Annotated in this window: 105 protein-coding genes (1 of these 105 running past the window's edge); 63 read left to right on the top strand and 42 right to left on the bottom strand. The window is 73.4% G+C overall.

What is annotated here, in order from left to right; translation table 11 throughout:
- Positions 1-849, bottom strand: the start of a protein-coding gene (locus BLU82_RS04545) for an AAA family ATPase (RefSeq protein ID WP_092616201.1). 2466 nt of this gene lie to the left of the window's left edge; only the first 849 of its 3315 coding nucleotides appear in the window; it begins with the start codon at positions 847-849; its stop codon lies off the left edge, out of view.
- A gap of 125 nt (positions 850-974) precedes the next feature.
- Between BLU82_RS04545 and BLU82_RS04550 the strand changes: the two genes are divergently transcribed.
- Together BLU82_RS04550 and BLU82_RS04555 are read left to right on the top strand one after the other, a co-directional pair.
- Complete coding sequence (locus tag BLU82_RS04550) at positions 975-4784, top strand: S8 family serine peptidase (protein ID WP_092616204.1); 3810 nt, start codon at positions 975-977, stop codon at positions 4782-4784.
- A 677-nt stretch (positions 4785-5461) separates the two neighbouring features.
- Complete coding sequence (locus tag BLU82_RS04555) at positions 5462-7573, top strand: ATP-dependent DNA helicase RecQ (RefSeq protein ID WP_092616207.1); 2112 nt, start codon at positions 5462-5464, stop codon at positions 7571-7573.
- Positions 7574-7620: 47 nt separating this feature from the next.
- On the opposite strand, the gene BLU82_RS04560 is transcribed toward BLU82_RS04555, so the two are convergent.
- The 3 genes from BLU82_RS04560 to BLU82_RS04570 all read right to left on the bottom strand — a co-directional run bounded on the left by BLU82_RS04560 (position 7621) and on the right by BLU82_RS04570 (position 9915).
- Positions 7621-8295, bottom strand: a complete 675-nt coding sequence (locus BLU82_RS04560) for a hypothetical protein (RefSeq protein ID WP_092616209.1) — start codon at positions 8293-8295, stop codon at positions 7621-7623.
- A gap of 65 nt (positions 8296-8360) precedes the next feature.
- Entirely contained in the window at positions 8361-9008 is a 648-nt protein-coding gene (locus tag BLU82_RS04565) for a response regulator transcription factor (RefSeq protein WP_092625437.1), read from the bottom strand.
- 307 nt (positions 9009-9315) lie between these two features.
- Positions 9316-9915, bottom strand: a complete 600-nt coding sequence (locus BLU82_RS04570; RefSeq protein ID WP_092616212.1) for a PadR family transcriptional regulator — start codon at positions 9913-9915, stop codon at positions 9316-9318.
- 348 nt (positions 9916-10263) lie between these two features.
- Between BLU82_RS04570 and BLU82_RS04575 the strand changes: the two genes are divergently transcribed.
- The 4 genes from BLU82_RS04575 (at position 10264) to BLU82_RS04590 (ending at position 18252) form a co-directional block, all read left to right on the top strand.
- Complete coding sequence (locus BLU82_RS04575) at positions 10264-10932, top strand: ABC transporter ATP-binding protein (RefSeq protein ID WP_370246306.1); 669 nt, start codon at positions 10264-10266, stop codon at positions 10930-10932.
- 777 nt (positions 10933-11709) lie between these two features.
- Complete coding sequence (locus tag BLU82_RS04580) at positions 11710-14634, top strand: FtsX-like permease family protein (RefSeq protein WP_157740573.1); 2925 nt, start codon at positions 11710-11712, stop codon at positions 14632-14634.
- A 478-nt stretch (positions 14635-15112) separates the two neighbouring features.
- On the top strand, positions 15113-17002 hold the full coding sequence (locus tag BLU82_RS04585) for a LamG-like jellyroll fold domain-containing protein (RefSeq protein WP_092616221.1): 1890 nt from the start codon (positions 15113-15115) through the stop codon (positions 17000-17002).
- Between the two features lie 125 nt (positions 17003-17127).
- A complete protein-coding gene (locus tag BLU82_RS04590; RefSeq protein ID WP_157740575.1) occupies positions 17128-18252 on the top strand; it encodes a lysylphosphatidylglycerol synthase domain-containing protein in 1125 nt (374 codons plus the stop codon).
- Between the two features lies 1 nt (position 18253).
- On the opposite strand, the gene BLU82_RS04595 is transcribed toward BLU82_RS04590, so the two are convergent.
- A complete protein-coding gene (locus tag BLU82_RS04595) occupies positions 18254-19669 on the bottom strand; it encodes an MFS transporter (protein ID WP_197682739.1) in 1416 nt (471 codons plus the stop codon).
- A 132-nt stretch (positions 19670-19801) separates the two neighbouring features.
- Between BLU82_RS04595 and BLU82_RS04600 the strand changes: the two genes are divergently transcribed.
- On the top strand, positions 19802-20359 hold the full coding sequence (locus tag BLU82_RS04600; RefSeq protein ID WP_092616225.1) for a TetR/AcrR family transcriptional regulator: 558 nt from the start codon (positions 19802-19804) through the stop codon (positions 20357-20359).
- Between the two features lie 512 nt (positions 20360-20871).
- On the opposite strand, the gene BLU82_RS04605 is transcribed toward BLU82_RS04600, so the two are convergent.
- The 3 genes from BLU82_RS04605 to BLU82_RS04615 are packed head-to-tail and all read right to left on the bottom strand — an operon-like array spanning position 20872 to position 24343.
- On the bottom strand, positions 20872-22086 hold the full coding sequence (locus BLU82_RS04605) for a sensor histidine kinase (RefSeq protein ID WP_092616227.1): 1215 nt from the start codon (positions 22084-22086) through the stop codon (positions 20872-20874).
- Positions 22083-23381: a sensor domain-containing protein gene (locus tag BLU82_RS04610; protein ID WP_092616229.1), complete on the bottom strand. Its 1299-nt coding sequence runs from the start codon at positions 23379-23381 to the stop codon at positions 22083-22085. Before BLU82_RS04610 ends, BLU82_RS04605 begins: the two co-directional genes overlap by 4 nt.
- A complete protein-coding gene (locus tag BLU82_RS04615; protein ID WP_157740577.1) occupies positions 23378-24343 on the bottom strand; it encodes a hypothetical protein in 966 nt (321 codons plus the stop codon). Before BLU82_RS04615 ends, BLU82_RS04610 begins: the two co-directional genes overlap by 4 nt.
- Before the next feature lie 219 nt (positions 24344-24562).
- Here BLU82_RS04615 and BLU82_RS35910 point away from each other — a divergent pair, with 219 nt between their 5' ends.
- From BLU82_RS35910 to gatB, 12 genes are all read left to right on the top strand, one after another.
- On the top strand, positions 24563-24697 hold the full coding sequence (locus BLU82_RS35910) for a hypothetical protein (protein WP_255367101.1): 135 nt from the start codon (positions 24563-24565) through the stop codon (positions 24695-24697).
- Entirely contained in the window at positions 24694-24783 is a 90-nt protein-coding gene (gene kdpF, locus BLU82_RS04620) for a K(+)-transporting ATPase subunit F (protein WP_046768830.1), read from the top strand. Before BLU82_RS35910 ends, kdpF begins: the two co-directional genes overlap by 4 nt.
- Entirely contained in the window at positions 24783-26444 is a 1662-nt protein-coding gene (gene kdpA, locus BLU82_RS04625; RefSeq protein ID WP_092616233.1) for a potassium-transporting ATPase subunit KdpA, read from the top strand. Before kdpF ends, kdpA begins: the two co-directional genes overlap by 1 nt.
- Positions 26441-28543, top strand: coding sequence for a potassium-transporting ATPase subunit KdpB (kdpB, locus tag BLU82_RS04630; RefSeq protein ID WP_092616235.1), 2103 nt, complete (start codon positions 26441-26443; stop codon positions 28541-28543). Before kdpA ends, kdpB begins: the two co-directional genes overlap by 4 nt.
- Before the next feature lie 7 nt (positions 28544-28550).
- The gene (gene kdpC / locus BLU82_RS04635; RefSeq protein WP_092616237.1) at positions 28551-29141 is read left to right on the top strand and encodes a potassium-transporting ATPase subunit KdpC; all 591 of its coding nucleotides are present in this window, start codon (positions 28551-28553) and stop codon (positions 29139-29141) included.
- The gene (locus BLU82_RS04640) at positions 29138-31639 is read left to right on the top strand and encodes a DUF4118 domain-containing protein (RefSeq protein ID WP_092616239.1); all 2502 of its coding nucleotides are present in this window, start codon (positions 29138-29140) and stop codon (positions 31637-31639) included. Before kdpC ends, BLU82_RS04640 begins: the two co-directional genes overlap by 4 nt.
- Positions 31636-32319 (top strand): response regulator, encoded by a 684-nt coding sequence (locus tag BLU82_RS04645; RefSeq protein ID WP_092616242.1) that lies wholly within the window; start codon positions 31636-31638, stop codon positions 32317-32319. The genes BLU82_RS04640 and BLU82_RS04645 overlap by 4 nt, the downstream gene beginning before the upstream one ends.
- Before the next feature lie 180 nt (positions 32320-32499).
- Positions 32500-33459, top strand: a complete 960-nt coding sequence (locus tag BLU82_RS04650) for a type IV toxin-antitoxin system AbiEi family antitoxin domain-containing protein (RefSeq protein ID WP_092616245.1) — start codon at positions 32500-32502, stop codon at positions 33457-33459.
- Positions 33460-33634: 175 nt separating this feature from the next.
- Positions 33635-33934 carry an Asp-tRNA(Asn)/Glu-tRNA(Gln) amidotransferase subunit GatC gene (gatC, locus tag BLU82_RS04655; protein ID WP_092625441.1) on the top strand — a complete coding sequence of 100 codons (300 nt, stop codon included), beginning with the start codon at positions 33635-33637 and terminating at the stop codon, positions 33932-33934.
- On the top strand, positions 33931-35460 hold the full coding sequence (gene gatA / locus BLU82_RS04660) for an Asp-tRNA(Asn)/Glu-tRNA(Gln) amidotransferase subunit GatA (RefSeq protein ID WP_092616248.1): 1530 nt from the start codon (positions 33931-33933) through the stop codon (positions 35458-35460). Before gatC ends, gatA begins: the two co-directional genes overlap by 4 nt.
- Positions 35457-35678 (top strand): hypothetical protein, encoded by a 222-nt coding sequence (locus BLU82_RS04665; protein ID WP_069114652.1) that lies wholly within the window; start codon positions 35457-35459, stop codon positions 35676-35678. Before gatA ends, BLU82_RS04665 begins: the two co-directional genes overlap by 4 nt.
- The gene (gatB, locus tag BLU82_RS04670; protein ID WP_092616251.1) at positions 35675-37174 is read left to right on the top strand and encodes an Asp-tRNA(Asn)/Glu-tRNA(Gln) amidotransferase subunit GatB; all 1500 of its coding nucleotides are present in this window, start codon (positions 35675-35677) and stop codon (positions 37172-37174) included. The genes BLU82_RS04665 and gatB overlap by 4 nt, the downstream gene beginning before the upstream one ends.
- Before the next feature lie 140 nt (positions 37175-37314).
- Here gatB and BLU82_RS04675 read toward each other — a convergent pair whose 3' ends face one another.
- The 3 genes from BLU82_RS04675 to BLU82_RS04685 form a co-directional block, all read right to left on the bottom strand.
- The gene (locus tag BLU82_RS04675) at positions 37315-39108 is read right to left on the bottom strand and encodes a metallophosphoesterase (protein WP_092616254.1); all 1794 of its coding nucleotides are present in this window, start codon (positions 39106-39108) and stop codon (positions 37315-37317) included.
- 11 nt (positions 39109-39119) lie between these two features.
- Positions 39120-40184, bottom strand: a complete 1065-nt coding sequence (locus BLU82_RS04680) for an endonuclease/exonuclease/phosphatase family protein (RefSeq protein WP_092616257.1) — start codon at positions 40182-40184, stop codon at positions 39120-39122.
- Between the two features lie 616 nt (positions 40185-40800).
- On the bottom strand, positions 40801-41568 hold the full coding sequence (locus tag BLU82_RS04685) for a GntR family transcriptional regulator (protein WP_092616260.1): 768 nt from the start codon (positions 41566-41568) through the stop codon (positions 40801-40803).
- 157 nt (positions 41569-41725) lie between these two features.
- On the opposite strand from BLU82_RS04685, the gene BLU82_RS04690 reads away from it, so the two are divergent.
- The 8 genes from BLU82_RS04690 to BLU82_RS04720 all read left to right on the top strand — a co-directional run bounded on the left by BLU82_RS04690 (position 41726) and on the right by BLU82_RS04720 (position 49949).
- Complete coding sequence (locus tag BLU82_RS04690; protein ID WP_092616264.1) at positions 41726-43018, top strand: ABC transporter substrate-binding protein; 1293 nt, start codon at positions 41726-41728, stop codon at positions 43016-43018.
- A complete protein-coding gene (locus tag BLU82_RS04695) occupies positions 43015-43950 on the top strand; it encodes a carbohydrate ABC transporter permease (protein WP_083289164.1) in 936 nt (311 codons plus the stop codon). The genes BLU82_RS04690 and BLU82_RS04695 overlap by 4 nt, the downstream gene beginning before the upstream one ends.
- Positions 43947-44840: a carbohydrate ABC transporter permease gene (locus tag BLU82_RS04700; protein WP_197682740.1), complete on the top strand. Its 894-nt coding sequence runs from the start codon at positions 43947-43949 to the stop codon at positions 44838-44840. The genes BLU82_RS04695 and BLU82_RS04700 overlap by 4 nt, the downstream gene beginning before the upstream one ends.
- Positions 44837-45772 carry an N-acetylglucosamine kinase gene (locus BLU82_RS04705; protein ID WP_092616268.1) on the top strand — a complete coding sequence of 312 codons (936 nt, stop codon included), beginning with the start codon at positions 44837-44839 and terminating at the stop codon, positions 45770-45772. Before BLU82_RS04700 ends, BLU82_RS04705 begins: the two co-directional genes overlap by 4 nt.
- Positions 45773-45872: 100 nt before the next feature.
- Positions 45873-47078 (top strand): hypothetical protein, encoded by a 1206-nt coding sequence (locus tag BLU82_RS33995; protein ID WP_157740579.1) that lies wholly within the window; start codon positions 45873-45875, stop codon positions 47076-47078.
- Positions 47075-47824, top strand: a complete 750-nt coding sequence (locus tag BLU82_RS34000; RefSeq protein ID WP_157740581.1) for a sugar isomerase domain-containing protein — start codon at positions 47075-47077, stop codon at positions 47822-47824. Before BLU82_RS33995 ends, BLU82_RS34000 begins: the two co-directional genes overlap by 4 nt.
- A 10-nt stretch (positions 47825-47834) precedes the next feature.
- Positions 47835-49205, top strand: coding sequence for a hypothetical protein (locus tag BLU82_RS04715; RefSeq protein WP_092616271.1), 1371 nt, complete (start codon positions 47835-47837; stop codon positions 49203-49205).
- A gap of 12 nt (positions 49206-49217) precedes the next feature.
- On the top strand, positions 49218-49949 hold the full coding sequence (locus BLU82_RS04720; protein ID WP_092616274.1) for a M50 family metallopeptidase: 732 nt from the start codon (positions 49218-49220) through the stop codon (positions 49947-49949).
- On the opposite strand, the gene BLU82_RS04725 is transcribed toward BLU82_RS04720, so the two are convergent.
- Positions 49933-50649 carry a helix-turn-helix domain-containing protein gene (locus BLU82_RS04725; protein ID WP_092616277.1) on the bottom strand — a complete coding sequence of 239 codons (717 nt, stop codon included), beginning with the start codon at positions 50647-50649 and terminating at the stop codon, positions 49933-49935. The two genes, BLU82_RS04720 and BLU82_RS04725, sit on opposite strands and share 17 nt — an antisense overlap.
- Before the next feature lie 206 nt (positions 50650-50855).
- Between BLU82_RS04725 and BLU82_RS04730 the strand changes: the two genes are divergently transcribed.
- Complete coding sequence (locus BLU82_RS04730) at positions 50856-51518, top strand: DUF4097 family beta strand repeat-containing protein (protein WP_092616280.1); 663 nt, start codon at positions 50856-50858, stop codon at positions 51516-51518.
- 52 nt (positions 51519-51570) lie between these two features.
- On the opposite strand, the gene BLU82_RS04735 is transcribed toward BLU82_RS04730, so the two are convergent.
- On the bottom strand, positions 51571-52710 hold the full coding sequence (locus BLU82_RS04735) for a mandelate racemase/muconate lactonizing enzyme family protein (RefSeq protein WP_092616283.1): 1140 nt from the start codon (positions 52708-52710) through the stop codon (positions 51571-51573).
- A 169-nt stretch (positions 52711-52879) separates the two neighbouring features.
- On the opposite strand from BLU82_RS04735, the gene BLU82_RS04740 reads away from it, so the two are divergent.
- The 11 genes from BLU82_RS04740 to BLU82_RS04790 all read left to right on the top strand — a co-directional run bounded on the left by BLU82_RS04740 (position 52880) and on the right by BLU82_RS04790 (position 67271).
- Entirely contained in the window at positions 52880-53872 is a 993-nt protein-coding gene (locus tag BLU82_RS04740; RefSeq protein WP_092616286.1) for a LacI family DNA-binding transcriptional regulator, read from the top strand.
- 86 nt (positions 53873-53958) lie between these two features.
- The gene (locus BLU82_RS04745) at positions 53959-55344 is read left to right on the top strand and encodes an ABC transporter substrate-binding protein (protein ID WP_157740583.1); all 1386 of its coding nucleotides are present in this window, start codon (positions 53959-53961) and stop codon (positions 55342-55344) included.
- A gap of 20 nt (positions 55345-55364) precedes the next feature.
- Positions 55365-56312, top strand: coding sequence for a carbohydrate ABC transporter permease (locus tag BLU82_RS04750; RefSeq protein ID WP_092616292.1), 948 nt, complete (start codon positions 55365-55367; stop codon positions 56310-56312).
- The gene (locus tag BLU82_RS04755) at positions 56309-57178 is read left to right on the top strand and encodes a carbohydrate ABC transporter permease (RefSeq protein WP_092616296.1); all 870 of its coding nucleotides are present in this window, start codon (positions 56309-56311) and stop codon (positions 57176-57178) included. The genes BLU82_RS04750 and BLU82_RS04755 overlap by 4 nt, the downstream gene beginning before the upstream one ends.
- A 55-nt stretch (positions 57179-57233) precedes the next feature.
- Positions 57234-59528, top strand: coding sequence for a hypothetical protein (locus BLU82_RS04760; RefSeq protein ID WP_092616299.1), 2295 nt, complete (start codon positions 57234-57236; stop codon positions 59526-59528).
- An 11-nt stretch (positions 59529-59539) separates the two neighbouring features.
- Complete coding sequence (locus BLU82_RS04765; RefSeq protein WP_092616302.1) at positions 59540-61858, top strand: hypothetical protein; 2319 nt, start codon at positions 59540-59542, stop codon at positions 61856-61858.
- A 5-nt stretch (positions 61859-61863) separates the two neighbouring features.
- Positions 61864-64065: an FAD-dependent oxidoreductase gene (locus tag BLU82_RS04770; RefSeq protein WP_092616305.1), complete on the top strand. Its 2202-nt coding sequence runs from the start codon at positions 61864-61866 to the stop codon at positions 64063-64065.
- Positions 64062-64925: an NAD(P)-dependent oxidoreductase gene (locus tag BLU82_RS04775; protein WP_197682741.1), complete on the top strand. Its 864-nt coding sequence runs from the start codon at positions 64062-64064 to the stop codon at positions 64923-64925. Before BLU82_RS04770 ends, BLU82_RS04775 begins: the two co-directional genes overlap by 4 nt.
- Positions 64900-65997 (top strand): FAD-dependent oxidoreductase, encoded by a 1098-nt coding sequence (locus tag BLU82_RS04780; RefSeq protein WP_092616308.1) that lies wholly within the window; start codon positions 64900-64902, stop codon positions 65995-65997. The genes BLU82_RS04775 and BLU82_RS04780 overlap by 26 nt, the downstream gene beginning before the upstream one ends.
- 8 nt (positions 65998-66005) lie before the next feature.
- Entirely contained in the window at positions 66006-66845 is an 840-nt protein-coding gene (locus tag BLU82_RS04785) for an LLM class F420-dependent oxidoreductase (protein WP_092616312.1), read from the top strand.
- 39 nt (positions 66846-66884) lie between these two features.
- Entirely contained in the window at positions 66885-67271 is a 387-nt protein-coding gene (locus tag BLU82_RS04790; RefSeq protein ID WP_092616315.1) for a hypothetical protein, read from the top strand.
- A gap of 102 nt (positions 67272-67373) precedes the next feature.
- On the opposite strand, the gene BLU82_RS04795 is transcribed toward BLU82_RS04790, so the two are convergent.
- Positions 67374-67658: a hypothetical protein gene (locus BLU82_RS04795; RefSeq protein WP_092616318.1), complete on the bottom strand. Its 285-nt coding sequence runs from the start codon at positions 67656-67658 to the stop codon at positions 67374-67376.
- Positions 67655-67876 (bottom strand): ribbon-helix-helix protein, CopG family, encoded by a 222-nt coding sequence (locus BLU82_RS04800; protein WP_092616321.1) that lies wholly within the window; start codon positions 67874-67876, stop codon positions 67655-67657. Before BLU82_RS04800 ends, BLU82_RS04795 begins: the two co-directional genes overlap by 4 nt.
- A gap of 163 nt (positions 67877-68039) precedes the next feature.
- Here BLU82_RS04800 and BLU82_RS04805 point away from each other — a divergent pair, with 163 nt between their 5' ends.
- Entirely contained in the window at positions 68040-68672 is a 633-nt protein-coding gene (locus tag BLU82_RS04805; protein ID WP_092616324.1) for a hypothetical protein, read from the top strand.
- Positions 68673-68686: 14 nt separating this feature from the next.
- Positions 68687-69613 (top strand): hypothetical protein, encoded by a 927-nt coding sequence (locus BLU82_RS34660; protein ID WP_172885531.1) that lies wholly within the window; start codon positions 68687-68689, stop codon positions 69611-69613.
- Positions 69614-69712: 99 nt separating this feature from the next.
- On the opposite strand, the gene BLU82_RS04820 is transcribed toward BLU82_RS34660, so the two are convergent.
- Both BLU82_RS04820 and BLU82_RS04825 read right to left on the bottom strand, forming a co-directional pair.
- Positions 69713-70582 (bottom strand): DUF4097 family beta strand repeat-containing protein, encoded by an 870-nt coding sequence (locus BLU82_RS04820; protein ID WP_092616332.1) that lies wholly within the window; start codon positions 70580-70582, stop codon positions 69713-69715.
- Positions 70583-70708: 126 nt separating this feature from the next.
- Positions 70709-71833 carry a PQQ-dependent sugar dehydrogenase gene (locus BLU82_RS04825; RefSeq protein ID WP_092625449.1) on the bottom strand — a complete coding sequence of 375 codons (1125 nt, stop codon included), beginning with the start codon at positions 71831-71833 and terminating at the stop codon, positions 70709-70711.
- A 56-nt stretch (positions 71834-71889) separates the two neighbouring features.
- Here BLU82_RS04825 and BLU82_RS04830 point away from each other — a divergent pair, with 56 nt between their 5' ends.
- Positions 71890-72849: a 2-hydroxyacid dehydrogenase gene (locus BLU82_RS04830; RefSeq protein WP_092616335.1), complete on the top strand. Its 960-nt coding sequence runs from the start codon at positions 71890-71892 to the stop codon at positions 72847-72849.
- 39 nt (positions 72850-72888) lie between these two features.
- On the top strand, positions 72889-73980 hold the full coding sequence (locus tag BLU82_RS04835) for a glycosyl hydrolase (protein ID WP_092616338.1): 1092 nt from the start codon (positions 72889-72891) through the stop codon (positions 73978-73980).
- Between the two features lie 15 nt (positions 73981-73995).
- On the opposite strand, the gene BLU82_RS36105 is transcribed toward BLU82_RS04835, so the two are convergent.
- The 8 genes from BLU82_RS36105 to BLU82_RS04875 are packed head-to-tail and all read right to left on the bottom strand — an operon-like array spanning position 73996 to position 83216.
- A complete protein-coding gene (locus BLU82_RS36105; RefSeq protein ID WP_092616341.1) occupies positions 73996-76410 on the bottom strand; it encodes a hypothetical protein in 2415 nt (804 codons plus the stop codon).
- Between the two features lie 8 nt (positions 76411-76418).
- Complete coding sequence (locus tag BLU82_RS04845; protein WP_092616344.1) at positions 76419-77189, bottom strand: HpcH/HpaI aldolase/citrate lyase family protein; 771 nt, start codon at positions 77187-77189, stop codon at positions 76419-76421.
- Positions 77190-77207: 18 nt separating this feature from the next.
- Positions 77208-78125 (bottom strand): aldo/keto reductase, encoded by a 918-nt coding sequence (locus BLU82_RS04850; protein ID WP_092625451.1) that lies wholly within the window; start codon positions 78123-78125, stop codon positions 77208-77210.
- Between the two features lie 26 nt (positions 78126-78151).
- A complete protein-coding gene (locus BLU82_RS04855; protein ID WP_092616347.1) occupies positions 78152-78991 on the bottom strand; it encodes an ATP-binding cassette domain-containing protein in 840 nt (279 codons plus the stop codon).
- Position 78992: 1 nt separating this feature from the next.
- Complete coding sequence (locus tag BLU82_RS04860; RefSeq protein ID WP_092616350.1) at positions 78993-79793, bottom strand: ABC transporter ATP-binding protein; 801 nt, start codon at positions 79791-79793, stop codon at positions 78993-78995.
- Positions 79790-80698 (bottom strand): ABC transporter permease, encoded by a 909-nt coding sequence (locus tag BLU82_RS04865; protein WP_092616353.1) that lies wholly within the window; start codon positions 80696-80698, stop codon positions 79790-79792. The genes BLU82_RS04860 and BLU82_RS04865 overlap by 4 nt, the downstream gene beginning before the upstream one ends.
- Positions 80695-81630, bottom strand: coding sequence for an ABC transporter permease (locus BLU82_RS04870; protein ID WP_092616356.1), 936 nt, complete (start codon positions 81628-81630; stop codon positions 80695-80697). Before BLU82_RS04870 ends, BLU82_RS04865 begins: the two co-directional genes overlap by 4 nt.
- Positions 81631-81632: 2 nt before the next feature.
- Complete coding sequence (locus BLU82_RS04875; protein WP_092616359.1) at positions 81633-83216, bottom strand: ABC transporter substrate-binding protein; 1584 nt, start codon at positions 83214-83216, stop codon at positions 81633-81635.
- 167 nt (positions 83217-83383) lie between these two features.
- Between BLU82_RS04875 and BLU82_RS36110 the strand changes: the two genes are divergently transcribed.
- The 4 genes from BLU82_RS36110 to BLU82_RS04895 all read left to right on the top strand — a co-directional run bounded on the left by BLU82_RS36110 (position 83384) and on the right by BLU82_RS04895 (position 87360).
- On the top strand, positions 83384-85174 hold the full coding sequence (locus tag BLU82_RS36110; protein ID WP_092616362.1) for a four-carbon acid sugar kinase family protein: 1791 nt from the start codon (positions 83384-83386) through the stop codon (positions 85172-85174).
- A complete protein-coding gene (pdxA, locus tag BLU82_RS04885; RefSeq protein ID WP_092616365.1) occupies positions 85171-86163 on the top strand; it encodes a 4-hydroxythreonine-4-phosphate dehydrogenase PdxA in 993 nt (330 codons plus the stop codon). The genes BLU82_RS36110 and pdxA overlap by 4 nt, the downstream gene beginning before the upstream one ends.
- A 15-nt stretch (positions 86164-86178) precedes the next feature.
- Positions 86179-86967: a DeoR/GlpR family DNA-binding transcription regulator gene (locus BLU82_RS04890; protein ID WP_172885532.1), complete on the top strand. Its 789-nt coding sequence runs from the start codon at positions 86179-86181 to the stop codon at positions 86965-86967.
- Positions 86968-87045: 78 nt separating this feature from the next.
- Entirely contained in the window at positions 87046-87360 is a 315-nt protein-coding gene (locus BLU82_RS04895) for a cupin domain-containing protein (protein ID WP_092616368.1), read from the top strand.
- 16 nt (positions 87361-87376) lie between these two features.
- On the opposite strand, the gene BLU82_RS04900 is transcribed toward BLU82_RS04895, so the two are convergent.
- A complete protein-coding gene (locus BLU82_RS04900; RefSeq protein ID WP_092616372.1) occupies positions 87377-88417 on the bottom strand; it encodes a hypothetical protein in 1041 nt (346 codons plus the stop codon).
- Between the two features lie 351 nt (positions 88418-88768).
- Here BLU82_RS04900 and BLU82_RS04905 point away from each other — a divergent pair, with 351 nt between their 5' ends.
- A complete protein-coding gene (locus tag BLU82_RS04905) occupies positions 88769-89998 on the top strand; it encodes an IS256 family transposase (protein WP_092616377.1) in 1230 nt (409 codons plus the stop codon).
- A gap of 531 nt (positions 89999-90529) precedes the next feature.
- Here the strand turns inward: BLU82_RS04905 and BLU82_RS04910 are convergent.
- From BLU82_RS04910 to BLU82_RS04920, 3 genes are read right to left on the bottom strand one after another with little or no spacing between them, the layout of a single operon-like run.
- Entirely contained in the window at positions 90530-91237 is a 708-nt protein-coding gene (locus BLU82_RS04910; protein ID WP_092625455.1) for an SDR family NAD(P)-dependent oxidoreductase, read from the bottom strand.
- A complete protein-coding gene (locus tag BLU82_RS04915; protein ID WP_092616380.1) occupies positions 91234-91665 on the bottom strand; it encodes a nuclear transport factor 2 family protein in 432 nt (143 codons plus the stop codon). The genes BLU82_RS04910 and BLU82_RS04915 overlap by 4 nt, the downstream gene beginning before the upstream one ends.
- The gene (locus BLU82_RS04920; RefSeq protein ID WP_092616385.1) at positions 91662-92570 is read right to left on the bottom strand and encodes a helix-turn-helix domain-containing protein; all 909 of its coding nucleotides are present in this window, start codon (positions 92568-92570) and stop codon (positions 91662-91664) included. Before BLU82_RS04920 ends, BLU82_RS04915 begins: the two co-directional genes overlap by 4 nt.
- Before the next feature lie 72 nt (positions 92571-92642).
- On the opposite strand from BLU82_RS04920, the gene ilvD reads away from it, so the two are divergent.
- The gene (gene ilvD, locus BLU82_RS04925; protein WP_092616388.1) at positions 92643-94334 is read left to right on the top strand and encodes a dihydroxy-acid dehydratase; all 1692 of its coding nucleotides are present in this window, start codon (positions 92643-92645) and stop codon (positions 94332-94334) included.
- Here the strand turns inward: ilvD and BLU82_RS04930 are convergent.
- Positions 94331-94984 (bottom strand): TetR/AcrR family transcriptional regulator C-terminal domain-containing protein, encoded by a 654-nt coding sequence (locus BLU82_RS04930; RefSeq protein WP_231947713.1) that lies wholly within the window; start codon positions 94982-94984, stop codon positions 94331-94333. The genes ilvD and BLU82_RS04930 overlap by 4 nt on opposite strands.
- 81 nt (positions 94985-95065) lie before the next feature.
- On the opposite strand from BLU82_RS04930, the gene BLU82_RS04935 reads away from it, so the two are divergent.
- The 3 genes from BLU82_RS04935 to BLU82_RS04945 all read left to right on the top strand — a co-directional run bounded on the left by BLU82_RS04935 (position 95066) and on the right by BLU82_RS04945 (position 96304).
- Positions 95066-95752, top strand: a complete 687-nt coding sequence (locus BLU82_RS04935) for an NAD(P)-dependent oxidoreductase (protein ID WP_092616391.1) — start codon at positions 95066-95068, stop codon at positions 95750-95752.
- A complete protein-coding gene (locus tag BLU82_RS04940; protein ID WP_092616395.1) occupies positions 95749-95898 on the top strand; it encodes a type II toxin-antitoxin system Phd/YefM family antitoxin in 150 nt (49 codons plus the stop codon). The genes BLU82_RS04935 and BLU82_RS04940 overlap by 4 nt, the downstream gene beginning before the upstream one ends.
- A gap of 88 nt (positions 95899-95986) precedes the next feature.
- The gene (locus BLU82_RS04945) at positions 95987-96304 is read left to right on the top strand and encodes a PIN domain-containing protein (protein ID WP_197682743.1); all 318 of its coding nucleotides are present in this window, start codon (positions 95987-95989) and stop codon (positions 96302-96304) included.
- 23 nt (positions 96305-96327) lie between these two features.
- Here the strand turns inward: BLU82_RS04945 and BLU82_RS04950 are convergent, their stop codons facing one another.
- Genes BLU82_RS04950 through BLU82_RS04985 form a run of 8 tightly spaced genes read right to left on the bottom strand, consistent with a single transcriptional unit; the run spans position 96328 to position 104133 of the window.
- The gene (locus BLU82_RS04950; RefSeq protein WP_092616401.1) at positions 96328-96987 is read right to left on the bottom strand and encodes a maleylpyruvate isomerase N-terminal domain-containing protein; all 660 of its coding nucleotides are present in this window, start codon (positions 96985-96987) and stop codon (positions 96328-96330) included.
- A 17-nt stretch (positions 96988-97004) separates the two neighbouring features.
- Complete coding sequence (locus tag BLU82_RS04955) at positions 97005-97883, bottom strand: NAD(P)-dependent oxidoreductase (protein WP_092616404.1); 879 nt, start codon at positions 97881-97883, stop codon at positions 97005-97007.
- On the bottom strand, positions 97880-98566 hold the full coding sequence (locus tag BLU82_RS04960) for an SDR family NAD(P)-dependent oxidoreductase (RefSeq protein ID WP_092616408.1): 687 nt from the start codon (positions 98564-98566) through the stop codon (positions 97880-97882). Before BLU82_RS04960 ends, BLU82_RS04955 begins: the two co-directional genes overlap by 4 nt.
- On the bottom strand, positions 98563-99465 hold the full coding sequence (locus BLU82_RS04965; RefSeq protein WP_092616411.1) for a cupin domain-containing protein: 903 nt from the start codon (positions 99463-99465) through the stop codon (positions 98563-98565). The genes BLU82_RS04960 and BLU82_RS04965 overlap by 4 nt, the downstream gene beginning before the upstream one ends.
- Positions 99462-100823 (bottom strand): amidohydrolase family protein, encoded by a 1362-nt coding sequence (locus tag BLU82_RS04970; protein WP_092616414.1) that lies wholly within the window; start codon positions 100821-100823, stop codon positions 99462-99464. The genes BLU82_RS04965 and BLU82_RS04970 overlap by 4 nt, the downstream gene beginning before the upstream one ends.
- Before the next feature lie 45 nt (positions 100824-100868).
- Positions 100869-101846 carry an alpha-ketoacid dehydrogenase subunit beta gene (locus BLU82_RS04975; RefSeq protein ID WP_092616417.1) on the bottom strand — a complete coding sequence of 326 codons (978 nt, stop codon included), beginning with the start codon at positions 101844-101846 and terminating at the stop codon, positions 100869-100871.
- Complete coding sequence (locus BLU82_RS04980; RefSeq protein WP_092616420.1) at positions 101834-102823, bottom strand: thiamine pyrophosphate-dependent dehydrogenase E1 component subunit alpha; 990 nt, start codon at positions 102821-102823, stop codon at positions 101834-101836. Before BLU82_RS04980 ends, BLU82_RS04975 begins: the two co-directional genes overlap by 13 nt.
- Entirely contained in the window at positions 102820-104133 is a 1314-nt protein-coding gene (locus tag BLU82_RS04985; protein ID WP_092625459.1) for a Xaa-Pro peptidase family protein, read from the bottom strand. Before BLU82_RS04985 ends, BLU82_RS04980 begins: the two co-directional genes overlap by 4 nt.
- 91 nt (positions 104134-104224) lie before the next feature.
- Between BLU82_RS04985 and BLU82_RS04990 the strand changes: the two genes are divergently transcribed.
- The 3 genes from BLU82_RS04990 (at position 104225) to BLU82_RS05000 (ending at position 105925) form a co-directional block, all read left to right on the top strand.
- The gene (locus BLU82_RS04990; protein WP_092616423.1) at positions 104225-104866 is read left to right on the top strand and encodes a cupin domain-containing protein; all 642 of its coding nucleotides are present in this window, start codon (positions 104225-104227) and stop codon (positions 104864-104866) included.
- Between the two features lie 68 nt (positions 104867-104934).
- Positions 104935-105492 carry a pyridoxamine 5'-phosphate oxidase family protein gene (locus BLU82_RS04995; RefSeq protein WP_092616426.1) on the top strand — a complete coding sequence of 186 codons (558 nt, stop codon included), beginning with the start codon at positions 104935-104937 and terminating at the stop codon, positions 105490-105492.
- A gap of 10 nt (positions 105493-105502) precedes the next feature.
- On the top strand, positions 105503-105925 hold the full coding sequence (locus BLU82_RS05000) for a hypothetical protein (protein WP_092616429.1): 423 nt from the start codon (positions 105503-105505) through the stop codon (positions 105923-105925).
- A gap of 7 nt (positions 105926-105932) precedes the next feature.
- Here the strand turns inward: BLU82_RS05000 and BLU82_RS05005 are convergent, their stop codons facing one another.
- Genes BLU82_RS05005 through BLU82_RS05020 form a run of 4 tightly spaced genes read right to left on the bottom strand, consistent with a single transcriptional unit; the run spans position 105933 to position 107583 of the window.
- A complete protein-coding gene (locus tag BLU82_RS05005) occupies positions 105933-106256 on the bottom strand; it encodes a type II toxin-antitoxin system RelE/ParE family toxin (RefSeq protein ID WP_092616432.1) in 324 nt (107 codons plus the stop codon).
- Positions 106253-106492, bottom strand: coding sequence for a type II toxin-antitoxin system ParD family antitoxin (locus BLU82_RS05010; RefSeq protein ID WP_092616435.1), 240 nt, complete (start codon positions 106490-106492; stop codon positions 106253-106255). Before BLU82_RS05010 ends, BLU82_RS05005 begins: the two co-directional genes overlap by 4 nt.
- Positions 106493-106549: 57 nt before the next feature.
- Complete coding sequence (locus tag BLU82_RS05015; protein WP_092616438.1) at positions 106550-107017, bottom strand: hypothetical protein; 468 nt, start codon at positions 107015-107017, stop codon at positions 106550-106552.
- Complete coding sequence (locus tag BLU82_RS05020; RefSeq protein ID WP_157740587.1) at positions 107008-107583, bottom strand: RNA polymerase sigma factor; 576 nt, start codon at positions 107581-107583, stop codon at positions 107008-107010. The genes BLU82_RS05015 and BLU82_RS05020 overlap by 10 nt, the downstream gene beginning before the upstream one ends.
- 203 nt (positions 107584-107786) lie before the next feature.
- Here BLU82_RS05020 and BLU82_RS05025 point away from each other — a divergent pair, with 203 nt between their 5' ends.
- From BLU82_RS05025 to ilvC, 8 genes are all read left to right on the top strand, one after another.
- A complete protein-coding gene (locus BLU82_RS05025) occupies positions 107787-108215 on the top strand; it encodes an Asp23/Gls24 family envelope stress response protein (protein ID WP_197683025.1) in 429 nt (142 codons plus the stop codon).
- Between the two features lie 5 nt (positions 108216-108220).
- On the top strand, positions 108221-108547 hold the full coding sequence (locus BLU82_RS05030) for an Asp23/Gls24 family envelope stress response protein (protein ID WP_092625461.1): 327 nt from the start codon (positions 108221-108223) through the stop codon (positions 108545-108547).
- The gene (locus BLU82_RS05035; protein WP_092616447.1) at positions 108544-108723 is read left to right on the top strand and encodes a hypothetical protein; all 180 of its coding nucleotides are present in this window, start codon (positions 108544-108546) and stop codon (positions 108721-108723) included. The genes BLU82_RS05030 and BLU82_RS05035 overlap by 4 nt, the downstream gene beginning before the upstream one ends.
- A 1-nt stretch (position 108724) precedes the next feature.
- Complete coding sequence (locus BLU82_RS05040; protein ID WP_092616450.1) at positions 108725-109618, top strand: DUF6286 domain-containing protein; 894 nt, start codon at positions 108725-108727, stop codon at positions 109616-109618.
- Entirely contained in the window at positions 109615-110187 is a 573-nt protein-coding gene (locus BLU82_RS05045) for a hypothetical protein (protein WP_092616453.1), read from the top strand. Before BLU82_RS05040 ends, BLU82_RS05045 begins: the two co-directional genes overlap by 4 nt.
- Before the next feature lie 300 nt (positions 110188-110487).
- Positions 110488-112260 (top strand): acetolactate synthase large subunit, encoded by a 1773-nt coding sequence (locus BLU82_RS05050; RefSeq protein ID WP_092616456.1) that lies wholly within the window; start codon positions 110488-110490, stop codon positions 112258-112260.
- Positions 112260-112784, top strand: coding sequence for an acetolactate synthase small subunit (ilvN, locus tag BLU82_RS05055; RefSeq protein WP_069114596.1), 525 nt, complete (start codon positions 112260-112262; stop codon positions 112782-112784). Before BLU82_RS05050 ends, ilvN begins: the two co-directional genes overlap by 1 nt.
- Positions 112785-112812: 28 nt before the next feature.
- On the top strand, positions 112813-113841 hold the full coding sequence (gene ilvC / locus BLU82_RS05060) for a ketol-acid reductoisomerase (protein WP_092616459.1): 1029 nt from the start codon (positions 112813-112815) through the stop codon (positions 113839-113841).
- The last annotated feature ends 132 nt before the right edge of the window (positions 113842-113973 follow it).

Here is a 113973-nt window from a genome sequence, read left to right on the forward strand (position 1 = left end):
TTCGCGGACGACGTCGCGCAGGGCGGTCGGGACGGCGAGCCCGGAGAGCGCGTCGGCGCGCCGGGCCACCGCGTCGGCCGGTTCGCGTTCGAGCAGCGTGCGCAGCACCTCCTCGACGACGAACGGGATGCCGCCGGTCTTGTCGGCCAGCGCGGCGGCCGTGCGGGCGGGGACGTCGGTGCCGAGGATGCGCCGGGCCAGCTCGCCGACGTCGTCGACGCCGAGGGGAGTGAGCTCGACCGACAGCGCCGGCCCGGACGGCGCCCGCGCGAACGCCTCGCCCAGCGGCGGCGGCCCGGCCTCGGTCCGCGCCGTCACGACGACGGACAGCCGCGGCGGCTGGTGCGCGGCGAGGAAGGTGAGGAAGTCGAGGGTGCCGGCGTCGGCCCAGTGCGCGTCCTCGACCACCAGCACCGCCGGGCCGAGCCGGTCGAGCAATTCCGTTGCGGCACGGAACACTCGATGCATGACGGCGCGCTGATCGTCCAGTGGCGGAGGCGGCGCGGGCAGGCGATCGGCGATCTCCGGAACCAGCGGCGCGAGCGCGCCGACGACCGGGCTGAGCGTGCGGGGGTCGAGGGCGGCGCCGTGCGCACGGACGGCGCCGAGCAACGGCCCCAGCGGGAACGGCTCGCGCAGGTGCTCGCAGTGGCCGACCAGGACGCGCCGTCCGCCCAGGTCGGAGCGGATCAGCTCGCGTACCAGGCGGCTCTTGCCGATGCCGGACTCACCGGCGACGACCACCCGCGCCGGCGGCGCCGTGACGGCCGCGCGCACCCGGGCCAGCTCGGCGTCGCGTCCGACGAGGACCGGCGACCCCCAGTGGTCAGAAATGGCGGCGACTCCCATCACCAGGGGCGCGTGGCCGGGCTCCGTGGCGCCATGCGGGCATTTGTCAGTGTAGGTCACGGATGTTGTGATCCGGGGTCCGTCGCTACGGTGCCGACCACACCCGCGAGCGAGAGGGAGCCCCCATGCAGCGACGGGCAGTGTGGACGAGACGGCGCACGGCGGCGGTGATCGCGGCGGCCGGGCTGATGGTGGCGTCGGCGCCCGCCGGCGGTGCGGCCGAACCCGGCGGCGGTGCGGCCGAACCCGGCGGCGGTGTCGCCGAACCCGGCGCAGACGTTGAGCCGAAGACGTACGTCGTCCAGATGGCGCTGGACCCGGTCGCGACCTACGACGGCGGAGTCGGCGGTCTCGAGGCGACCCGCGCCGAGCCCGGCGAGGACGTCGACCCGGAGGCGCCGGAGGTCGTCGAGTACGCCGGGCACCTGCAGGAGCAGCAGCTCGACGCGCTGGACGAGGTCGGCGCCGAGCCGCTCTACCACTTCGTCTTCGCCTTCGACGGGTTCGCGGCCGAGCTGACGCAGGACCAGGCGGCCGAGCTGGCGGCACGGCCGGACGTCGTCGCCGTCACCGAGGACACCAAGCGCGAGATCGACACGTCGTCGACGCCGTCCTTCCTCGGCTTGGACGACGACGGCGGGCTGTGGGAGCAGCTCGGTGGGCCGGTCGGGTCGCTGCGTGAGCCCGGGGCCGGCGAGGACGTCGTCATCGGCATCATCGACACCGGCATCTGGCCGGACGCGAAGAGCTTCACCGACCGCGACGAGCGGGGCCGGCGCACCTACGTGTCGCGGCCGTTCGGCTTCCGCGGTGCCTGCGTGCCCGCCGCCGACGGCTCGTGGGCGGCGAACGACTGCAACGCGAAGCTGCTCTCCGCCCGTCACTACAACGCGGGCTGGGGCGGCGACGAGGGCGTCGCCGAGCAGCTGCCCTGGGAGTTCGTGTCGCCGCGCGACTACAACGGGCACGGCACGCACACCGCGTCGACCGCCGGCGGCAACCACGGCGTCGCGACGACCGGCGCGGCCGCGGCGTTCGGGCCGATCAGCGGCATCGCGCCGCGCGCCCGCATCGCCGCCTACAAGGCGCTGTGGTCGACCGAGGACGGGTCGACGGCGGGCGGCTACGACTCCGACCTGGTGGCCGCGGTCGACCAGGCGGTGGCCGACGGCGTCGATGTCATCAACTACTCCGTGTCGGGCACCAGCACCGACTTCCTCGACCCGGTCGAGGTGGCGTTCCTCAACGCGGCCGACGCGGGCGTGTTCGTCGCCGCGTCCGCCGGGAACGACGGGCCCACCGGCGGCACCGTCGCGCACCCGAGCCCGTGGGTGACCACGGTCGCGGCCGGGACGCACGACCGCGCGACGTCCGGCGCGGCGACCCTGGGCGACGGGACGCGGCTGACCGGCGCGTCCGTCGCGGCGACGCAGGCCGGCCCCGCGCCGCTGGTCGACGCGGCCGCCGCCGGGCTGGCCGGCGCCGACCCGACGGCCGTCGCGCAGTGCTGGTCGGCCGGGGACAACGGCGGCGCCGCCGTGCTCGACCCGGCCGTCGTCACCGGCAAGATCGTGGTCTGCGACCGCGGCGTCACCCCGCGCGTCAGCAAGAGCAAGGCCGTCGCGGAGGCCGGCGGCATCGGGATGATCCTGGTCAACACCGGCGCGGAGTCGCTGAACACCGACTTCCACTCGGTGCCGACGGTGCACGTCGAGGACACCGTCCGCGACGCGCTGAAGGCGTACGCCGCGACGGAGGGCGCGACGGCGACCGTCCACGCCGCCGCGTTCGGTGAGACCCCGGCACCGCGCGTCGCCGACTTCTCCTCGCGCGGCCCGCTGACGGCCGGCGCCGGCGACCTGCTCAAGCCCGACGTCGTCGCGCCGGGTCAGGACATCCTGGCCGCCGTCGCGCCGCCGGGGCACAACGGCATGGACTTCGACCTGTCCAGCGGCACGTCGATGTCCGCACCGCACGTCGCCGGCCTGGCCGCGCTGCTGGCCGACCGGCACCCGGACTGGTCGCCGATGATGATCAAGTCCGCGCTGATGACGACCGGTTTCGACGTGCTGGACAGCGACGGCGCCGACCCCGCGACGATGTTCGCGCAGGGCGCCGGGCACGTCGCGCCGACCCGCGCGGCCGACCCCGGCCTGGTCTACGACAGCGACGCCGACCACTGGCTCGCGTTCCTGTGCGGCGCCACCCGCGGCGTCGAGGAGGAGATCTGCGCCTCCCTGGAGTCCGCGGGCTTCTCGCTGGAGCCGAGCGACTTCAACGGCGCGTCCATCGCGATCGGGCGGGTCTCGAACAGCGAGACCGTGACCCGGACGGTGACGAACGTCGGGTCGTCGGACGCGACCTACCGCGCGTCCGTCGAGGGCCTGGACGGCATCGACGTCACCGTCACGCCCAGCTCGCTGACGCTGGCGCCGGGCGAGAGCGCGTCGTTCACCGTCACCTTCGACGTCGTGTCGCCGGCGCTGAACGCGTACCTCGGCGGGCGGCTGACCTGGACCGACGGCACCCACGACGTCCGGTCGCCGATCGTCCTGCGGGCCGGCGGCGAGGACTGGGAGGCGCGGTACGACGGTCCGGCCAGCGCGTTCGGGGCCGCGGTGGACGAGGGGCAGGAGGCGCTGCTGTCGCCGTCCGGTGACCGTCTGTACGTGGCCGGGAACGGCCTGCCGGCCCTGCCGGGGACGCTGCGGCCGGACTACGTGACCGCCGCGTACGACCCGGAGACCGGCGACGAGCTGTGGGCGAACCGCTTCGACGGTCCCGTGCAGGGCGCCGACGAGCTGGGCGGCTTCGGCGTCAGCCCGTCCGGCGACACCGTGTACGTCACGGGGAGCTCGTCCGGCGAGGGCGGCGACAGCGACGTCGTCACGATCGCGTACGACGGCGCCACCGGCGAGCAGCTGTGGCTGGCGCGCTACGACGGGCCCGCCGCGGCCGGCGACAGCGGCGGCGGCCTGACCGTGAGCCCGTCCGGCGACACCGTCTACGTCGCCGGCACGGCCGCCACCTCCGTCGACGACGAGGGCACGCACCTCGACTACGTGACGCTCGCCTACGACGCGGCGACCGGCGCGCAGCAGTGGGCGACGCTCTACGACGGGCCGGCCGCCGGCACCGACGACGCACGCGCCATCGCCGTCAGCCCGGCCGGTGACGCCGTCGTCGTGACCGGTCAGAGCCGCGGCGTCGGGACCGGCCTGACCGACTGGGGCACCGTGGCGTACGACGCCGCGACCGGCGCGCAGCGGTGGGACGTGCTGCACAACGGGTCCGACAACGGCATCGACGTGGCCGGCACCCTGGTCGTCGCCGGCTCCACGGTGGTCGTGTCCGGGTCGCACGACGGCGGCGCGACCAGCACCGACTGGGCGACGACCGGGTACTCGCTGTCGACGGGTGACGAGCTGTGGCAGCAGACCTACGACGGCGGCCCCGGCGACACGGACGTCCCGCGCAAGGTCGTCGTCACGCCCTCCGGTGACACCGTCGTCGTGACGGGCAACTCGTGGGGGAGCGGGACGGGCAGCGACTACGCCACCGTCGCCTACGCCGTCGCGTCCGGGGAGCAGCAGTGGGCCGCACGGCACGACGGAACCGCCAGCGCACTGGACATCGCGTGGGACGTCGCGTTGACGCCGGACGGTGCGTACGCGGTGGTCACGGGGCAGAGCGACACGGCCGGGACCGGGCCCGACTACCTGACGATCGCCTACTCCGTTGCGTCGGGTGAGCAGGTCTGGACCGGCCAGTACGACGCGGCCGGCTCTCCCGACGTCGCCGCCGGCGTGGCCGTCGACACCGCCCCCGACGGTGGCCGCCGGGTGTTCGTCACCGGCGGCAGCTCCATCTCCCTCGGCCTCGTCACCAGCAACGTCGACATGGCGACCATCGCCTACCTCGACCCGTGGGAGTGAGTGACGGCTGATCCTTGCGCCGCGGCGGTGGGGCGGTCCTCCGCCTCACCGCCGCTCGCAAGGTGATCCGCAGCCTGGCCGGGGCGCGCCGCCGCAGCGGTGCGCCCCGGCCAGCCACTGTCCCCAAACCCGCCGCCATCCCGCCACCCCGGGTCGCCCGGCACCTGCCGCCTGACGGGGCACCTGCTCGGTCCGCCTGGCACCTGCTCGGTCCGCCTGGCACCTACCGGTCCGTCGTGCACCTGCTCGGGCCCGTCTGGCACCTGCTCGGGTCCGTCTGGCACCTGGTGGCTGGCGGGGCAACCTGCGCGGGTCCGTCTGGCACCTGCCCGTCGTGGAGCGGTCAGATGTCTGCCGGTCCACGGGGTACCCGCTCAGGCGGGTGCGCGTCCGCGCGGCCCCTTGGGCACGTGCTCGGGTCCGTCGGGCACCTGCCGCTCATCGGGCTCTGCCGGATCGGCACACCTCCGCCCCCGGCCAGGACTCGGCATCCAGGCAGCGGGCGAGTAGGCAGCGCCGGTCAGAGGCTCCTCGAGTCGTCCCGGCAGCCTGCGTAGCGCCCGGCGTGGCTCGCCTCGTACGTGGCTCGTCCACAACCCGAACGAGTTCGCCGAGTTGTCCACAATCGGCCCGAGGGCGGTGGCGACCGGCCGGATCCGGCAGCTAGCGTCGCAGGCATGGATCTGAAGGACGAAGCAGAAGCGCTGCTGCGGCGGCTGGTCGGCAACGACACGGCCGAGTTCCGCGACGGCCAGTGGGACGCCGTACGCGACCTGGTGGAACACCGGCGTCGCGTGCTGGTCGTGCAGCGCACCGGCTGGGGCAAGTCGGCGGTCTACTTCGTCGCGACCGGTCTGCAGCGGGCACGTGGCTCCGGCCCGACCGTCATCGTGTCGCCGCTGCTGGCGCTCATGCGCGACCAGGTCGCCGCCGCGGCACGGGCCGGGGTGCGCGCCGTCACCATCAACTCTGCCAACGCCGACGAATGGGGTGAGGTCGCCAAACAGCTCGCCGACGACGCCGTCGACGTCCTACTGGTCAGTCCCGAGCGGCTGAACAACCCTCGCTTCCGCGAGGAACAACTGCCCACGCTGGCCTCCGGGTCGGGGCTCATCGTGGTCGACGAAGCACACTGCATCTCCGACTGGGGTCACGACTTCCGCCCCGACTACCGCCGCATCCGCGACCTCCTCGGCACGCTCCCGGCCGGCACCCCGGTGCTGGCGACGACGGCCACGGCGAACGCCCGCGTCGTGGCCGACGTCGCCGAGCAGCTGGGCGCCGGGGGAGCCGAGGTCACCACCATCCGCGGCTCGCTGGCGCGCGAGAGCCTGCGCCTGGGTGTGCTCTCGCTCGACGACGCCGAGCACAGGCTGGCCTGGCTGTCCGCGCACCTCGGCGAGCTGCCCGGCAGCGGCATCGTCTACACGCTGACGGTGTCCGCGGCGGAGGACACCGCGGCGCTGCTGCGCGAGGCCGGCCACCACGTCATCGCCTACACCGGCCGCACCGATCCCGCCGACCGCGTCGAGGCCGAGCGCGCGCTGCTGAACAACGAGGTCAAGGCCCTGGTCGCCACGAGCGCGCTGGGCATGGGGTTCGACAAACCCGACCTCGGCTTCGTCGTGCACCTGGGTGCGCCGTCCTCGCCGGTGGCGTACTACCAGCAGGTCGGCCGCGCGGGCCGGGCCACGGAGCGCGCCGACGTGCTGCTGCTCCCGGCGGCCGAAGACCGATCCATCTGGCAGTACTTCGCCACCGTCTCGATGCCGCGGCAGGACCAAGCGGCATCGGTCATCCGCACGCTGTCGGCCACCGGCGACGCCATGTCCACGGCGGCGCTCGAGACCGTGGTCGACGTCCGGCGGACGCGGCTGGAGCTGCTGCTCAAGGTGCTCGACGTCGACGGCGCGGTGCAGCGGGTCCGCGGCGGCTGGCAGGCGACCGGACAGGACTGGATCTACGACGCCGAGCGGTACGAGCGGGTGGCCGCCTCCCGCGACGCCGAGGCGCGGTCGATGCTCGCCTACCAGCGCGGCGAACAGTGCCGCATGGCGTTCCTGCAGGCCGCGCTCGACGATCCGAGCGCCGCGCCGTGCGGGCGCTGCGACGTCTGCGCCGGGCCCTGGTACACCGACGAGGTCCCGGCCGACGCCCGGGCGGCGGCGCGCACCACCCTGGCGCGGGCCGGCGTGCTGCTCGAGCCGCGGCTCCAATGGCCGTCCGGCATGGGCCGGCTGGGCGTCGACGTCAAGGGCAAGATCGGCCCCGACGAGCGACTCGAACCCGGCCGCGTGGTCGCCCGGCTCACCGACCTCGGCTGGGGCCAGCGGCTGCGCTCTCTGCTCGACGCCGACGACGCCCCGGCGCCCGAGCCGCTGCTGGCGGCCTGCGTCGACGTCCTGCGCGAGTGGCGCTGGGACCGTCGCCCCGATGCCGTCATCACGGTGCCGTCGCGGCGGCATCCGCAGCTGATCGGTTCGGTCGGCCGCTACCTGGCGTCGGTCGGCCGGCTGACGGACCTCGGCGAGCTGGAGGCGACCGGCGCCGGTCCCGCCGAGGGCACCGAGCCGGGCGGCAACAGCGCCTTCCGGCTCGCGTCCGTCTGGGATTCCTGGCGCGTCGGCCCAGCCGCCCGCGAGTCGCTGGCCGCCCTCGGCCCCGACCCGGTGGTCCTCCTCCTCGACGACGTCGCCGATTCCCGCTGGACCATCACCGTCGCCGGAAGGGAGGTACGCCACGCCGGAGCAGCACAGGTACTGCCGTTCGCCCTGGCCAGCGTCGGCTGACCCACGCACAACTACATAGTGGCAGTCACACACTGACCTGAGCGCGGTCAGCCGGTGGCGCCGTCGTCCGCGGAGTCCAAGGTGGGGGCGGTGCGGCGGATCACCTGGGCCAGCGCCACCAGGTGCACCAGCCGGGCCAGCTCGGAGTCGAGGATGCGCGGCCCGCCGTCGCGGCCGTACACGATGGCCTGACCGGTGTCGCCGACCGGGACGCCCACCGCAACGACGTCATGCCAGGGTTCGGGCGCGTCGGGGCCGATGGCGATGCGCGTTGGTTCGGTGAGGGGCAGCCAGGGCGCCTCGTAGCCGTCGTCCTCGGGAGCGCCGCCGCTGGCCCGCTGCACCTTCAACGTCGAGCCGGCGGCCGGCAGCAGCAGGCCCCAGCCGGAGCGGAAGATGCCGGGCACGAGGTCGACCAAGATCTCCTCGGCGCGGTCGGGCTCGTCCGTCATGGCCTCGACGGCCTCGAGGTCGCGGTGCAGGTTGGCGCCCGGGCTGTAGTGGCCGATGAACTCCACCGTCACGTCGGGCACGGTCCGGCACGCCGTCACCAGCGAGTCCGGCAGCCGTCCGCCCGGCAGGTCGACCAGGAAGTCGTCGACGACGAATCCGTCGCCGCGGTGCTCGACGACGTCGACGCCGACGATGTCACCGCCGGCGGCGCCGACGGCCGTCGCGACGGCTCCGAGCGAGCCGGGACGGTCCGGTACGACCACGCGCATGAGAAACGACACCCGCACAGAGTGACACAGTTCCTGTCACCACCGTGTTGCCGTCGCGAACGGTGTCAGTGCTCGGCCCGCAGCCAGGCCAGCACGGCCAGCACCCGCCGATGATCGTCGTCGGACGGGGGGAGGTCGAGCTTGGTGAGGATCGACGAGATGTGCTTCTCGACCGCGCCCTGCGTGACGACCAGCAGCCGCGCGATCGCGACGTTCGTCCGGCCCTCCGCCATCAGCGCAAGCACCTCGCGTTCGCGTGCCGTCAGCGTCTGCAGCGGGTCGCGACGGCGTCGTGCGAACAGCTGCGCCACGACCTCCGGGTCCAGCACGGTCCCGCCGGACGCCACCCGCTCCAGCGCGTCGGAGAGGTCGGCCAGCGCCGACACGCGATCCTTCAGCAGGTAGCCGACGCCGCCGGCGCCGTCGGCCAGCAGGTCGCCGGCGTACGACTCCTCGACGTACTGCGACAGCACCAGCACGCCGGTCCCGGGCACCGCCGACCTGGCCGACAGCGCCGCCCGCAGCCCTTCGTCGGTGAACGTCGGCGGCATGCGGACGTCGACGATCGCGACGTCGGGCCGGTGCTCCTGCACCGACCGCACCAGCGTCTCGCCGTCGCCGACGGCGTCGACGACGTCGGCTCCGGCCTCGCCCAGCAGACGGACGAGACCTTCACGCAGCAGCAGGGAGTCCTCGGCAAGTACGACGCGCACCCGCACAGCATGCCAGGTCAGTCCGCGGGCCCCACCCGCAGCGCCCCGCCCGGCTCATACCGAGCCGAGAACGGCGCCCTGGTGGCGCACGGGTGAAGCCAACCGCCCTGCGCCGAAGGGGCGCTCGGTTGCCTGCGCGGGACCTCGGGCACCCGGGCACCCTGCGCTGGACATCGGGCGCGCGGTCGCTTCTGCTCGACGTCGTCCAGAGCCGGTTCACCTTGCGCCGCTCGCGCAACTGCTCGACCCGGCTCGGTTCCGGCGGCTGGTCGTGGCTATGTAGCCGGGAACGTGTGGTGCGGTGGCGTCAGGAGGCGTGCCGGGCCTTGCGGTCCTGGTCGTCGTCGATGTCCTTGGCCTGGGCGCCGGGGGCCTGCCCGACCGTCGCCAGCGGCTCGTCGGCGCGCGACTCGACCGCCTCGATCAGCTTGAGGTCGGCCTGGGTGTGCAGGATCGCCGCCTCGATGGTGAGCGCCGCGAGCGCGTCGTGCTGGTGGGTGCGCCGGCTGGTGCGCAGTGTCTGCAGTTCGGCCAGCCGTGAGTCGTGCTGGATGCGGCAGACCTCGCGAATGGCGTCGGGTCCGCGCCGTCCGGCGGCTAGTACCTTGAGGATGAAGTCGTCGCGGTAGCCCGACGTGCGGGTGGTGGGCGTGGCCAGCCACTCGTCGAGGTCGCTGCGGCCGGCCGACGTGATGAGGTAGACGGTGCGGTCGGGCCGCGAGTCCTGCGGCACGGTGTGTGAGCTGACCATGCCGTCGCGATGCAGCCGGTCGAGGATCTGGTAGACGTGGCCGATGTTCAGCCCACCCCACTGGGGTCCGACGGCCTTCTCGAAGTTCGCCTTGAGCTCATACCCGTAGCTGGGTCCGTCGGCCAGCAGGGCGAGAACGGCATGCTGAAGCGGCACACCATCACTGTAAGGGTGAACACGTCGTTCCATCGACATTCGCGCGACGTAATCCGTGGTCGTGGCGGCTGTCATGTCACCGCGCAGCACCTCGGAGCAGGTCGGAGGCCGAATCGACGCTCCGGGACACGCCGCGGCGGGCGCGGTTCGGGACACGTGGGGTTGCGCGGGGGTGAGAGAATCAGCCCTGGCCGTTTGTCGTGCTGAGCCGAAGGTCATGATGATCAGATGAGACGGCAGGGTCCCAGCGACGCTGCGGACGTCCGGTCGGGGGGACACGACCGGTTCCCGGGTGCGCCCATCTCGCTGAACGACGTCACCCGCTTCTACCGCCAGGGTGGCGCGCAGGTGCCCGCCCTCGTCGACGTCACGCTCGACGTCCGCGCCGGCGAGACGGTCGCCGTCGTCGGCCCGTCGGGGTCCGGCAAGTCGACGCTGCTGCACGTCATCGGCGGCATCGACCGGCCCGACTCCGGCACCGTCATGGTCGGCGGCACCCGGGTCGAGCAGCTCTCGCGGCGCGCCGCGGCGGCGTTCCGGCGCGGCGTCGGCTTCGTCTTCCAGCACTACCACCTGCTGCCGCAGCTGAGCGCGCTCGACAACGTCGTGGTGCCGCTGATGCCGATCCAGGTCCGCTTCGACCGGCACGAGCGGGCCCGCGAGCTGCTCGACGCGGTCGGGCTCGGCGACCGCGCCGCCGCCCGCGTCGCCGATCTCTCCGGCGGCGAGCAGCAGCGCGTGGCGATCGCCCGCGCTCTGGTCGCCCGGCCGAAGCTGCTGCTCGCCGACGAACCCACCGGCGCGCTGGACTCCCGCACCGGCGACGAGGTGCTCGACCTGCTGGCGCAGGTGCAGGCCGACTACGGGATGACGCTGGTCCTGGCGACGCACGAGGCGGCGGTGGCGGCCCAGTGCTCGCGGCTGATCAGCCTGCGCGACGGCACGGTCGTCGCCGATCACGCGCTGTGGGATCCGCAGCCGGACGAGACGCTGCGCCGGGCGACCGGTCTCGGCTGACTGGCCCATTCGGGGCCGATCGCGGATCAACTCCGGCTCCGGCCCGGCCTATTTCTGGTGCGGTCGGCGATCGTGGAGATGCGACGGCCTCTGCGGGCGGCGGGCGCGAGCCAGCGACCGCAGGGCAGGCGGCGGGCCGGCAGCAGACAGGCACGCGGCGGGCCGGCAGGCGGTGATGGGCGGGGCAGGCGGTGGGCCGGCGGGCGGTGGTCGGTGGTCGCGGGGCAGGCGGCAGGCCTGTGGTTGGCGGGTGCGGGGCAGACGGCGGGCCGGCAGGCGGTGATGGGCGGGGCAGGCGGTGGGCCGGCAGTGGTCGGTGGTCGCGGGGCAGGCGGTGGGCCGGCGGGCGGTGGTCTGTGGTCGGTGGTCGCGGGGCAGGCGGCAGGCCTGTGGTTGGCGGGTGCGGGGCAGGCGGTGGGCCAGCGGACGGTGGTCGGTGGTCGCGGGGCAGGCGGGTGCCGAACAGGCGGCGGTCGGTGGGAGGACGGGCGTCGGCGGGGGGTTGTGTGTCCGCCCCTTCGACTACGCTCCCGACCATGCGCCGGTACTGCGTGGCGTCACGTTCACCTTCCCGCCCGCCGCGCTGGTCGTGCAGGGGGTACGGCGCCATGCTGATCCGAACCCTCGGCGGCGAGCACGCCGGGCGCAACGCGAGCAAGTGGCCGCCGGGCCGCGGCGCGGATGCCGGGCGTGGGGCGGGCGTGTGGTGTCCGACAAGCGGTAACGAGGGCGGCGGGCCGTACCACCGCCGACCAGACGGGGTCGAGGGGCCCGCCGATGCCGCCGCCCGCTGAACAAGGCGGCACCCGGGCCCGTCTCCGGCGCCGCCTCAGTCGCCTCCGCAGCCGCAGCCGCAGCCGCAGCGCCAGCGTCCTCAGCAGCGGCAGCGACCTCCCCAGCCGCACCAGCCGCCTCCTCGCGGGCAGCAGCCGCGTCCTCCGCAGACTCCGACGCCGCGACGGGAACGGGCCGGCCGGGGTGGCGCCGCTGGTGCGGGCGCAGTTGCGCGCCCACTGGGGCCGTGCGCTGGCGCTCGGTCTCGGCGTCGTCGCGGCGACGTCGGTGTTCACGGTGCTGACCGGGGCGTCGGAGATCGAGCGGCTGGAGCTGCGCGGCGAGGTGGCCGCCGCGCCGAGCCCGTACCACATCCTCGTCCGCCCGCCGGGCACCCGCAGCGACCTCGAGGCCGAGCGCGGCCTCGTCCGCCCCTATCAGCTGTCCGGCCAGTTCGGCGGCATCTCGATGTCCGACTACGACGCCATCCGGGCGCTCGGCGGCGTCGAGGTCGCGGCGCCGGTCGCGATGGTCGGCTACGTCATGAAGGCGACTCAGGTCGCGATCGACGTCGGGCCGAGGACGGACGCGGGCCGAGAGCTGCTGGTCGCCGACGTCGTCTACACCAGCGACCGCGGGCTGACGCGGATCGAGCAGCCGTCCGCCTCGTACTCGTACGTCACCCCGAACACCGTCGCGGTGGTCGGCCAGATCAACGCCGGCGGTGAGCCGTACGGCGAAGCCGAGACGATGCCGGACGGCTCCACGGTGCTGGTCTGCCCTTACCGCCAGTACGGCGACGACATCGCCGAATCGCCGGCCGCCGCGGCCCGCGAGCGCAGCCGCAAGTGCTGGACCACCCGCCCCGGCGGCGACCCCGCCACCCGCACCCTGCAGGCGCCGCAGCGGCGCACCGTCATGCTCGAGTGGTCGTTCCCGGTGCTGGTCGCCGCGGTCGATCCCGCGCAGGAGGCCGCGCTCGGCGGCGACGACGTGCCGGCGTCGCTGCGGGCGCTGGCCGGCCCCGCGCCCGCCACCGGCACCGGCACCGGCAGCCTTCCGGTCCCGGTCGTCGTCGCGGCCCAGCCGCACGTCGACGCCCAGGCCGAGGTGACGGTGCGCCGGCTGCCCGACGACGCGGCCGCGCGGTTCGCCGAGGGCCTGCCGCTGGACGAGATCGACGCGCTGCTCGCGACCCCCGGCCCGGTCGTCGGCACCGAGACCGTCACCGCCGACCGCGCCTACGAGGAGCTGATCGGGCAGGCGGCGGAGAGCCCGGTCGACATCCTCGTCGACAGCTTCTGGACGACCGAGCCGACGAGGTACGACGTCGGCGCCGGCGGGGTGCTGCGGCCGCGCACCGTCGACAACTCGGAAGACGCCTGGCGCTCGTCGGTGCGGGTCGAGGGCTACGTGCCGACGCCGCCGCTGGCCGCCGACACCGGGTTCCGCCGGGTCCGCCCGCACCCCGGCTCGGCGAACGCGCAGACCGGCGACCTGCTGCCGCACCTGGGCATCGTCGGCGTCTTCCAGCCCAGCGACTTCGAGGCCGCCGGGTTCGACGGCGCGCACGGCCTGCCCGCGGCCGACCAGCGCAGCACCGCGCTGCTCGGTGACCGCAACCTGCTCCCGTCCGGCAGCCCGGCCGCCTACCACCTGGGCCCGCCGACGGCGTTCATGCGGCTCTCCGACCTCGACACGTTCACCGGCTCGGGCATCGAGCTGGCCGACCCGGAGGCGCCGATCAGCGCGATCCGGGTCCAGGTCGCCGGCGTCACCGGCGTCAGCCCGGTCGAGCGCGAGCGGGTCCGGCTGGTCGCCGACCAGATCCGCCGTGCCACCGGCCTCGACGTCGACATCGTCCTCGGCAGCACCGCCACCGAGCAGACCGTCGAGCTGCCGCCCGGCGAGCACGGCCGACCGGCTCTGGCGGTCGCCGAGACCTGGATGCAACAGGGCGTCGTCGCCGCCGTCATGCAGGCCGTCGACCACAAGAGTGTGGCGCTGTTCGTGCTGGCCCTGGCCGTGAGCACGCTGTTCGTCGCGAACGTGTCGGCCGCGTCGGCGCGGTCGCGGCGCGGCGAGCTGGCGGTGTTGAGCCGCATCGGCTGGGGCCGCGGGATGCTGCTGCGGCTGCTGCTGGCGGAGGTGCTGCTGGTCGGCGGCGCCGCGGGCGTCGCCGGGGCGCTGGTCGCGGTGGCGACCGGCTGGATCACCGGCCTGGAGGTGACGTTGACGCGCGCCCTCGTCGCCGTGCCGGTGGCGGTGTTCGTCGCACTGGTGGCCGCGGCGTGGCCGGCGTGGCGGGCGTCGAAGCCGTCGATCGCGGGCATGCAGCAGCCGCGGGCCCTGCCCGGCCAGCGGCCGCCGGTCGTGCGCGGGGTGCGGTCGCTGGCGGTGGCCAACGTGGTCCGCTCGCCGGGACGGACGGGGCTCGGCGTGCTGTCGGTGGCCCTGGGGTGCGCCGCGCTGACGGCGCTGCTCGGCATCACGCTGGCGTTCAACGGCGCCGTCGTCGGGTCCGTGCTGGGCGACGCGGTCTCCGTCCGGGCCCGCGAGATCGACTACGTCGCCGTGCTGGTGACGATCCTGCTGTCCAGCGTCGCCGTCGCCGACGTCGTGTTCCTCAACGTGCGCGACCGCCGCGCCGAGCTCGCCGTCCTCCAGGCCGTCGGCTGGGGCGACGGCCGGGTGCGCCGGGTCGTGCTGGCCGAGGCCGCGCTGATCGGCTGCACCGGCGCCGTCTGCGGCACCGTCGCCGGGCTGGCCATCGCCGCCGGGCTGGCCGGCGAACTGCGCGCCGAGCTCCTGATCGCCGCCGCGACGACGGTGGTCGGCGGCACGCTGGTCCCGATCCTCGCCAGCCTCGTCCCGGTCGCCGCCCTGCGTCGCATGACCGTCGCGTCCACCCTGACCCGCGACGCCTAGGGGCGTCGAAAGGCCGGCGGAGGCTGCGCCCGCTCCGCGGTGGGTCGGAGGTGCCGGTGGGTCTGCGCGCGCGGCGCCGCACGGGCGAGCGCGGTGTGTGCCGGAAGGCGGGCGGGTGGCGGGTGCGGAACCGGCGTCAAGAGCGCACGCGGCACCGCACGGAGGGGCTGAAAGGGCCGGGGTGCGGCGCCGGGGTCGCGGTGTGTGCCGGAGGAGGGGGCGGTGGGTGCGGAGCCGGCGTCAAGAGCGCACGCGGCATGCTTCACCGCCGCGAAGCGGAGCCGGCGCAGCACCCACTGCCCCCTCCGACCTCACAGCGGAGCCTGCGCAGCACTCGCCGTCCCGGCGCAGCCCCGTCCGGGCCTCCGCACGGGCGCGACGGCCATGGTTCGTCCGGGGGAGCGGGTGCGGACACCTTCACGCCATGTCGGATTGGTCCGATGTGCGGGATCACGTGTTCTCATCGGAGGTTCCGCAGATGTCCGACACCCCAGCCGATCGTCCCGGCGTCGCCCGCCGCCGTCTCCTGCAGGGCGCCATCGCGGCGCCCGCCGCGCTCGCCGTCCCCGGACTCGTCGCCGGAGCGGGCGCGCCCACGGCCGCCGCCGCTCCCGTCGTCCCGCCCGCGCCGGGCGGGTTCGATCCGGACAGCCCGCGGTTCGCGCTCGCCGTCCTGCCGGACACTCAGTACCTCTTCGACGAGGACCGCTCCGACCCGGAGCCGCTGGCGACGACCTTCCGCTACCTCGCCGAGCAGCGCGGCCTCGCGAACGTCGCGTTCATGACGCACCTCGGCGACGTCACCGAGCACGGCACGCAGGACGAGATCGAGCTGGCCGGGCGGACGTTCGAGGCGATCGACGGCGTCGTGCCGTTCAGTGTGCTGGCCGGCAACCACGACGTCCCCGGCGGCAACGACCAGCGCGGCGACACCCCGTACCTGCGCGCCTTCGGCCCGTCCCGGTTCGCCGGCAGCGACACGTTCGGCGGCAGCTCGCCCGACGGCTACAACAGCTTCCACGTCATCCCGGCCGCCGGTCGCGAGTGGCTGGTCCTGGCGCTGGACTGGCGGGTCTCCGACGCCGGCCTGGCCTGGGCGCGCGGCGTCGTCGACGCGCACGCGCAGCTGCCCGCGATCGTCACCACCCACGACCTCGCCTACGCCGACGACGCGGGCGCGGCGACGCTGTCGGGCCACGGGCAGCGGCTGTGGGACGGGCTGATCCGCGGCAAGGACCAGATCGTCCTCGCGCTCGGCGGGCACTACTGGCCGCCCGGGCGCACCGTCCTCAGCAACGACGCCGGCCACGACGTGCACGTACACATCACCAACTACCAGGACCGCTACTACGGCGGCGCCGGCATGATCCGGCTGTATCAATTCGATCTGGTTCGTAACACAATCGACGTGGAGACGTTCGCGCCGTGGTTCCTGACCCGCGAGGCGGGGGAGCGGCCGCCGCTGGGCGCGGAGGTCATCGAGCTCACCGGCGACGTCGACCGGTTCAGCCTGCCGGTCGACTTCGCCGCGCGGTTCGCCGGCTTCGCACCGGACGAGCTGCCGCCGTCGAGGCCGCCGACCCGCGTGGTCGGGCGCGACACCGTCGCGTACTGGCGCTTCGACACCCTCGGGCTGCGCGGCCGGGTCGAGGAGGGCGTCACAGTGTCCGACGGCGCCGTCGCGCAGGACCTCACCCGCAAGGGCAACGACCTCGTCGTCCGGCGGCTGCACTCGGACGCGCCGGGCCTGCTCACTCGCTCGCTCGACCACCACGACGGCGCGCCCGCCCACGCCAGCCTCCGCTTCGACGGCGGCAAGTCGCCGGACCGCGGCGCGATCCTCGAGGCCGTCGCCGCCGCGCCGATCAATTCCGAGAAGTTCCTCGGCGGCTACACCATCGAACTGTTCGTCAAACTGCCCGAACCGTTCGAGGGCGACCACGCCTGGATGGGTGTGTTCAGCTGGCAGGGCCGGGCCGGCGACGCGGGCAAGACGGCCGGCTACTCGCCGCTCGAGCCGACCTGCAGCCTCAACGTGTCGCCCGAGCGCTTCCTGCAGTACGTCCTCTACCCGCACGTCGAGGACGCCTCGCCGACGTCGTGGAGCCACGCCCTCCCGATCGGCCGCTGGTTCCACGTCGCCGTGGTCAACGACGGGGAGCAGACGGTGGTGTGGGTCGAGGGCTCGCCGATCGCCCGCAACCCGAAGCAGCCGGCGCACGGCATCGCGACGCTCGGCCGTCCGTTCACGCTCGGCGCCACCGGCTGGGACCTCGGTTTCGGGCAGGGCTTCCACGGCTTCCTGGGCGACGTGCGGATCAGCCGGCGGGCACTGGAACCGGCGGAGTTCATGACGCCGTACCGCTGAAGGCCGGCCGTGGCGCGTCGCCGGAGAAATTTTCCGCGTCAACGGTGCAGGTGAGAGGGCAGATCGACGCCACTTGTACGCCTCTACTACAGACTGTGGACGTTTCGGTAGGTCACCATAGGGGCGTGGCGATCGATGAACGGACCACCACACGGACCCGGCGGCGTGCGATGTTCGGCAGCACACGCCGGGTCGTCGGTCTGCTGGCCGTGCTCGCGATCCTGGTGGTCGTGGGCGTCATCATCGTGCCCTCGGTGCTGCCGAACCTGATCACGTCCATGCGCCGCAATCCGTACGTCCCGCTGCTGGTCGCGATGTTCTGGATCATGGCGACGGTGGCGGCCATCGCCGGCAAGCGGGCCATCGCCTCCGGCTACCTGACGTGGTCCGGCGCGGCCACGGCGCACATCGGCGGCACCGTCGCCAACCGGGTCGTCCCGGCGGGCGTCGGCGCGGCCGGGGTGTTCGTCGCGGCCCTGCACCGCGGCGGCGCCTCGAACACGGCGGCCGCGGGCGTGGTGGCGCTGTGGGCGGTGGCGGGCGGGCTGGCGCACGGATCCGGCCTGCTGCTCGGCGTCGCCTGGCTGCGCGAGGGCTGGAGCGGGCTCCTGACGGTCGTCGTGGTGGCGACCGTGCTGGTGCTCGCGGTGCGCTTCCTGGTCCGCCGGCTGGCGGCGCGGCGGGCCGCGCGCCCCGTCACCGCGTCCGTCACGACGCTGCTGCCGAGCCGCCGGACCAAGCTGCAGCGGCTGAAGGCCACCGCCCGTGACGTCGTCGCGGCGGTGCGGGCCCGGCCGGTGCTCGCGCTGGCCGCGCTGGGCGCCCAGCTGGCCGCCGCGACCTGTCTGGCCACCGGCTTCGCGCTGGCGGCCGTCGGCTTCGGGGTCGAGATCAGCATCGGCGTCGGCATGGCCGCGTACCTCGCCGGCACGGCGCTGTCGGCCGCCACCCCGACCCCGGCCGGCATCGGCTCGGCCGAGACCGCGCTGATCGGCGCGCTCATGCTGGCCGGCGCCGGGCTCGGCGAGGCGCTGCCCGTCGTCTTCCTGTACCGCGCCGTCGTGCTGGTCGCGCCGGTGCTCGCGGCCGCCGTCATGGCGGCGGCCTGGGTGGTCGTCCGGCTGCTGGCCGCGGCCCGGGCGCGCCGCCGCACGGCCCGGGCGCCGCGGCCGCACGTGCCGCACGCCCTGCTGCCCGCCGTCGTCCTGGCCATCGAGCCCGACCCCGCCCCCGACGCCGCGGCTCCCTGAGTCACTCGCGCCGGAACGTCAGCGCCACCAGCACCGCCGTCGCCCCGATCGCGACGCTCGCCAGGAACGCGTGCGTCATGCCCGTCACCAGCACCTCCGCGGGCGCCGCGCCCGCCGCCGCGTCGCGAGTGGCCGCGCCGGCCACCGTCACCAGGATCGCCAGCCCGAGCGTCGCGCCGGTCTGCTGCATCGTCTGCAGCACGCCACCGGCCGCTCCGGCGTCGGCGGGCGGGACGCTGGTCATGATGACGACGTTCAGCGGCGCGAACGCCAGCCCCATGCCGAGGCCCATGAGCAGCATCGACGGCAGTAGCCCGGCCACGTAGCCGGTGTCGGCGCCGAGCCGCGTCAGCAGCGCGACGCCGGACGTCATCAGCAGCGCGCCGGTCACCGCCATCGGCTTCGGCCCGAACCGCGGCAGCAGCACCGGGATCAGCCGCGTCGTCGCGAACACCAGCGCCGCCATCGGCAGGAACGCGAGACCGGTGGTGAGCGCGCCGTAGCCGTGCACGTCCTGCAGATACTGGGTGAGGAAGAAGAACATCGACATGCCGGCCATCGGGCCGAGCAGGAAGTTGACGTACGCGGCGGCGCGGTTGCGGTCGGCGAACAGCCGCAGCGGCAGCAGCGGTTGCGCCGTCCGCGCCTCCACCAGGACGAACGTCGCCAGCAGCAGCGCGCCGGCCACGAGCGAGCCGGCGGTGACGCCGTCGCGCCAGCCGTCGGAGGCCGCGCGGATGAAGCCGTACACCACCGCGGCGATGCCGGCCGAGCCCGTCGCCGCGCCGAGCAGGTCCAGCCGCGCGGGGTGCCGCTCAGGCTCGCGCACGTGCCGCAGCGCCAGCACCACGATCAGGACGCCGAGCGGCACGTTGATGAACAGCACCGACCGCCACGACAGCCACTCCGTGAGCAGCCCGCCGGCGATCAGGCCGATCGCGAAGCCGGCGCTGGCCATGCCGGAGAACAGCGCGAGCGCGCGCATCCGGGCCCGCGGTTCGGTGAACGTCGTCGCCAGCAGCGCGAGCGTGCTCGGCCCGGCCATCGCGGCGCCGAGCCCCTGCGCGACGCGGGCGGCGACCAGCATGGCAGCGGAGTGGGCGAGCCCGCCGGCCAGTGACGCGAGGGTGAACACGACGACCCCCGCGACCAGCAGCCGGCGCCGTCCGAGCAGGTCGCCGGCGCGGCCGCCGAGCAGCAGCAGACCGCCGAAGACCAGCGTGTACGAGCTCATCACCCACGACAGCCCCGTGGCCGAGAAGCCGAGGTCGTCGCGGATGCGGGGGAGCGCCACGTTCATCACCGTGGCGTCGAGGACGATCATCAACTGGCAGGTCAGCAGCGCGACGAGGACCAGGCCGGGCCGCGTCCGGGCGGCGGTCTCCGGGCGGTCGGTGAGCAGGGTGGATCCAGGCACGACGGGGGCTCCCGGGGTCGAAAGACAAACGGAGAGAGTCTCCGCTTCTATCGGGAGCTAGCATATGGAGAGGATCTCCGGTTTTACAAGAGTATCCGGAGACATCGTCCGTTTCCACGACGAGGGGTGCCGATGACGACGTCCCGGCCCATGCGCGCCGACGCGCGCCGCAACCACGAGCGCATCGTCACGGCCGCGCGCGAGGCGTTCACCGAGCACGGTCCCGGCGCGCCCCTCGACGACATCGCCCGCCGCGCCGAGGTCGGCCCCGGCACCCTGTACCGCCACTTCACCGGCCGCGAGGCCCTCATCGAGGCGGTCTACCGCGCCGACGTCGAGCGCCTGTCGTCGCGGGCGGCGGAGCTGGCCGCCGAGCTCGCGCCGCTCGACGCCGTGACGTCCTGGCTGCGCGAGCAGGTCGCCTACGCGGCGCACAACCGCGGCCTCGGCGCCGCGCTCAAGGCGGCGATCGACCAGGACTCCGACACCTACGCCCTCTGCAAGCGGCTCATGCGCGACGCGGCGGCGACGGTCCTGGCGCCGGCGCAGTCGGCGGGCGTGGTGCGCGACGATCTGGAACCGCGCGACCTGCTCCTCCTCGGCCACGGCCTCGCCGTCGCCGCCGAGGCCGCGCCGGACTCCTTCGAGCGGCTGCTCTCCGTGACGGTGGCCGGCCTCCGCCCTGCGTGACGCACGACGGACGGTGTCGGCCGGCGGTTGGTCGGAGCCAACGGCCGATGTGCGTGTGACGGCCGACGAGCGAACTGTGACGGGTTGCCACCTGAGGCGCGGTGCCGCGGCTAGGGAAATCGGCAGCAGGGAACGGTGACGGTGCGGCGGACGGTGCGTTGGGTCACTGTCGCGCCGGCTGGACGCCGTGCCACGTTCGTCGGGTGTCACGGGTTCGTTGGGTGGGACGGTTCACTGTCGTGCGACCGCTCGTTGGATGGCGACGGTTCGCCGACGTGGCGACGTGAGCCGTCCCCTGACTGTCGGGCGCTTCACGCCGGCGTGACCGCTTGACCCGCAGGCACCCGGCCCCAAGGATGCGCAGCTGTCGGGGGAACGGGGGAAGGGCGGGCACAGCCAGCCCGAGTGTGGTGCGCCGGTCGGAGGAACCGTCGCCGCTGCCGCGCCGCCGCGGCAGCACCACGAATCCCTGGCCCGCCTCCGCCGCAACCGTAGCCGTCCGGGCGGCGGGGTCAGTCGCCGGTGGGAGGGAGGGGGAGGTCGGCCGAGACGGTGGTGCCGGCGCCGGGAGGGCTGGCGACGTCGAGGTGGCCGTCGATGCCGGCGAGGCGGTCGGCGAGGCCGGCGAGGCCGTGGCCCTTGCCGAGGTGCGCTCCGCCGCGGCCGTCGTCGGCGACCTGGACGTGCAGGGCGTCGCCGGCGCGGAGGACGGAGACGGAGCAGGCGGACGCGTCGGCATGCTTGGCCACGTTGGTGAGCGACTCCGTCACCACGAAGTAGGCCGCGTTCTCGACCGCCGGGGGCAGCCGCTCGCCGTCGAGGAGGTCGGTGTCGAGCGTCGTGGGGACGGGGCAGCGCGCGGTCGCGGCCGCCAGGGCGGCGGGCAGGCCGCGGTCGGTGAGGATGGGCGGGGCGATGCCGCGCGACACGGCACGCAGCTCGGCCAGTGCCTCCTTGGTCTGCTGCACGGCCTCCTCGACGAGGGGACGCGCGGCCTGCGGGTCGTCGTCGAAGCGGCGCTGGGCGGACTCGAGGTCCATGGTGAGCCGGACGAGGCGCTGCTGCGGCCCGTCGTGGATGTCGCGCTCGACCCGGCGCAGCATCTCGGCCTCGGCGGCGACGACGGACTGGCGGCTGCGGCTGAGCTGCTCGGTGCGCGCCCGCAGCGCCGCCGTCTCGTTCGTCAGCAGCCCCCACACCAGCGACGACTCGAGGACGGCCACCCCGCGCAGGATGTGCGCGAGCGCCAGCGGCAGCCCGCGGAACCCGCCGCCGCCGGCGATGACCCAGGACAGCGCGATCAGCGGCGACAAGCCGATGGTCAGCCCCAGCCACACCATCGTCACCGACCAGGTGAACACCCGCACCGGCAGGATCAGCACGCAGTAGAGCCAGTCGCGCCACGACTGGCGGTCGCGCAGCACCTCGAGCACGCGCGACAGCCCGCGCTCGCGAGCCGGCGCGTAGTACACCGGTCCGACCTCGCGCCGCTCCATCAGGCCGACCCGGGCCCGCTCGGCCCGGGCGAACCCGCGCGCCGTCAGCAGCGTCGCCATGAGGATGATCAGGCCGATGAACGCCAGCACGATCAGCCCGATGCCGAGGAAGAACCCGACGATCGCCAGCGTGAACGAGGCGATGGCGATGGGCAGGCCCGGCAGCAGGTAGCCGAGGTCACGGCCGATCTGCCGCCAGGTCACCCGGGGCCGGGTCGCGTCGTCGCTCATCGGGCGGTGCTCGCGGCCGGGATCGGGAGCTCGGCGCTGACGGTGGTGCCGCCGGCGGGCGGGCTGACGATGTCGAGGCGGCCGTCGACGCCGGCGAGGCGGTCGGCGAGACCGGCCAGGCCGTGGCCCTTGCCGAGGTGGGCGCCGCCGCGGCCGTCGTCGGCGATCTGGACGTGCAGGACGTCGTCGACCCGGACGACGGAGACCGCGCAGCGCGCCGCCTGCGAGTGCTTCGCCACGTTCGTCAGCGACTCGGTGACGACGAAGTAGGCGGCGTTCTCGATGGCCGACGGCAGCCGCTCGGCGAGGTCGGGGCCGACGTCGAGGGTGGTCGGGACGGGGCACCGGGCGGTGGCCGCGGCCAGGGCGGCCGGCAGGCCGCGGTCGGTGAGGATGGGCGGGGCGATGCCGCGGGACACGGCGCGCAGCTCGGCCAGCGCCTCCTTGGTCTGCGTGACGGCGCCCTCGAGCAGCGGCCGCGCGGCCTCGGGGTCGTCGTCGAACCGGCGCTGGGCGGACTCGAGGTCCATGGTGAGCCGTACGAGGCGCTGCTGCGGGCCGTCGTGGATGTCGCGCTCGACCCGGCGCAGGGTGTCGGCCTCGGCCTGCACGACCGCGGTACGGCTGCGGCTCAGCTCGTCGGCGCGGGCCCGCAGCGCCGCGTTCTCGTTCGTCAGCATGGCCCAGACCAGCGACGACTCGGTGAGCGCGAACGCACGCAGCAGGTAGGGCAGCGTGGCCAGGAAGACCAGGCCGATGGCGGTGTTCAGCGCGACGTCAGCCAGCCGGCCGTCGCCCAGGCCGATCAGCTCGGCCAGCGTGTCGCTCTCCTCGTTGTCGCGCGGCAGCGACCACTCCCACAGCGCGTACGTGGTGCCGCCCAGCGCGGCGGCCGTCCACGCGATGGTCATGCTCCAGGTGAAGCAGCGGATCGGCAGGATGAGGATGCCGAACCCCCACTCGCGCCAGGCCAGCGGGTCGCGCAGGAAGCTGAACAGCCGGGCCAGGCCCTTGCCGGACGCCGGACGGTGGTAGGCCGGGCCGACCGGGCGGTCCTCCATGAGCGCGACGCGCGCTCGTTCGGCGACGGCGAAACCGCGGGCGGCGCCGAACATGGCGATCCACACGATCAGCCCGAGGAAGGCCAGCACGAACAGCCCGAGGCCGAGGAAGAAGCCCGTCACCATGATCGTGAAGGAGGCGATGGCGATGGGGAGCCCCGGCAGCAGGTAGGCGAGGTCGCGGGGGACCTGCCGCCAGCCGGCCCTGGGCCGGTCGGTGATCTGCGTGTTCATGCCTCCAGCCTTCCGTGTGCTTGCAGGGTAGACGAGCCGGTCAGCCCGTGAGTTCGGGGTAGGGCTGTCCCCACCCGGCCGATGAGGCGCACCGCCGTCGCGAGCGCGGCGGCCGAGCAGAGCAGCCACCACGGCAGGTCAGACCGCCAGCGCGCGTCGAACGTCTCGGGCGGGACATACCCGGCGACGCGGACGGCGGCCGCGGCCACCAGCGCGACCGCGGGCAGCTGCCAGAGGTGGACGGTGACCAGGCGCGGCGCCAGCCAGGCCAGCCCGGCGGCCACCGGCGCGCCTGACGTCCACCGGTCGATCGGCGGCCGGGCCGCCAGCGCCAACCCCAGCTGCGCGGCGGTGCAGCCGAGCAGGACGGACGCGGACGGCAGCGCACCGGGGTCGCGGCCCGAGAACGCGGCCAGCACCAGGCCGCACGCGCCCGCCGTCGCGCCCGCCGCGGCCACCATCAGCGCGTGACGGGGACGCAGCCGGTCCAGCGCACCGGCCCGGACGAGCAGCCCGGCCTGGTACGCCGCCAGCCACACGGCCGCGACGACCGCCACCGGCGCCACGGCGAGGTCGGCCAGCAGCGCCGCGACGGCGATGGCCGCGAGCTCGGCGCCACGCCATCGGGCGTGCAGCCGCGCCAGCGCCGGCCGGAGCAGCGTCAGCGCCGCCAGGGCGGCCGGCAGCCACAGCAGCCGGGCCGCGCCGTCGATCAGCGGCAGCGCGACGACGGCGAACGGCAGCGCCGGCCGCGCGATCGCCGCCGGCCCGCCGCACCCCGCGATGCCGGCCGCGAACAGCGCGAGCGGCGCCGCGAGCACGAGGGCCGCCGCGGCCGCCGTCGTCACCCGGCCGGTCTGCGGATCGGTGACCGGCAGCACCCAGTGCAGGGCGGCGACGAGCGCCACCGCGGCCAGGCCGAGCACGGTCGCGAACCGGGCCGGCGGGGCGGTGGAGGGCACGGTTCCAGCCTGGTCGCCGGCGGCCGCCGGCACAGCGCGGCACGCTCCACTCTCGATGGTGGGGACAGCCCCACCATCGCCGCGGCGCTAACGGGCCGTGAAGACACCGGCCCACAGCCGCTAAGAGGCCGCTAACCACGCTCCGACCAGCACGTTCTGGTGGTTGTGTACCCATGCTGGCCCCGATCGGCGGGGCCTGAGCTTCCCTCAGGGGTGTCCATGCAAGACGTCGCCTTCATCGGCCTCACGGTGCTCTTCTTCGTCGTGACGGCCCTTCTCGGTGCGGGCGTTGACCGGCTCGGACGGCGCCACGGCGTCGACGCCGACGCGACGCAGCAGGAGGCCGGCCAGTGACCGCCGAGAACGTCGTGGGCCTGATCGTGGCCGTGCTGCTGGTCGGGTACCTGCTCGCGGCCCTGCTCTTCCCGGAGCGGTTCTGATGAGCGCCACCGCGGCGGGCCTGCTGCAGATCGCCCTCCTCCTCGCCCTGCTGGCCGTGGCGTTCCGGCCGCTTGGCGACCACATCGCACGCGTGTTCACGTCGACGCGCCACCTCGCCGTCGAGCGCGCCTTCTACCGGGTCGTCCGGGTGGACCCGGACGCGGACCAGCGCTGGAGCACCTACCTGCTCTCGGTGCTGGGCTTCTCCGCGGTGTCGGTGCTGCTGCTGTACGCGATCCTGCGGCTGCAGGACCTGCTGCCGATGTCGCTCGGCTTCGACGGCATGGCGCCGGACCTCGCCTTCAACACCGCGACGTCGTTCGTCGCGAACACCAACTGGCAGTCGTACGCGGGCGAGTCCACGCTCGGCTACACCGCCCAGATGGCCGGCCTGACGGTGCAGAACTTCCTGTCCGCGGCGGTCGGCCTCGCGGTCGCGATCGCGCTGATCCGCGGGCTGACCCGGAACCGCACCGACCGGCTCGGCAACTTCTGGGTCGACCTCACCCGCGGCGTCGTGCGCGTCCTGCTGCCGATCGCGTTCCTGTTCGCGCTGGTGCTGGTGGCCGGCGGCGTCGTGCAGAACCTGTCCGAGCCGCACGACGTCACGACGCTGGGCGGCGCCGTCCAGTCGCTGATCGGCGGCCCGGTGGCCTCGCAGGAGGTCATCAAGCTGCTCGGCACCAACGGCGGCGGCTTCTTCAACGCGAACTCGGCGCACCCGTTCGAGAACGCGAACGCGCTCACCAACCTGCTCGAGATCTTCCTGCTGCTGGTGATCCCGGTGTCGCTGGCCCGCACCTACGGCGTCATGGTGAAGGACAAGCGGCAGGGCTACGCGGTGCTGGCCGCGATGGCGGTGCTCTGGGGCGCCGCGCTGGTCGCCGTCACGGCCGCCGAGGTCAACCACCCGGGGACGGTGCCGCAGGCGGCCGGCGCGTCGCTGGAGGGCAAGGAGGTCCGCTTCGACGTCTGGGCGTCGGCGCTGTTCGCGAACTCGACAACGGGGACGTCCACCGGCGCGGTCAACTCGATGCACGCCAGCTACACCGGCGCCGGCGGCGGCATGGTCATGCTCAACATGATGCTGGGCGAGGTCTCGCCCGGCGGCGTGGGCAGCGGCCTGTACGGCATGGTCGTCCTGGCCATCCTCGCCGTCTTCCTGGCCGGCCTGATGGTCGGGCGGACGCCGGAGTACCTGGGCAAGAAGATCGGCCGGTACGAGATCTCGCTGGTCGCCCTGTACATCCTGGCGATGCCGTTCGCGCTGCTCATCGGCGCGGCCATCGCGGCGTCGACCGACACGACGAGGTCGTCGCTGCTGAACGACGGGCCGCAGGGGCTGTCGGAGATCCTGTACGCGTTCGCCTCCGGCGCGAACAACAACGGCAGCGCGTTCGCCGGGCTCTCCGCGAACACCGAGTACTACAACACCGCGCTCGGGCTGGCCATGCTCATCGGCCGGTTCACGACGATCGTGCTGGTGCTCGCGCTGGCCGGCGCGCTGGCCCGGCAGCGGCCCACCCCGGTGACCGCCGGGACGCTGCCGACCCACCGTCCGCTGTTCGTGGGCCTGCACTCGGTGACGGTGATCATCGTGGCCGGCCTGACCTTCTTCCCGGCGCTGGCGCTGGGACCGATCGCGGTGGCACTGGCATGACCGTTCTCGAACCCGAAAGGAAGCAGACTGTGACGAGCGTCCAGGCCCCGCCGGCCGCGAGCGCGCCACGGGTCGGCGCCGGTCACTTCGACCCCCGCCAGCTGGTGGCTTCGCTGCCCGACGCGGTCCGCAAGCTCGACCCGCGGCGGATGCTGAAGTCGCCGGTCATGTTCGTGGTCGAGATCGGCGCGGTGTTCACCACCGTGCTGGCGATCACCGACCCGAGCACGTTCTCGTGGTGGATCACGATCTGGCTGTGGATCACCGTGCTCTTCGCCAACCTGGCCGAGGCCGTGGCCGAGGGGCGCGGACGGGCCCAGGCGGCGACGCTGCGGGCCACCAAGCAGGAGACCCCGGCCCGGCGCCTCGTCGACGGCGTCGAGGAGGTGGTCAGCAGCTCCAGCCTGACGCTCGGCGACCTCGTGGTCGTCGAGGCGGGTGAGGTGATCCCCGGCGACGGCGACGTCGTCGAGGGCGTGGCCAGCGTCGACGAGTCGGCCATCACCGGCGAGTCGGCCCCGGTCATCCGCGAGTCCGGCGGCGACCGCAGCGCCGTCACCGGCGGCACGAAGGTGCTGTCCGACCGCATCGTCGTCGAGATCACCGCGAAGCCGGGCGAGAGCTTCGTCGACCGGATGATCGCGATGGTCGAGGGCGCGGCCCGGCAGAAGACGCCGAACGAGATCGCGCTGAACGTGCTGCTGGCCAGCCTGACCATCATCTTCCTGCTGGCGGTCGTGACGCTGCAGCCGTTCGCCGGCTACTCCGGCGGGCTGCAGTCGATGATCGTGCTGGTGGCGCTGCTGGTCTGCCTGATCCCGACGACGATCGGGGCGCTGCTCTCGGCCATCGGCATCGCCGGCATGGACCGGCTGGTGCAGCGCAACGTGCTGGCGATGTCCGGGCGCGCGGTCGAGGCCGCGGGCGACGTCAACGTGCTGCTGCTGGACAAGACCGGCACCATCACGTTCGGCAACCGGCAGGCGGTCGAGCTGCTGCCCGTCTCCGGCGTGGAGGAACTGGCGCTCGCCGACGCGGCCCAGCTGGCCAGCCTCGCCGACCAGACGCCGGAGGGCCGCTCCGTCGTCGTCCTCGCGAAGCAGAAGTACGGGCTGCGCGAACGGCACACCGGCGAGCTGCCGGGCGCGACGTTCGTGGAGTTCACCGCGCAGACCCGGATGTCCGGCGTCGACCTCGCCGACGGCCACCGGGTGCGCAAGGGCGCCGCGGGCGCCGTCCTGGCCTGGGTCCGCGACCACGGCGGCAAGCCGGACCTCGCGGTCGACACCGTGGTCGACGGCGTCGCGGCGGCCGGCGGCACCCCGCTGGTCGTGGCGGAGCTGCGCGACGGCGAGGCCCGCATCCTCGGCGTCATCCACCTCGCCGACGTCGTCAAGCACGGCATGCGCGAGCGGTTCGACGAGCTGCGCGCGATGGGCATCCGCACCGTCATGGTCACCGGCGACAACCCGGTCACGGCCAAGGCGATCGCGGACCAGGCCGGCGTCGACGACTTCCTCGCCGAGGCCAAGCCCGAGGACAAGATGGCGCTGATCAAGCGCGAGCAGGCCGGCGGCCGGCTGGTCGCGATGACCGGCGACGGCACCAACGACGCGCCCGCGCTAGCCCAGGCCGACGTCGGCGTCGCGATGAACACCGGCACGTCGGCGGCCAAAGAAGCCGGCAACATGGTCGACCTCGACTCCGACCCGACGAAGCTGATCGAGATCGTCGAGATCGGCAAGCAGTTGCTCATCACGCGCGGCGCGCTGACGACGTTCTCCATCGCCAACGACGTCGCGAAGTACTTCGCGATCATCCCGGCGATGTTCGCCGTCGTGTACCCGCAGCTGGACACGCTGAACATCATGCGGCTGGCGACGCCGCAGTCGGCGATCCTGTCGGCGGTCGTCTTCAACGCGCTGATCATCGTCGCGCTGATCCCGCTGGCGCTGCGCGGCGTCCGGTACCGGCCGCTGTCCGCCGCGGCGATGCTGCAACGCAACGCGCTGGTGTACGGGCTCGGCGGCATCGTCGTCCCGTTCATCGGCATCAAACTCGTCGACCTGCTGGTGTCGGCGATCCCTGGAATCGGGTGAATCTCCTGTGAATCTGAGTGGACTGTTCCGGCAGAGCTGGGCGGGACTGCGCGTCCTGCTGCTGTTCACCGTGGTCCTCGGCGTGGCCTACCCGCTGGCCGTCACCGGCGTGTCGCAGCTGGCCTTCGGCCACCAGGCCGACGGCTCGCAGGTCACGCACGACGGCGAGGTCGTCGGGTCGTCGCTGATCGGGCAGCCGTTCGACGGCGAGCAGTGGTTCCACCCGCGCCCGTCGGCGGCCGGCGACGGGTACGACACGCTCGCCAGCGGCGGCTCCAACCTCGGCCCCGAGAGCACCGAGCTGCTGGCCACCGTCGAGGAGCGGCGGGCCGCGGTCGCCGAGGAGAACGGCGTCGACCCCGCGGCCGTGCCGCCGGACGCCGTCACCGCGTCGGGCAGCGGGCTGGACCCGCACATCTCCCCGGACTACGCGGGGATCCAGGTCGACCGGGTGGCCGCGGCCCGCGGCCTGGACCCGTCCGAGGTCCAGGAGCTGGTCGACGACCACACCCAGGGTCGGGTGCTCGGCTTCCTGGGCGGCGAGCGGGTCAACGTGCTCGAGCTGAACCTCGCGCTGGAGGAACTCGGCGGCTCATGACACGTGGACGGCTGCGGGTCTACCTCGGCGCCGCCCCCGGCGTCGGGAAGACGTTCGACATGCTCTCGGAGGGGCATCGGCGCCGCTCGCGCGGCACCGACGTCGTCGCCGGGCTGGTCGAGTCGCACGGCCGGCCGCACACGGCCGAGCTGCTCGACGGCATCGAGGTGGTGCCGCGGCGGACGGTGACGTACCGCGGCACCGCGTTCGAGGAGATGGACCTCGGGGCGATCCTGCACCGCCGCCCCGAGGTCGCGCTCGTCGACGAGCTGGCGCACACCAACGTGCCCGGCTTGGTGAACGCGAAGCGCTGGCAGGACGTCGACGACCTGCTGGCCGCCGGCATCGACGTCATCACGACCGTCAACATCCAGCACCTGGAGTCGCTGAACGACGTCGTCGCCTCGATCACCGGCGTGACGCAGCGCGAGACGATCCCGGACGAGGTGGTGCGCCGGGCCGAGCAGATCGAGCTGGTCGACATGTCGCCGGAGGCGCTGCGCCGGCGGCTCGCGCACGGCAACGTCTACGCGGCGGAGAAGGTCGACGCGGCGCTGGCGAACTACTTCCGGGTCGGCAACCTGACGGCGCTGCGCGAACTGGCGCTGCTCTGGCTGGCCGACCGGGTCGACGACGCGCTGGAGAAATACCGCGTCGACGAGGGCATCGAGGCGCCGTGGCACACCCGCGAGCGGGTCGTCGTCGCGCTGACCGGCGGGCCCGAGGGCGAGACGCTGCTGCGCCGCGCCGCCCGCATCGTCAACCGGGGCGCCGGCGGCGAGCTGGTCGCCGTCCACGTGTCCCGCAGCGACGGCCTCAGCGGCGCGCCGCCTGGGGCGCTGGAGAAGCAGCGCGCGCTGGCCGAGACGCTCGGCGGGACGTTCCACCAGGTCGTCGGCGAGGACGTCGCCGAGGCGATCCTCGACTTCGCCCGCGGCGTCAACGCCGCCCTGATCGTCGTCGGCGTGAGCCGCCGGCCGCGCTGGCTGCTGTCCATGCGCGAGGGCGTCGGCGCCCGCGTCGTGCGCGAGTCCGGGCCGATCGACGTCCACGTCGTCACGCACGAGCGGGCCGGTCAGGGCACGCTGCCGCAGCGGGCCGAGGTGCTCGGCCGCAACCGGCGGGTGCTGGCCTGGGTGGCGGCGCTGGTCGGCCCGGTCGCGCTGACGGCCGTGCTGGTGTGGCTGCGCGAGATCCACGAGCTGCCGATCGACATCATGATGTTCCTGTCGCTGACCGTCGGCGTCGCGCTGATCGGCGGGCTGTGGCCGGCGGTGACGGTGGCCGTGGTCGGCAGCCTGCTGCTCAACTGGTTCCTCACGCCGCCGTACTACGAATGGACCATCGCCGACCCGCAGAACGCGTTCGCCCTGCTGGTGTTCCTGCTGGTCGCGGTCGGGGTGGCGTCGGTCGTCGACCTCGCGGCCCGGCGCACGATCCAGGCCTCGCGGGCCGGCTCGGAGGCCGAGACGCTGAGCGCGCTGGCCGGGTCGGTGCTGCGCGGCGAGAACACCGTCCTGGCGATCCTCGAGCGGCTGCGCGAGCGGTTCGGGATGGAGTCGGTGACGCTGCTGGAGCGGCACGACTCGCACGAACGGTGGACGACCATCGAGTGCGCGGGCGGGCGGCCGTGCGCGTCGCCGGAGGAGGGGTCGTCGGAGGTGATGATCTCGGACACGCTGGCGCTCGCGCTGCGCGGGCCCGTGCTCGAGGCCGGCGACCGCCGCATGCTGGAGGCGTTCGCCGCGCACGCCACCGCCGTGCTGGAGCGGGAACGGCTGCGCGAGCGGGCCGAGGAGGCGCGCCGGCTGGAGGAGGGCGACGCCATCCGCACGGCGCTGCTGGCCGCCGTCTCGCACGACCTGCGCACCCCGCTCGCGGCGATCAAGGCCGGCGTCTCGAGCCTGCGCCAGGACGACGTCGTGTTCGACCCCGCCGACCAGGCCGAGCTGCTGGCCACGGTGGGTTCGGCGACGGACTCGCTGGAACGGCTGATCGACAACCTGCTGGATCTGTCCCGGCTGGAGACCGACACCGTCCGCCCGGTCGCGCGGCCGGCGGCGCTGGACGAGGTCGTGCCACGGGCGGTCGCGTCGGTGCCGGCCGGCACGGTCGTGCTGGACGTGCCCGAGTCGCTGCCGCTGCTGACGACCGACGCCGGGCTGCTGGAGCGGGCGCTGGCCAACGTCGTGGAGAACGCGGTGCGCTACTCGCCGGCCGGGGTTCCGGTGACGGTGTCGGCGGCCGTCATCCGGTCGGAGGTCGAGCTGCGCGTCGTCGACCGCGGCCCGGGCATCGGCGAGGCCGGCAAGGCGTCGATGTTCCGGCCGTTCCAGCGGCTCGGCGACAGCACGGCCGGCACGGGCGGATCGGTCGGTCTCGGGCTGGCTGTGGCGCGCGGCTTCGTCGAGGCGCTCGGCGGCACCCTGACGGCCGACGACACCCCGGGCGGCGGACTGACGATGGTGCTGCGGCTGCCGCTGGAGCGTGCCTCGTGACCGGCCCGCGCGTCCTCGTCGTCGACGACGTCCCGGCGCTGACCAGGGCGCTGGCGATCAACCTGAAGGCGCGCGGCTGGGACGTCGTCACCGCCGCCGACGGACGGGGCGCGCTGGAGGCCGCCGCCCGCCGGCACCCCGACGTCGTCGTGCTCGACCTCGGGCTGCCGGACCTGAGCGGCATCGACGTGATCGCCGGGCTGCGCGGCTGGACCAGCGTGCCGATCATCGTGCTGTCGGCGCGGCAGGACTCCGCCGACAAGGTGCGCGCCCTCGACGCCGGCGCCGACGACTACGTCACCAAGCCGTTCGACATGGAGGAGCTGCTGGCCCGGCTGCGCGCCGCCTGGCGCCGCTCGCTGCCCGTCGCCGGCGGTGACGCCGTCGTCACCGCCGGCGAGCTGACCATCGACCTCGCCCGGAAGAAGGTCTCCCGGTCCGGCGCCGACGTCCGCCTGACCCCGACCGAGTGGCACCTGCTGGAGGTGCTGGTCCGCAACGCCGGCACCCTGGTGTCGCGGCAGCAGCTGCTGCGGGAGGTCTGGGGGCCGGCGTACTCGAAGGAGACCGGCTACCTGCGCGTCTACACCGCGCAGCTGCGGCGCAAGCTGGAGCCCGACCCGTCCCACCCGGTGCACCTCATCACCGAGCCGAGCATGGGCTACCGGTTCGAGCCGTGACGCCTTGGCACGGCGGGCGCACCCTTGGCACGCCGGGGTGCACCTGCCGCGCCCGTTTCGTCCCGTTTGTGGAGCACGCCGGCGTGCCAAGGCCGGGCCTGTGGACAGCGAGGCGCACGATGCCCGGGCCTGTGGACAGCGAAACGCACGCATCGGTGAACTCGGGCAGGCTGGGCCGACGTGACCGTACGGATCGGCGTGGCCGGGGTGTGCACCATCGCGGAGCTGCGCGCTCGCGGCATGAGCGCGGGCGCGCAGCGGCACGCCGTCGCGACCGGACGGCTGGTTCGTCTGCGCCGCGGCGTCTACTGCGACGGCGCCGTGTGGCGGGCCAGCGCGCGGCGACCGGCCGACCGGCATGTCGTCGAGGCGTGCGCGGCCTGGCTCGCACTCGGCCGGCGCGGCTGGGCGACGGGGTACTCCGCGGCCGTGATCGCCGGCCTGCCCGTGCCGCACGGCGAGCCGCGGCAGCTCCGGTTCTCGCTGCCCCGGCGCCCGCACGGCCGGCGTGCCTACCCCGGCATGCGGCTGCGCACCGCCGGGGTCGACGAGGCGGACGTGCTGCTGATCAACGGAGTGCCGGTGACGGCGCCCGCCCGCACGGCACTGGACGTCGCCCGCGAACACGGCTTCGCTGCCGGGCTGGTGCTGGCCGACGCCGCGTTGAGGGCGGGCATCGCCACCGCCGAAGAACTGCGCCGCGTCGCCGAGCGCCAGTCCGGCTGGCCGTCCGGCAGCCGCGCGGTGCTCGTCGCCACGCACGCCGACGGCGCCCGCGAGTCGCCCGCGGAATCCGTCTCGTACGCCGGGTTCGTGACCGCCGGGCTCCCGCTGCCGGCCTGCAACGCCTGGATCGTCGGCCATGGCGCCGGCGGAGTGCGGGCCGACTTCCTCTGGCGGCGGCACCGGCTGGTCGGCGAGGTCGACGGGCGGGTGAAGTACGCCGACCCGTTGCGGCCCGACCACGAGAACGTGCTCGTCGACGAGAAGACGCGGCAGTTGCGGATCGAGGAGGCCGGCTACGTCGTCGTCCGCTGGACGGCGGCCGAGGCGATGGCCCGGCCGGAGGTCGTGCGGGCTCGCGTCGTGCGCCAGTCGCGGGTCGCGGCGCGGATGTACGGCGTCCCGCCCGTCGGCTGAGGCGCCGCTAGGCACGCCGGGCAGCACCCTTGGCACGCCGGGGTGCACCTGTCGCGTCCGTTTCATCCCGTTTGTGGAGCGCGCCGGCGTGCCAAGGACGCAACCTCGCACCTGGCGAGCGCGGGATCACCCCATCGCCATAGGATCGGACCCGTTCCCGACCATGGAGTCCGCCATGCCCTCGATCAGCCGCGAGGAGGTCGCGCACCTCGCGCACCTCGCTCGCCTCGACCTCGCCCCCGACGAGCTGGACCATCTGGCCGGCCAGCTCGACCAGATCCTCGGTGCGGTCGCGCAGGTCACCGAGGTCGCGGCCGACGACATCCCGCCGACGTCGCACGCGCTGCCGCTGACCAACGTGTACCGCGCCGACGAGCCGCGTCCGTGCCTGCCCGCCGAGGCCGTCCTGGCCGCCGCGCCCGCCGCCGAGGACGGCCGGTTCCGGGTGCCGCAGATCCTGGGGGAGGAGGCATGAGCGCGCTCACCCGCAAGACCGCCGCCGAGCTGGCCGCCGCCGTCAGGACCGGCGAGGTCAGCGCCGTCGAGGTCACGCAGGCGCACCTCGACCGCATCGCCGCCGTCGACGGCACCGCCGAGGCCGGCGTGCACGCGTTCCTGCACCTCGACGCCGACGGCGCGCTGGCCGCGGCCGCCGCCGTCGACGAGAAGCGCGCGGCCGGCGACGACCTCGGCCCGCTGGCCGGCGTCCCGCTGGCGCTGAAAGACGTCATCGTCACGTCCGACATGCCCACGACCGTCGGCTCGAAGCTGCTCGAGGGCTGGCAGCCGCCGTACGACGCTACCGTCACGCGGCGGCTGCGCGAGGCCGGCATCGTCATCCTCGGCAAGACCAACCTCGACGAGTTCGCCATGGGCTCGTCCACCGAGAACTCCGCGTACGGCGTCACCCGCAACCCGTGGGACCTCACCCGGATCCCGGGCGGCTCCGGCGGCGGGTCGGCCGCGGCGCTGGCCGCTTTCGAGGCGCCGCTGGCCATCGGCACCGACACCGGCGGCTCGATCCGCCAGCCGGCCGCCGTCACCGGCACTGTCGGCGTGAAGCCGACGTACGGCGGGGTCAGCCGCTACGGCCTGGTGGCCTGCGCGTCCAGCCTCGACCAAGCCGGCCCGTGCGCGCGCACGGTGCTCGACGCCGCGCTGCTGCACACCGTCATCGCCGGTCACGACCCCCTCGACTCCACCAGCATCGACCAGCCGGTGCCCGACGTCGTCGCGGCGGCCCGGCGCGGCGCCGAGGGCGACCTCACCGGCCTTCGCGTCGGCGTCGTCAAGGAGCTCGGCGGCGAGGGCTACCAGGCCGGCGTCGAGGCGCGGTTCAACGACGCCGTGGCGCTGCTGTCGAAGCTGGGCGCCGAGGTGGTCGAGGTGTCGTGCCCGCACTTCAAGTACGGGCTGCCCGCCTACTACCTCATCCTGCCCAGCGAGGTCTCGTCGAACCTGGCCCGGTTCGACGCCATGCGCTACGGCCTGCGCGTCGGCGACGACGGCACCCGCAGCGCCGAAGAGGTCATGAGCCTCACCCGCGGCCAGGGCTTCGGCGCCGAGGCCAAGCGGCGCATCATGCTCGGCACGTACGCGCTGTCGTCGGGCTACTACGACGCCTACTACGGCCAGGCGCAGAAGGTCCGCACGCTCATCGCGCGCGACTTCGAGGCCGCGTTCGCGCAGGTCGACGTGCTGGTGTCGCCCACGACGCCGACCACCGCGTTCCCCATCGGCGAGAAGGTCGACGACCCCCTCGCCATGTACATGAACGACCTCTGCACCATCCCGAGCAACCTCGCCGGCAACGCGTCGGCGTCGTTCCCGGCCGGTCTCGCCGACGAAGACGGCCTGCCGGTCGGCCTCCACGTCATGGCGCCGGTCATGGCCGACGACCGCCTGTATCTCGTCGGCGCGGCGGTCGAGGCCGCATACGCCTCGCAATGGGGGGGAACGTTGCTGGAACAGGCACCCGCGTTGGAGGGGATCGCACCGTGAACGTCAAATACCTGGCCAAGTTCGGCGGTTCGGCGCTGGGCGCGGTGGGCGCCGCGCGCAGCCTCACCAAGGCCCGTCGCGAGGGCGACAAGTTGCGCATGATCGACGCCGTCCTCAGCATCCTGTCGGTCGCCATCACCGTCGCGATCGTCGTGCGCGAGATCCGCGAGGCGCAGAACGACGACAAGCCCCTGGTCGAGCTGAAGGACGACGAATGACCGTCACCACGGCGCTGCCCTCGTTCGACGAGGCGATCGCGACGTACGAGCCCGTCATGGGCATGGAGGTGCACGTCGAGCTCGGCACCGCCACGAAGATGTTCTGCGGCTGTGCCACGGCGTTCGGCGGCGAGCCCAACTCGCAGGTCTGCCCGGTCTGCCTGGGTCTGCCCGGGTCGCTGCCGGTGGTCAACCGCACGGCCGTCGAGTCGGCCATCCGCATCGGCCTGGCGCTGAACTGCAGCATCGCCGAGTGGTGCCGGTTCGCCCGGAAGAACTACTTCTACCCGGACATGCCGAAGAACTTCCAGACGTCGCAGTACGACGAGCCCATCGCGTTCGACGGCTGGATGGACGTCACCGTCGACGGCGTCGAATACCGCATCGGCATCGAGCGGGCGCACATGGAGGAGGACACCGGCAAGTCGCTGCACGTCGGCGGCGCCACCGGCCGCATCCACGGCGCGTCGCACTCGCTGCTCGACTACAACCGGTCCGGCATCCCGCTGATCGAGATCGTCACCAAGCCGATCGAGGTGCCGCCTGCCGTCGCGCCCGCCGTCGCGCGGGCGTACGTCACCGAGCTGCGCGAGCTGATCCGCGCGCTCGGGGTCTCCGAGGCGCGCATGGAGCTGGGCCAGCTGCGGTGTGACGCCAACGTGTCGCTGCGGCTGCCCGGTGCCGCGTTCGGCACGCGCACCGAGACGAAGAACGTCAACTCGCTGCGGTCGGTCGAGCGGGCCGTCACGTACGAGATCCGCCGCCAGGCTTCGGTGCTGTCGTCGGGCGGGACGATCGTGCAGGAGACGCGGCACTGGCACGAGGACACCGGCGAGACCACGTCCGGGCGGGTCAAGGAGGAGGCCGAGGACTACCGGTACTTCCCCGAGCCCGACCTCGTCCCCGTCGCGCCGTCCCGCGAGTGGGTCGAGTCGCTGCGTCAGACCCTGCCGGAGCCGCCGTCGGTCCGACGGGCCCGGCTGCAGGCCGAGTGGGGCTTCACCGACCTCGAGATGCGCGACGTCGTCAACGCCGGCGCCCTGTCGCTGGTCGTCGACACCGTCGCCGCGGGCGCGTCGGCCGGCGGGGCGAAGAAGTGGTGGCTCGGCGAGGTCGCCCGGGTCGCCAATGAGCGCGGCGTGGCGTTGGAGGACGCGGGGATCGGCCCGGTCGAGGTCGCGCGGGTCGAGTCGCTGATCGCCGAGGGGTCGCTCAACGACAAGCTGGCCCGTCAGGTGGTCGAGGGCGTGCTGGCCGGCGAGGGCGCCCCTGATGACGTCGTCGCCGCCCGCGGCCTCGCCGTCGTCTCCGACGACTCCGCCCTCGGCGCCGCCGTCGACGACGCCATCGCCGCCCAGCCCGACGTCGCCGACAAGATCCGCGGCGGCAACCTGGGCGCGGTGGGGGCGCTGATCGGCGCCATCATGAAGGCCACCAAGGGCCAGGCCGACGCCAAGCGGGCGCGCGAGCTCATCCTGGAGCGGCTGCAGGGCTGACCGCTCGGGCATCGTCGTGACCTTTCACCGGCCGGCGCCGAGGACCCCCTCGGCACCGGCCGGGCGGCGTGTGCACGTGGTCCGGCCGGTGATCACCGGCCCGGCCGAGTGCTCCGTCGCGTGGGTGTGTCCCCGCCCGGTCAGCCGACGGGGCGGCCGTCGGGGGCGATGTCGATGACGATCTGGTCGCCGTAGGTGCGCCGCTCGGTCCGCGTCACCGTCAGCTCGTCGTCGAGCACGGGGAAGACGTGCACCGGGGTGAGGGTGATCCGGGCGATCTCGTCGCCGCCGCGGAGCCGCTCGATGTCGATCTCGAGGTGGCCGTAGTGCTTGCCGCCCGCCTCCAGCCGTGGGACGACGTCGCCGGCCACCCACTGCTCGGTCTCGCTCTGGTCGGCGGTCCACCGGCTGAACGGGTTGTAGCGCAGTGGCGCGGTGTCGAGCGTCGCGCCCTCACGGCGGACGCCGCGCAGGCCGTCGCCGGCCACACCGACGTCGTAGTAGTGGACGCCGGTGCCGTCGCCGTCCTCGTCGACGAAGCTGCGCTCGAACATCTCGCTGTGCCCGGAGATGACCGCCGCGACGCCGTACCGCTCGAACAGCGGGTGGTAGACCCGCATCGGCGTGCCGCCCTGGCCGGACGTGAGCGCGTGGTTCATCGGCAGGCCGTGCTCGCCGGAGCTGTACGGGACGTGGTGGAACTGGACGACGACGATCTGCCCGGCCGCGCGTGCCTCGGCCAGCTGTCGTTCCGCCCACGTCCACTGGACGCTGCCGGGCCCGAAGTCGGACAGGTCGGTGCCGCCGGCCGCCTCGTACTGCTCGCGGGTGAAGTTCTCCTGTGTGTCGGTGCCCGGCCCGGTGTACTCGCGGCCGGTCAGCTTGTCGTCGGCCGCGTAGTTCACCGCGGCGTCGTCGGGCTGGCCGTTGTTGCTGTCCAGCGTCAGGACGGTGACCGGGCCGTAGTCGACCCGGTAGTAGTTGTCCTGGTGCGCCGGTGTGCCGTTCGCGGGCCCGTCGAAGTAGGCGTGGAACTTCGCCCGCGACCGCACGACCGGGCTCCGGTCGTCGGGCGTGCCGTAGCCGCCGTTGAGCGCGCCGAAGCTCTCCCAGTTGCCGAACGCGGGCAGGATCGGCACCGACGTCAGCAGGTCGCCGCCGTCGCCGGCCGTGCTGCGGAAGAACTCGTCCCAGCCGGGCTGGTAGCCGCCGCCCTGGACGAGGTCGCCGGTGAACAGGACGGCGTCGGGGGAGCGCTGTTCGATGACGGCGAGGTTGCGGCGCAGCCCCTCGTCCTCGGTCAGTGGGTAGCGCAGCACCCGGGTGCCGGACAGGGTCGTCGTCCCGTGCGCCTGGTCCCAGGCCGACCCCGCCTCGGCCGACGGACGGCCGTCGGCGCCCGCGCCGGGCGCCCACTCGCGCTTCTGCACCCGTCCCAGCGGCTCGGTCTCGGAGTCGGACAGCGCGATCAGCCGGATCTGCCGCCAGTCGTCGGCCGTCGGCGCCGTCTCGAACCGGCCGCGGAAGGTCGAGCCGCCCTGCTCGACGGTGTACGTGTAGCGGGTGCCCGGCCGCAGCCCGTCGATCAGCTCGGTGTGCTTGTAGTTGTCGGCGCCGAGCAGCCACGAGCCCGGCTCCAGGCCGGGGATCAGCTGCGCCCGCTCGGCGTCGGTGTAGGCGAGCTCCGGCAGCAGCTCCCCGCCGACCTCGGTGGTCAGGCTGCCGCGGATGCCGGGGCCGCGGACGGTGAGCCGCCCGGGCTCGTCGGTCTCGGTGAACCAGGTGATCCGGATGCCCTCGCTGCTCGGACTCTGCAGGTAGGGCAGGACGCGGAAGTCGTCGGCCGGCCCCGCCCCGCCGGCCGGCGCCACGGCGCCGGCCAGCAGGATCAGGGTGGCGACCCCCGCAGCCGCGAGTCGTCCGCTCTGCCGCATGGTCGCTCCTCTCAGTGCACCAGGGTGACGTCGCCGACGACGATGCGGTGGTCGGAGAACGGCGTGGAGATCACTCGGCCGGACTCCGGGCCGACCACGAAGTGCCGGGTGTCGACGAAAATGTAGTCGATCTTCCGGTTGCTCTCGTACGGCTTGTCGTAGTTGTCGGGCAGCCCCTCCTTGCCCATCGTCCACTCGCCCTGGCGGTGCGGGCACGCCTCGGTGCCGAGGTTGAACCGGCGGATCACCGGCCACCGCACGTCGCGCCCGTCGACCTCCTCGAAGACGCCGTTGCCGCCGCAGCGCCGGTAGAAGAAGTCCAGCGACGGCAGGAACGGCAGCTCGTTGAGGTCGCCCATCAGCGCGACCGGCATCTCCTCGGCCATCGGCGTGATCGCCTCCGCGATGACCTTCGCCTGCGCGTAGTTGATCGACCGCCCGTACAGCGGGTCGTCGGCGATGTCGGGGTCGTTCGGGAACGACGTCTCGTTGATCAGCGGGAGCGGCACCTCGGTGTGCGTGACGCAGGCACGGACCGCGGTGGCGCCCGGGATGGCGACGTCGCCGCAGACCAGCTTCCGGAACCGCTGCCGGTAGTGGTAGCCGAGGTCGAGGTACGGGGTGTCGCCGAACATGACCTGCTCGGACTCGTACTTGCTGAACAGGCCCATCACGTACCAGCCGCCGGGGTTGACGACCGGGTCGTAGCAGTTCGGGATGTCGTAGTTCGTGACGACGACGTGCTCGGTCAGGTTCTCATATCCGGGCTGCGCCTTCAGCTGGTCGCGCATCGCGACCCACTGCGTGTAGCACATCTCGTTCAGCCCGACGATCTCCGCCTGCTGCTCGACGACCTTGCTCACCGCGTCGGTGACGGGCGCGCCGGTGTCGCCGCCGTTGAACCCGTTGCCGGCGAAGTTGAAGTCGAGCATGCGGACGTTGGTCTCCTGCCGCGCCGTGGTCGTCGCCGGCGTGGTCGTCGCCAGCGCGGCCGGCGTCTCCGCGGCGGTGGCCGCGAGCGGTGCGACCAGGGCTGCGCAGGCGGTTGCCGCCAGCGCTACGAGCGTGATCCTCACTCCGCCTCCAGGGTCTGGATTCCTGTCTAGACCGGTATTTTGGCGGGGAGCGTAACAGGGCGTGGCGGAGTTGACCAGAAGGGTCGCGACGGGGTGAGTCCGGCGGTCGCGGCGGGATCGCGTGGGTGGGCGGGGCGTTGGCGGCGGCCGGTGAGGGGATGTCGCCGCAGGTCAGCGTCGGTGGCGATGGCGGCGTGGTGGCGACGGTGCCCGGTCGGGGCCGTTGCTGGCGGGCGGCACGGGGTGGCCGCGACGCGGTCGTGGTGTGGCCGCGGTATGGCGGCCGTGTGGTGGCCGTGTCGTGGCGGCGGCTGTGATGGGGCGATGCTGACGTGCGCCGCTGCGGCGGAGCGGGTGCGGTGGCGGCGCGCGGGTGCGGCGGGTGCGGCGCCCGGGTGCGAGGGGCGGGAGCGAGGGGCGGCAGCGAGGGGCGGCAGCCGTACCCGCGCCGGCGGGGTGCCGCCCCGGCCGTGGTCGAGCGGCGGGCGCAGAACCTGCCCGGTGAGCGGGCCGCCCGCCGGCCGGCTGGTGGGGGTGCGGTGGCGGCTGCCGGGCGGTGGGGTGGGCCGGCCGCAGGTGCGGGGTGAGCGCGATGCTCGCCGGGTGGTGGGGCGGGTCAGCCGCCGGCCGGGCGGCTGACATGCATCTGGATGGCGTACCGGTCGCCGCGGTAGAGGGAGCGGCCGAACTCGACCACGTTGCCCATGTTGTCGACCGAGCGGCGCTCGATGAGGAACGCCGGGTCGTATCCGGGGACCTCGAGCCGCTTGGCCTCGGCCGGGCTGAGCCGCGCGATCGACACCGTCTGCTCGGCCGACTCCAGTCGCACGCCGAACACCTTGGCCAGCACGTCGTACAGCGACTCGTCGCGGTTCATGACGTCGAGCAGGCCGCCGAACCGCGCGGCCGACAGGTTGGTCCGCTCCAAGGCCATCGGCGTGCCGTCGGCGGTGCGGATGCGCTCGATGGAGTGCACCGGTGCGCCGGTCTCGACGCCCAGGCGCTCGGCGATGTCGCGGGTCGCCGGGCGGGTGCGGGCCCGGTAACTGCGCGAGCCCGGCGTCATGCCGCGGTTGCGCATGTCCTGGCTGAACGACCGGAAGATCTCCGAGTGGGTGAGCGTCGGCCGCTGCACGAACGTCCCCCGCCCGGACACCCGCCGGACGAGCCCACGCGACTCCAGCTCGTTGACGGCGCCGCGGACGGTCATGCGCGCCACCCCGAACCGCTCGGCCAGCACCCGCTCGGACGGCAGCAGCGCACCGTCGCGCGACCGCTGGACCAGCGATTCGAGCACGTCCTTGATGTGCGCGCCCTTCGCGCGGTCTCCGGTCGTGAACACGTCCGGCGCGACGTCGTTGGGCTCGTGTCGCGGCCTTGGCACGGTGCGGCTCCCTCTTTCGGCCTTGCTCGACCAGGTTCACGTCATCCTACGTACCGCCTCCGACGACGCAGGTAGACGCGCCGGGGATTGACAGCGGTATAGACCGGTATTACGGTCGGCGTCTCACCAGTCCCACCCATCCGACCAGGAGTCCCACATGATCGGCAGACGAAGCGGCGCGCTCGCCCTCCTCGGCACGCTGACGCTCGGCCTCGTGGCATGCAGTCCCAGCGCGTCGGAGGGCGACTCCGGCACCAGCGGCGACGGCGACGAGGTCACGCTGGAGGTCTGGGGCTGGCGGCAGGAGGACGTCGCAGCCTACGACAAGATCTTCCAGCTCTACGAGGACGCCAACCCGGGCGTCACCGTCGAGTACGTCCCCTACAAGGCCGACGAGTACGACACCATCCTGCGCACCGGCCTGGGCGACGCCAGCGGGCCGGACGTCGCGCAGTTGCGGTCGTACGGGCTGCTCCAGCCGCTGGTCGCGTCCGAGAGCCTGGTCCCGCTGGACGACGAGGTCGAGGCGCTGGCCGACTTCCCGGACGAGGTGATGGACGGCGCCCGCGGCGTCGCCGACGGCCAGGTGTACGGGGTGCCGTTCGCGCTGCAGACGCTGCACGTCATCTACAACAAGGCGCTGTTCGACGAACACGGCCTCACGCCGCCGCAGACGTGGGACGACATGATCGCGGCGTTCACCGCGCTGCAGACCGCCGGGGTCACGCCGCTGGCGGCCACCGTCGCGGACACCTGGATGCTGCCGATCCAGCACGAGATCTTCGGCGCCAGCACCTACGGCGGCTACGACTACCTCGACCAGATGCTCACCGGTCAAACGGACTTCACCGGTCAGCCGTGGGTCGATTCGATGACGACCTGGCAGGGCACAAGCGAGTTCTGGGCGCCGCAGTTCCAGGGCGTGACGTACGCCGACGCGCAGGCGCTGTTCACCTCCGGCCAGGCGGCGATGTTCCCCGGCGGCATCTGGGAGCTGGCCGTGTTCGCGCAGGCCAACCCCGACCTCGAACTGGGCATCTTTAACGTGCCGCCGCCGCCCGGCGCCGCCGTCCAGGAGACGCTGGTGCCCGGCTACGTCGACGGCTCGTTCGGCGTCTCGGCGGCGTCGCCGGACCAGGAGGCCGCGCTCGACCTCGTCCGCTGGATGGCGTCGGAGGAGTTCGGCCAGGCGTTCACCGACGAGCTGCGCCAGATCAGCGCGGTGCCCGGCGTCGAGCCGGCCGACGAGCTGCTGGCCGAGGCGCTGGAGGCGCACCTGGCGCACCCGAGCCCGTACGTCACGTACGCCTACTTCTCCAGCGACCAGCCGACAGCGTGGGACCTCGCCTCCGAGGCGCTGTCCGACTTCGTCCTCGGCGGGTCCACCGCCGAGGAGGCCGCCGGTCACATCCAGCAGGGCGTCGGCCAGTGGTTCGAACCGCAGTCGTGACGTCCGGGCCGCGGCGGCCGGCGCGCTATCGCGCCGGCCGCACCGGCCTGGGCTGGATCGCCGGCTTCACGCTGCCGGCGCTGCTGCTGTACGGCCTGCTCATCGTCGTGCCGCTGGTGACGGCGTTCTACTACGGGTTCTTCCACTGGGAGGGCACGCAGCGGGCCGGGTTCGCGGGCCTGGGCAACTACCAGGAGGTGCTGACCCGGTACCCGCTCGGCGACGAGATCCCGGTCGCGCTCTGGCACAACGTGCTGTTCTTCGTGGGCACGATGGCGATCCAGAACACCGTCGGCCTCGGTCTCGCGCTGCTGCTCTACCGCAACCCGCGGTGCAAGCGGTTCTTCCAGACGGTGTTCTCGCTGCCGTACCTGATCAGCCCGCTGATCGTCGGTTATCTGTGGTCGCTGCTGCTGAGCCCGTCGTTCGGGCCGGTCAACTACGTGCTGCAGTCGGTCGGGCTCGACTCGTGGGCGCGGCCGTGGCTGGGCGACCCGGACACCGCGCTGCCGGTGCTGATCCTCGTCAACGCGTGGCAGTGGATCGGCGGGCCGATGCTGATCTTCCTCGCCGCGCTCGGCGGCATCCCGCGGGAGCTCGAAGAGGCGGCGGCGCTGGACGGCGCGTCGTCGGTGCGCGCGTTCTGGAGCGTGCGCTTCCCGCTGCTGATGCCGGCCGTCGGCGTCATCACCGTGCTCACGTTCATCGGCTGCTTCAACATCTTCGACCTGGTCTACGCGCTCGGCGGGTCCGACGGCGGCCCCGGCGGCGCCATGGACGTGCTCGGGCTGCTCTACTACCGCACCGCGTTCGAGGGCGGCACCAACGCGATCGGGGAGTCGTCGGCGCTGGCCATGATGATCTTCGTGCTGATCTTCGGCGTCGCGATCGTGCTCGAGCGGTTCCTGCGACGCCGGGAGGTGGCCTCGTGACGTCGACCCTGACCCCGCAGCGGCGCACGCGCCCGTCGCCGGCCTCGACGGGTCCGGCGGCGGCGCACCGCGGCACTCCCCTGCGCCGGGCCGGTGTGCAGCTGCTGCTGTGGCTCTACGCCGCGCTCGCGTTCGGCCCGCTGGTGCTGGTGCTGATCGGCTCGTTCCGCGACAACGCCGACATCCTGCGCCAGCCGGTCGGGCTGCCGACGTCGCTGGGCCTGGACAACTACCAGCGGGCGTGGGAGACGGCGTCGCTGGGCACGTACTTCATGAACTCGGTGGTCGTGACGGTCGCGTCGGTGACGCTGTGCGTGGCGGTGTCGGCGATGGCCGCCTACGCGTTGTCGCGCTGGCGGTTCCGCGGCCGGGCGCTGCTGGCCGCGTTGTTCATCTCAGGGCTGATGATTCCGGCGAAGCTGGGGCTGCTGCCGGTCTTCTACATGTACCAGTCGATGGGGCTGATCGACAGCCGGCTCGGCCTGGTGCTGCTCTACGCGGCCAGCGGCATCCCGTTCTCGATCTTCGTGATCATGGGATTCATGCGAGGTCTCCCGACGGAGCTGGAGGAGGCGGCCAAGCTCGACGGCGCCCACGAGGGGCGCATGTTCGTCTCCGTCGTCCTGCCGCTCATGCGACCGGCGCTGGCCGTCGTCACGGTATTCCAATTCGCTCCGACGTGGAACGATTTCTTCTACCCGCTGGTGCTGATGCGCAGCGACGACAAGTACACCGTGCCGGTCGGGCTGACCCGGTTCTTCGGCGAGTTCGCGGCCGACCGCGCGACGCTGTTCGCCGGGCTGGTCATCGCGCTGGTGCCGCTGGCCATCGTGTTCGCGTTCGCGACGAAGCACATCATCAGCGGGCTGACGGCGGGGATGTCGCGGTGACGGACACCTTCATCAGCATCGACGGCGGCAAGTCGGCGCTGCGGCTGCTGGCGGTGACGGGCGAGCGCCGGCAGGTCGGCGCCGGTCCGGGCATGAGCTACCGGCCGGGGGAGGACGGCGTCGAGCGCACGGTCGCGGCGGTGCGGGCGGCGGCCGCCGGCGTCGAGCTGCCGGACCGCGTGGCCGGCGTCATCGCCGGGCTGACGGCGGTGCCCGGCGAGCCCGGCCCGCGGCGCGAGCTGGCCCGGCGCATCGGCGCTGAACTGGGCGGCCCGGCGCTGGTGACCGACGACGTGCAGCTCGCGCACGCCGGAGCGCTGGCCGGTCCCGGCACCGTGCTGTGCCTCGGCACCGGTACGAACGTGCTGGCCATGGGCGCCGGCGGGGAGTACACGACGGTCGAGGGCTGGGGCCCGGCGCTCGGCGACCGCGGCAGCGGCTACGCCATCGGACTGGCCGGGCTGCGCGCGGCGACGGCGGCGCTGGATGGCGTCGGCCCGGACACCGTGCTGACCGAGCGGTTCCCGGACGCCGTCGGCGGCGCCGGTCTCGCCGCGTTGCAGCGGTTCTACCGCGACCCCGAGCTGGTGCCGCGGATCGCCGGGTTCGCGCCGGTCGTCGTCGCGGCGGCCGAGCACGACGACGTCGCGCGGGCGATCTGCGCGGCGGCGGTCGACGACCTCGTCGCACTGGCGGCGTCGGCCGCGCGGCGGCAGCCGGACGCCGGGCCGCGGGTGTCGTGGTCCGGCCGGCTGCTGGACGCGGGCGGGCCGCTGCTGGAACGGCTCGGCGACGGGCTGCGCGAGCACGGGCTGGAACCGGCCGCGCCGGCCGGGTCGTCGCTGGACGGCGGCCTGACGCTGCTGCGCGGGGCGGCGCCGTACACGCGCCTGCTGGCACGGCTACGGGAACAGGTGGGGGAGCACGGGTGAGGATCGGCCACGGGGAGCAGGTGCTGGCGGTGCGGCCGAGTGGGCTGCTGCGCGGCTACGCCGACCGGGCGTTGCTGCGAGCACGGGTGGGGGAGCACGGGTGAGGATCGGCCACGGGGAGCAGGTGTTCGAGGTCAGGCCGGGCGAGCCGATGGGTGGCTACGCCGATCGGTCGCACGGGGCCGGCGGCGTGCTGGACCCGCTGGAGGTGCACGTCGTGACGTTCGCCGCCGGCCGGCGCCGGTTCGCGCTGGTCGTGGCCGACCTCGTCTGCGTGAACGCCGACGTCGCCGGGCAGGTGCGCGACGCCCTGCGGGAGGTGCGGATCGACGACTGCTGGATCGCGGCCACGCACACGCACGCGAGCCCGGAGGCCGGCTGCACGCCGGGCGGCAGCCCGACCCCGCCGGACGTCGGGCGGCGCCTGGTCGCGGCCGCGGTCAGCGCGGCCACGGCGGCCGTCGTCGACGAGCGGGACGCGGCGCTGACCCGCGTCCGGGCGGAGGTCCCGGGCCTGGCCGGGCGCCGGATCGCCGGCGCCGCCGAGCGGCTGGACGTGCCGGTCGACGCGCTGGTCGTCTCGGCCGCGGCGGGCGTCACCGGCGTCGTCACCGTCTCGCCCGTGCACCCGACGGTGCTGCCGGCCGGCAACAGCGACGTCTCCGCGGACCTCAACGGCGCGATCCGCCGCGCGCTCGAGGCGCCGGGGCGCTGGGCGGTCGCGGCGACAGGCGCCGCGGGCGACATCAGCACCCGGCACACGCGCCGCGGCCGCAGCCCGGCCGAGCTGGCCCGGCTGGCGTCGCTGGTGGCCGGCGCGCTGCCGCTCACGCCGTCCCCCGAGCCCGGCCCGGACACCGTCCACCTGCCGGTGTCGCGGCGGGTCCGGCTGGAGCCGAAGACCGCGGCCGAGGTGGACGCCGCGACGCGGGCGACCGCCGGCGCCGCCGCCGACGCGCGCACCCGGCAGGTGTTCGAGCAGGGCCGGCGCATCGCCGGCGAGCTCGCGGACCGCGGCGAGCCGTACGACGTCGACGTCCAGGCGGTCCGGCTCGGCGGCGTGACGCTGGTGGCCGTCCCCGGCGAGCTCTTCCTCGAGCTGGGCGAGGCGATCCGCGCGGCCGCCGGCCCGGACGTCATCGTCGTCGGCTACGCCAACGGCTACCTCGGCTACCTGCCCAGCCGCGGCACGCCCCCCACGTACGAGACGCTCGTCAGCCCGGTCCGGCCGGGCAGCGGCGAGCGGGTCGCCGACGTCGCCGTCCAGGTGGCGCGGATCGTCGCAGCAGCGGAGGAGAGCACGTGATCGCATCCGAGTACGCCGCCCGGGCCGCCGGGCTGGTCGAGCACGTCGTCGAGACGCAGCTGCCGGCCCTGCGGGAGGCGGCCACGATGGTGGCCGGCTCGATCGCGGCCGGCGGCGTGCTGCAGGCGTTCGGGACCGGGCACTCGCGCATCGTGACGCTGGAGCTGGCCGGCCGCGCGGGCGGGCTGGTCCCCGTCGGCATGCTCGCCGTGAAGGACCTGGTGATGTTCGGGGGCGAGGATCCCGCAGCGATCCTCGACCCGACCTACGAGCGCGAGTCCGGCCTGGCCGGGCGCGTCTACGGGCTGGCCCGCCCGCGGCCGGAGGACGTGTTCCTCATCGTGTCGAACTCCGGCCTCAACGCGGCGGTCGTCGAGATGGCCCAGCTGGCGCGCGAGCACGGGCACGGCCTGATCGCGATCACGTCGCTGGCGCACACCCGGTCGGCGGCCGCCCGGAGCGCCGACGGCCCGCGCCTGGCCGACCTCGCCGACGTCGTCATCGACAACGGCGCGCCGGAGGGCGACGCGGCGATCGAGCTGACGCCCGGCGTGCGGATCGGCGCGGTGTCGTCGCTGACCGGGGTGCTGGCGGCGCAGATCCTCACCGAGCTGGTCTGCCGGGAGCTGCTGGAGCGGGACGAGGAACCGCCGGTCTACATCTCGGCAAACCTCGCGGCGGGCGACGAGCACAACCGTAGGATCCTGGAGCGCTACCACGACCGCGTGCGCCCGATCGAGCCCTAGGAGAAACCAGGTGCAGGACGCCCGCACCGTGCCGGTCGCGGCGCCGGGCGTCGCCGTCCGGGCCGGATGGCTGGTGCTGCTGGCGCTGGTCTGCCTCATGCTGGCCGTGCCGCTGGGCGCGCTGACCGGGTGGGACCCCGACGAGCTGTGGGACGCCGGCACCCGCGCGCTGACGCTCACCGCCGCGGCGTTCGTCCTGCTGCTGATGGCGTTGACGGCGCGGACGGTGTTCCGGCTGCCGGGCGCGACGAACCGGCGGGAGCTGGTGGTCGGCGCCGAGGGGATGGACGTCGTCGAGCACCCGAAGTGGTGGCACCGGGGCGGCCGGGCCCGCGTCGGCTGGGACGACGTGCAGGTCGTCAATGCGCCGGGCCCCGGCGAGCTGCTCGAGCTGTACCTCACCCGCGACGTGCCCCGCCTGCCGGCGTTCGCCGCGGCCGAGATCGCCGTCGAGGCGGACACGTCGATCGAGGGCGTCCGGATCCCGGCCCCGCGGCTGCGGTTCGGCGAGCCGGTCTCACGCGACGTCGCCGAAGCGGTGGCGGCGTGGCGGCCGGACCTGTTCTACGCGGGCACCGGTGTGGACCAGTGGTTCACGCCGCCACAGGCCGCCGGGCCGCGTCCCGTCGCGCTGCCGAGGCCGGACCGTCCCGCGGCAGCGACGTCGCCGGAGCCGCCGGAGGTGCCGCGCTCGGCCGGACCGGTCTGGCTGGACCACGGCGAGCCATGGCCGCGGCTGCTGCTGGCGATCCTGGCGCAGGTCGCGGTCCTCGCCGGCGGCGTCTACCTGATGAACGACCCGTTCGGCCTGCCGACGGTCGCGGCCGGGCTGGTCGCGCTGGTGCTGCTGGTGCCGGTGCTGTTCTGCTGCCTGACGCTGCCGGTCACGCTGTGGCTGCTGCCGCGGGCCACGGCCGGCGTCGGGATCCTGGTGTCGGCCGACGGGCTGCAGATCGTCCGCAAGCGGCGGTGGCGGCCGCGGGCGCTGGAGCGCAGCACCGTCGGCTGGGACTGGGTGCAGGCCGCCGTCACGCGGCGCGCCTTCGACGCCGTCCCCTCTCGGGCCGGTCGCCGCCGCGTCGTCGACCTCTACCTGCACGAGAACCCGCCGCTGCCGGTGCCGCTGCCCGGCGTCGGCGCCGACGCGGCGGCGTCCGAGCACGCCGGGCCGGACGCCGTCGGCACCGGGCGGCTGGTCGGCTACCCGGCGACCCGGCTGCGGCTGACCTACCGGCACGACCTCGAACCGCGCGGCCGGGACGCGTGGCCGGGCAACGGGTCGCCCGTGCGGATGCCGGCGCACCAGCTGCGGCCCGCGCTGCTGGCGTTCCGGCCGCAGCTCTGCCACGGCTTCGACGACCTCTGGGAGGGAACGGGTTAGGGTCGGGCGGTGATGGCGGAGGCGACCGACGGTGTGCGTGGCTGGTTCGCGGACGTCCGGGTCGACGAGACGCTGGCGACCATGCCGTCGTCCGTCGTGCTGGGGTTCGCGCTGGCAGGCGTCGTGCTGGCGGTGTACGGGCCGGCCTGGCGGCTGGCCGGGTACCCGGTCACGATCGTGCACGAGCTTGGCCACGTCGTCGCGGCGCTGACGGCCGGGTTCCGGCTGCGCGGCGTGACGGTGCGCGGCGACCTCTCCGGCGCCACGAACTTCTGGTCGCACAGCACGCCCGGCACGCTCTGGACGATGTGGTGGGGCTACCCGGCCCCGGCCGTCGTCGGGTGGGCGCTGGTGTGGTCGGCCACGCACGGGTGGGCGCGGCTGGCGCTCGGTGTGCTGGTGGTCTGCCTCGCGCTGGTGTTCCTGCTGTCGCGCAGCTGGCTGACGGTGGCCGTCGTGCTCACGACGGGGGTCGCGTTCGGGCTGGTCGGCTGGTACGGGTCGGCCTGGCTGTGCACGGTGGTGGTGTACGCGTTCGCCTGGCTGCTGACGGTGGGCGCGGTGCGTGGCCTGTGGGCCGTCGTCCGGGCACACACCAGCGGCCGCGGCGTCCAGCAGAGCGACGCCTACCTCATGGGCCGCCGCACCGCCATCCCCGGCGGCGTCTGGCTGTTCACGTTCGCGCTGGTCATCGGCGCGTGCGTCTGGTTCAACGTCGCCTCGGTGCTCACGGCTCTCGACTAGGCCCGAGGACCTGGCGGGCCTGCTCGGCGGAGCGGGCGATGCTCTCGCTGACGAAGTCGACGAAGCGGGCGATGTTCTCCAGCCGGACGCCGGCCGGGGTGTCGCGGCCGAGCACGCCGACGCCCTGCCGCGCGGTCTCGGCGAGCTGGGCGTTGGCCCGGGCGGTGGCGATCATCGACTGATACCAGACGTCGTTGTCGGCGACGTAGCGCTCGCGCCGGCCCTCGTCGCGCCGGCGGACGACGAGGCCCTGGCGCTCCAGGAACGTGATGGCCTTCGACACCGAGGCTGGGCTGACCCGCAGCCGCCCGGCCAGCTCGGCTGCGGTGAGGCTGCCCGCGTCGGTGGTGAACAGGCAGGTCAGCACCTGGGCCGCGATGCGGGGGAGGCCCTGCTGCTGCAGCAGGGCGGTGAACGACTCTTCGTAGGCGCGGACGACGTCGGGGTCGCGCCCGTGCTCGGACGGCGCCGGCCGCGGCCCGGCCGGCACGGCCGGCTTGCTGCGATGCGCGCGCCGCTCGGTGGCCCGGTGGGCGACGTCGGCGCGGTAGCCGGTGGGACCGCCGTTGCGCATGACCTCGCGCGTGATCGTCGACGTCGGCCGGTCCAGCCGCCGGGCGATCTCGGCGTAGGGGAGGTCGTCGGCCAGGCCCTGCGCGATCTGCTGGCGTTCCCGCTGGGTGAGCCTGCCTCCCGGCATCGTGACCTCCTCCGTCGGCCGCCAGCATAGCGTTCACTTCTCGCCATTGCAACGCGTCGCGTTGCGTTAGTTCGTCAACCGTTGCAACGATTGTGGCTGATTGAACTGCACGAACGCGATCAACATGCAACGACAGTGTTGCCAAGATAGTGAATGCAACGTAGCGTTTCCATTATCGGAAACAACGACACCAGGAGCTGAACACCATGCAGACCTTCGACACCGCCACCCCGATCACGGCCGTCCTCGAGATCCCCGCGGGCCGCCTCCAGGTCATCGCCGCCGACCGCGCCGACACCGCTGTCGAGGTCCGGCCGATGGACCCCTCGAAGAACCGCGACGTCAAGCAGGCCGAGCAGACCACGGTCGCCTACAGCGACGGCGTCCTGCGCGTCGAGACGGTCGTGAAGCACCGGATCCTCGGCAGCTCCGGCGCCGTCGAGGTGACGGTGCAGCTGCCCGCGGGCTCGCGGGTCGAGGCGACCGTCGCGGCCGCCGAGCTCCGCGGCGTCGGCCGGCTCGGCGACGTCACCTTCAAGGGCGCGGCCGGCGACATCAAGCTGGACGAGGCCGCGAACGTCCGCCTCGCCGTCCAGGCCGGCGACGTCAGCGTCGGCCGCCTCACCGGCAACGCCGAGGTCAGCGCGGCCAAGGGCGACATCGCGATCGCCGAGGCCGGCGAGGGCAGCGTCGTGCTGTCCACCCAGGTCGGCGACCTGTCGGTCGGCGCCGCCCCGGGCGTCTCCGCCGCGCTGGACGCCGGCACCACCGTCGGCCGGATCCAGAACTCGCTGAAGAACGACGGCGAGACCGCCCTGACCGTCCGCGCCACCACCATCACCGGCGACATCTCCGCGCACAGCCTCTGAGCGGTGCGCAGCCCGGGCCGGCGGAGCACGTCTCCGCCGGCCCGACGCACGTTCACCAGTTCGTGTAGGCGCCGTCCGGGGTGCGCAGGTGCGGCCGCTCGGCCGGGGCCGCCCGCAGCTTTCGGGCGGCCTCGCGGTCGATGTCGACGCCGAGGCCGGGCAGCTCGCTGCGCTCCACCCAGCCCGGGCGCACCGTCGGCCGGGCGGTGAACAGCGCGGCCGTCGCCGGCTCGGGCGCCACCTGGTGCTCCTGGACGCCGACGTTCGGGCAGGCCAGGTTGAGGTGCAGCGACGCGGCCGCCGTGACGGGGCCGAGCGGGTTGTGGGTGGCCAGCTTGACGTAGTGGGTCTCGGCCAACGCGGCGATCTTCTTCGCCTCGGTCAGCCCGGCCGCCACCGCGACGTCGACCCGCGCGTAGTCGATGAGGTCGCGCTCGATCAGCCGCTGGAACTCCCACTTCGAGCCGTACACCTCGCCGGTGGCCAGCGGCACGCCGGTGCGCAGCCGCAGCATCTCGTAGCTGTCCAGCGACTCCGACCGCAGCGGGTCCTCGACGAAGTACGGCCGGGCCGCCTCGATCTCGCGGCACAGCGTCACCGCCTCCGGCGGGTCCAGCCGGGTGTGAACGTCGAGGATCAGCTCGATCTCGTCACCCAGCGCCTCGCGGGCCGCGTGCATCATCGCGATCGACGCGCGCATGCTGGCCCGCTGGTCCAGGACGCCGTCGTCGTGCGGCGCGGCGAAGCGCAGGTGCCGCCAGCCGTCCTCGACCAGCTGCCGGCAGCGGTCCAGGAACGCCGGCAGCTCGCGGTGCTGGTCGCCGACATGGACGTAGCACGGCACCGCGTCGCGGACCTGGCCGCCGAGCAGCTCGTACACCGGCACGCCCAGCGCCTTGCCGCGGATGTCCCAGAGAGCGACGTCGATGGCGGCGATCGCGGCGGACAGGAACCGGTCGGACGGGAAGAACCCGCGCCGGAACATGACCTGCCACAGGTGCTCGATGCGGGTGGGGTCCTCGCCGACGACCAGTTCGGCCAGGTGCTCGATGCCGCCGGCCACCGCGCGCTGCCGGGTCCGGATGCCGACCTCACCCAGGCCGTGGATGCCCTCGTCGGTGTCGACCGCGACCAGCATCATGCTGTCGCCGTGGTCGGGGAGGGTGAGCACTTCGCACCCGGTGATCTTCATGGGCTTCGGCGTCCCTTCGTTGAAAACGATCCCGCAAATCACTCATCGCGGCGGTCAGCACCGTACCCTATGCGTCAGTTCACTGCATAGACACCTCTTGACACACATCAGAAACGTTTGCAATGCTGCCGCCGCGTCACCCGTCCACCCAGCGTCGAGGAGGAGCCACATGGCCGTCACTATCGGCGCGGTCGCCAAGGCCGCCGGGGTCTCCGTCTCGACGGTGTCCCGCGCGCTCAACACGCCGGACCTCGTCAACGCCACCACCCGGCAGCGGGTCGTGGCCGCCGCCGAGAAGCTCGGCTACACGCCCAACCAGGCGGCGCGGTCGCTGCGCGAGGGCCGCACCGAAACGCTGGGGCTGCTGATCCCGGACATCACCAACCCGTTCTTCCCGCCGATCTTCAAGGCGATGCAGGAGCGGGCCAAGCGGCTGGGCTACACCCTGCTGGTGGCCGACAGCGACGAGCGCGAGGCCGACGAGCTCGAGACCATCGCCGCGGTGTCGAAGAAGGTCGACGGGCTGGTGCTCTGGGCGTCGATGCTGCCGGAGGACCGCCTCGCCGAGCTGGCCGAGCGGATGCCCGTCGTGCTGGTCAACCGCCAGGTGCCGGGCGTCAGCGAGGTGCACGTCTCGCTCACCGACGGCATGGCGCAGGCCGCCGAGCACCTCAAGGCGTACGGCCACCAGCGGTGCGTCTTCGTCGACGGCAACGGCAACCGGCCGGACCAGTCGCGGTCGAAGTCGATCCGGGCCGCGTTCGACGCGCACGGCCTGTCGCTGATCGAGATCGGCCCGTACGAGCCCCGGTTCGAGACCGGGGTGCACGCCGCGCCGCTGGTCCTCGCCCACCAGGCGACCGCGGTGCTGGCGCACAACGACCTCGTCGCGATGGGCGTGCTGCACCAGCTCGCCGCGCTCGGCGCCGCCGTGCCGGGCGACGTCAGCGTGGTCGGCATCGACGACACGCTGCTGGCGTCGGTGTCCACGCCGTCGCTGACGACCATCCGCATCGACCCGGACGAGATCGCCAGCCGGGCGGTCGACCTGCTCATCGGGCTCGTGCATGAGCGCGAGCCCGCCACGCCGGTGGTCCAGGTCGGGTCGCGGCTGATCCCGCGCGGCACGACCGGGCCGGTCCGGCGCGATCCGCAGCGGTAATCCACCGGCGCCCGCGCCGGCCCCACTCCAGATAGCAGAGTCCATCTCCAGGTACGAGGAAGTCCTTGGGAGCGCACATGACATCCATGGCCAGACCACGCCCGCTTCGCCTCGGCGCGCTGCTGCTGAGCAGCGTCGCCCTGCTCGCCGCCTGTGGCGGTGACGACAACGCCGGCGGCAGCGGCGACGGCGACGGCGGCACCGTCACCATCCGCGTCCAGGGCCTGCCGCCGGGCACCGACCAGGCCGGGCAGGACCAGTTCAACGCGAAGATCGCCGAGTTCGAGGAACTGCACCCGGACATCCAGATCGAGGCGTCGACCAACGAGTACGACCCGCAGACGTTCTCCGCGCTGCTGGCCGGCGGTGGCGTCGAGGACGTCATCAGGGTGCCGCTGACCGAGCCGCAGGGCCTGATCCAGCGCGGCCAGGTGCAGCCGATCACGCAGTACCTCGACGAGTGGGAGCACGCCGACGAGATCAACCCGCAGGTGCTGGAGCCCATCTCCGACGCCGAGGGCGACGTCTACGGCATCCCGCGCTCGCCGTTCGCGCTGGGCCTGGTCTACAACCGGGCGCTGTTCGAGCAGGCCGGCCTCGACCCGGACACCCCGCCGGCGACCTGGGACGACGTCCGCACCGCCGCGCAGGCCATCAGCGCCGCGACCGGCGTGGCCGGCTTCGTGCACGAGTCGAAGGACGGCCAGGGCGGCTGGCAGCTGACGATGATGGCGTACGCGCACGGCGGCGAGCTGGAGAAGGCCGACGGCGACACCTACGTCGCGGACTTCCAGAACGACGCCGTCCGCGACTCGCTCGGCCTGCTGCGCGAGATGCGCTGGACCGACCAGTCGATGGGCGAGACGCAGCTGCTCAACCAGGACGACGTCATCCGCCAGTTCGCGGCCGGGCAGGTCGGCATGTTCATGGGCACGCCGGGCACCTACCGGCTGGCGAAGCAGAACTTCGGCATGGAGGACACCGCGAACTACGGCGTCACGTCGATGCCGCAGGCCGGCGGCGACGCCACCATGAGCGGCGGCGAGATCTTCATGGTCCCGGCGTCGGTGCCGGAGGACCGCGCCGCGGCCGCCGTCGAGTGGATGGTGTTCTACTACGCCGAGCCGCAGTACGACCCGGAGACCGCGGCCGCCGAGGCCGAGGCGCTGGCGCAGGACCCGGCCGCCGCGGTCGGCGTCCCGGTGCTGCCGATGTTCGACGACGCGCAGCAGCAGCTGATCAACGAGGCCGTCGCGCCGTTCGTCAACGTCGAGCTGGAGAACTTCCAGCCGTACCTCACCGGCACGCCGGAGCTGGAGCTCAAGCCGGAGCCGCCGCTCAACGCGCAGGGGCTCTACCAGGTGCTCGACCCGGTCGTGCAGGCCGTGCTGACCGACCCCGACGCCGACGTCGACGCGCTGCTCGCGGCGGCCGAGGACGAGGCCAACCGGCAGCTCGAAGCCGCCCAGTAACCCACGGGAGACGAGAACCAGTGACGACGGCGACGGTCACCCGTCCGGACGAGGAGCAGGCGGACCGGCAGGTCCGGGCCGCCCGCTCCCGCCGGTGGCGGGCCGGCGGGCGCAGGGAGCTCACCGGGCTGCTGTTCCTGCTCCCCGCGATCGCGATCTTCGGCCTGTTCGCGTGGTGGCCGATCGTCCGCGGGCTGATCATCAGCTTCCAGCGGACCGACCTGATGGGCAGCAGCGAGTGGGTCGGCCTGGACAACTTCCAGGCGCTGTTCGCCGACCCGCTGCTGGGCACGGCGGTGCAGAACACGCTGCTGTTCGTCGGGCTGGGTGTGCTGATCGGGTTCCCGGCGCCGCTGATCCTGGCGTCGGTGCTGTCGACGGTGCGCCGGCTCGGCGGGATGTACCGGTTCCTCGTCTACCTGCCGGTGGTGATCCCGCCGGTGGTGTCGGTGCTGCTGTGGAAGTGGTTCTACGACCCGGGCGCCGGCCTGTTCAACGAGCTGCTCGGCAAGGTCGGGCTGGGGCCGTACCCGTGGCTGGAGTCGCCGGACACCGCGATGCTCAGCCTGGTGCTGGAGTCGACCTGGGCCGGCATGGGCGGCACCGTCCTCATCTACCTGGCCGCGATGGTCGGCATCCCGCAGGAGCTGTACGAGGCGGCCGAGATCGACGGCGCCAACCTGTGGCAGCGCATCTGGCACGTCATGCTGCCGCAGCTGCGCACGGTGATCGCGCTGCTGCTGCTCTGGCAGCTGATCAACACCGTGCAGGTGTTCACCGAGCCGTACGTGTTCACCGGCGGCGGGCCGCAGAACTCCACCACCACCGTCCTCCTGCTGATCTTCCGCTACGGGTTCCAGCAGGGCAACTACGGGCAGGCCGCGGCGCTGGCCTTCCTGCTCGCCCTCGCGCTCGCCCTGATGTCGGCGGTGTACCTGCGGGCCACCCGGAGCTGGAGCAAGTCATGAGCGGATTCGTCTCCGAGACCAGCCGCCGCCGGCCGGGCACCCGCCGCGCGCTGTTCACCGTCCACGGCCTCACCCTGATCGCGCTGGTGCTGATCGGGCTCGGACCGCTGTACTGGGCGTTCAAGGGCGCGGTGTCGTCGCCGACCGAGCTGGTGACGAACCCGCTGGCGCTGTGGCCGGCCGACGCGCGCTGGGCCAACTTCTCGCTGGCGTGGGACGACCTGGAGGTCGGCCGGTACGTGCTGAACAGCTTCTGGATCGTGCTCGGCTCGTGGGCCGTGCAGCTGTTCGTGGCGGCGACGGCTGGGTTCGCGCTGTCGGTGCTGCGGCCGAGGATCGGCCCGTACGTGTACGGCGCGATCCTGGCCACGATGTTCGTGCCGTACACGGTGTCGATGGTCAGCCTGTTCCTCACCATCATCGACCTGCCGATCCTGGGCATCAACATCGCCAACTCGTACTGGGCGATCTGGCTGCCGGCCGGCGCCAACGCGTTCAACGTGCTGCTGGCGAAGGGGTTCTTCGACGCGCTGCCGAAGGAGCTGTTCGACGCGGCGAAGGTCGACGGCGCCGGCACCTGGCGGCTGCTGTGGAGCATCGTGCTGCCGATGAGCCGGCCGATCCTCGCCGTCATCAGCCTGCTCGCCGTCATGCACTCGTGGAAGGACTTCATCTGGCCGCTGGTCGCGATCGCCGACCCGCAGAAGCAGCCGATCGCCGTCGCGCTGACGGTGCTGGCCGGCCAGGCGCCACAGGACCAGCTGATCGCCGCGATGGTGCTCGCGCTGGTCCCGCCGGTGCTCGTCTTCCTGGCCTTCCAGCGCCAGATCGTCGCCGGCCTCGGTTTCACGGGGGTGAAGGGCTGACTCAGCCCGTGCTGTAGGCACCGTCCGCACTTCGACGAAGAAGAAGGGACGCACCATGCCCGAGGTATCCCGACGCACGTTCGTCCGCGGCTCGCTCGCGGCCGGCGGCGGTGGCCTGCTGGCCGCGTCGCTGCCGGCCACGGCGCACGCCGCCGAGGTCACCGTCACCGACCCCGCCGGCACCGTCACGCTGGCCGCCGACACCGCGAGCGGCGCGATCCGTCTGCTCGACGCCGGTGGGGTGCACCGGCTGACGCTCACGCACTTCAAGTACTCCAACAGCGCCCGCACGTTCGGCGCCTCGTCGGTGACGACGAACGGCGGCACCGAGCTGACCGTCGTGTACGTCACCCAGGATCCGTCCGTGACGGTGCGCGCGGTGGCCGTCGTGGGGTTGCGCAAGGCGCGGATCCGCTGGGAGGTCGCGGGCGCCGGGGCAGCGCCGGACCAGTTCGCGATCGCCCGCACCACGGTCGGCGCCACGATGACGTACCGGCCGGTGGCGCTGTGGAACCGCGAGCCCGGCGGTGGCATCCCGTACGAGACCACGCACGGCGCCGGCTACGCGTTCGACTACGCCGACACCCGGCTGCTGCTGCGGCTGCGCGACAGCACGCCCGGGTTCGGCGACGACACCTGGCTGAACGCGCCCGGCGTCGCGTCCGGCGGCGGGTACGTCACCGAGGCGGTGCTGGTGCCCGGCCTGATGCGCCCGCACGCGGCCGGCGTCATCGCCCGCGACATCGTCACCCCGCTCGGCGTCGAGTTGTGGGCGGACCAGCCGTTCCACGTCTGGCCGTCGGGTGGCGCGAAGACGGTGAACGCGCAGGTGGTGAACTCGGAGAGCGCCGACCGCGAGGTCCGGCTGTCCTGGACCGCCCGCACGTGGGACGGCGCGGTGCAGAGCGGGACGGCCGGACCGGTGACGGTGTCGCCGCGGACGGTCTGGAACACGTCGTTCGACGTGGTTCTGGGCGGCCGCGACATCGCGTTCGTCGAGGCGGAGGTGACCGACGGGACCGCGACGGCCTTCACCCGCACCAACCTGGCGGTGCTGGCGCCGTTCACCTACCAGGCCGGCGCGGCCAGCAGGTTCGGCGTCTCGAACTACCCGTGGCTGCTCAGCGGCCCGGGTCCGGACGAGACCGCCGCGCTGCTGAAGCTGATCGGGATGAAGTGGGTGCGCACCGCGTACGCCGGCGCACCCGGCATCCCGCCGGCCGACCTCGACCGGCACGGGCTGCTGCACAACGTCCAGCTCGGCGACTTCGACGAGGGCATGCCCGCCGACCCCGCGGCCTGGGCGGGGAGCATGGTCGACCTGTGCGTGGCCGCCGGCGCCCGCTACTACGAGTGCGGCAACGAGCTGAACCTCCCCTCGCCGGGGGTCAGCCCCGCGGCGTACGTCGACGGGGCGCTGCGCCCGCTGCGCTCCGTCATGCGGAACCGGCCCGACGCCACCTTCAAGGTGATGACCTGCGGTCTCGCCGGGATGGACTCGGTCTGGCTGGACGGGTTCGGCGCGGCCGGCGGCTGGGGCGAGGTCGACGTGTTCGCGTACCACCCGGGCCGCGGCAACTACGTCGCCGACTACTCCCCGCCGGAGCCGTGGCTCGAGCCCGACGGCGACCGCCTGCCGGTGTTCTGGAACTTCATCGGCTCGCTGCGCAAGGCTGACGCCGCACGCGCGAGCACGCCGGACGGTCGCAAGGAGCTGTGGCTGACCGAGGCGTACGCGTCGACGCTGCCGAACCGCTGGTGGACCGACACCTACCGGCACGCCGCCGAGAACGTGCTGCTGCAGCTGATGTTCGCCCGGGCGTACGACGTCCGGTGCGTCACCTGGTACACCCTCGACGACGGCATCGAGCAGCAGCCGCGCGAGGCGCACCCCGGCGACATCGAGTACCACTTCGGCCTGCTGGTCCGCGACCGCAGCCCGAAGCCGTCGCTGCTGGCCTTCGCTACGGCGGCCCGCTTCATCGACCAGGCCGAGTACCTCGGGCGGGTCACGTTCAGCGACCCCGAGGTCAAGGGCCTGCTGTTCGACACGTTCGCGGTGCTGTGGACCCGCCACGACGGCTACGTGCTCAACAACGACCCGGCCCGCCGCGACCCCGCCAACCCGGACTACTACCGCACCCCCGAGCCGTGGCTGGACCCGTGGCCGACGAAGACCCCGGTGTCGCTGCCCACCCCCGCCGCGACCACCACCGTCCGCGAAGTGAACGCGATCGGCCAGGAGACCCTGCACACCGCCGCCGGCGGGCGCGTCACCGTCACCCTCGACGGCGCGCCGCGCATCGTCGTCGGCCTCGAACTGACCACCACCGCCACGTACCCCGTTTGAGAGGACCTGACATGGGAGAACTCCACCTGACCCGCCGGACGTTCGTCGGCGCCGCGGGATCGGTGGCCGTCGGCGCCGGGCTGCTGCCGGGGGTGGTCGCGCAGGCGGCCGCCGCCGAGCCCGTCACGATCGGCGCGGACGGCATCGTCGTCACCGCGGGGACCGACGGCGCGGTGACGGTCGCCGACGGCGCCGGCGTGCAGCGGCTGAAGCTGGCGCACTTCATGGTCAAAGACACCGTGCTCGGGCAGCAGCGCACCTACAGCGGCACGCCGTCGGCGATCACGCTGCCGGACGGGCGCCCGGCGATCCGGGTCGACTACCGCATGGGCAGCACCGGCGTGGGCATCGCCGTCCGCGCCACGTTCGACGTCACCGCGCACCGCCTGCACGTGCGCTGGGAGGCCACCAGCGGCAACCAGCTGTACCTGAACTCGCAGTTCCACCGCGTGGCCGTCGGCGACGCCGGCCCGGAGACCACCAAGGCGCTGACCCGCTGGAACCGCGACAGCGGCGGCGGCGTGCCGTACGAGACCAACGACGGCGTCATCTACGCGCGCAGCTGGCCCGACACCGCCGGGTTCCTGCGCATCGCCGACAGCAACCCGGCCTGGAGCGCGGGCGAGTGGGTGCACGTCGCCGGCACGTACGACGGCGACGTGCTGGTGCACGACGTCGACGTCGTCATCGGCGACCTGCGCCCGGCCGCGGCGAACGCGCTGGCCCAGGCGCGACCGCTGGGCATCGACATCTGGACCGACCAGCCGTTCAACCTGTGGGACGGCCCTGGTCACGCGATGGCCGTGCACGCGCAGGCCGTCAACGGCGGCGCCGCCGCGCGCGACGTCGAGCTGAGCTGGTGGGGCCGCGACTTCGACGGCGCCGTCGTCGCCAGCGGGCAGCAGACGCTGCGGCTTTCCGCAGGCGGGGTCGACCAGCGCACCGTCGAGTTCCCGTCGCCTGAGCAGGGCATCGTGTTCGTCGAGGTCCGGGTCGCCGCCGGCGACGACGAGGCGTTCGCGCGCACCACGCTGGCGTCGCTGCGTCCGTACGCGTACCAGCCGGGCGGCAGGGTCGGCATCGCCAACTACCCGTGGCTGCTGCAGCCGAGCAAGGACGACGTCGCCGCGCTGCTGAAGCGGATCGGAGTCGCGTCGGTGCGCATCGCCTACAACGGCGCGCCCGGCATCCCGCCGGCCGAGCTGGAGGCCATGGGCATCATGCCGAACATCCAGCACGGCGACGTCGTGTTCGACGCGCCGCCGGAGGAGGTCAAGGCCTGGGCGGCGGACCTGGTGGACGTCGTCGTCGACGCCGGCGCGCACTACTTCGAGGTCGACAACGAGCGCAACCAGCCGTGGATGTCCGGTCAGTTCACCGAGGAGTACATCCGCGACGGCCTGCGCCCGGTGGTCGAGCGGCTGGCCGAGGTCGGCTCCGACGTCAAGGTGATGAACACCGGCCTCGGCGGCATGGACGTCAACTGGCTGGACAACTTCCACGCCAACGGCGGCTGGGACCTCATCGACGTGTTCGCGTTCCACCCCGGCCGTGGCAACTTCACCCCGGACTACGCCCCGCCGCCGGAGGACTGGGAGCAGGGCAGCAACGGCAGCTACTGGAACTTCCTCGGCGGCCTGCGCGAGGCCCGCCGCCGCCTCGACGAGTACGGTGGCGACAAGGAGCTGTGGCTGACCGAGGCCTACTCGTGCACCCGGCCGAACCACTGGTGGAACGACACCATGCGCCAGTCGGCCGAGAACGTGCTGCTCACGCTCGCGCTGGCCATGTCAGAGGGGGTCGACGGCGTCAACTGGTACCAGTTGCACGACAGCATCATCCACCAGCCGCAGAAGGCGAACCCCACGAACCCGGAGTACCACTTCGGGCTGATGAACCGCGACACCAGCGCGAAGCCGTCGCTGCTCGCGTACGCCACCGCGACCCGGCTGCTGGAGGGCGCTACGTTCGTGCGGTGGTTGTCGTTCGACGACGAGGACGTGAAGGGGCTGCTGTTCGAGACACCGGACGGGCAGATGTCGATCCTGTGGACCCGCACGGACGGCTACTTCCTCAACGCCGCGCACGGTGAGGACGCGTACTACCCGCACCCGGAGGCGTGGGAGGACGACTGGCCCACCAAGACCGACGTCGCGTTCCTGGGTGCGCGGCTGCGCGAGGTCGACGTGCTCGGCCGCGAGCGCACCGTCACCGCGTCGCGCGGCACCGTCGGCGTCGTCCTGGACGGCACCCCGCGGGTCTACTTCGGCCTCGGCGACCAGCCGGAGCGCCGGGTCTCGTCGATCACGCACCGTCCGGTGGAGGGCTGAGCTCGATGCGCGAACAGCAGGTCCGGCACGACGTGACCGTGGTGGGCGGCGGGCTGGCGGGCGTGTGCGCCGCCATCGCCGCCGCCCGCCTCGGGCGCTCCGTCGCGCTGATCAACAACCGCCCGGTCCTGGGCGGCAACTCGTCCAGCGAGATCCGGGTGTGGGTGGTCGGCGCGACGGCGCACGGCCGCAACCACCACGCCCGCGAGACCGGCATCATGGGCGAGCTGTTCGTCGAGAACCAGTACCGCAACCCCGAGGGCAACCCGTACTACTGGGACGCGGTGGTGCTCGACGCCGTGCGGGCCGAGCCGAACATCTCGCTGTACCTCAACACGGACGTGCGCGAGGTGTCCGCGTCGGATGGCCGGATCGAGTCGGTGACCGGCTGGACCATGGGGTCGGAGCTGCTGACGACGTTCACCGGGCCGGTGTTCCTCGACTGCACGGGCGACGGGCTGGTCGGCGCGTTGGCCGGTGCGGAGTTCCGGATCGGCCGGGAGGCGCGCTCGGAGTACGACGAGCCGTGGGCGCCGGAGGTGGCAGACGAGATCACGCTGGGCAGCACGCTGCTGTTCTATTCGAAGGACGCGGGCGAGCCGAGCCGGTTCGTGCCGCCGTCGTTCACGAAGGACATCGCGGCGACGTCGATCCCGTCGCGCCGCGTCATCCGGGCGTCGGACAACGGCTGTGCGTACTGGTGGATCGAGTTCGGCGGCGAGCTGGACACCGTCCACGACAACGAGGCGATCCGCGACGAGCTGTGGGCCGTCGTGTACGGGATCTGGGACCACATCAAGAACTCGGGGTCGTTCTCCGACGTCGACAACCTGACGCTGGAGTGGGTCGGGTCCGTGCCCGGCAAGCGGGAGTACCGGCGCTTCGTCGGCGACTACGTGCTCACCCAGCACGACGTGCTGCAGCAGACCGAGTTCGACGACCGCGTCGCGTTCGGCGGCTGGTCCATCGACCTGCACCCGCCCGGCGGCATGTACGCGCAAGAGGAGGGCGCGAAGCAGCGCTACGCCGACGGGATCTACCACATCCCGTACCGCATCCTGTACTCGAAGAACGTCACGAACCTGCTGCTGGCGGGGCGCAACGTGTCCGCGTCGCACGTCGCGTTCGGCACCACCCGGGTGCAGGCCACCACCGCCGTCATGGGCGAGGCGGCCGGCACGGCGGCGGCGCTCGCGGTCGCTTCTGACATCGAGCCGCGGGCCGTCGACGTCGGCGAGCTGCAGCGGACGCTGCTGCGCAACGACGCGGCGATCGTGGGGCTGCCGCTCGTCGATTCCTCCGACCTGGCCTCGGCTGCCACGGTGACGGCGTCAGGCGCCCTGTCGTCGCTGGCGGTGGAGGACGGGTCGTCGGCGTGGCCGCTGGACGCCGACGCGGGGCTGGTGCTGCCGGTGGACCCGTCGCTGCCGGTGCTGGAGCTGCTCGTCGACGCCGAGGCCGACACCTCGCTGACCGTCGAGCTGCACGACCCGGGGCCGGGGCAGAACTACGTGCCGCGGACGCTGGTGTCGACGCTTTCCGCGCCGGTGCCGGCCGGGTCGAAGCAGTGGGTCCGGTTCGACCTGGCGTGGGCGCCCGACACCCCGCGGAACGCGTTCGTGCTGGTCCGGGCCGCTTCCGGGGTGTCGCTGTACGTGGCCGACCGGCCGGCGCCGGGCGTGCTGAGCTTCACCCGGCGGCCGTTGCGCCCGCAGGACGAGCGGCCGCAGCCGCTGCGCGAGTGGACGAACCGCGAGCTGCTGCGGCGGACGTTCTGCTTCCGTGCGGGCGGCTCGTCCGCGTTCGCACCCGAGAAGGCCGTCGACGGGTACCTGCGGCCGTTCGCCGGGCCGCACACCTGGGTGTCGTCTGGACTGCCGGCCTGGCTGCGGCTGACGTGGGAGTCGCCGGTGACCATCGGCCGGGTCGAGCTGATCGGCGACGACGACGTCGACGAGGACCTCATCAACCTGCACCGGCACCGCACGCCGTTCCCGGTGCCGCCGCCGCTGGTCCGCGACTACGTGGTCGAGGCGCTGGTGGACGGTGCGTGGGAGCCGGTGGTGTCGGTGACCTCGAACCGTCGCCGGCGGCGGGTGCACGAGCTGGCGACGGCGGTGACGTGCACCGCGCTGCGGGTGGTCGTGACGGCGACCAACGGCGCGCCCGACGCGCACGTCGTCGCGCTGCGGGCGTACGCGCCGTGAGGCACGTGCTGGTGACCGGCGCCGCCGGGCGCATCGGGCGCGCGGTGCTCTCGCTGCTGTCCTCCCGGGGCATCGAGGCGACGGCGCTGGTGCTGGGCGACCCGGGCGACCTGGAGGCGTCCCGGGTCGTCGTCGGGTCGGCGGAGGACGTCGCCGCCGTGGGCGCGGCGGTGGCCGGGGTGGATGCCGTCATCCACCTGGCCGCCCGCCCCGCGCCGCACTACGACACCCCCGTCGAGGTGTTCGCCGGCAACACCCGGGCGACGTTCACCGTCCTGGAGGCGGCCGGTGCGGCGGGGGTGCGGCGGGCCGTGATCGCCAGCTCGTTCGGGGCGACCGGGCTGCCGTGGACGCGGACGTTCGTGCCGCCCGCGTACCTGCCGGTCGACGAGGCGCTGCCGGCCGTCGTCGAGGACCCGTACGGGCTGTCCAAGCAGGCCGACGAGCTGACCGCCGCGATGATGGCGCGGCGGCACGGGCTCACCGTCGTCGCCGTCCGGTACCCGTTCGTCGGCGGGGTGGACGAGCGGCTGGCGGAGCACGCGCGGACGTTGACGGAGGATCCGTCGCGCGGGGTGCGGGACCTGTGGTCGTACCTGGACGTGCGCGACGCCGCCCTCTGTGCCCTCTCGGCGCTGGGTGTCGAGGACGGCCGGGCGCACGTCGTGCACGTGGCGGCGCCGTCGACCCTGGTGCCCGTGCCGACCGCCGAGCTGTTGCGGCGGTACCTGCCGGACGTTCCGGTGCGGCGGCCGCTGCCCGGGCGGGCGGTGCCGGTGGACACGTCGGCGGCGCGGCGGCTGTTCGGCTTCGCCGCTCGGTACCCCTACCAGGATGGTTCTGAGCCCGCCGCTGGTTGACGTTGGTGTGGACGTGGTGGTGATCGGGGCCGGCCAGGCCGGGCTGTCGACGGCGTACCACCTGCAGCGGCTCGGGCTGTCGTTCGTCGTGTTCGACGGCTCGCCGGTGGCGGGCGGCGCGTGGGCGTCGCGGCCGCCGACCTTGACCATGGCCAAGGTGCACGGGGTGTTCGACCTGCCCGGCGCCCATCGCGTCGCTTCTTCTGATGAGGCCGCGCTGCCCGCGTCGGAGGTGGTCGGGCGGTACTACGCCGACTACGAGCGGCGGTTCGCGCTGCCCGTCCTGCGGCCGGTGCGGGTGACGTCGGTGCGTTCGCTGCCGGACGGGCGCCTGTCGGTCGTCGCCGCTGACGGCCGGTCGTGGACGGCGCGGGCGATCGCGAACGCGACCGGCACCTGGACCCGTCCGCACTGGCCGTACTACCCGGGGGCGTCCTCTTTCCGGGGCCAGCAGCTGCACTCGTCGCAGTACCGCGGGCCGTCGTCGTTCGCCGGCGCTCGGGCGGTCGTGGTCGGCGGCGGGCATTCCGCGGCGCACGTCCTCTCCGAAGTCGCCGACGTCGCGGCCTCCGTCACGTGGGTGACCCGGCGCCCGCCGGACTTCCGCTCGGGTGACTTCACTCCGGCCGACGGCCGCGCCGTCATCGCCGACGTCGACGCCCGGGTCCGGGCCGGCCTCCCGCCCCTGAGCGTCGTCGCCGTCACCGGGCTCGGCTACACGTCCGTCGTCCGCGAGGCCATGGAGAAGGGGGTGCTGAACCCGCGGCCGATGTTCACCCGGCTGGTCCCGTCGGGCGTGCAGTTCGCCGACGGCTCCGTCGTGCCCGCGGACGTCATCGTGTGGGCGACCGGCTTCCGCGCCGCCCTGGGCCACCTCGCCCCGCTCCACCTGCGCGAACCCGGCGGCGGCGTCCGCATGTCCGCCACCCGCGTCGTGCGCGATCCCCGCATCCACCTGGTCGGCTACGGCCCCTCCGCCAGCACCGTCGGCGCCAACCGCGCCGGCCGCGACGCGGCGCTCGAGATCAAGGAGCTGCTGGAGCACTCGCCTTCGGACGTCACGGCTGCTTGACTGGCGCGGTGCGCTACGGACTGAAGCTGAGCCAGCAGGCCCCCATCGACGAGTACCGCGCGGTGTGGCGGGTCGCCGACGACGCGGGCTTCGACCACGTGTGGAACATGGACCACTTCGCCACCATCGGCGACGACATCGACGGCGACATCTTCGACGCGTGGGCGCTGCTGGCCGCGATGGCCGAGGCGACGTCGCGGGTGCGCATCGGCTGCATGGTCACCGGCAACACGTACCGGCATCCGGGCGTGCTCGCGAAGACGGCCACCACCGTCGACCACCTGTCCGGCGGGCGGCTGGAGTTCGGCCTCGGCGCGGCGTGGGCGGAGTACGAGCACACCATGTTCGGCCTGGAGTTCGGCACCGCGGGGGAGCGGCTGGGCCGCCTCGAGGAGGCCTGCCAGATCATCCGGTCGCTGTGGACCCAGCCGCGCACGACCTTCGCCGGCCGGCACTACACCATCGACGACGCCGTCGCCGAGCCGAAGCCGGTCCAGTCGCCGTACCCGCCGATCTGGATCGGCGGCACCGGGCGCAAGCGGACCCTGCGCATCACCGCCCAGTACGCCGACGCCTGGAACGCGAGCGCCGACGTCGACCCCGAGACGTTCGCCGACCTGTCCGGCGTGCTCGACGCCCACTGCGCCGACGTCGGGCGCGATCCTGGGCAGATCCGGCGGACGGTGCAGCGGCCGCTCGGCGCCGAGCCCGACGCCGTCCTCGCCGAGGTCGAGGCGTACGCCCGGGCCGGCGCCGACGACGTCATCCTCATCACGCAGGCGGGCACCGCCGAGGCGCAGGCCACCGCGGCCGCCGAGCTGCTGCCGCGGCTGCGGTCGATCGGCTGACGCCCGGGAGTAGGCTCCCGTTCGTAGGAGGTGAGCGTCATGAGCGCCTTCACCATCGAGTTCCAGGACCATCCCGGGCGGCTCGCCGACGTCTGTGAGGTGATGGCCGCGCGCGACGTCAACCTGGTGATCTGCGGGCTGGCGCACGGCGACTCCGGCACGGTGGCGTTCATCGCCGACGACGAGGCCGCGGCGCGGTCGGCGCTGCGCGACGCGGGGCTCGACGCGACCGAGCGCGACGCGTTGACGGTGCGGCTGAAGAACGCTCCCGGCGCCGGCGCCGCGACGTTCCGCAAGCTCGCCGACGCCGGGGTGAACGTCGAGGTGTTCCTGCCAGTGCGGGTGTCCGACTCCCAGTTCGTCGCCGTCCTGTGCGTCGACGATCACGAGGCGGCCGCCCAGGTGCTCGGCAGCGCCGTCGCCTGACGCGGCCCAGCACGATCAGCGATCACCCGGGCGGCATCGGCACCTCGTCACGGCCGACGCATGCTGTGTCGGCAGCGTCGCCGGACTCGAGCGCGGCGGCCGTCAGTCGTCGTGCAGCAGGAAGGTCAGGTGCCGCCGCGCGTCGGCCAGCTGCCGCGCCGTCAGGGTGGCGACGTGCTGGGTGAGCCAGTGGCGCGGGTGCATCGCCAGCCGGTCCGCGAACACCGTCCCCGCGTCCGTGGCGACGGCGAACGGCTCGAACTGCTCCGGTGGCGGCCCGACGACGGCCGTGATGACCTGGTTGAGCTGGCTGGAGTTGTAGATCGCGTTGCTCAGCACGATGCGCAGCGACCCGTCCTCGAGCCGCCAGATCTCGCCCGGGTTCACGACGGGTTGCGCTGCCAGCTGAGGAGGTCGCGCAGCTGCCGCTCTTCTGCCGCGTCCGGCGTTGGGCGACTGACCCGCTCGAGGAGGCGGCGGTAGTGCTCGCGCCGCAGCGCCCGCTCGACGAACTCCGACCGGTTCAGCCCCGCCTGCCGCGCATCGGCGTCGATGTCGGCCAGGGTCGACGGGTCGAGGGTGACGGTCATCTTCTCCTTGGCCATACCAGCATCTTATCCATCGTCGTACCGCTTGTGCCAGGGTGGCTGTCACGTTCGGGCTCCGGAAAGCACCTATAGATGACAGGACGGTTGCTCGGGGTGCTGCTCGTTGCCGCGAGGGCCGCCGTAAGATCATCCGCCCGGCCGTGGTCACAGGAGTGCGCGAATGCTCGCAACACAACGCCTGACGATGGTGGTGGCGGTCGTCCTGCTCGCCGCCGCCTGCAGCGACGGCGGCGGTGGCGGCGCGTCTGCGCCGTCCTCTCCCGCGACGACGGAGCCGGCCATCACCGCGCCGCCGACGCTCACGCCGGAGAAACAGGCTGAGGCCGACATCCAGGCGACGTTCGAGGAGCTGATCGCCGCCTGGGACGACTTCAAGGCCAACGCCAGCGACTACGGCGGCACCTCTGGCTGGAACGTCGATCTCGTGGGGAGTTGGCGAGTGCAGGACGCCGCCGATGCCGACCTGGCGAACTGGATCGCCGCATGGCGGGCCTCGGAGATCGAGCAGGTCGGCCGCACGTCGGTTGCCACGCATTCGGTGCCTGGTGTCGACCTTGATGTCACGGCGCAAGGTGTCCACCAGGCGACTTCGGTTGCGTGCCTTGATATGTCACGGCTGGGCTATGTGAACTACGACGGCTCAGCAGCTGAACTGTCCGTGCCGCCGTCGGAGTACCAGGTTTGGCGAATGACCTGGGTTCATGCCCCCGCCGCGGATCCTGAATCGGGAACGGAGATCGCCGGCTGGCACCTGGAGCGGATTGATGTGTCGCTGGACGAGCCGTGTTCATGAGACCGGCCCTAGCCGTGATCGTCCTCTCGGTCTTCGGTGCGCACGCCTCGCCGGATGTCAGGCAGACGGACTGCCCGCCGGGCACCTCATGGAATGGCGCCTTCTGTGAGGAGATCCTTGGCCCGCCGGACGAGACTGTGACCGGTTGCAGCCAGCATGATCCCTTGGTTCTTAATGTTCCTTGTGAGGTCTATGGTTTTGTGTTCATGCCCGAGTTGGATCAGTATCTACGGGCGTTGGCGCCGGCTCACAACGAGCGGTATCGACCCCCAGATGGTGACTTGAGCAATCTCGGCTATTGGGCAGGGTCGGTAAGCCAGGGCTGGATGTACGAGTGGCGGAAGCTGGCTGGCAGCTGGTCCCTCGGTTCAGTTGCTTGGGGTGCACGAGGCCTGATGTGGCTCGCCGACGCGCCGGGAGAACAGCCGGTGGTGGTGGATCCGGAGGCGGTCGCGCAGCAGGTGCTCGAGGGCATGACCTTCGAGGAGCCGGAGCTGGGGCTGGCGCCGCGGCCGGTGGAGGAGGCACCCGGCAGCATCGGGCTGGTCGGCGCGCCGGTGTGGATGTGGGTGGCGAACCCTGGGCCGACGACGTGGGGGCCGGTGGAGGAATCGCGCACGGTCGGGGGAGTGATGGTGACTGTGGTGGCCGAGGTCGAGAGCGTCACCTGGGACATGGGCGACGGACGGCGGGTGAGGTGTGGGTCGGCCGGGGACGTGTATGCGCCGCGGCTCGGGGTCAGGGCATCGCCGAGTTGCGGGCACGTCTACACGCAGACCAGCGGCGACCAGCCCGACGCGGCGTATGCGGTCACGGCCACGGCGAACTGGACGGCGACGTGGACGGCGTCCACCGGGGCGGAGGGGACGCTCGAACCACCGCGACCGGCGGCGACCGCGCACGTGCGCATCGGCGAGCGGCAGGTGATCGAGACCGACTGACGCGGACGGGAGCGGGCGTCACGGCGACGGCTGAGGGGCCGTCGACGGGCCAGCGGCCACGGCTGAGGGGCCGTCGCGGGCAAGCGGCGACGGCGAACGTCAGCGGCGGCCGGTGACCTCGACGGCGCCGGCGCTGGAGAAGGCGCGCACTTCGTGGCGGGCACCCGGCACCGAATCGACCGTGACGAGCTCGCGCCCCACCGCGGAGTCGGTCTCGACGTCGTAGGACACGTCGGTGGGCAGGGACACCAGCACGGAGCCGGCGCTGGACTCCGCGTCCAGCGACCGCGGCGGCGACACCGCCGAGATCTCCACGTCGCCCGCACTCGACGTCGCCTTGACGACGTCGGCGTCGAGGCCGGTCACGCGGACGGAGCCGGCGGCCGAGTGGACGGTCAGCGGGCCACGCTGGTCCGACACCTCGATCGAGCCGGCGTCGGAGGTCAGCGACGTCTCGCCGGACAGCCCCGACACCACCAGCGTCCCGGCGGACGCGTCGGCCGTGACGGAGGCCGACGCCGGGACGGTGATCGTGACGTCGGACTCGCACCAGATGCCCGGGAACACCCCCGAGTCGCAGCCGCCGGTCACCCGCAGCACGCCGCCGGACACCGCGTGGTCGATGCCGCCGTCGCGGCTCCACCCCGACTTGACGGAGAAGTCCAGCCGCGTCTCACCCGACGGCGACCCGACGATCTCGACGCGGCCGGACGAGATGTCGATCTCGACGCGGTCGACCCGCTCGTCGACGGTGACGGAGTCCTGCGAGTGGGTGATCCACGACACCGCGGTCAGGCCGGCGAACGCGACGGCGGCGATCCCGGCGACCGACAACCCCCGCCGCATCGGCCGCCGGCGAACCCCAGCGCCCGGCGAGCCCGCGCCCGGCGAGCCAGCACCCGGCGAGCTCGCGCCCGCCCCCACCCCCGCCGGCGCACCCCCGCCCGCCGGTCTCGTCTCGTTGGCCATGCCCCCACGCTAGAACCGAATCGATCACTTGCGGCTCCGACTCGGTGACGATCGTCCCCTGATTCCGGGACCGGGGACCACCCTGACCGCGATCTCCCGAAACGTCCCCCGACCAGGCCGAAGAACCTAGGGCGCCAGCGTCAGCCGCAGGATCCGGTCGTCGCCGGGCCGGGCGTCGCCGCGGCCGTCGGTGTTGTTCGTCAGCACCCACAGGGTGCCGTCGGGGGCGACCACGGCGTCGCGCAGGCGCCCGTGGTCGGTGACGAACGCGGCGGGCTCGCCCGCGGAGCCGTCGAGAACAGGCACCTGCCACAACCGCTCACCCCGCAGCGCCGCCACGAACAGCGTGTCGCGCACGTACGCGAGCCCGCTCGGCGACGCCTCGGAGGTGGGCCGCCACTCGACGACGGGGTCGACGTAGTCGGGCGCGCCGCCGATGCCCTCGACGAACGGCCAGCCGTAGTTCTGGCCGGGCGAGATGAGGTTCAGCTCGTCCGCCGACCGGTCGCCGAACTCCGACGCCCACAGCCGGCCCGCGTCGTCGAACGCGAGGCCCTCGACGTTGCGGTGGCCGTACGACCACACCGGCGACCCGTCGAACGGGTTGTCGGCCGGAACGTCACCGGACGGCGTGATGCGCAGGATCTTCCCGCCCAGGCTGCCGATGTCCTGGGCGTCGTCCGGCACCCCGCTCTCGCCGGTCGAGATGTACAGCATGCCGTCCGGCCCGAACGCGAGCCGCCCGCCGTCGTGCCGCGTCCCCGCCGGAATGCCGTCCAGGACCAGCGAGAACGGCCCGAGCGCACCGTTCGCGTAGGTCGTCCGCTGCACCACGTTCTGCGACCCCATGGTCGCGTAGACGTAGAGGTCCGACGGCGACGCGGGGTCGAACGCGAGCCCCAGCAGGCCGCCCTCGCCGCTGCCGTCGACCCCGGGCACCGGCCCGACCGGCGTCACCGTCCCGGCCGCGTCGACAAGCACGATGGTGCCCTCGTCGCGCTGCGTCACCAGCGCCTGTCCGTCGCCACCGGGGACGAACGCGATGCTCCACGGCGCGGCCAGCCCGGTCACGATCTCCTCCACCGCGGACGGCGTGACGGGCCCGGGCTGCGCGGCGGGCGTCGCCGGGGTCGGCGTGACGGGCGTCAGCGAGGCCGACAGAGAGGGAGAGGGAGACGACGACGGAGACGGGGACGACGATCCCGAGCAGGACGCGCCCGCCACGGCCAGCGCCGCCACGGCCGCGATCATCCGCCGGATGGACACCGCCCCATCGTGTCACGCGCGGAGCGGTAGGTTCGAGGACCATGGTGGACGTCCTGATTCCGTTCTGCGCCGACTCGTTGACGCCGCCGCCCGGCCTCGACGTGCACGTCTGGGCCGGCGAGCCGACGGTGACGACCGGGCCCGACATGCTGACCAGCGCCGACACCTCGGACATCCCGGGGCAGGACGTGCTCGACCGGGTCGAGTACTACGTCATGCCGTACGGCTTCCCGTCGGCGTCGGTGAACCTCATCGAGCGGATGCCGAAGCTGCGCGCCGTCCAGACGCTGACCGCCGGCTACGAGCACGTCGTCCCGTACCTGCGCGACGGCCTCACACTGTGCAACGCGCGCGGCGTGCACGACGCCAGCACCGCCGAGCTCGCGGTGACGCTGACCCTGTCGACGCTGCGCGGCATCCCGGCGTTCGTCCGCGCCGCGCCCGAGGGCGAATGGCTGCAGGGCTGGTACGACTCCCTGGCCGACCGCACCGTGCTGATCGTCGGGTACGGCGCCATCGGCCGGGCGATCGAGGCGCGGCTGCTGCCGTTCGAGTGCGACGTGCTCAAGGTCGCCCGCACGGCGCGCGAGGGCGTCGCGGGGTTCGACGCGCTGCCCGAGCTGCTCGGCCGGGCCGACGTCGTCATGCTCATCCTGCCGCTGACGGACGAGACGCGCGGCATGGTCGACGCGCGGTTCCTGAGCCGCATGCGCGACGGCGCGGTGCTGGTCAACGTCGCGCGCGGGCCGATCGTCGACACCGACGCGCTGGTCGCCGAGGTCGGGTCGGGCCGCATCCGCGCCGCCATGGACGTCACCGACCCCGAGCCGCTGCCGCCCGGCCACCCGCTGTGGACGCTGCCCGGCGCGCTGATCTCGCCGCACGTCGGCGGCCTGTCGTCGGCGTTCCTGCCGCGGGCGCGGCGGCTGGTGCGGTCGCAGCTGACGCGGCTCGCGGCCGGCGAGCCGCTGGCGAACGTCGTCGTCGGCCCGGGAGCCTGAGCCGAACCGGCGTAACGTGGGACGCCGGGAGGCGATCGCATGAACGACGTCCTGCTCGCCGTCGGCACGAAGAAGGGGCTGTGGCTGCTGCGCAGCGCCGACCGCCGCACGTGGTCGGTCGACGGCCCGCACTTCCTGATGAACTCGATCGCCGCGTGCGCCATCGACACCCGCGGCGGGCGCACCCGGCTGCTGGTCGGCGCCAGCAGTTCGCACTGGGGTCCGGGCGTCTCGTGGTCCGACGACCTCGGCGCCACCTGGACCGAGGCGGCCGACGGCAGCGGCATACGGTTCCCGGCGGACGCCGGCGCGTCGGTCGAGGCGGTCTGGCAGCTGCGGCCCGACACCGAGGCCCGGCCGGGCGTCGTCTGGGCCGGGTCGCAGCCGTCGGCGCTCTGGCGCTCTGACGACGGCGGCGAGACGTTCGCGCTGGTCGAGTCGCTGTGGAACCATCCGCACCGGCCGACGTGGGCGCCCGGGTTCGGTGGCCAGGCCATCCACACCGTCCTGCCGCACCCGTCCGACGACCAGCGCGTGCTGGTCGCGATGTCGACCGGCGGGGTGTACGTCACCGACGACGGCGCCGCCAGCTGGACGCCGTCGAACACCGGCATCCGCGCCGACTTCCTGCCCGGCGACCCGCCCGAGTACGGGCAGTGCGTGCACAAGGTGTCGCGCGACCCCATCGACCCGGACCGGCTGTACGCCCAGAACCACGGCGGCGTGTACCGCTCCGCCGACGGCGGCGCGACGTGGCAGCCGATCGACGGCGGGCTGCCGGCCGACTTCGGCTTCCCGGTCGTCGCGCACCCGCACCGTCCCGCGACCGCCTGGGTCGCGCCGCTCATCGCCGACGGCGAGCGCACCCCGCCGGGGCGGCAGCTGCAGGTCTGGCGCACCGACGACGCCGGTGGGACGTGGGAGCGGTCGGCGGACGGGCTGCCCGGCGGGTTCTTCGGGGTGGTGCTGCGCGACGCGATGTGCGTGGACGACGCCGACGGCGCGGCCGGCGTGTACGTCGGCACGCGGGACGGGTCGGTGTACGCAAGCGCCGACGAGGGCGTCACCTGGGCCGAGGTGATCAAGCACCTGCCCGACGTGCTCTGCGTCCGCGCCGCGACGGTGGGCTGACGGCCCGGTTCGGCGTCAGGTCAGCGTGACGGTGAGCGGGGTCAGCCCCGCAGCCGCGGCGGCTTCGACGCCGTCGAGCGAGACCCGCAGCCCTCGCCGGGTGTCGAACGCGATGTCGACGGTGTGCCCGGCGACCCGCACCCCGCGCAGCTCGAACCACGTCAGCCCGATGTCGAGGGGGTCGACGGTGACGGCGCCGGGCCCGGCCTCCAGCCCCGCGACATAGCGGACCATTAGGTCGATGACGTAGGAGTGCAGGTAGTCGACCTCGTCGCTGATCGCCTCGCCGGTCTCGCTGTTGTAGTGCTCGACGAGGTACGGGGTGCGGCCGTCGCGCTGCTGGAAGTGCAGCAGGGCGTACGAGCGCAGCAGCCGGCCGAACTCGGCGTCGTAGCGGTGGCCGAACCGCCGGCTGGTGGCGCCGACGCCGTCGATGACGACGCTGTTGGTGTAGGGCCACGTCGGGCCGTTCCAGGAGCAGCCGTTGCGGCCCTTGACGAACACGCCGCGCCAGTCGCCGGTGGGGCTGTAGACGGGGGAGTCGGGCGCGGTGGACGGCAGCGGCGCACCGGTGTCGAACAGCCGCAGCGCCGCCTCGAAACCGGGCAGGTGGTCGGCGCCGACGATGCCGGCCCAGTACGGATAGAACCCGACGACGTTGCGCACCATCGCCTTCTCGTCGGTGCGGTGGTGCAGGTCGTAGAAGAACCCGGTAGCGGGGTCCCACTGCTTCGCCAGCACGTCGGCCGCGACGGCGTCGGCGAGCGCGTCGAACTCGGCGGCGGAGCCGTTGCCGCCGTCGCCGCCGGTGTCGCCGCCGAGCAGCCGCGTCAGGCCGGCGACCCCGCGGGCATTGCGGTAGTGGTAGATGGCGCGGTCGACCCGTTTCAGCGGCGTGTACCCGGACCGGTCGCGAGGATCGGCAGGGTAGTCGTGGAAGGCCCAGTAGCTGGGTTGGTACTCCTTGCCGGTGAGGATGTGCTCGATTTCGACCGGCAGTTCGTCGCCGCCGGTGGCGAGCTTCACGCGTTCGCCGCGTACCTGCGCCGCCAGGGAGTCGCGCATGGCCGCCGCCCCGTCGGCGTCGCGGTGCACGAGGGCGTACTGGTAGCTCGCCCAGCCGAGGAAGTTCGCGTACGCGTGGAACTCGTCGGCGACCGTGCGGCTGCGATAGAGCCCGTCGTCGCCCTGGGCGGCTCGGAGCGTGCGCCAGAGGCCGGCGCCGAGTGACGGGTCGGGATGCCAGCGCGCCTCGAGCAGGTGCATCGGGCTGGACAGCGGGATCAGCTTGCTGAACTCCCAGCCGGCCGGCTGCCACGGCGTCTTCGTCATCTTGTGCGCGCGGCCCTCGTAGAACAGGGCGTCGGGCAGCCCGCCGATGCCAGGGAAGGCGAGGTTGTGCCGCAGCAGGAACCAGCGGTAGGCCCACGTGCGGGTGAGGAGCGGGTCGCTGCAGCTGAACGACGGGACGGGGTCGAACCAGCGCTGGTAGTGCTCCTCCTGCCGATGGATGACGGGGTGAGAGGACGCCGGCGCCGGGATGCGGCCGGCCGCCGCCGCGTGACCGTCGCCTCCCGCTGCCAGTTCGGCCGTGTCGTGCGCTGGCCGGGTGGCTGTGCCGGTCGCGGGGGCGTCCTTGTCGTCGGCGGGAGTGGCGGTGCCCGTCGCCGGCGTGGTGACACTGGTCGCGGAGGCGTCGGTCCCGTCGGCCGGAGTGGCGGTGCCGGTCGCGGGGATGGTTGTGCCGATCGCTGGGGTGGCGAGCACGCCGTCGGCGGGAGTGGTTGTGCCGCCGGCGGTGACGGCCGTGCCGGTCGCGGGGTCGGTTGTGCCGCTCAAGGTGTCGGCGAGCACGCCGTCGAGCCGGCCGGCGAGGTCGTCGCGGGTGGCCGTCTCCGCCAGCCCCAACGCCGCCGCGACGACGACGTCCAGCCGGCCGCCGGGCGGGATCGTCAGGCCGTTCCACAGCGCCGGCTCGGACGAGCGCACGAGCGCGACGACCGTGAAGCCGTGCCGTTCGACCGGCCGCGAGCCGAAGCCGCCGGCGCCGATCCAGGAGCGGTCGACGTCGAGGCGCAGCGTCACCGGATCGGCGCCCCGGTTGGTCCACAACTGTCGCGACACCGCGCAGTCGTCCCAGGTGACGAACTTGTCCTCGACCAGTTCGACGCCGCCGGTGGAGACCGCCGACACCGTGAGCCGGCTCGGCCGCCAGTGCGCCTCCCACGGCGCGGGCAGCTCCACGCCGGACACCGTGAACAGCAGCGGGATGTTGAGCTTGTGCACGAGATCGATCGCGCCGACGAAACCGGGCCGTTCGTCGAGGTAGTCGGCCCAGAGCCGGGCGCCGGTGGGCCCGAGCAGCAGCGTGCCGGGCCGGGTGCGCAGCCCGCGCCGCCCGGTGACCAGCGCGTCGTCGATCGATCTCATGGCAGGCCTCAGTTCCGCGCCGCCGCCAGGTGCGCGGCCGCCGCCTGCTCGAGGTGCACGAGGTCGGAGCTGACCGTCGCGAACGTGAACCCCTGCGCCAGCCGGCGGTGCGCCGTAGCGCCGTCGGGGCAGTGGATGCCCGCCGCGATGCCGCGCGCCGACGCCACGGCGGCGACCCGGCCGGCCGCCGCGTCGAGCTGGTCGGCCACCGCCGGATCGGTGGACGACGCGCCGCCGAGCGCCAGGGTGAGGTCGGACGGCCCGACGTAGACGCCGTCGAGGCCGGGTGTCGCCGCGATGGCCTCGACGTTCTCGAGCGCGGTCAGCGTCTCGATCATCACCGCGCAGAACACGTGCGCGTTGGCCTCGGCCGGGGCCGGGCCGATGCGCAGGCCTGCCCGCATGGGCCCGTAGCTGCGGCCGCCGTCGGGTGGGTAGCGGCAGGCCCGGACGGCGGCCGCGGCCTGCTCGGCGGTGTCGACCAGCGGCACGATGACGCCGTGGGCGCCGGCGTCGAGCGCCTGCCCGATGAAGGTGAGGTCGTTGGCCGGCACCCGGACCAGGCCCGCGCTGCGTCCTCCGGCCTCGATCGCCAGCAGCGCGGCCAGCCAGCCACGGTAGTCGAGCAGGCCGTGCTGCGCGTCGATGCCGACGTAGTCGTAGCCGAGCCGGGCGATGCGCTCGGTGCCGACCGGGTTGTCGGTGGCGATCCAGTAGCCGACGGAGCGCTCGCGGCGGCGCAGGCGCCCGACGGCGTCGAAGGCGGCGGAGGTGGTCACAAGCGGGACTCCAGACTCTCAGCGGTTGTAGGCGGGCATCGGGCCGCGCAGCCGCCGGCCCACATCGTCGCAGTGGTCCACGACGTCGGCGGGCAGCGGCCCGCGCGCCAACGCCGCCAGGTTCGCCGTCAGGTGCGCCGGCTTCGACGCGCCCAGCAGCACCGACGCGACCACCGGCCGCGAGGCCAGCCAGCGCAGCGCCAGCTCGGGCAACGACACCCCGGCGTCGGCCGCGATGGCCGACAGCGCGCCGACCGCCTCGAACATGCGCGGGTCCCAGTAGCGCTCGCGGTACATCGGCGACAGCCGGGAGGTGGCGAACCGGCCCTCGCCGGGCGCCGTCTCGAAGCTGTACCGGCCGGACAGCAGGCCTCCGCCCAGTGGGTTGTACACCATGGTCTCGATGCCGCTGGTCCGGGCGAACCCGGCGTACTCGTCGTCGATGCGGCGGGCGACGAGGTTGTAGAGCTGCTGCGCGACGACCGGGCCGGGAAGACCGGCGGCGGCGAACAACTGGCGCAGTTCGGCGATCTGCCAGGCGGCGAAGTTGGACACTCCGACGCGGCCGATCAGCCCCTCTTGCGCCAGTGCGGCGACCTCGCCGACGGTCTCGGCCGGCGGCGTGGCGGGATCGGGCTGGTGCAGGTAGAACAGGTCGACGTGGTCGAGGCGCAGGCGTCGCAGGCTGCCCTCGAGGCAGGCCCGGACGGCCCGCGGCGACAGCGGCGGCGCGTCGCCGGCATCGGGGTGTGGCATGCCGGCCTTCGTCGCGACGGTGAACCGGCCCGGCCGCCTGGCCAGGAGGTCGCCGAGCATTTCCTCGGTGGCGCCGCCGGCGTACGCGTTGGCGGTGTCGATCTCGGTGACGCCGGCGTCGAGGGCGAGGTCGAGCATGCCGGCCGCGGTGTCGTGGTCGACGGTGTCGCCGAAGGTCATGGTGCCGAGTACGGCGCGGGGGATGGTCACGAGACGGCTCCTGCACTGGTCGCGGGGGCGAACAGCCGTGGCTTGCGCCCGGTGATGAGTGCGGGGTCGAGCGCCGCGCGGCGCAGCCGGCGGGTGTAGTCGTGCTGCGGCCGGGCCAGCACCTCCTCGGTGGGACCGTGCTCGACGAACCGTCCCTCGGACATGACGGCGACCTCCTGGCTGATCTCGCGGACCACACCGAGGTTGTGCGAGATGAACAGGTAGGCGATGCCCTCCTGCTGCTGCAGCTCGCGCAGGAGATCGAGCACCTGAGCCTGCACCGAGACGTCCAGGGCACTGGTGGCTTCGTCGCAGATGAGGACCTTCGGCCGGCTGGCCAGCGCTCGCGCGATGCCGATGCGTTGTCGCTGGCCACCGGAGAACTCGGGCGGCCGCCGGTGGGCGTGCTCGGGCTTCAGGCCGACCCGTTCCAGCAGTTCGACGGCCTGCCGGCGGCGCTCGGCGCGGTCGCCGACGCCGCGCAGCCGGAGCGGCTCGGCGACGATACCGGCCGCCGTGAGGTGTGGGTCGAGTGAACCGTAAGGATCCTGGAAGATCATCTGGATGTCGCCGCGGAGCGGCCGCAGTTCCTTCTCGGTGAGCGCGGCGAGGTCGCGCCCGGCGTAGCGGATCGATCCCGCGGCCGGGGTCTCGAGCCGCACCAGCGTGCGGGCCAGCGTCGATTTCCCGCAGCCCGACTCGCCGACGACGGCCAGCGTGCGGCCGGCCGCGAGGTCGAAGCCGACGCCGTCGACGACGCGGTGGCGCTGACCGTGGGTGGTGAACTCGACGGCGAGGTCGCGTACGGAGAGCAGGGGGTCGTTCCTGCTGGTCATCTCAGTCTCCTTCCCAGGCGCCCAGCCGCGGCACGGCGTCGAGCAGCCGGCGGGTGTACTGCTGCTCCGGCGCGCCGACGACGGCCTCGACCTCGCCGCTCTCGACGAACCGGCCGTCGCGCATGACGTGGACGCGGTCGCTGACCAGCCGGGCCACACCGATGTCGTGGGTGATCATCAGGATGCCGGCCGACGTGCGGTCCTGGAGGTCCATCAGGAGGTCGAGGATGCCGGCCTGCACGGTGACGTCGAGCGCGCTGGTGGGCTCGTCGGCGACCAGGAGGTGGGGGTCGATGGCCAGCGCCATCGCGATGAGCACCCGCTGCAGCATGCCGCCGGACAGCTGGTGCGGGTAGGCGTCGAGGCGGCGCCGCGGTTCGGTGATGCGCACGGCCCCGAGCAGATCGGCGGCGTGCTCGCGGCGGGCCGTCCGGGACAGCGACGGGTCGTTGCGGGCGAGCACCTCGCCGAGCTGGCGGCCGACGGTCGCCACGGGGCTGAGTGCGGTCATCGGGTCCTGCGGGATCATCGCCAGCGTCCGCCCGCGCAGCTTCGCCGCCTCGCGCGGCCGCGCGACCACGTCGACGCCGTCGACGAGACAGCGCCCGGACACGACGGCGAGGTTGGGCGGCAGCAGCGCCTGGACCGCCATGGCGGTGGTCGACTTGCCGCTGCCGGACTCGCCGATCAGCGTGACGGTCTCGGACCGGCCGACCGTGAACGAGACGCCGTCGACCGCGCGGACCACCCCGCCGGGCGTCATCAGCTCGACCTGCAACTCCTGGACGTCGAGCAACGTCATTGCGACTCTCCCTTCGCCGCACGCGACCGGGACACGCGGTCGCGCAGCCCGTCGCCGAGGAGGTTGACGCCGACCACCAGGAGCACGATGACCAGGCCGGTCAGCGTGACCAGCCACCACGAGGTGGTGATGTAGCCCTGGCCGTCGGAGATGATGCGCCCCCACGTCGGGTGTGGCCGCTCGACCCCGGCGCCGAGGAAGCTCAGCGCGCTCTCCAGGAGCACCGCCTGCGCCAGGAGCAGCAGCATGACCACGACGACCTGGTTGACGATGTTCGGGACGACGTGGCGCATCAGCACCGCCGCCCGCCGCAGGCCGAGCACCCGCGCCGCGGCGACGTACGGCTTCTCGCGTTCGACCAGCACCATCGCGCGGGTGAGCCGGGCCGGCTCGGGCCACTGCGCGAACGCGATGACGAGCGTGATGACGGTGATGGACGGGCCGAACAGTGCCACCACGAGCAGCAACAGCAGGAGCAGCGGCACCGACATCTGCGCCTCGAGCAGCCGCGACACGACGGCGTCGACCCGGCGGCCGTAGTAGCCCGCCGCCGCACCGGCGACGACGCCGACCACACCGGACACCAGCACCGCCAGCACGCCGATGGTGAGCGACACCTGGCCGCCGTGCAGGATGCGCGAGAGGAGGTCGCGGCCGAGCTGGTCGGTGCCGAACAGGTGGCCGTCGGTGAACGGCGGCAGCCGGCGCTGGGAGAGGTCCTGCGCCAGTGGGTCGGGCAGCGGCAGCACGTTGGCCAGGAGGATCGGCACGACCACGATGCCGGCCAGCACCGCCCCGAGCACGATCTTGAGCCGGCTGGCCCGGCGGCGCAGCGCCGCGGCGGAGGACTTGAGCCGGTCGGCCGTGACGGCGCTCGGCCGGGTGGCCTGTGCCTGCGTCGTCATCGCGACACCGCCTTTCCGACACGCACCCGCGGATCGAACAGCGGGTACAGGAGATCGACGAGCAACTGGACGCCGATGGCCAGCAGGCTGGTCACCAGCACGGTCGCCTGGATGAGGGGGTAGTCGCGGGTCTCCAGCGCCCGGACCACCAACGAGCCGATGCCGGGCCAGGCGAACACCACCTCGACCACCACGACGCCGTTGAGCATGGCGGCGAACCTCGTGCCCAACGCCGTCACCACCGGGATGGAGGAGTTGGCGAAGGCGTAGCGCCACGTCAGCGCGCGTTCGGCGACGCCGCGGGACCGCGCCACCGTGACGTACGGCGCGGCGAGGTTGCCGGCCATCTCGCGATGCACCAGCCGGGAGATCAGCGCGATCTGCAACAGCGCGATGGTGACCGCCGGCAGCACCAGCGCGGACCACGACGTGAACCCGGACGCCGGGAAGATCGGCACCACGACGGACAGCAGCGTGAGCAGCATGATGCCGGTCCAGAACTCCGGCATGGACTGTCCGGCGATGGTGCCGATGTTGGCGCCGACGTCCCAGCCGCTGTTGGCGCGGCGGGCGGTGAAGATGCCCAGCGGGATGGCGATGAGCGCCGTCAGCAGGATGGCCGCGCCCGCCAGGGTGATGGTGTAGGGCAGGCGGTCGAGGACGACCTCGAGCGCCGGCTGGCGGAACGAGTAGGACAGGCCGAGGTCGCCCTGCACCAGCCCGGTGATGAAGTGCCAGTACTGCTGCGGGACCGAGCCGGTCAGCCCGAGCTCCTCGCGGATGGCCTGGAGGTCCGCCGTCGTCGCCGTGGGCCCGCCGATGGCGGCGGCAGGGTCGCCCGGCGCCAGCCGGACCAGCACGAACACCGTCGAGACGATGAGGAACACCGTGAGCAGGCTCTGCGCGACCCGCAAGGCCAGATAGCGCGCCATGGTCACCCCTCCTCGAGCCGCACGGCGGCGAGGTCGTAGGAGTTGATGGGCAGCAGGTCGAGGCCGCTCACGGTGTCGCGATGGGCGAGCAGGACGTCCTGCGTGAACGCCCACATGGCCGGCCAGAGGTCCCAGATGGACTGCTGGACGTCCTGCAGCAGCGTGGAGCGACGCTGGTCGTCGGTCTCGGCCGCCGCCGCGGTGATGCCGGAGGCGATGTCGTCGTAGACGAAGCCCATGAACGCGTCGCCGGTCTGCTCCATCTCGGGGGTGCCTGCGAACAGGCCCTGCAGGCTGGTGAGCGCCAGGCCGGTCTGGTTGCCGTAGCCGTTGCCGATGATGTCGAAGTCGCCGCCGCGGCCCTGCCGCCAGGTGGGGAGGTCGCCACCGGGCTCGAACTGGCGCAGGTGCACCCGGACGCCGACATCGCCGAGCATCTGCGCGACCGCCTCCATGACATAGGCGTCGGAGGCGAACTCGCCGGACTCCCAGATGACCGTCAGCTCGAGGTCGTCGACGCCCTCGGCGTCGAGCATCTGCTTGGCCTTGCGGGGGTCGAACGCGAACTGCCCGACCTCGACCGCGCCGTCGAGGCTGAGTGGGACGACGCCGTTCGTAGGCGTGACGCTGTCGAGCAGGACATCGCGCACGATGCTCTCGCCGTCGATGGCCAGGCTCAGTGCCTGTCGCACCGACGCCTTCGACAGCGGATGCTCGGGCGGTTTGCGGAAGTTGTAGAACAGCTGCACCAGGCGGGTGCCCTCGGCCTGCAGCAGGCTGATGCCCGGCAGGCCGTCGAGCTGCTCGGCGGAGTCGGGTGAGATGGAGTCGATGACGTCGACCTCGCCGCTGCGCAGCGCCAGCACCCGGCTGGTCTCCTCGGGCAGGAACCGGATGCGCACCTGGTCGACCCCCGGCGCCGGGCCCCAGTAGCCGGGGTTCGCCGCCAGCGTGTAGTCGCCGGTGCCGCGGTTGGCGTTGGCGACCACGTACGGGCCGCTGCCGACACCGTCGGCCAGCTCTTCGGGCAGGTTGGTGGCCGCCGGGGAGATGAGGATGTTGCTCATGAGGGAGTCGAGCCCCACCAACGGACGCTGCGTGACGAGGTCGAACGTTCGGTCGTCGACCTGCCGCACCGTCGGCCACTCGGGGAACTGGTTGCCGACGAACGACGCCTCGACCTGCTGGTACATCTGCAAGGCCGTGTCGACGTCGGCCACCGTGACCGGTGAGCCGTCGGAATACACCGCCTCGGGACGCAGCCGCACCCGCCACGCCGTCGGCGAGACGAGTTCGAAGCTCTCGGCCAGCACCGGCTCGGCGCGCAGGCCGTCGCCGATGCGGGTGAGCGCCTGCCGCACGGCCCGCTGGACCGTGACGTGCGCGTCGAACTGGTTGAGCTTGTTGTCCAGGCTGACCAGCGATCGGTTCAGCGCCAGCGTCAAGGTGCCGGCGCCGGACGTGCCGGTGGGGCCGGCACAGGCCGCGAGCGCCGGGCCGAGCGCGATGCCGGCGCCGGCCGCGAAGCCGGCCCGCAGCAGCTCGCGGCGGCTGAGGCCGCGGCGCTGCCGTGCGTTGCCGTTCATCGTCACCTCCGGGTGTCCGCGAAGTTGTGCGGATCACACTTGCACCTTTGCGCGAAACGCGCAAGTAACGTAGCGTTCATTCATGCCGGGAAGATTCATCCCGGCGCAGGGTTCCGACCGGCCGCTTCCGTATCGACGGCCGTATCGACGCAGGAAGGAGTGTGTTCATGGAAGAAACAGTGGTGCTGCTCGCCGACGATCTGACCGGTGCGGCGGAAGCCGCCGCCGCCTTCGCCATGCGCACTCCGCGCATCGTCAGTCTCGACGCACTGCGCTCCCTGCGCGCATCGCACACAGTCGGCGTGGTCGCCGTCGACACCGACTCACGCTATGTCAGCCCGGAGCTGGCCGCCGAACGGTGCCGCGCGGCGCTCGCGCTGCTGCCGCCCGGCCTCGTGGTCAAGAAGATCGACTCGACGCTGCGCGGGCCGCTGGCGGCCGAGGTGGCGGCGCTGCGCGAGCTGGGCGGGCTGCTCGTGGTCTCGCCCGCGCTGCCCGCGCTGGGGCGCACGGTCGTCGGCGGCGTGGTCCTGGTCGACGGCGTGCCGCTCGACCGGTCCGCGGCATGGGCGGCCGAGGCGCGGCCGGCGCCCACGTCGGTGGCCGAGGCGCTGGCGCCGCTGCCGGTGGTGACGGTCTCGCTCGCCGCGGTGCGCGGCGGCGTGGACGCTCTGGCGACGGCGCTGCGCGTGGCGGCTGACCGCCGCCAGGTCGCGGTCTGCGACGCCGAGACCGACGACGACCTCGACCGTATCGTCGTGGCCGCGCTGGCGGCCGCCGCCGGTGACCTGCCGGTCCGATGGGCCGGATCGGCCGGTCTGGCGCATGCGCTGGCCCGCGCGCAGGTGGCGGCGGACGCCTCGCCGTCGGGCGGGTCGCAGGGTGGGGTGGCGTCGGTTGGTGGGCGGCCGGGTTCGCCACCGGGAGGGGTGGCGTCGGCTGCTGGACGGACGGGGTTGCCGCCGGGAGGGGTGGCGTCGGCTGCTGGACGGACGGGATCCCCACCGGGGGTGGCGTCGGCTGGTGAGCAGACGGGGTTGCCGCCGGGTCGGGTGGCGTCGGCTGCTGGACGGACGGGGTTGCCGCCGGGAGGGGTGGCGTCGGTTGGTGAGCAGACGGGATCCCCACCGGGGGTGGCGTCGGCTGGTGAGCAGACGGGGTTGCCGGGGGTGGCGGCCGGCGGGGGTGGCCAGCTCGGGCCGCTGTCGGCCGGGCCGATCCTGTTCGTCGTCGGCACGGCGGCAGCGGCGGCGCGCGCCCAGCTGGCGGCGCTGGCCGAGCACGTCGAGACCGTGGTCGAGCTCGATCCCGGCGAACTCGCCCGTCTCGCCGGCATCGCCGATCCGCCGGGCATCGCTGGTCCGGCCGAACCTGCTGGTCCTGCCGGGCCTGTTGGTCCTGCCGGGCCCGGTGGTCCGGCCGGGCCTGTTGGTCCCGTTGGGCCCGGTGGTCCGGCCGAGCCTGCTGGCCCCGTCGGGCCCGGTGGTCCTGCCGCGCCCGGTGGTCCGGCCGAGCCTGCTGGCCCCGTCGGGCCCGGTGGTCCTGCCGCGCCCGCTGGTCCCGCCGGCCTGGCCGAAGTCGCGCACGACCTCGCCGTCCGCGCCGACGGCCGCACGGCCGTCGTCCATCTTGCTGACGCCGCCGGGGCGGCACGGTCGCCGATGGCGGTGGAGGCGTTGGCGCGGGTGGTCGCGCCGGCCGCCCGTGAGCATCCGGCGCTCGTGCTCACCGGCGGCGAGACCGCGCGCGCCGTCCTCGTCGCCATCGGTGCCGGCGAGCTGCACGTCCGCGAAGCGTGGGACGACGGCGTCGTCGTCAGCGCCACGCCCGACGGCCGGATCGTCGTCACCAAACCCGGCGCGTTCGGCGGTCCGCACGCGCTCGTGCGCATCGCCGAGCGCCTCTCCGGCACCCGGCACCCGCACGTCGAGCACAGCCCGCACGAGGAGGACACATGAAGACACCCCTGGTCGCCGTCACCATGGGCGACGGCGCCGGCGTCGGCCCCGAGGTCGTCGTACGGGCGCTGGCCGACCCAGAGGTGCGGTCGCTGTGCCGGCCGGTGGTCGTCGGCGATCTCCGGCGGTTGCGCGACGCCGCCCGCATCACCGGGGTCGAGGTCGAGGTGCGGGCGATCGGCGGGCCGGAGGATGCCGCGTTCGAGCCGGGCACGATCGACGTCATCGATCTCGGGCTGCTGCCGGACGATCTTCCGTACGGCGTGCTGTCGGCGGTCGCGGGCGACGCGGCGTACCAGTACGTGAAGGTGGCCAGCGAGCTGGCCGTCGCCGGGCGCGTGCAGGCCATCTGCACGGCACCGCTCAACAAGGAGGCGCTGCACGCGGGCGGTCATCCGTACCCCGGACACACCGAGTTGCTGGCCGAGCTGTGTGGCGTCGACGAAGTGTCGATGATGCTGTCGACGCCCACGGTGAAGGTCATCCACGTCACCACCCACATCGGGCTGGTCGACGCCATCGAGCGCATCGACGACGCGCTGGTCGAGCGGACCATCCGGCGCGGCGACGCGACCCTGCGCGACGCCGGCCTGGCCAGGCCACGGCTCGGCGTGTGCGGCATCAACCCGCACGCCGGCGAGAACGGGTTGTTCGGCCGCGGCGAGGAGGCCGAGAAGATCGTCCCGGCGGTGGAACGGTGCCGTGCCGACGGCCTCGACGTGCACGGCCCGCTGCCCGCCGACACCGCGTTCTTCCTGGCCGGCCGCGGCGACTACGACCTCATCGTGGCGATGTACCACGACCAGGGGCACGGCCCGGTGAAGGTGCTCGGGCTCGAGGCGGGCGTGAACATCAGCGTCGGGCTGCCGGTCATCCGCACGTCCGTCGACCACGGCACGGCGTTCGACATCGCCGGCACCGGCCGCGCCGACGCCGGTAGCATGATCGAGGCTCTGCGCCAGGCGGCCGCGCTCGCGCCGAGCCCGTAGCGAGCGAGGTGGGGGATGAACGACCGGCTGACCGCACGCGACCGGCGACGCGCCATCGTCGACATGGCGTGGACCGACGGGCGGGCCGGGGTCGGCCAGCTGGCGGTGCACTTCGGCGTCACCGAGTCGACCATCCGCCGCGACCTCGCGCTGCTCACGTCACAGGGCCAGCTCGCCCGCACCTACGGCGGCGCCATGGCGCACGGTCTCGTCTACGAGGCCTCACTGGGCCAGCGGGCACGGGAAGGGTTCCGGCAGAAGCAGTCCATCGCCGCCTGGGCGGCCGAGCAGATCGGCCCCGGCGAGACCGTCCTCCTCGACGCCGGCACCACCACCGGGCAACTCGCTCGTGAGCTGCGCGAACGCGATCAGCTCACGGTCGTCACCATCGGGCTGACGGTGCTCAACGAGCTGGCCGACGCTGACGGCGTCGACGTGCTGTGCCTGGGCGGGCGGCTGCGGCACATCAGCCAGGGCCTGGTCGGGCCGTTCGCCGAGGCGGCGCTGGAACGCATCACGGCCGACCGCGCCTTCCTCGGCGCCGACGCCGTCACCGTCGAGAACGGGATCTGCGAGGCCAACCTCGAACAGACCCGCCTCAAGGAGATGATGATGACGCGCGCCGAGCAGGTGTACGTGCTGGCCGACGCCAGCAAGCTCGGACAGCGTCCGTTCCACGCGTGGGCGCGCATGCCCCCGTCGTGGACACTGGTCACAGACGACGGCGCCGCACGCGCCGAAGTGGAGCGATTCCGCGCGGCGGGCGTCGAGGTGATCGTCACCGGCACCAAGGTCGCGACCTGACCGACGGGAGGCCCCATGACCGGCACACACGCGCACAGGCGCCGTTTCCCCGGTGACGCAGTGGGTAACGCTGACGACATGACGTTGCTGACGATCGGGGCCGGGCAACTCGACGAAGCCCGGCTCTCGTCCGCCGGACGGGCGTCGCGGACCCTGCACAGCGGCTCCCGGTTGCGCCAGACCCTCATCGCGCTCACCGCAGGCACGCGCATGAACGAGCACCAGAGCCCCGGCGACGCGACCGTGCACTGCCTGCAAGGCCACGTCACGTTGCGCACGCGCGACCGCGTCATCGCCGTCGGCGCCGGTCAGCTCGTCGACGCGCCGCCGGAACGGCACGACGTCCTCGCCGACGAGGACTCCCTGATCATCCTCACCGTCGGCGTTGTCTGACCCCGGCCACGCGTCGTCAGTCGCGGCGCGGACGGGCCGCCCGGCCCCAGGCGTCGAGCAGCCGCGCGGCCGACCCGCCGACCGGGCCGACGACGTCCTCGAGGTCCCCCGGCAGCGTCGCCGACTCGACCGCCGGCAGCGCCTGCGCGGCGTCGTCGATCAGCGACGAGCACACCGCCAGCAGGTACTCGGGCACGACGAGGCGCGGGTCGACGCAGCCGACGACGGGAACGCCGGCCGCCGCGATGAGCGGGAACACCGTCCCCGGGATGCCGATGGCAACTTCGGCCCGCGCCGACGCCTGCAGCGACGAGACCGCGCTGATCTCGTAGCGGCTCCACAGCGCCGGGTTCTCCCGCGGGTGCAGGCCGACGAGGACGTGCTTGCCGGCCGCCTCGAGCGCAGCCGCGGCGTCGAGCAGCAGCTGCGTGCCGGGCGCGGCGCCACCGGTCTGGTCGGGGTAGGTGACGCTGGTGAGGACGAGGACGGTGCCCGGCTCCGGCGCCGGCGTCGGCAGCGTGTCGGTCTGCGGCGAGCCGACGACGCGGACCCGGCGGTGGGTGCCGAGGTGCCCGGCGAACGACCGGCCCTCCGCCGCCGACGAGGACGTGACCAGCCGTAGCCGCCGCTCGAACTCGTGCGCCCGGGCCGCCTCCGTGGCGTTGAGGTAGGCCAGCGACGACGCGGCCAGCGGCGTGTGCCGGCCGGCCGCCGCGGCGCAGTCGGCGGGCCAGTCGGTCGCCCCGGTGACGACGAGCAGGTCGGCCGCCGGGTCGTCGTCGGGTGTGACGACCGGGACGGTCTCGCCGGGCGCGACCTGCGACAGGTCCGGGACCAGCTGCCGGACGTCCCAGCGGCGGCGCGCGATCTCGGCCAGCAGTGGCCGCACGTGGTATGTGCCCCACGGCTCGTTCGTGGCGACGAGGATCCGCGGCGGCCGGACGGCGGCGGACGCCGCGGGCACACCGGCGGCGGCCATACCGAGGCCGCCCAGGCCGAGGCCGGCCAGCGAACCGGCGACGAAGGAACGACGGGACGGGCGGGACGAAACGGTCATGCGGCGCACCGTACCCACTCCGGCCGGCGCCGGCGTGAACGCTCGGTGAACCGCCCTGGCCAGGCCCGGCGGGGCGTGGTGAGGAGGAGGCGTGATGAGGAGGGGCGTGGGTGAGGAGGGCGTGGGAGCGAGCAGGGGCGACGGCTAGCGGGGCGGAGCGGGCAGGCGGGAGTGGGCAGCGGGAGTGGGCAGCGGGAGTGGCAGGGCGGGAGTGGCAGGGGTGACGTCCCTTGGCGTGGTGGAGTTCCCGGCCCGCTTGAGCGTCGTCGTGTCGACGGTGGCGTAGGGCGGCCATCGTGCGACGGTCAGTGAGACCTGACTAGGGATCTCACGAGAGGACACGAACGCACGATGGCCTTGGACCATGCTGCCCTACTTGAGGTGCTCGAGGCGATGCGGGCCGCTGACGTGGACGATCGGGTTCGCACCGCGGCGCAGGCGATGTATCAGGCGTTGATCGAGGCCGAGGCGACGGCGGTGATCGGCGCCGGTCCGTGGGAACGCAGCGCGGATCGGACCGCGCACCGCAACGGCTCGCGACCGCGGACCCTGTCGACCACGGCCGGGGATCTGGAGTTGCGCATTCCCAAGTTGCGCACCGGGTCGTTCTTCCCCTCCCTGTTGGAGCGGCGCCGCCGAGTCGACCAGGCGTTGTTCGCCGTGATCATGGAGGCCTACCTGCACGGGGTGTCGACCCGCAAGGTCGACGACCTGGTCAAGGCGCTGGGCGCGGACAGCGGGATCTCCAAGTCGGAGGTGTCGCGGATCTGCGCCGACCTCGACGCCGAGGTCTCCAGCTTCCGGGACCGGTCGCTGGCCGATCAGGCCTATCCGTACGTGTTCCTCGACGCCACCTACTGCAAGGCTCGGGTGAACCGCCGCGTGGTGTCCCAGGCGGTGGTCATCGCCACCGGCGTCACCGCCGACGGGCGCCGCGAGGTGCTCGGATTCGACGTCGGTGACAGCGAGGACGGCGCGTTCTGGACCGCGTTCCTGCGCTCGTTGAAGGCCCGCGGGCTGGGCGGTGTCCAGCTGGTCATCTCCGACGCCCACACCGGCCTCAAGCACGCCATCGCCTCGGTGCTGCTCGGGGCGGCCTGGCAGCGCTGCCGGGTGCACTTCCTACGCAACGTGCTCGCCCAGGTCCCCAAGGGCAACGCCGAGATGGTGGCCGCGGCGATCCGCACCATCTTCGCCCAGCCCGACGCCGAGCACGTGCACGAGCAGTTCGACGTCATCGCCACCATGCTCGGCCGGCAACTACCCAAGGTCGAACAGATGCTGCGCGACGCCAGTAACGATCTCCTCGCGTTCGCGGCGTTCCCGATCAGTCACTGGAAGAAGATCTGGTCGACCAACCCGCTGGAACGGCTGAACAAGGAGGTCAAACGCCGCACCGACGTCGTCGGAGTGTTCCCCAACCCCGCCGCCCTGCTCCGCCTGGCCGGCGCTGTCCTGGTGGAGGCCCACGATGAATGGCAGGTCGCCGCCGAACGCCGCTACCTCTCCGAAGCCTCCATGGCGCTACTCACCACACCCACCACCAAGGAGGTGGCCAAACCCGAACTCATGACGGCATGATCTAACCCACTGACCCCGCACAGTGGTCGAAGAACTCCACCTCTCAGCGGGACGTCACCGTGGCAGGGCGAGGGCTAGCGGGGCGGAGCGGGCAAGCGGGGCGGAGCGGGCAAGCGGGAGCAGGGCGGGAGCGGCAGGCGGGAGCGGGCGGGGCGGGAGCGGCTGGCGGGAGTGGGCGGGGCGAGGGCTAGCGGGGCGGAGCGGGCAAGCGGGAGCAGGGCGGGAGCGGCTGGCGGGAGTGGGCGGGGCGAGGGCTAGCGGGGCGGAGCGGGCAAGCGGGAGCAGGGCGGGAGCGGCAGGCGGGAGCGGGCGGGGCGGGAGCGGCTGGCGGGAGTGGGCGGGGCTGGGAGTGGGCGGGGCGGGAGTGGGCGGGGCGGGAGTGGGCGGGGCTGGGAGTGGGCGGGGCGGGAGTGGGCGGGGCTGGGAGTGGGCGGGGCTGGGAGTGGGCGGGGCTGGGAGTGGGCGGGGCTGGGAGTGGGCGGGGCGGGAGTGGGCGGGGCTGGGAGTGGGCAGGGCGGGAGCGAGCACGAGCTACCAGGAGACCGGGCGGCCGTCGCGGAAGAAGGCGCCCGTCGGGCCGTCGTCGGGGAGGGTGGCTGCCCAGACGATGCCGGCCGCGCCGGACTCGACCGGCCGCCCGCCCGGCCCGCCCATGTCGGTCGCCACCCAGCCGGGACAGATCGAGTTGACCAGGATCCGGTCGCGCCGCAGCTCGTCGGCCAGCATCCGCGTCACCGCGTTGAGCGCCGCCTTCGTCATGCTGTAGGCGGGCGTGCCGCCGCCCATGCTCGCCAGCGACCCGCCCTCGCTGGACACGTTGACGATGCGCGGATGGGCGCTCGCGCGCAGCAGCGGGAGCAGCGTCATCGCCAGCCGCCAGGGACCGTAGACGTTGGTCTCGGCGGCCTCGCGGACGACGTCGAGGTCGGCGGAGGCGGCGCGCTGCCAGGTGTCGTAGTGGATGGCGGCGTTGTTGACGAGGACGTCGACGCGGGCGAACTCGGCCGACAGGAACCGGGCCAGCTCGTCCGCGTGCGACGGTACGGTGACGTCGAGGCGGACGGGGACGACGTCACCGGCCAGCCCCGCGGCCGCCGACCGGGCCGCCTCCGGCGAACGGGCCGTCAGCACGACGGTGTGCCCGCGGGCGGCCAGCTGCCGGCACACCTCCAGGCCGATGCCGCGGTTGCCGCCCGTGACGACGGCGACCGGCGGCGTCCGCGGTCCGGTCGCGGTCAAGCGACCCGCCCGCCCGCGCCGGCCTCGCACCGCGCCGTGGCGGCCTCGGTCAGCGCGCGGTCGCCCTCCTCGTACGTGGCGTGCAGCGTGATGGCGGCGATGCGGTCGCCGGAAACACGGACGTCGTACCAGCCGGCCACCATCCAGGTGGAGCGGCGCTCGCCGTCGACGAGGTGGTGGTACCCGCGGACGGTGGTGGTGCGGCGGTCGCCGTCGGCGAGGACGGGGCCGGTCAGGTGCTGCGTCGCGTCGAAGCCGGGCAGCAGCGCACGCCAGCGCGCCACCACCTCGGGGCCGGCCACGGTTTCGGGCGAGCCGCCCCACAACGAGGTGTAGTCGAGCCGCACCTCGTCGGCGAGGACGGCCAGCACGCCGTCCCAGTCCAGCGTGTCGACGGCGTGCAGCAGGGAGGTCACCGAGTCGGTCATGACGCCGAGCCTGCCAAACGCCCGGCCGGCGGCGGAGGGTCCGATCCTGCGGTCCTCGCCGGGCGCAGGTCGGACGGCAGGAAGCCGGTGTGCCGGCGGAACACCCGGCGGAAGTGGCTGACGTTCGTGAGGCCGACCGCGTAGGCGACCTCCGGCACGCTCAACCGGCTGCCGAGCAGCAGCGACTTGGCCCGTTCCATGCGCCGCGACGTGACGTACTCGTGCGGCGCGAGGCCGGTGGACGCCTTGAAGGCGCGGGCGAAGTGGAACGGGCTCAGCGTCGCGGCGGCGGCGAGGTCGTCGACGGTGAGAGCGTCACCCAGGCGCGCCTCGACGACGTCGGCGACGCGGCCGAGCAGCACGCGGTCCAGCCGCCCGGCGGCGGCCCGCCCGGCGGCGGCCCGCCCGGCAGCGGCCCGCCCGGACGGCACCAGACCCGCGTAGTACCCGACGACGTGCTCGGCCAGCCGGTGCGCGAGCACCCCGGCCCGCACGTCGTCGACGTCGGCGAGGCCCAGGTGGGCGCGCTTGAGGATGGACGCGGTCCCGAGCACGACGGCGTCGCGCACGCCACGCAGCGGCTCGATCTCCGGCGTACGCGACGACCCCGCCGCGGCCCGCAGCAGCGCGTCGTCCGGGTAGATCTCGACCAGCTCGTCGGTGCGGGTGACCTCGCTCCAGTACACCCGCGACCGCCCGTTCGCGAACACGTCGCCGGGTCGGATGTCGAACCGGTCGCGCCGTCCGTCGGACTCGGTGACGACGCCGTCGTGCTCGGCGAACGTGACGCCGATCTGCTGCTCGCCGCTGACCGTCACCTCGCCGCTGGGCGGGTGCCAGCAGTACACCGACCGCAGCCCCGGCCAGCGCAGCTCCGAGCGCCGAGCGTGCGGTCCTGGGTCCATGTCCCCAGTATCGGACGTCCCGGATTCCGGACCCACGTCTCTCCAGCCGGACGACGGTACTAGCGTGGCTCCATGACCGTGACACCCTCGAAGCCCGACCTGAAGCCACACTCCCGGGCGGTCACCGACGGTCTCGAACGCGCCGCCGCCCGTGGGATGCTGCGCGCCGTCGGCATGGGCGATGACGACTGGGAGAAGCCGCAGATCGGGGTCGCCTCGTCCTGGAACGAGATCACGCCCTGCAACCTGTCCCTCGACCGCCTCGCGAAGGCGTCGAAGGAAGGGGTACACGCCGGCGGCGGTTTCCCGCTCGAGTTCGGCACCATCTCGGTGTCCGACGGCATCTCCATGGGCCACGAGGGCATGCACTACTCGCTGGTGTCGCGCGAGGTCATCGCCGACTCCGTCGAGACGGTCTTCGGCGCCGAGCGGCTCGACGGCGCCGTGCTGCTGGCCGGCTGCGACAAGTCCGCTCCGGCCATGCTCATGGCGGCCGCGCGGCTCGATGTCGCGGCCACGTTCCTGTACGCGGGGTCGATCCTGCCGGGCAAGGTCGGCGACCGCGACGTCACCATCATCGACGCGTTCGAGGCGGTCGGCGCGTGCGCCCGCGGGCTCATCACCCGCGAGGAGGTCGACGAGATCGAGCGGGCCATCTGTCCCGGCGAGGGCGCCTGCGGCGGCATGTACACCGCCAACACCATGGCCAGCGCCGCCGAGGCGCTCGGCATGTCGCTGCCGGGCAGCGCCGCGCCGCCCGCCGTCGACCGCCGCCGCGACGGCTACGCGCGCAAGTCCGGCGAGGCCGTCGTTGAGCTGCTGCGCCGCGGCATCACCACCCGCGACATCCTGACGAAGGAGGCGTTCGAGAACGCCATCGCCGTCGTCATGGCGGTCGGCGGGTCCACCAACGCCGTCCTGCACCTCATGGCCATCGCCTACGAGGCCGGGGTGAAGCTCGAGCTCGACGACTTCAACCGCATCGGCGACCGCGTCCCGCACCTCGCCGACGTCAAGCCGTTCGGCCGCTACGTCATGACCGACGTCGACCGCGTCGGCGGCGTGCCGGTCATCATGAAGGCGCTGCTCGACGCCGGTCTCATGCACGGCGACGCGCTCACCGTCACCGGGAAGACGCTGGCCGAGAACCTCGCCGACATCGCGCCGCCCGACGTCGACGGCAAGATCATCCACGCCATGGGCGACCCCATCCACCAGACCGGCGGCCTGACCATCCTGCGCGGCTCGCTCGCGCCCGACGGCGCCGTCGTCAAGTCGGCAGGCTTCGACACCGCCGTCTTCGAGGGCACCGCCAAGGTGTTCGACGGCGAGCGCGGCGCCATGGACGCCGTCGAGAACAACACGCTGGAGAAGGGCGACGTCATCGTCATCCGCTACGAGGGCCCGAAGGGCGGCCCCGGCATGCGCGAGATGCTCGCCGTCACCGGCGCCATCAAGGGCGCCGGCCTGGGCAAGGACGTCCTGCTGGTCACCGACGGCCGGTTCTCCGGCGGCACCACCGGCCCGTGCATCGGCCACGTCGCGCCCGAGGCCGTCGACGGCGGGCCCATCGCGTTCGTCCAGAACGGCGACCGCATCCGGCTCGACCTCGCCGCCCGCACGCTCGAGCTGCTGGTCGACGACGACGAGCTGGCGCGCCGCCGGGCCGGCTGGACGCCGCCGGCGCCGAAGCACGAGCGCGGCGTGCTGGCGAAGTACGCGAAGCTGGTCGGCTCGGCCGCCAACGGCGCCGTCTGCGACTAAGCGGTAGCGCCCTGGTCCTCGTCGGGCCGCAACCCGTCGAGGATCAGGGCGAGACCGAACGCGAACTCGTCGCCGTAGTCGTAGCCGGGCGCCAGCACGTGCGCCGTCATCAGCTCCATGAGGTGCGGATACGCGCCCTCCGGCAGGCCGGCCCTGATGCCGTCGGTCACCTCGCCGATGTCGCCGTCTCCGGTGAACGGCAGGCTCAGCTCCTGCAGCACGAACCCGTAGAGATAGCTGTCGATGACGGAGACGGCGTGCGCGGCCAGCACGACGGAGAAGCCGCCGGCCCGCAGCGCGCCGAGCACGGCGTCGTGGTGGCGCAACGTCGCGGGTCCGGGGTGGCCGCGGGAGTCCATCAGCCCGACGGCCCACGGGTGCCGCTTCAGGGCGGCCCGCGCCGAGGCCGCGCGGTCGCGCATGGCCGCCTTCCACTCGGCGCCGTCGGCCGGTAGCGCGATCTCCGCGAACACCGCGTCGACCATGCCGTCGAGGAGGTCGTCGCGCCCGGCGACGTGGTTGTAGAGCGACATCGCCTCGACCCCGAGCCGCCCGGCGATGGCCCGCATGCTCGCGCCGGCCTGGCCCTTCTCGTCGGCCAGCGCGACGGCCGCCGCGATGACGCGGTCGCGGGTGAGCGGCGCTCGCACCGTGTGGTCTCCTCGCCCCTTGACGTACTTACAGTGTAAGCCTAGCGTGTACTTACGGTGTAAGTATGGAGGGAGCCGGACATGAAGGTGTGCGTCGTCGGGGCGTCGGGGAAGCTGGGGCAGTACCTCGTGCGCCACGCGCTGGACCGCGGCTACGAGGTGGTCGGCGTGTGCCGCGAGAAGAGCGTGCCGAAGCTGGCCGCGCTGGCCGACCGCATGACGATCGTGCCGGGGCCGACGAACGACAGCGAGGTCATCGGCCGGGCCGTCGCCGGCTGCGACGGCGTGCTGAGCGTGCTCGTCCCGTGGGGCGTCCAGCAGTACTCGTCCGGCACGGCGCAGGCGGTGCTCGATCTCGCCGAGCCGGACGCGCGGCTGGTCTTCTCCTGCGGCTGGCACATCTCGCGCGACGGCCAGGACCGGTACTCGTGGCGGTTCCGGACGGCGTTGCGCGTCGCCGCCCGCGTGGGGAAGCTGCTGCGCGCCGTCGAGATCGACGACCAGGACGAGGCGTGCCGGCGCATCTTCGCCAGCGACCGCCGCTGGACCGTCGTCCGCGGCAGCGACCTCGAGGAGGGCGAGAGCCAGGGCCTGCCGGTGTGGAGCCGGCACGTCGGCGACCCGGTGCTGGAGAGCAACCTCACCCGGCGCACCGACTTCGCACTGTTCATGATCGAGGCGCTGACGGACGACTCGCTGGTGCGCGAGGCGCCGGCAATCGTCGGCCGGACGACGCCCAGCGCGCGGGCCGCCAGAATGGGTCCATGAAGACCGTCGGCATTCGCGAACTGAAGCAGAACCCGCAGGCGGTCATCGAGCGCGTCCGAGAGACCGGCGACGAATACGAGATCACCGTCTACGGGCGCCCCACAGGGGTGCGGATCGTTCGCGACCGTCCCGGGCCGTGTCGCTGAGTGAACGGTGCCAGCCTCGGGGACGTCACGCCGACGAGCCCGCGGAACGCGGCCGCCTGGCGCAGCGATGTCGGGCGAGCCAGGGCCGATGAGGTCGCCGATCCCTGGGAGCAGGCGTGATACTGCTCGACACCCGCGCGACGCCGCCGAGCGCACTCGGCGCCTCAACGAACTCGACCAGCGGTTCGACTGGGTCGGCTTCGACATCGAGTCGACCCGTTCCCTTGGCATGGTCGCGGCCGGCGCACGAGCGACCGGCGCCAAGATCCGCAGCAAGGACGCACTCATCGCGGCACAGGCTCACCGGCACGGCGCCGCGGTCATGACGGCGAACACCGACGACTTCAGACCCTTCGACCACGACGTGGAAATCGTCGCGCCCGTCCCACGCACAGCCGGTCCCTGAAGGTCAGACAGTTCGCACCGGCCTCAGCCGAGGACGAACGGCAGCCGCTGGGCGAGGTCGCCGAGCGCGGCGGTCTCGGCAGCCGTGGGTGCGCGGCGGCCGGTGCCGACGAGCAGCGCGTCGGTGTCGGAGAGCGAGGCGGGGAAGGTGACCCCGGCGATCCGCTGCAGCGCGGCCCGGCACGCCGCCAGCGCGTCGGCCGGCGGTCCGGGCGGCCGAAGCGGCCCGGACGGCAGGTGCGCGATCAGGTCCAGGTGGTGCAGCGTCCACTCGAGCACGTACGCGGACAGGTAGTCGCCCGCCGTCAGCACCAGGTCCTTGGTGGCGACGACGGCGGCGGGATCGGCCAGCGCGGCCGCCCGGCCGGCCGCCGCGCCGAGGTCGTCGAGGTGGAACTTGAGCAGCGCGGGGTCGCCGTAGGCGGCGGCCAGCCGGGGGATCAGCGCGTCCAGCGGGTCGTCGCCGGTGGGCGGGTCGACCAGCAGCCAGTAGCCGTCGGCGTCGGCCGTCGGCTCCGTGTCGGACGGCGTGACCAGCGTGATCAGCACGTCCTGCGCGTCGATGACGAGGTGGCAGACGAGGTCGCGGACCAGCCAGCCGGCGCATCCGGACGGCCGGGCGAAGGCGTCGTCAGGCAGGGCGGCCACGGCGCCGAGCAGCGCCGACCACGAGCGCGCGAACATTCCCGCACCGTATCGGGTCAGGCGTCGCCGCGCAGGTAGCGGGCGAGCACGCTCATGTCCTCGTCGCCCAGGCCGGCTGCGACGGCGTCGGCGACGGCCCGGCGGTTGACGACGGCCTGCGGCATCGACGTGCCGGAGCGGGCGGCGAGGTCGAGGATGAGGTCGAGGTCCTTGCCGACGAGGCCGAGGGTGAACGCGACCGGCGTCTCCTCCGGCCGCTCGAACGCGGCCCGCTTGTACTGGACGAACGGCGCGCCGGCGACGCTGTTGGCGAACACCTCGTACGCGGACTCGCGGGACACGCCGGACCGCTCGGCCAGCACCAGCGCCTCGGACACCGCATGGTTGAGCGCGTGCACCAGCGCGTTGACCGCCAGCTTCATCGTCGCGCCGGCGCCGTGGCCGCCGACGTGGAAGACCTGCCGGGCGAGCAGGTCGAGCACCGGCCGCGCGCGGTCGAGGTCAGCGGCGGCCCCGCCGGCCATGACGGTCAGCTCGCCCCGTTCGACCACCGGCACGCTGCCCGAGACCGGGGTGTCCAGCATCGCCCCGCCGCCGGCGGCGACCAGCTCCGCCAGGTCGACGGCCGTCGAGGGCGCGACGGTGCTGGCGTCGGCGACGACGGTGCCCGGTCCGGCGCCAGCGGCGACACCGTCCGGGCCCTCGTACGCGGCCCGGCAGGCGGCGTCGTCGGCCAGCGAGATCAGGACGACGGGGCCCGCGGCGGCCGCCCCCCGTGCGGTCGCCGCGACCCGTGCTCCCGTCGCCGCCGCCACCCCGGCCGCCCGCGCCGTCGTCCGGTTCCACAGCACGACCTCGCGACCGGACGCGCGCAGCCGCGCCGTCATCGCCGCGCCCATCCGCCCGGCCCCGATCACGCCCACCGCGTCGTTCATGCCAGCAGCCAGCCGCCGTCGACGTTGAGGTTGACGCCGTTCATCGCCGGGTTGCGCAGCAGGAAGTCCACCGCGTCGGCGACGTCGGCCATGGTCGCCAGGCGCCCGATCGGCGTCCGCGCGATGATCGCGTCGAGTGGCTTGCCGCTCCAGAACGGGCTGTCGCCGACGATGCCCGGGTGGACGGCGTTGACCCGCAGCGGCGCCAGTTCGACGGCCAGCGTGTGCACCAGGCCCGCGATGCCGCCGTTGATCGTCGACACCGTCGTCGAGCCCGGGTACGGCCGGTCCTTGGCCAGCCCGCCGAACAGCACGACGGCGCCGTCGGGCGTCATGCGCGGCAGCAGCGCGTGCACGACCTCGGTGTACCCGACCAGCTTGAGCGTCACCAGTCGCATCGCCCGCTCGACGGAGTAGTCGGCGGCGGTGTTCTGGTCGCGGTCGATGGCCGCGACCACCAGGTGGTCGACCCGCTCGACGCCGGACAGGGCGGCGCCGATGCCGCCGGGGTCGGACAGCTCGACGGCGACACCGCGGCAGCGCGCCCCGATCTCGGCGGCCACCGCCGCACAGCGAGAATCGTCGCGGCCGGTGATGACGACGTCGTCGCCGGCCTTCACCCGGCGTCGGGCCAGCTCCAGCCCGATGCCGGACGTGCCGCCGACGATCACGATGGTGGTCACGCCGAACCTCCCAGGACGTCGCGCAGATGGTTCCAGTCGCGGGCGAACCGGTACGAGTACCGCGGCGGCGGCGCCGGCGCCTGCGTCTCCAGCCAGCGCAGCGTGCCGCCGCCGGCGTTGCGGAACGCGTGCGGGCAGCCGACCCCGGCCCAGGCGACGTCGCCGGCCTCGAGCAGGTAGGTCCGCCCGTCGAAGGACGCCTCGACCGCGCCCTCGAGGATGAGGTACGTCTCCTCGAACGGGTGGTCGTGCGGCGTGGTCGCGCCGTCGGGGTCGTACTGCACCATGAACATCGTGGTCAGTATGGCCCCGAGATCGCTGTCGACCATCTGCTTGACGTTGATGCCGCCGTAGACGAGCAGCGCGGTGCGCATGCTGGCCGACACCGCGAGCAGGTCCTGCGACTGTTTCGCCGGGTCCATGTGTCCCGGCCGGATCGTCCCGAACCGGTACGTGCGCGGGTCACGCACGTCGATCGGGACCACCGGCCGCGACTCGTCCAGCGGCGGCACCAGGAACGTGTCGCCGTCGAACGCGTCGCGCGGCTGTGGGCCCTGCATCTCCGCCCACCGCGCCGGGCGGTCGCCGTCGCACCGCCACGCGTGCGGCACCGCGACCGGCAGCAGTCCGTAGTCGCCCTCGGACAGCCGGTAGGAGCCGTCCGGTGTGGTCAGGATCGCCGACCCGGACAGCAGGTGGAAGCTCTCCTCGAACGAGTGGACGTGGGCCGGCACCGACCCGCCGGGATCCAGCTCGCAGACGCCGAACCCGGTGTGGACGGCGCCCTCCTGCTCGCCCACCACGGTCCAGCGCCGGTAGCCGGTGGCGCCCGCCGCCCAGCCCTCCGGCGCCGCGAACCCGGCCTGCGCACCCCGGCGGATCAGGTGCCGGTCGCTCATACGGGCGCCGCCTGCCGCTGCTGCGCGGCGGCCGCCACCAGCCGTTCCTGCGCCGCCTCGACGAGACCGCGGGCCCGGCCGACGTCGGCGAGCAGCCGGCCGCCGCGCTTGCGGACGACGCCGTCGACGATGACGGTGTCGACGTTGGACACGTCGGCTGCCAGTACGACCGCGGCCACGGGGTCCATGACCGGGGCGACGTTGAGCGCCGTCGCGTCGATCAGCACGACGTCGGCCCGCTTGCCCGGCGTCAGCGAGCCGGCGCGGTCCTCCACCCCGGCCACCTTGGCCCCGTTGATCGTCGCCATCTCCAGCATCTGCCGCGCCGTCGGCATGGTCTCGGGCACGGCGGTGTCGGCCGTCCAGGAGACCGCGTTGACGCGCGCCCGCTCGCCCGCGAACGCCCCCCGCATCTGCGTGAACATGTCGCCCGGCACCGTCGTGACGACGTCGATCGACAGGCTCGGCGGCAGCCCGAACTGGTAGCTCTTCGCGACCGGCGGCCAGCCGTGACCCATCTGCAGCTCGACCTGCGCGGCGATCGAGATGGTGCCCCCGGTGTCGGCGACCCGCCGCCACTCGTGGTCGCTGAAGTAGCAGCAGTGCACATAGGTGGTGTCCGGGCCGAGCAGGCCGAGCCGGTCCAGCTGCTCCACCATGGCGAACCGCCCGGCCAGCCGGCCCATCGCGACGTGGACGGTGATCGGGATGCCGACCTCGCGGGCCAGCGCCCACTCCGCCCGCACGACGTCGTCCTGGCAGAACCCGGGCCCGCGGGTGGCGAGTCCCATCGTCAGCAGGCCGTCGTCGCCGGAGACGTAGGTGTCGCGGATGCGCCGGACGTCGTCACCCGGGATGACTTCGGCGCTGTTGAACCAGTACTTCGCCAGCGACGTGTTCGCCGAGCCGTAGGCGTACTGCGCGCGCAGCCCCGCCTCCTTGAGCCCGGCGATGGCGGCGTCGGGATGCTCCGGCGTGTTGTTGATGTGCGACCAGTCGACCAGCGTCGTGATGCCGGCGTTCAGGCACTCCAGCGACCCCGCGAGGTTGCTCGCGTACACGTCGTCGGGCTGGTAGAGCGGGGCGAACGTGTCGAGGATCTCGACGAAGTAGTCGTCCAGCGTGGCGTTCGGCGCGGAGGTGCGGATCGCCGTCTCCCAGGTGTGCCGGTGGGTGTCGACGAACCCGGGGATGACGATGTGCCCGGCCGCGTCGATGGTCTCGGCGTCGGCGTCGATCTTGGGCTGGACGGCGACGATGGCGCCGTCCTCGATCAGCACGTCGGCGCCGGCGATCTCGCCGATGTCCGGATCCATGCTGATCACGTGGCCGTTGCGGATCAGGAGTCGGGTGCTCAAGGGACCATCCCCTCGTCGCGACGGGTGAGCGGTGCAGTCGTAGGGTCAGTAGGTCGCGAGGCTCCGCACGGCGTCGGCCACCTTGTCCACGGTGGGGATCACCTGGTCCTCCAGAGCGTCGGCGAACGGCAGCGGCACGTTGGCGCCCGCCACCCGCTTGACCGGCGCGTCCAGCAGCTCGAATCCTTCGTCGGCGACGACGGAGACGACGGTGCCGCCCCAGCCGCCCTGGTACGGGTTCTCCTCGACGACGACCAGCCGGGACGTCCGCGCGACGGAGCGCAGCACGGCCGTGACGTCCAGCGGGATCAGCGTCCGCAGGTCCAGCACCTCGGCATCGATGCCCTCGGCGGCCAGCCGCTGCGCCGCGGCCAGCGCCAGCGGCACCGTCGACGCGAGCGCGACCAGCGTGACGTCGCCGCCCTCGCGCCGCACGGCCGCCTCGCCGAACGGCACGACGTGGTCGTCGGGCGCGGGCGCGCCCTTGCCGGCCAGCAGGCCCTTGTGCTCGAAGAACACGACGGGGTCGTCGCTGCGGACGGCGCTGGCCATCAGGCCGACGACGTCCGCCGGGGTCGACGGCGCGGCGATCTTCAGGCCGGGCACGGTGAGCACCCAGTTCTCGACCGCCTGCGAGTGCTGCGCGCCGAAGCCCAGCCCGCCGCCGTTCGCCGTCCGCACCACCAGCGGGACCGTCACCTGTCCGCCGGTCATGTAGCGGACCTTCGGGATCTCGTTGGCGAGGTAGTCCCAGCAGCAGGCCAGGAAGTCGCTGAACATGATCTCGGCGACCGGGCGCATCCCCGTCATGGCCGCGCCCATGGCCGCGCCGACGATCGCCTGCTCCGATATCGGGGTGTCCCAGACGCGGTCCGGGCCGAACTCCTCGAACAGCCCGACGGTGGTCTTGAAGACGCCGCCGGCCGCGCCGATGTCCTCGCCCAGGCACACGACGGACGGGTCGCGGCGCATCTCGCGGGCGATACCCTCGGCCACCGAATCCCGGTACGTCACGTCCGCCATGCGGCACCTCCGTCGGCCCACACGTCGGTGAACGCCTCGGCGAGGTCGGCCGGCGGCGCGGCCTTGGCGCTGGCGATCGCGGCCTCCACCAGGGTGGCGGCGCGGTCCTCGGCGGCGCGGATCTCGTCGTCGCTCGTGCCGGCGGCGCGCAGCCCGGCCGCCGACACCGTCAGCGGATCGCGTTCCAGCCACCGCTCCAGCTCGCCCTCGGGCCGGTACGTCGCCGGGTCGGTGCGGCTGTGGCCGTAGTGCCGGTAGGTCCGCGCCTCGAGGACCGTGGGTCCGTCGCCCGCGCGGGCCCGCTCCGCCGCGCGGGCGACGGCGTCTCGCACGGCCACCACGTCGTTGCCGTCGACGACCTCGGCCGGCAGCCCGTAGGACGGGGCGCGGCTCGCCGCCGGGTGCTCGGCCGCCGTGACCGAGGCGATCGGCGTGTACTCCATGTAGAAGTTGTTCTCGCAGACGAACAGGACCGGCAGCCGCCACACCGCGGCGAGGTTCAGCGCCTCGTGGAACGCGCCGATGTTCGTGGCGCCGTCGCCGAAGAACGCGACCGCGACCTCGTCGGTGCCGCGCAGCCGGGCCGACCACGCGGCGCCGGCGGCCATCGGCAGGTGCGCGCCGACGATCGCGTACGAGCCGAGCATGCCGGTCGCGGCCTTCGTCAGGTGCATCGAGCCGCCCTTGCCCTTGTTCAGGCCGGTCGCGCGCTGCATCAGCTCGGCCAGGCACTCCTCGGGCGTGGCGCCCCAGGCGATGGCGTGGTGGTGGCCGCGGTAGGTGGCGAACGCGTGGTCGCCGTCACGAAGCGCCGCGCGGGCTCCGACGGCGACCGCCTCGTGCCCGGCCGCCAGGTGCGTCGTCCCCTTGACCAGCCCGGACATGAACAGGTCGTGGGCCGCCTTCTCCGTGCGGCGAATCACCGCCATGGTCTCGTGCAGCGCGAGCAGGCCCGTCGCCGTCCTCGTGTCCGTCATGGGGCCACCCTGGCGCCGGTGTTGAGGTGCGACTGCGACTCGCGCAGCGAGTTCAGCTCCCCGCCGACCGTCCAGTACTTGCGGCCGGCGACCAGCAGCTCCTCGGCCGGGAACTTGGTGATGACCTCGCAGCCGTCGGCCGTCACCACGACCTCCTCCTCGATCCGCGCGGCCGACCAGCCGTCGGTCGCCGGCCAGTACGTCTCGAGCGCGAAGACCATCCCTTCCTCCAGCACCTCCGGGTGCTCCAGCGACACCAGCCTGGAGAAGATCGGCTTCTCCCAGATGGACAGCCCGACGCCGTGGCCGTACTGCAGCGCGAACGCCGCCTCCTCGTCGGGGAAGCCGAACTCGTCGGCCCGCGGCCACAGCGACACGATGTCCGCCGTCGTCGCGCCCGGCCGGACCGCGGCGATGGCGTTGTCGATGTACTCGCGGCAGCGGGTGTACGCGTCGCGCTGGGCCGGCGACGCGCTGCCGACGGCGAACGTGCGGTAGTAGCAGGTGCGATAGCCGTTGTAGCTGTGCAGGATGTCGAAGAACGCGGGGTCGCCGGGACGCACGATGCGGTCGCTGTAGACGTGCGGATGCGGCGAGCAGCGTTCGCCGGAGATCGCGTTGACTCCTTCGACGTACTCGCTGCCGAGGTCGTAGAGGACCTTGCTGACGACGCCGACGCACTCGTTCTCGCGCACGCCCGGGCGCAGGAACCCGTACAGCTCCTCGTACGCGGCGTCGACCATCGAGGCGGCGTGCGCCAGCAGCGCGATCTCGTCCGCCGTCTTGATGCGCCGCGCCTCCAGGAACACCTGCTGCCCGTCGACGACGTCGAGGCCGTGGTCCTTCAGCGCGGCCAGCACCGGCATCTCGGCGACGTCGATGCCGACGGGGGCGTCCTGCAGGCCGTGCTCGGCCAGCACCCGGGCGATCTTGCCGGCGACGTCGTCGGCGATGCCGGCGCCGGGGTGGAACGCGCCGCGCAGCGTCGAGATGCCCGCGCGGGCGCGGTTGGCGCCGTCCAGCCACGGGTTGTACAGCTGGTGGTGCCGGGCGGCCGAGCCGAAGTCCCAGACCACCGGCTCGCCGCCCCGCGGGAGCAGTGCGAACCTGATCAGCTTGTCGATCGCCCACGTCCCGATGTGCGTCGACGTCATGTACCGGATGTTGGCGAAGTCGAAGGCCAGCAGTGCGCCGAGGTCGGAGCGCTCCAGCGCCCCGCGGAGCCGGTCGAGCCGTTCGCGGCGCAGCCGGTCGAGGTCGATGCGGGTCTCCCAGTCGACCGCGTTGGGTCCGTAGGTGCGTATCGGCATCGCGGCGGCACCCCACTTCGTGTTCAGTGTCACTTATCATCTGAGTGAAGCGGAGCCGGGCGCGGACGTCAACCCGCTAAAATGCACAGTCATGCTGAACGAAACGCCCCCGATCGGTGAGCGGCTCCGCCACGAACGGCTGCGCAAGGGGATCAGCGCTCGTGCGCTGGCCCGCGAGATCGGGGTGTCGGCGAGCCTGATCTCGCAGATCGAGACCGAGAAGAGCCAACCGTCGGTGAGCACGCTTTACGCGATCACGACGGCGCTCGGGATCTCGGTCGAGGACATCTTCGGCCCGGTGGGCGGCGACGGGGCGGCCGCGGCGCCGGACGTGCCGGCGTCCGTGCCCGAGACGATCAGTGGCCTGCAGGTGCTGGGCGCGGCCCGCCGCCGCATCGGGCCGGTCGTGCGGGCGGCCGAGCGGGAGGTGCTGACGCTGGACTCCGGCGTCACCTGGGAACTGCTCGGCCAGGTCCCCGAGGTGCACACCGACTTCCTGCGCATCACCTACCAGCCGGGCGGCTCGTCGTCGTCGGGCGCCGGGCTGCTCATGCGGCACTCCGGCACCGAGTACGGCCACGTGCTCAGCGGCGAGCTGGTGCTGACGCTCGGGTTCGAGGAGCACCACCTGCGCGCCGGCGACTCCGTCTCGTTCGACTCCACGACGCCGCACTCGTACCGCAACGACGGCGCCGAGCCGGCGGTCGGCATCTGGTTCGTGCTCGAACAGTGACACTGGACGCCGTCCACCCTGTGATCGGCGTCGCTGCCGGTCCGTGACCGCGTCGGTAAGGTGCGAGCGTGGGCAAGGTGCATGAATCGATCACTGGCCGGCTGCGCGCGTTCATCGAGGCGCAGCACATGTTCTTCGTCGCGACGGCGCCGGCCGGGCCGGACGGCCACGTCAACGTGTCGCCGAAGGGCATCGGCGGCTCGTTCGTCGTGCTCGACGAGCACACCGTCGCCTACCTCGACTACACCGCCAGCGGCGCCGAGACCATCGCGCACCTGCGCGAGAACGGCCGCATCACGCTGATGTTCTGCGCGTTCACCGGCCCGCCGAACGTCGTCCGGCTGCACGGCACCGGCCGCTTCGTCACCCTCTACTCGGAGGAGTTCGCGGAGTTGGCCGAGCTGTTCCCCGAGCGCCGCGGCGCCCGCGCCGTCATCGTCGTCGACGTGCACCGGGTGTCCGACTCCTGCGGCTACGGCGTGCCGTTCATGGACTACGCCGGCGAGCGCGACCTGCTGCCGCCGCACATGGAGCGCAAGGGCGCGGACGGCCGGGCCGACTACCGGCGCCGCAAGAACGCCACCAGCCTCGACGGCCTCCCCGCGTTCGACTACGACCCTGCCTAGCGACGCGGCGATGAACGGCGGGCGGCTCGGGGTGGGCGGGGCGCTCGCCGGGCTGGCCGGCTCGTACCTGGGCCTGGTGGTGACAGTCCTCGCCATGACCATGAACCCGCTCCTGCCGATCGCCGTCGCCGCTGCCACGCCGGTGTGGCTGGTGGGGGTGCTGGTCCTCGGGCTGCCGGCCGCTGGCTGGATCGAGCGGCGGCTGCCGCCCGATGCGTCCTTCGCCCGCCGCTACAGCGCCTACGTGCTCGCCGGGCTGGCGTCGGCCGGGCTGCTGGTGCTGCTGGTCCTGCTGGTGTTCGGGCCGGGGGCCATCGGGCGCTGGGTGGCCGCGGTCTTCGTCGTCTGCACCGTCGGCAGCGCCCTCGGCGGGCGGGCCGGCGTCGACGGCTGGCGGCGGTACGAGCGGGTCCGTGCCGCCCGGACCGGGTGACCGCGGGCTACTCGCGGCCGGCGAACGACGCGGGGATGTCCCTCGACGTGTGGAGAACGCGCCAGACGTCGCCATACTCGTCGCGCTCGACGTAGAACACGAGGTACGGGAAGCCGCCGACCGGAACCGTCCGGAGACCGCGGAGGTCCAGTTCGTGGCCGTAGCGCGCGGATCCCACTCCGGGGCGGCGTCCTACGAGGTCGTGTGCGCGCTCGAGCGCGTCGACGAAGTCGGCGGCCGCCTGCTGGGCGTGCTCCTTCAGGAAGTACGAGATCGCGTCGTCGACGTCCTGCACAGCCTGTTCGCGCAGGGAGACGGGCTTGGCGCTCACTCCTCGACCGGCGACCCGATGCGGGAGCGGAGCGCGTCGAAGTACGCGGCGTCGGCGACGCCGGCCGGCGCCGAAGCGGCGCCGTCGAGCACGAGCGCTCGTAGCCGCTGCTGGTCCTGGTCGCGACGGATCAGGTCGCGCACGTACTCGCTGCTGGTGCCGTAGCCGCGCTCCGTGACCTGCTGTTCGACGAACGCCTTGAGCGTTTCGGGAAGCGAGATGTTCATGGTGCTCACGGCGGCAGGATAGCCCGCCGATGGCAAGAATTGCCATGCTGGCTCGCCGACCCAGAGTCAGGGCCATGCGTCGACGTCGCCGAAGTGGACGTGGATGCGGGCGGCGGGGAGCGGCGGAGCGCGCTCGCCGAGGACGGAGCGGACGGTCTCGTACGCCGCCCGCCGGACGGACTCGGCGAGCGGGTGGACGGGTTCCGGGTAGCGCACGGCGACGGTGACCATCAGCGACGCGAGGACGTCGTCGTCGAGGTCGAGCCGGACGTGGGTGGCCTGCACGCCGTCGATGCCGTCGACGGCGTGCTGGAGATGGCTGGTGACCACCTGGTCGCTGACGTGGAAGACGCCGGCGCCGTCGTGGGCGCGCACCGGCCGGGAGCGGCGGGTGGCGGTGAGGACGGACTGCAGGATCCGCCGCGACGCCGTCGTCCAGCCGTGGTCGGTGTAGCCGCGCAGCGCGGAGGCGGCACGGTCGACCACGGCGGTGCCGAGGTCGTGGTCGTCGCCGGAGCCGGGCGTCAGCGCCATGCGGCCAGCCTTTCCGCGAGCCGTCGCCGGGCCCGGTGCAGCAGCCCGCGGACGACGTCGCGGGAGGTGTGCATGATCTCGGCGATCTCGTCGTAGCTGAGCTCGTCGACCTCGCGCAGCAGCCAGGCCACCCGCTGCGGCTCGGGCAGGCCGGCCAGCGCGTCGTCGAGCGCGGCCACCAGCTCGTTCTCGATGATGCCGTGGGCGGGGTCGTCGCCTGTGGCGGTCTGCGCCAGGTGCTGGTCGGCCTCCAGCGGCACGGGCCGGCGCTTGCGTCGTACGTTGTGCGCCTTGTTGAGGGTGAGCCGCAGCAGCCAGCTGCGCAGCGCCGCCGCGCCGCGGAAGTCGGCCAGGTGCCGCCACGCCGCCAGCAGCGCGTCCTGCACCGCCTCCTCGGCGTCGCCGTCGTCGAGGAGCACGCGGCGGGCGAGCCGGTACATGACCGGGCCGTGCCGCCGCGCGATGACGCCGAAGGCGACCCGGTCGCCGAGTCCCGCGCGGCGGGCCAGGACCAGGTCGTCCAACTGCTCCGGCAGCCCGGACCCCTCGCTCACACCGGGACCCATGACCGGAATGTCCGAAAACATGCGTGACGACCGTTCGGTAGCGCGTGTCTAACGACTGTCAGCCGCGCGAGCGGCCAGTGATCAGGGGGAGGCCAGCGATGACCACGGACGGACCGAACACGCCGGCGACGGGGAGCGGGGGCGGGGCGGCGACGAGCGGGGGATCGGCCGCGACCGGCGCGGCCACGGCGGCGACGGCGGCGATGCGCGAACAGCGGCAGGACCCGGGGCAGGGTCCACTGGTGACGGAGATGGGCCGGACCACCATCGCCGACAACGTCGTGTCGAAGATCGCCGGGATCTCCGCGCGCGAGGTCGCGGGCGTGCACGACCTCGGTGGCGGGGCCGCCCGGATGGTCGGGGCCATCCGGGAACGGATCCCGGGCTCGCGCACGAACCTCCAGCAGGGCGTCTCGGTCGAGGTGGGCGAGCGGCAGGCGGCCGTCGACATCGACATCGTGGCCGAGTACGGGGTGTCCGTCGTGGACCTCTCGACCGGCATCCGGCGCAACGTGATCGCCGCGGTGGAGCGGATGACCGGGCTCGAGGTCACCGAGGTGAACGTCACCGTCAACGACGTCTACCTCGAGGGCGAGGACGACGGGGAACAGCGCGAGAGCCGGGTCGAATGATCTCGATGGAGCGGCTGACGGCGGACGCCGACCCGGCCGAGATCGTCGCGGCGGCGGTGGGCGCGGTGCCGGGCGTGGCGGGGCTCTACGGCGGGCTGTTCGGCGAGGTCGCGACGCACCTCGCTGGGCGGCGGGTGCCCGGCGTCCGCATCGACGACGGCGGCAACGCCGAGGTGCACGTGGTCGTCCACTGGGGTCAGCCGGTGCCGGCGACGGCGTACGCCGTCCGGCGGGCGGTGGCGCGGCTGGTGCCCGGCGAGGTGCACGTGGTGGTCGACGACGTCGCCGGGCCGGCGGAGCCCGGGCCGGCCGGTCGCGGGGGTGGCGCATGAACACGGTGACCGTCGGCCTGTTCACCGGCCTGCTGCTCGGGGTGGCCGCGGCGGCGGGCGGCTTCTGGGGGTTCGTCGTCGCGGTGCTGCTCGGGCTGCTGGGCGCGGCCGTGGCCGGCCAGGTCTCCGGCGAGTTGGACGTCACCGCGGTCCTGCGCGGCCGGGACCGGGAGTGACGTGACCACGGGGGTGCAGGCGGCGGAGGCCGACGCCCGCGGCCGGCTCGTCATCCACGAGCGCGTGGTCCGCAAGATCGCCGAGCAGGCCGCCGCGGCCGTCGCCGGGCGCACGGAGCAGGCCACGGTGTGGGAGCGCCTCGGCCGCCGGCGGCTGCCACACGCCTCGGCCCGGGTGCTGGGCCGGCATGTCCGCGTCGAGGTCGAGGTCAGCGCGCCGGGGGGTCGCGCGCTGCCCGACCTCGCCGCCACCGTCCGCGACGCCATCGCCCGCGAGGTCGGCGAGCTCACCGGGCTCACCGTCGACCGCGTGGACGTGCGGGTGGCGGCGGTCGCGCCGTACCGGCCGCCGCCGGAGGCCGAGCCGCTGCCGGCGGCGGGCCGGCCGGCCGCGCCCGGGATCGCTCGCAAGGCCGGGCTGCTGGTGGCGCTGCTCCTCGTCGCGCTGGGCGTCGCCGGCCTCTACGACGCGCTGGTGCAGGGCGACGTCGTCGACGGGCGGAAGCTGGTCGAGCCGTTGCTGGAGTGGCTGGACGGGCTGGAGCCGCAGGACTGGATGGTGCCCGCCGGCATCGCCGTCGCGCTGGCCGGCCTGGCGCTCGTCCTGGCCGCACTCTGGCCGCGGCCGCGCCGGTCGCTGCCCGTCGCGGCGCGGACCGGCGTGTTCGCCACGCGCGGCGCGGTCGAGGAGCTGACGGTCGACAGCGCGGCCGGTCATGGCGGGGTCCTCGACGCGAGCGCGCGGGCGCGCCGGCGGGGCGTCCGCGTCCGGGTGCTCACGGACGGCGAGCCCGAGACGCCCGCCGAGGTGCGGCAGGGCGTGACCGAGCGGCTGGCCCGGCTGGCCCGGACTCCGAAGGTGCGCGTGGGCGCCCGGCGGAAGGAGCGGCGGTGAACCGGGTGACGGCGGGGGCCGAGCGGCTCGCCGTCCTGGTCGTGGGGCTGGCGTTGCTGGCGCTCGGTGCGGCGGCGGCCGCCTGGGAGCTGGACTGGATCCCGGACGCCGTCGACCGGCTCGACGTCTCGGCGCTGCTCGGCCGCACCGACGAGAGCTGGTGGCCGTGGGCGGTCGGGCTGCTGGGACTGCTCCTCCTGGTGGCTGGCCTGCTGTGGCTGCGGGCGCACGCGCACCGCCGCAGCCTCGGCCGGCTGAAGCTGCCCGGGACCGGCCGCCGCGGAGCGCTCGAGGCCGACTCGGGCGCGCTGATCGACGCGGCGTCGGTACCGCTGGACGAGACGCCGGGCGTGACCGCCCGTGGCGGCCGGATCTGGCGCGACCAGCGCGAGGTGGTCGTGGAGCTGCGGGCCGCCCTCGACCCCGGCGCCGACCTGGACGAGGTCGCCCAGGCCGCCGACCGGGCCGCCTCCGTCCTCGGCGCCGGCCTCGGGCCGCGGGCGCCGGCGCGCTGCCGGGTGCTCCTGGTCCGCGGCCGGCGGCGGGCCAGGCGGACCAGGGTGCGGTGAGCTCCGGGGCGGCCGGGGCGACGCAGGACCGGCGGGAGGCGCGGTGCGGGGGACCGCGCCTCCCGCCCAGCATCTGAACGCCGATTCCGGATGGTGAGACATCCGGGGATCTGCCTTGACGTGCACCCTGCGGGTGAGGGACGGTGCATTCGTGCGTTTCGGCATTCTCGTACTTCATTAGCGCGTCAGGCGATCCAGCCGACGCGCTACCCCTCGTCAGCCCTCACCGGGCGGAGGGGTTTTTTGTTGCACGGGACACGTCGATTCGGACACACGACCACATAGCAGAAGGGTCCGGCCATGCCGCAGGGACAGCCCACCAGGGACAACGGGACGACGATGACGGGCGCCGCCAGCCTCATCCGCTCGCTCGAGGCGGTCGGCGTCGACACCGTATTCGGCATTCCCGGTGGCGCCATTCTCCCTGCGTATGACCCGATGTTCGACTCCCAGCAGATCCGCCACATCCTGGTCCGGCACGAGCAGGGCGCCGGCCACGCGGCCGAGGGGTACGCGCTGGCCACGGGCAAGCCGGGCGTCTGCATGGCCACGTCGGGGCCGGGCGCGACGAACCTGGTCACGCCCATCGCCGACGCGCACATGGACTCCGTCCCGATGGTCGCGGTCACCGGCCAGGTCGCGTCGGCGGCCATCGGCACCGACGCGTTCCAGGAAGCCGACATCCGTGGCATCTCGATGCCCATCACCAAGCACAATTACCTGGTCACCGACCCCGCGGAGATCCCGCGCACCATCGCCGAGGCGTTCCACATCGCCACCACGGGGCGGCCCGGGCCGGTCCTCGTCGACGTCGCCAAGGACGCCATGCAGGCCATGACGACGTTCCGCTGGCCGGTCGAGCTCGACCTCCCCGGCTACCGCCCCGTCACCCGTCCGCACGCCAAGCAGGTGCGCGAGGCGGCCCGGCTGATGGCGTCGGCGAAGCGCCCGGTCCTGTACGTCGGCGGCGGCGTGCTGCGCGCCCGCGCGTGGGTGGAGCTGCGCCGGTTGGCCGAGCTGACCGGGTTCCCCGTCGTCACCACGCTGACCGCGCGCGGCGCGTTCCCCGACAGCCACCAGCAGCACCTTGGCATGCCGGGCATGCACGGCGGCGTCGCGGCGGTCACGGCGCTGCAGAAGGCCGACCTGCTGATCGCGCTGGGCGCCCGGTTCGACGACCGCGTCACGGGGAAGCTGTCGTCGTTCGCGCCGAACGCCGCCGTCATCCACGCCGACATCGACCCCGCCGAGATCTCCAAGAACCGCGTCGCCGACGTCCCGATCGTGGGCGACTGCAAGGAGGTCATCACCGAGCTGATCCCGGCCGTCGAGGCCGAGTACGCCGCCGGCACCCGCGCCGACCTCACCGGCTGGTGGCGCCAGCTGGACCAGTGGCGCGAGAACTTCCCGCTCGGCTACACGCCGGCCGAGAACGGCGAGCTCATGCCGCAGTACGTCATCGAACGCCTGGGCAAGCTGGTCGGCAGCGACGCCATCTACGTCGCCGGCGTCGGCCAGCACCAGATGTGGGCGTCGCAGTTCATCTCCTACGAGAACCCGAACACGTGGCTGAACTCCGGCGGCGCCGGCACCATGGGCTACGCCGTCCCGGCGGCCATGGGCGCGAAGGCCGGCCGGCCCGACGCCACCGTCTGGGCCATCGACGGCGACGGCTGCTTCCAGATGACGAACCAGGAGCTGGCCACCTGCGCCATCGAGGGCATCCCGATCAAGGTGGCGGTCATCAACAACGAGAGCCTCGGCATGGTCCGGCAGTGGCAGACGCTGTTCTACGAGGGCCGCTACTCCAACACCGACCTCGGCAGCCGCCGCATCCCCGACTTCGCCAAGCTGGCCGAGGCCTACGGCTGCGTCGGGCTGCGCTGCGACACCGCCGAGGACGTCGACGCCACCATCGAGAAGGCCATGGCCGTCGACGACCGGCCGGTCGTGGTCGACTTCGGCGTCCACCGCGACGCCATGGTGTGGCCCATGGTCGCCGCCGGCACCAGCAACGACGAGATCCAGATCGCCCGGGGGATGGCCCCCGAATGGGACAGGAGCGACGACTGATGAGCAAGCACACGCTGTCGGTGCTGGTCGAGAACAAGCCGGGTGTGCTGGCGCGCATCGCCGCGCTGTTCTCGCGCCGCGGCTTCAACATCGACTCGCTCGCGGTCGGGCCGACGGAGCATCCGTCCGTCTCCCGCATGACGGTCGTCGTCCACGTCGAGGACTCCCCGCTCGAGCAGGTCACCAAGCAGCTCAACAAGCTGGTCAACGTCCTGAAGATCGTCGAGCTCGACCCCGGTCAGTCGGTCCAGCGCGAACTGGTGCTGGTGAAGGTGCGCACGGACAACGAGACCCGGCCGCACGTGCTGCAGACGGTCGAGCTGTTCCGGGCGAAGGTCGTCGACGTGGCCGCCGACGCGGTGACCATCGAGGCGACCGGCTCGTCGGACAAGCTGAGCGCGCTGCTCAAGGTGCTGGAACCGTACGGTATCCGTGAGCTCGTGCAGTCCGGTGTGGTGGCGGTGGGGCGCGGATCGCGCTCCATCACCGACCGCGCGCTGCGCCCCGTCGACCGCGTTGCATAGAACCCCAGAGATAGAAGGAGAAGCCCTCGTGGCAGAGATGTACTACGACGACGACGCCGACCTCTCGGTGATCCAGGGGCGGGTCGTCGCCGTCATCGGCTATGGAAGCCAGGGCCACGCGCACGCGCTGAGCCTGCGCGACTCCGGCGTGGACGTCCGCGTCGGCCTGCAGGAGGGCTCGAAGAGCCGGGCCAAGGCCGAGGCCGAGGGCCTGCGCGTCGTGACGCCCGCCGAGGCCGCCGCCGAGGCCGACCTCATCATGATCCTGGCGCCCGACCACGTGCAGCGCCACATCTACGCCAACGACGTCGAGCCCAACCTGCAGGAGGGCGACGCGCTCTTCTTCGGCCACGGCTTCAACATCCGGTTCGGCTACATCAAGCCGCCGGCCAACGTCGACGTCGCCATGGTCGCGCCGAAGGGCCCGGGCCACTTGGTGCGGCGCGAGTTCGCCGACGGCCGCGGCGTGCCGGTGCTGGTCGCTGTCGAGCAGGACGCGTCCGGCTCGGCCTGGGCGCTTGCGCTCGCGTACGCCAAGGGCATCGGCGGCCTGCGGGCCGGCGGCATCAGGACGACGTTCGCCGAAGAGACCGAGACCGACCTGTTCGGCGAGCAGACGGTGCTCTGCGGCGGTGTGTCGCACCTGGTGCAGGCCGGGTTCGAGGTCATGACCGAGGCCGGCTACCAGCCCGAGGTCGCGTACTTCGAGGTGCTGCACGAGCTCAAGCTGATCGTCGACCTCATGTACGAGGGCGGCATCGCCAAGCAGCGCTGGAGCGTGTCCGACACCGCCGAGTACGGCGACTACACCACGGGCCCGAAGGTCATCGACGCGTCGGTGAAGCAGCGCATGCAGCAGGCGCTGACGGCCATCCAGGACGGCTCGTGGGCGGCCGGCTTCATCGCCGACCAGGACGCCGGCGCGCCGGAGTTCAAGCGGCTCCGCGCCGAGGGCGAGGCGCACCCGATCGAGGCCACCGGCCGCGAACTGCGCAAGCTGATGTCCTGGGTCAAGTCCAGCGACGACGACTACACCGAGGGCACGGCCGCGCGCTGACGCGGCCCGTTCGACCCGCCGGCGGGGAGCACCTGCGTGAGGGCTCCCCGCCGGGCCGGCCCCGCCCTGCGTGGCGGGTGTTTGGTGGCAGGCGTGCCGCGCGGTGGGCGTGCTGGGTGGCGGGCGTGCCGG

Origin of the sequence: Jiangella sp. DSM 45060 (genome assembly GCF_900105175.1) — a bacterium.
Lineage (GTDB): Bacteria > Actinomycetota > Actinomycetes > Jiangellales > Jiangellaceae > Jiangella.

Coding starts and splice junctions, on each gene's coding strand:
- BLU82_RS04550 (WP_092616204.1), top strand. CDS start 975: ATGCAGCGACGGGCAGTGTGGACGAGACGGCGCACGGCGGCGGTGATC.
- BLU82_RS04555 (WP_092616207.1), top strand. CDS start 5,462: ATGGATCTGAAGGACGAAGCAGAAGCGCTGCTGCGGCGGCTGGTCGGC.
- BLU82_RS04560 (WP_092616209.1), bottom strand. CDS start 8,295: ATGCGCGTGGTCGTACCGGACCGTCCCGGCTCGCTCGGAGCCGTCGCG.
- BLU82_RS04580 (WP_157740573.1), top strand. CDS start 11,710: ATGCCGCCGCCCGCTGAACAAGGCGGCACCCGGGCCCGTCTCCGGCGC.
- BLU82_RS04585 (WP_092616221.1), top strand. CDS start 15,113: ATGTCCGACACCCCAGCCGATCGTCCCGGCGTCGCCCGCCGCCGTCTC.
- BLU82_RS04600 (WP_092616225.1), top strand. CDS start 19,802: ATGACGACGTCCCGGCCCATGCGCGCCGACGCGCGCCGCAACCACGAG.
- BLU82_RS04605 (WP_092616227.1), bottom strand. CDS start 22,086: ATGAGCGACGACGCGACCCGGCCCCGGGTGACCTGGCGGCAGATCGGC.
- BLU82_RS04610 (WP_092616229.1), bottom strand. CDS start 23,381: ATGAACACGCAGATCACCGACCGGCCCAGGGCCGGCTGGCGGCAGGTC.
- BLU82_RS35910 (WP_255367101.1), top strand. CDS start 24,563: ATGCAAGACGTCGCCTTCATCGGCCTCACGGTGCTCTTCTTCGTCGTG.
- kdpA (WP_092616233.1), top strand. CDS start 24,783: ATGAGCGCCACCGCGGCGGGCCTGCTGCAGATCGCCCTCCTCCTCGCC.
- kdpB (WP_092616235.1), top strand. CDS start 26,441: ATGACCGTTCTCGAACCCGAAAGGAAGCAGACTGTGACGAGCGTCCAG.
- BLU82_RS04640 (WP_092616239.1), top strand. CDS start 29,138: ATGACACGTGGACGGCTGCGGGTCTACCTCGGCGCCGCCCCCGGCGTC.
- gatC (WP_092625441.1), top strand. CDS start 33,635: ATGCCCTCGATCAGCCGCGAGGAGGTCGCGCACCTCGCGCACCTCGCT.
- gatA (WP_092616248.1), top strand. CDS start 33,931: ATGAGCGCGCTCACCCGCAAGACCGCCGCCGAGCTGGCCGCCGCCGTC.
- gatB (WP_092616251.1), top strand. CDS start 35,675: ATGACCGTCACCACGGCGCTGCCCTCGTTCGACGAGGCGATCGCGACG.
- BLU82_RS04675 (WP_092616254.1), bottom strand. CDS start 39,108: ATGCGGCAGAGCGGACGACTCGCGGCTGCGGGGGTCGCCACCCTGATC.
- BLU82_RS04690 (WP_092616264.1), top strand. CDS start 41,726: ATGATCGGCAGACGAAGCGGCGCGCTCGCCCTCCTCGGCACGCTGACG.
- BLU82_RS04720 (WP_092616274.1), top strand. CDS start 49,218: ATGGCGGAGGCGACCGACGGTGTGCGTGGCTGGTTCGCGGACGTCCGG.
- BLU82_RS04725 (WP_092616277.1), bottom strand. CDS start 50,649: ATGCCGGGAGGCAGGCTCACCCAGCGGGAACGCCAGCAGATCGCGCAG.
- BLU82_RS04730 (WP_092616280.1), top strand. CDS start 50,856: ATGCAGACCTTCGACACCGCCACCCCGATCACGGCCGTCCTCGAGATC.
- BLU82_RS04735 (WP_092616283.1), bottom strand. CDS start 52,710: ATGAAGATCACCGGGTGCGAAGTGCTCACCCTCCCCGACCACGGCGAC.
- BLU82_RS04740 (WP_092616286.1), top strand. CDS start 52,880: ATGGCCGTCACTATCGGCGCGGTCGCCAAGGCCGCCGGGGTCTCCGTC.
- BLU82_RS04745 (WP_157740583.1), top strand. CDS start 53,959: ATGGCCAGACCACGCCCGCTTCGCCTCGGCGCGCTGCTGCTGAGCAGC.
- BLU82_RS04755 (WP_092616296.1), top strand. CDS start 56,309: ATGAGCGGATTCGTCTCCGAGACCAGCCGCCGCCGGCCGGGCACCCGC.
- BLU82_RS04760 (WP_092616299.1), top strand. CDS start 57,234: ATGCCCGAGGTATCCCGACGCACGTTCGTCCGCGGCTCGCTCGCGGCC.
- BLU82_RS04765 (WP_092616302.1), top strand. CDS start 59,540: ATGGGAGAACTCCACCTGACCCGCCGGACGTTCGTCGGCGCCGCGGGA.
- BLU82_RS04770 (WP_092616305.1), top strand. CDS start 61,864: ATGCGCGAACAGCAGGTCCGGCACGACGTGACCGTGGTGGGCGGCGGG.
- BLU82_RS04780 (WP_092616308.1), top strand. CDS start 64,900: ATGGTTCTGAGCCCGCCGCTGGTTGACGTTGGTGTGGACGTGGTGGTG.
- BLU82_RS04790 (WP_092616315.1), top strand. CDS start 66,885: ATGAGCGCCTTCACCATCGAGTTCCAGGACCATCCCGGGCGGCTCGCC.
- BLU82_RS04800 (WP_092616321.1), bottom strand. CDS start 67,876: ATGGCCAAGGAGAAGATGACCGTCACCCTCGACCCGTCGACCCTGGCC.
- BLU82_RS04805 (WP_092616324.1), top strand. CDS start 68,040: ATGCTCGCAACACAACGCCTGACGATGGTGGTGGCGGTCGTCCTGCTC.
- BLU82_RS04820 (WP_092616332.1), bottom strand. CDS start 70,582: ATGGCCAACGAGACGAGACCGGCGGGCGGGGGTGCGCCGGCGGGGGTG.
- BLU82_RS04825 (WP_092625449.1), bottom strand. CDS start 71,833: ATGATCGCGGCCGTGGCGGCGCTGGCCGTGGCGGGCGCGTCCTGCTCG.
- BLU82_RS04830 (WP_092616335.1), top strand. CDS start 71,890: ATGGTGGACGTCCTGATTCCGTTCTGCGCCGACTCGTTGACGCCGCCG.
- BLU82_RS04835 (WP_092616338.1), top strand. CDS start 72,889: ATGAACGACGTCCTGCTCGCCGTCGGCACGAAGAAGGGGCTGTGGCTG.
- BLU82_RS36105 (WP_092616341.1), bottom strand. CDS start 76,410: ATGAGATCGATCGACGACGCGCTGGTCACCGGGCGGCGCGGGCTGCGC.
- BLU82_RS04850 (WP_092625451.1), bottom strand. CDS start 78,125: ATGACCTTCGGCGACACCGTCGACCACGACACCGCGGCCGGCATGCTC.
- BLU82_RS04855 (WP_092616347.1), bottom strand. CDS start 78,991: ATGACCAGCAGGAACGACCCCCTGCTCTCCGTACGCGACCTCGCCGTC.
- BLU82_RS04860 (WP_092616350.1), bottom strand. CDS start 79,793: ATGACGTTGCTCGACGTCCAGGAGTTGCAGGTCGAGCTGATGACGCCC.
- BLU82_RS04865 (WP_092616353.1), bottom strand. CDS start 80,698: ATGACGACGCAGGCACAGGCCACCCGGCCGAGCGCCGTCACGGCCGAC.
- BLU82_RS04870 (WP_092616356.1), bottom strand. CDS start 81,630: ATGGCGCGCTATCTGGCCTTGCGGGTCGCGCAGAGCCTGCTCACGGTG.
- BLU82_RS04875 (WP_092616359.1), bottom strand. CDS start 83,216: ATGAACGGCAACGCACGGCAGCGCCGCGGCCTCAGCCGCCGCGAGCTG.
- BLU82_RS36110 (WP_092616362.1), top strand. CDS start 83,384: ATGGAAGAAACAGTGGTGCTGCTCGCCGACGATCTGACCGGTGCGGCG.
- pdxA (WP_092616365.1), top strand. CDS start 85,171: ATGAAGACACCCCTGGTCGCCGTCACCATGGGCGACGGCGCCGGCGTC.
- BLU82_RS04890 (WP_172885532.1), top strand. CDS start 86,179: ATGAACGACCGGCTGACCGCACGCGACCGGCGACGCGCCATCGTCGAC.
- BLU82_RS04895 (WP_092616368.1), top strand. CDS start 87,046: ATGACGTTGCTGACGATCGGGGCCGGGCAACTCGACGAAGCCCGGCTC.
- BLU82_RS04900 (WP_092616372.1), bottom strand. CDS start 88,417: ATGACCGTTTCGTCCCGCCCGTCCCGTCGTTCCTTCGTCGCCGGTTCG.
- BLU82_RS04905 (WP_092616377.1), top strand. CDS start 88,769: ATGGCCTTGGACCATGCTGCCCTACTTGAGGTGCTCGAGGCGATGCGG.
- BLU82_RS04915 (WP_092616380.1), bottom strand. CDS start 91,665: ATGACCGACTCGGTGACCTCCCTGCTGCACGCCGTCGACACGCTGGAC.
- BLU82_RS04920 (WP_092616385.1), bottom strand. CDS start 92,570: ATGGACCCAGGACCGCACGCTCGGCGCTCGGAGCTGCGCTGGCCGGGG.
- ilvD (WP_092616388.1), top strand. CDS start 92,643: ATGACCGTGACACCCTCGAAGCCCGACCTGAAGCCACACTCCCGGGCG.
- BLU82_RS04935 (WP_092616391.1), top strand. CDS start 95,066: ATGAAGGTGTGCGTCGTCGGGGCGTCGGGGAAGCTGGGGCAGTACCTC.
- BLU82_RS04940 (WP_092616395.1), top strand. CDS start 95,749: ATGAAGACCGTCGGCATTCGCGAACTGAAGCAGAACCCGCAGGCGGTC.
- BLU82_RS04945 (WP_197682743.1), top strand. CDS start 95,987: ATGAGGTCGCCGATCCCTGGGAGCAGGCGTGATACTGCTCGACACCCG.
- BLU82_RS04950 (WP_092616401.1), bottom strand. CDS start 96,987: ATGTTCGCGCGCTCGTGGTCGGCGCTGCTCGGCGCCGTGGCCGCCCTG.
- BLU82_RS04955 (WP_092616404.1), bottom strand. CDS start 97,883: ATGAACGACGCGGTGGGCGTGATCGGGGCCGGGCGGATGGGCGCGGCG.
- BLU82_RS04965 (WP_092616411.1), bottom strand. CDS start 99,465: ATGAGCGACCGGCACCTGATCCGCCGGGGTGCGCAGGCCGGGTTCGCG.
- BLU82_RS04975 (WP_092616417.1), bottom strand. CDS start 101,846: ATGGCGGACGTGACGTACCGGGATTCGGTGGCCGAGGGTATCGCCCGC.
- BLU82_RS04980 (WP_092616420.1), bottom strand. CDS start 102,823: ATGACGGACACGAGGACGGCGACGGGCCTGCTCGCGCTGCACGAGACC.
- BLU82_RS04985 (WP_092625459.1), bottom strand. CDS start 104,133: ATGCCGATACGCACCTACGGACCCAACGCGGTCGACTGGGAGACCCGC.
- BLU82_RS04990 (WP_092616423.1), top strand. CDS start 104,225: ATGCTGAACGAAACGCCCCCGATCGGTGAGCGGCTCCGCCACGAACGG.
- BLU82_RS05000 (WP_092616429.1), top strand. CDS start 105,503: ATGAACGGCGGGCGGCTCGGGGTGGGCGGGGCGCTCGCCGGGCTGGCC.
- BLU82_RS05015 (WP_092616438.1), bottom strand. CDS start 107,017: ATGGCGCTGACGCCCGGCTCCGGCGACGACCACGACCTCGGCACCGCC.
- BLU82_RS05020 (WP_157740587.1), bottom strand. CDS start 107,583: ATGGGTCCCGGTGTGAGCGAGGGGTCCGGGCTGCCGGAGCAGTTGGAC.
- BLU82_RS05025 (WP_197683025.1), top strand. CDS start 107,787: ATGCGCGAACAGCGGCAGGACCCGGGGCAGGGTCCACTGGTGACGGAG.
- BLU82_RS05030 (WP_092625461.1), top strand. CDS start 108,221: ATGGAGCGGCTGACGGCGGACGCCGACCCGGCCGAGATCGTCGCGGCG.
- BLU82_RS05035 (WP_092616447.1), top strand. CDS start 108,544: ATGAACACGGTGACCGTCGGCCTGTTCACCGGCCTGCTGCTCGGGGTG.
- BLU82_RS05050 (WP_092616456.1), top strand. CDS start 110,488: ATGCCGCAGGGACAGCCCACCAGGGACAACGGGACGACGATGACGGGC.
- ilvN (WP_069114596.1), top strand. CDS start 112,260: ATGAGCAAGCACACGCTGTCGGTGCTGGTCGAGAACAAGCCGGGTGTG.